This is a genomic window from Pantoea deleyi (assembly GCF_022647325.1).
GTDB lineage: Bacteria > Pseudomonadota > Gammaproteobacteria > Enterobacterales > Enterobacteriaceae > Pantoea > Pantoea deleyi.
Genome location: NZ_CP071405.1, coordinates 115,343 through 230,685, shown reverse-complemented (window position 1 = coordinate 230,685; position 115,343 = coordinate 115,343). Strand labels below are relative to the sequence as shown.

Sequence of the window (115,343 nt, the reverse complement as noted above, 5' to 3'; positions counted from 1 at the left end):
CCGGGCTCGATCAACGAAGGCGGTGAGCTGGGCTATTCGCTCTCCCATGCCTTCGGGGCGGCCTTCGACCATCCCGACCTGATCGTGCCCTGTGTGATTGGCGACGGCGAGGCAGAAACCGGGCCGCTGGCCTCCAGCTGGCACGGCATCAAATTCCTGAACCCTGAACGTGACGGCGCGGTGCTGCCGATTCTGCACCTTAACGGCTATAAGATTGCCAACCCGACGCTGCTGGGGCGCAGTAGCGATGAGGATCTGCACCAGTTGTTCAGCGGCTACGGCTATGAACCGCTGTTCGTCTGCGGACATGAACCGGAAAAAATGCACCCGCTGATGGCGGAGACCCTGGAGCGGGCACTGGCGAAAATCGCCGCCTATCAGCGCGAGGCGCGCAGCGGCAAGGCCAGCGCCGACGTGCCGCGCTGGCCGATGATCATCCTGCGCAGTCCCAAAGGCTGGACCGGCCCCGAAACGGTCGACGGCAAAAAGGTGGAAGATTTCTGGCGGGCCCATCAGGTGCCGGTCGCGGCCTGCCGTGAAGATGAAGGGCATCGTCAGATCCTTGAGAACTGGATGCGCAGCTACCAGCCCGACGATCTCTTTGACGAACAGGGCCGCCTGAAGCCGGAGCTGCAGGCGCTGGCACCCGAGGGCGACAAGCGGATGGGGGCGTCGCCTTATGCCAACGGCGGCCGGCTGCGCCGTGAGCTGGATACGCCGGCGATTGCGGCATTCGCCTGCGAGGTCAGCGAACCCGGTGCGCAGATGGCGCAGGCCACGGAACACCTGGGGCGTTATCTCAGCGCGCTGTTCCAGCGTAACCACGACAATTTCCGCCTGTTCGGGCCGGATGAAACCGCTTCTAACCGTCTGACGCCGGTCTTCGATGTGACCAGCCGCACCTGGCTGGAACGCACCGAGCCGTATGATGAGCAGCTGGCGCGCGATGGCCGGGTCATGGAAATCCTTAGTGAGCATCAGTGTCAGGGCTGGCTGGAGGGTTATCTGCTGACCGGCCGCCACGGGCTGTTCAACTGCTACGAAGCCTTTATCCACATCGTCGATTCGATGTTTAATCAGCACGCCAAATGGCTGAAGGTGTCGCGCAAGCTGGGCTGGCGCAAGCCTGTCTCATCGCTTAACTATCTGCTCTCCTCCCACGTCTGGCGGCAGGACCATAACGGCTACAGCCATCAGGACCCGGGCTTCATGGATCACGTCGCCAACAAGAAAGCGGACATCGTGCGCATCTATCTGCCGCCCGATGCCAATACGCTGCTGTGGGTGGGCGATCACTGCCTGCGCACCTGGGACCGCATCAACGTGATCGTGGCGGGCAAGCAGCCTGCGCCGCAGTGGCTGGAGATGAGCAGCGCGGTGACCCATTGCGAAGCGGGTATGGGCGAATGGCGCTGGGCGGGCACCACGCCGGAGAATACAGCGCCGGACGTGGTCATGGCCTGTGCCGGTGATGTGCCGACGATGGAGACGCTGGCGGCGGTCGATCTGCTGCGCGGGATGCTGCCCGAACTGCGCATCCGCGTGGTGAACGTGGTCGATCTGCTGGCGCTGCAGCCGCAGGATCAGCATCCGCATGGCAAATCGGATGAGGTATTCGACGCACTGTTTACCCAGGATAAGCCGGTGATCTTTGCCTTCCACGGTTATCCGGCGCTGATCCATCGCCTGACCTATTCGCGCACCAATCACCGCAACTTCCATGTGCGCGGCTTTAACGAAGAGGGAACCACCACCACGCCGTTTGATATGACCGTGCTGAACGAGCTGGACCGCTATCATCTGGCGCAGGAGGCGATTCTGCGCGTACCGGGGCTGGCCGCGGCACATCCGGAACTGCTGGAGGACTTACAGCAGCGGCTGGCGGAACATCATCGCTATGTCCGTGAACATGGCGAAGATCTGCCGGAGGTGCAGAACTGGAAATGGCCGTCGGCCACCGCGCCGGGTGCGCCCGACTAAGCGGCCAGCAGCGCGTCGGTCAGCATCCAGACGGTGGTCGCCACCAGCGACAGCGCCATCAGGCTGTTAAAGAGCTGACGTTTCCAGGCAATCTGCAGATGGCTGCGCAGGCGATCGCCCAGCGCAGCCCAGATCAGGATGCAGGGCAGATTCAGCAGCATAAAGCCAGTCATCACCGTCAGAACCCCGCTGCTGGCGCTGTAGAGCAGTGCGACGTTGGTCGCCATCAGCCAGGCCTTGGGGTTAATCGCCTGGAAACAGGCGCCGCCCACCAGCGTCATCGGCTGCGGCCGGTTTCGCGCTTCCGGCGCCGCGGCGCGGAAAATTTTCCAGGAGAGCCACAACAGATAGGCGCAGCCTGCCAGCGTCAGCGGCAGGCGAACCGCCGCCATCCCATGCAGCAGCAGCTCCAGCGCCATTCCGGCAATCAGCGTCTGTATCGCACAGCCGATTAAAATGCCGAAGACCATCGGCAGGGTTCGCCGCATACCAAAATTGACGCCGGAGGTCGCCAGCAGCAGATTATTCGGGCCTGGCGTAATAGACATCACGGTGACGTAACTGAAGAAAGAGGGATCAAGCATCGTGGCGCTCCTGAAAAGCAGACAGAGCCTTATGCTACGGCGGGAAAAGAGATGGTAACAGTGACACAAAATCACTATTGTTATGGTTACAGTTTCTGTTAATCGCAATTGTACCCATTCCGTCCGGAGGCAACTGTGTCCCTTGTTCCCCCAGCCGATCGGCCCCTTTATCAGCAGCTGGCCGAAAGCTTCGCCGAAGCCATTCATCAGGGCACGCTGAAACCCGGCAGGCGCCTGCCCGCCATCCGGCGCGTGGCTCAGTCCCATCAGGTCAGCGTCAATACGGTGCTCAATGCCTGGCAGAGGCTGGAAGATCGCGGGCTGATTGAGGCGCGGCCGCAGTCGGGCTATTACGTGCGCGGGGTCCTGCCCGCCGTGATCCGGCACGGCGAACACAAAACCCGGGTGCGCGATCCCGGCAGCGGCAAGCTCGACCTGATCGATAAGGTCTTTGCGGCCCAGAATCATCCCGACTACATCAACATCTCCCTGGCCTGTCCGCAGGACAGCGAACTCTTTCCTGCGGCGCGCCTCGCCCGAATTACCGCCTCATTGCTGCGTCGCCAGCCCGGCATCATCGGACGCTATGCGCTTCCGCCCGGTAGTGAGCGCTTACGGGAGGAGATCGCGCGACGGGCACTGCACGCCGGGCAGACCCTCACAGCCGATGAGATCACCCTGACCCACGGCTGCATGGAGGCACTTCAGCTGGCCCTGCGGGCGGTGACCCAGCCGGGTGACTGCGTCGGGCTGGAGTCACCGACCTACTTCTTCCTGTTTCCCCTGCTGGCCTCGCTGGGCCTCAGGGCGCTGGAAATCCCCACCGATCCGCAGCAGGGGCTGTCGCTGGATGCGCTGGAGATGCTGCTTCAGGAGCAGCGCCTCCAGGCGCTGATTGCCATGCCGGGCGTGCAGAATCCGCTGGGCTGCGGCATGTCGCTGGAAAACAAGAAGCGGCTGGCGAAGTTAGTGAATACTTACCACGTTCCGCTGATTGAAGACGGGCTGTATGACGAACTGCAGTTCGACTGGCCGCTCTCGCCGCCCGTCAAAGCCTTCGATCGCGATGGCTGGGTCATTTACTGCACCAGCTTCACCAAAACCGTCGCGCCCGATTTTCGCGTTGGCTGGACCGCCGCAGGCCGCTTTCATGATGCAATCGCCCGTCTGAAAGCGGTGTCGTCGATGGCCGAATCCGCCCTGCTCTCGGAAACCCTGGCGGCGTTTCTGGCCTCCGGCGGTTACGATCACCATCTGCGTACCCTGCGTCGCCGCTATGCGGCCAATCTGGATGAGGCACGCGGACTCATCGCCCGCTATTTTCCGGCGGGCACCCGCGCGACGCTGCCGCGCGGCGGCTTTGTTTTCTGGGTTGAGCTGCCGGGTAGTGTGAATACCACCGGGATGTTTGACCGGCTGCTGCAGGAGAAGATCTGCGTCACGCCCGGCGCGCTCTACTCCCTGAGCGAGCGCTATAACCATGCGCTGCGCCTCTCCTGCTGCTATCCGTTCGATGCGCGTTACACCCAGGCGATTAAACGCGCGGGCGAGATCGCCTGTGAGCTGACGGGGCTGCCAGCCGGTGAGGATCAGGGCGTGCCGTTGCGCCCCCAGACGGTGTAGCCGCGGCGTTCGGTCAGGCGTTCATAATAGGTGCGTACGGCCGGATAATCGGGGTGATCGAGCGGGGTCTCAAACCAGCGGTTGACCGCCAGGCCAATCGGAATGTCCGCCAGGGTGAAATTCCGTCCGGCCACGTAGCGCCCGGTTTTTTCCAGCTGCTGGTTGAGAATGTTCATGGTGTGCGCCCAGCCTTTGCAGGCGGCGGCCAGCAATCGCGGATCCTGATGCGCCGGAGAGTTTCGCACCAGCGACATAAAGGCATAGCGCCAGGAGGTATTGAGTTCGGTGGATTGCCAGTCCATCCACTGGTCGACGGGCGCACGCGTCTGCGGATGAAGGGCGTAGAGCCACTCGCCGCCATAGGCGTTCGCCAGATAGCGCAGGATGGCATTGGACTCCCACATCACGAAGTCATCATCCTTCAGGACCGGCACCATCGCATTGGGATTCAGCGCCATGAATTCCGGCAGGTGCGTGGAGCGGAAACCATCGCCCCACTCTTCGCGCTCATAATCCAGATCCAGCTCGTCACACAGCCACAGCAGTTTGCGCACGTTGATTGAGGAGGCGCGTCCCAGGATCGTTAGCATTCACAGTCTCCGACAAAACCTTTAACTTATTGATAACGCTGTTGGCGGTGATTAGCAATCTTCCGGCAGAGAAAAGGCCACACTGAACCCAGAGCAAGGAGTCACCATGCAGGTCGCGTTTAAGCAAGTCGATGTGTTTACCTCATCTGCCTTCAACGGCAATCCGCTGGCGGTGATTATGGATGCGCAGGGGTTAAGCGACAGCCAGATGGCCGCGATTGCCCGCTGGACAAATCTGTCGGAAACCACCTTTGTTCTGCCGCCGCAGAACGAAGAGGCGGACTACCGGGTGCGTATTTTCACCGTGGAAGGCGAACTGCCCTTTGCCGGCCATCCGACGCTGGGCACCGCACACGCCCTGCTGGAGGCAGGCTGGCCGACCCGGACGCCGGGCATCATCGTGCAGGAGTGCGGTGTCGGCAACGTCGCCGTGAAGCGTCACGCGGCGGGCGAACTGGCGTTTGCGGCCCCGGCGGCGACCCTGATGCCCTGGCAGGATGCGCTGCTGGGCAGGGCGTTAAACAGTGATGCGTTCGATCTGACGCAAAGCCCGACCGTGGTGGATATGGGGATTCGCTGGCTGCTGGTGCCGATGGTCAGCGCCGGGTCCGTGCTGGCGCTGCAGCCCGTCGTCAGCGATCTTCAGCAGCTGATCCTGCAGGCGGGCGTCTCGGGCGTGATGCCCTTTGGTCGTTTGCCCGAGGGTGAGCCTGAGCAGTATGAAGTGCGGGGGCTGCTGGTCGAGCATGGCAGCCTGATCGAAGATCCGGTCACCGGCAGCGCCAACGCCTGTCTGGCACGCTACCTGGCGATGACGGGCCAGACGACGCCCTACCGCGTTCGTCAGGGCACGGCGCTGCAGCGTGCCGGTCGGGTGAGCGTGACCTTTGCCGGGGAGACGATCTGGATCGGTGGCCATACCCTGACCGTTATCGACGGCACGATCACCCTGTAGACCTGCAGGAGCGGCGCCCGCAGAGGAGTCTGCGGGCGCCGCCCGCCGTTAAATCCCCTGCCCGCCTGACGCTTCGATACGCTGCGCGGTGATCCAGCCGGTTTCGTCACTGAGGATTGCGCTGATGGCGTCGCCTATATCATCCGGCAGGCCGACGCGGCCCAGCGCCGTCAGCCCGGCGATCTGGTCGTTTATCTCGCGGGTGTCGCGCACCCGGCCACCGCCGAAATCGGTCTCGATCGCCCCCGGCGCCAGGATATTGACCCGGATGCGCCGTTCGCCCAGCTCTTTGGCCTGATAGCGCGTCAGCACCTCCATTGCCCCTTTCATCGACGCATAGGTTGCAGAGCCAGGATAGACCAGCCGGGTCAGCCCGCTGGAGATATTCAGGATGCGTCCTCCGTCAGCGATCAGCGGCAGGAGTTTCTGCGTCAGGAAGTAAGGCCCCCTGAAATGGACATTCATCAGCGCATCAAATTCCGCCTCGGTGGTCTCGGCAAAAGGCTTATAGTGGCCGTGCCCGGCGTTGTTCACTAAATAGTCAAAGGTATCGCGCTGCCACTGCTGTTGCAGCGCCGTTTTCACCTCACCGGTAAAACGATCAAACTGGCTGCTGTCACCGACATCCAGCGCCAGTGCGACGGCGCGCCTGCCCAGCGCCTCGATTTCCTTCACCACCGCCTGCGCTTCCTCAGCATGACTGCGGTAGGTCAGAATAATATCGGTGCCTCTGGCGGCCAGTTTTAATGCACCATTCCGCCCTAAGCCACGGTTTGCACCGGTAATTAACGCCACTTTTTGATTCATCTCTCACACCTGTTGAAAAATTGAACAGGGTTTAAGGATATTCGTCGGCAACTGATCTATAAACAGGGTTAAGCGCGCATCACTGTTTCAATAAAAACAACAATCGGTGAACAACATGGACAAAATTCACGCAATGCAGGTGTTTGTGCGGGTGGCCGAAATGGGCAGTTTTACCCATGCAGCGGAAAGTTTAGGCATCCCCAAAGGCAGCGTGTCACGTCAGATCCAGGCGCTGGAGAACCAAATGGCAACACGTTTGCTGCATCGCACCACGCGCCGGGTGCAACTCACGCAGGATGGACTGGTCTATTACGATCGCTGCCTCGATCTGCTGTCGATGATTGATGATATGGACAGCCTGTTCCAGCATGAACCCGCCTCGCTCAGCGGCAAGCTTCGGGTGGATATGTCGGTGGCGATGGCGACCGGTTTTATCCTGCCGCGGCTGCCAGCGTTTTTGCAGCACTACCCCGGCATTGAGATTGAGCTGAGCAGCAGCGACCGTCAGGTGGATGTGATCCGGGAAGGCTTTGACTGCGTGATTCGGGTCGGCGAACTCAAAGATTCGGGGCTGATTGCACGAAAAATTGGAACCCATACCTTGATCAACTGCGCCAGCCCTGGCTACCTTTCGCGTTTCGGCATGCCGACCCGGCTGGAGGAGCTGTCGCAGCATGCGATGGTGCACTACAGTCAGCAGCTCGGCCAGGCCTCGCCCGGTTTTGAGTATTTTGATGGCCGCCAGTGCCACTATGTTCACACCGGTGGCGTGGTGACCGTGAACAGTACGGAGACCTATCGCGCCGCCTGCCTGGCCGGCCTGGGGATTATTCAGGTGCCCGCCGCCGGGATTCAGCCCTTGCTGGAGCGCGGTGAGCTGGTGGAGGTGCTGCATCGCTTCCCCGCCAGGCCGATGCCGATCCATCTGCTCTATCCGCACCGGCGCAATGTGGCGCGTCGGGTACGGGTTTTTATGGAGTGGCTGAGTCAGGTGTTACAGGAGTACGTCACCTGAGCGGCTATACTTTGATTTTAATGATAAACAGGACAGTGAAGGTCTATGACAGACAAGCAGGAAAACCCACAGGAAACGTCGCCGGAAAAGCCGCTTATCGATATTAAAACCGGTAATCACACCGTGGATAAATCGATCGTTCGCGTGTCGCGCTTCGCCAGCTGGTTTCAGTCTATTCCGGCCGTGGCGCACTTTATCCGTGCTCTCGACCGGTTTAACGACCGGCTCGGCAGCCAGTTTGGCGCGGCCATTACCTATTTCTCTTTTTTATCGCTGATCCCCATTCTGATGGTGTCGTTCGCAGCCGTGGGTTTTGTGCTGGCATCGAATCAGGATCTGCTGACCGATATCATCAACAAAATCGTCAGCAGCATCAGCGACCCGACGCTGGCCACCACGCTGAAGAATACGGTGAACACCGCGATCCAGCAGCGCGCCACGGTGGGGATTACCGGTCTGCTGCTGGCGCTCTACTCCGGTCTTAACTGGATGGGGAACCTGCGTGAAGCGATTCGCGCGCAGTCGCGCGACGTCTGGGAGCGGCAGCCGGATGACAAAGAGAAGATCTGGAAGCGCTATATCCGCGATTTCCTGTCGCTGACCGGCCTGATGCTGGCGCTGGTGATTACGCTGTCGCTGACTTCGGTGGCCGGCTCTGCACAGGCGACCATCGTGAGTGCGCTGGGGCTGGATGGCATCGACTGGCTGCGACCTGCCCTGACGATTATCGCCACCTCGATTTCCGTTATGGCTAACTATCTTCTGTTCCTCTGGATTTTCTGGATACTGCCGCGCCATAAGCCGCGCAAGAAGGCGCTGTTTCGCGGCACCCTGCTGGCAGCCATCGGCTTCGAGGTGATTAAGTTTGTGATGACGCTGACGCTGCCGAAGCTGGCGACCTCGCCTTCAGGCGCGGCCTTTGGTTCGGTGCTGGGCCTGATGGCGTTTTTCTACTTCTTCGCCCGTCTGACGCTCTTCTGTGCCGCCTGGATCGCCACGGCTAAATATAAAGACGATCCGCAGATGCCTCAGGCGGGCAGCGCAAAACAGAAAGCATCGTAATCGGTTAACAACAGCGGAAAATCTCCCCCCTCAGCTACTTTTTAAACAGATAACAGGATGAATAGCTGAGGGGTCACTTTTATTTAGCCCTTTCTCAGAGTATCCCGCCAGATATCATCCGGTTTACCCCGGTATCGCCCGGCATTCGTCGCACCACAGAAATTATCCTCTTTTTGCCCGCTGAAGCCAGACGTGGCGCGGGTTTTCATCATTGAATGCACCCTGGCAGATGCGTAAGATTCTTTGTCTGTATTTACAAATAAGAAACAGTTATGCAAGCCTCCCTCACAGACACACTCGACAAACAGCAGGACCCCACACCCGTTAACTCACGCAGTAAAGTGGTGATTGCGTCGCTGGTCGGAACGGCCATCGAATTCTTCGACTTTTACATTTACGCCACGGCTGCGGTCATTGTTTTCCCGCATATTTTCTTCCCACAGGGGGATGCCACCGTCGCCACGCTCCAGTCGCTGGCCACGTTCGCCATCGCCTTTGTGGCGCGTCCGATTGGCTCGGCGGTGTTCGGACACTTCGGTGACCGCGTAGGGCGCAAGGCTACGCTGGTAGCCTCGCTGCTGACCATGGGGATCTCTACCGTGGTGATTGGCCTGCTGCCGGGCTATGAAACCATCGGCGTGATGGCACCGCTGCTGCTGGCGCTGGCGCGTTTCGGTCAGGGCCTGGGCCTGGGCGGTGAATGGGGTGGTGCGGCGCTGCTGGCGACGGAGAATGCGCCAGCGAAGAAGCGTGCGCTGTATGGCTCCTTCCCTCAGCTCGGTGCGCCGATTGGCTTTTTCTTCGCAAACGGGACGTTTCTGCTGCTCTCCTGGCTGCTGACCGACGAGCAGTTTATGCAGTGGGGCTGGCGCGTGCCCTTTATCCTCTCCGCCGTGCTGGTGCTGATTGGCCTCTATGTACGTGTATCGCTGCATGAGAGCCCGGTATTCGCCAAAGTGCAGAAAGAGAAGAAGCAGGTCCGGGTGCCGATTGCCGCGCTGCTGAGCCAGCATCTGACCGCCACCATTCTCGGCACCTTTATTATGCTGGCGACCTACACGCTGTTTTACATCATGACCGTCTATTCGATGAGCTACGGAACCACGCCTGCGCCTGCCGGTCTGGGTATTCCCCGTAACAGTATGCTGTGGATGCTGATGCTGGCGGTGATTGGCTTTGGGGTGATGGTGCCGATTGCCGGCCTGCTGGCGGACCGTTTTGGTCGCCGCAAGACCATGATCACCATTACGCTGATGATCATCGCGTTTTCGTTCCTGTTCCCGGCGATGCTCGGTTCCGGTTCACAGGCGCTGGTAATGGTGTTTCTGCTGCTGGGCCTGAGCATTATGGGCCTGACGTTTGGCCCGATGGGCGCGCTGCTGCCGGAGCTGTTCCCGACGGAAGTCCGTTACACCGGTGCCTCGTTCTCCTATAACCTCTCCTCGATTCTGGGTGCCTCGGTAGCGCCCTATATCGCGACCTGGCTGAATGCGCACTATGGCCTGCAGGCGGTGGGATTCTATCTGGCGTCGATGGCGGTGCTGACGCTGATTGCGCTGCTCGCCTGTAAAGAGACGCGTCATCAGACGCTGTATGACGTGTAATCCCGCAGGATGATGGTCAGCGAAACCCGGCAGCCGCCGGGTTTTTTTTATGGGTTTCGCGCAGCGTCAGGGGTATCAGATGAAAACGGCAGACCGGAGAGAACAGAACCCGCATCGGCTCTGAACATCGCCCGGCGATCAGGCGAACGGCACCTGAAGTGGCGTCGTTGTCTGTCCGGATAAACTGAATCGCGTCTGAATGTTAACCCCGGCGGCGGGTGGGTCTTCCAGCAATACAGAAGCCGGAGGGCACGGGCAACACGGGCAGAGAAGGAAAGCGTGACGCGCCTGGGACAAAAACACAAAGCGCTGGCCCGTTTACGGGCGCACCTCAGGGATAAGGTGCGTCATCGCGCGGGCCGGGCGGCCAGGGAGTGGCTTAAGCGTCTTTGATCTGACCCTGTTCCCCAGGCAGGCAGGGTCAGACAGCCATCAGGCACTTTTTACACATAAAAAACCCCGGCAAGCCGGGGTCTCTTTTGCTGAAAACGGTGTAGCCGGTGATTAGCCTGCGACAGCGATACGCTTCATGTCGGTCATGTAGCCACGCAGCTTACGGCCCACGGTTTCAATCGGATGCTGACGAACGGCTTCGTTGACGTCACGCAGCTGCGCGTTATCAACCTGCGTGCCTTCAACCGCTTTGCCCAGATCGCCCGGCTGCAGGGTGGTCATGAACTCTTTCAGCAGCGGCACCGCCGCGAAGGAGAACAGATAGTTACCATATTCAGCGGTGTCGGAGATCACCACGTTCATCTCATACAGACGCTTACGGGCGATGGTGTTCGCGATCAGCGGCAGCTCATGCAGGGATTCGTAATAAGCCGACTCCTCGATGATGCCTGCATCAACCATGGTTTCAAACGCCAGCTCAACACCCGCTTTAACCATCGCCACCATCACGACACCTTTGTCGTAGTACTCCTGCTCTTCGATTTTGCCTTCGTACTGAGAGGCCGTTTCGAATGCGGTCTGGCCGGTCTCTTCACGCCAGGTCAGCAGTTTTTTATCATCGTTAGCCCAGTCTGCCATCATGCCGGAGGAGAATTCGCCGGAGATGATGTCATCCATGTGCTTCTGGAACAGCGGCGCCATAATGGTTTTCAGCTGCTCTGACAGCGCATAGGCACGCAGTTTCGCCGGGTTAGAGAGGCGATCCATCATCAGGGTGATGCCACCAAACTTCAGCGACTCGGTGATGGTTTCCCAGCCGAACTGGATCAGCTTCTCTGCGTACGCCGGGTCGGTACCTTCAGCCACCAGCTTGTCGAAGCAGAGCAGTGAACCGGCCTGTAACATGCCGCACAGGATAGTCTGCTCGCCCATCAGGTCAGATTTCACTTCGGCAACAAACGAAGATTCCAGGACGCCCGCACGGTCGCCACCGGTCGCCGCGGCCCAGGCCTTGGCAATCGCCATGCCTTCGCCTTTTGGATCGTTTTCCGGGTGAACCGCGATCAGGGTCGGCACGCCGAAGCCACGCTTGTACTCTTCACGAACTTCGGTACCCGGGCACTTCGGTGCCACCATAACGACGGTGATATCTTTACGGATGCTCTCGCCGACTTCGACAATGTTGAAGCCGTGTGAGTAGCCCAGCGCAGCGCCCTCTTTCATCAGCGGCTGAACAGCCTGCACCACAGCGGAGTGCTGCTTGTCCGGCGTCAGATTGACTACCAGGTCCGCCTGCGGGATCAGATCTTCGTAGGTGCCCACGTTGAAACCGTTATCGGTCGCTTTGCGCCATGAAGGGCGTTTTTCCGCAATCGCTTCAGCACGGAGTGCATAGGCAACATCCAGACCGGAATCGCGCATGTTCAGACCCTGGTTCAGGCCCTGTGCGCCACAGCCAACGATAACGACTTTTTTGCCTTTCAGGAAACTGGCACCGTCCGCAAACTCGTCGCGTGCCATGAAGCGGCATTTACCTAATTGCGCTAACTGGTTGCGCAGATTCAATGTGTTGAAATAGTTAGCCATGGGAACTCCGGTAAGGTTGTGTTTGCTTTTTTTGTTCAGTAACGGCGTGTCATGCAACGCCGCGAATGACCCCATCATATGACAGGAATTCTGTTGCTTAAATTGATATATTAACAACGTCACATTGCAATAAATGCAACACCACTCAGAGGCGACGCGCGCATGGATTTACGGGATCTGAAACTGTTTCTTCATCTGGCAGAAAGCTGCCACTTCGGGCGCAGCGCGCGGGCGATGCATGTCAGCCCCTCCACGCTGTCGCGCCAGATTCAGCGGCTGGAGGAGGATGTCGGCCACGCGCTGTTCCTGCGCGATAACCGCACCGTGACGCTGACCGAGGCAGGCGAACGCCTGCGGCAGTTTGCCCAGCAGACGCTGTTGCAGTATCAGCAGCTGCGCCATGTGATGGATCTGAATGGCCCGTCGCTCAGCGGCGAGCTGCGCCTGTTCTGCTCGGTGACGGCGGCCTACAGCCATCTGCCGCCTATCCTCGACCGCTTTCGCGCGGAACATCCGCAGGTCGAGATCAAACTGGATACCGGCGATGCCGCAGATGCGGTGGAAAAAGTGCACTCCGGCGATGCGGATTTAGCGATTGCCGGTCGCCCTGAAACCCTGCCCGCCAGCATCGATTTTATGCCGCTGGGGCTGATTCCGCTGGTGCTGATCGCGCCCGCTCTGCCCTGCGCCGTGCGCACTCAGGCCACGCAGCCGCAGCCCGACTGGTCAAAAATCCCCTTTATCCTGCCCGTGCAGGGCCCGGCACGGCGGCGCATCGATCTCTGGTTCCGCCGTCATCGCATCCCGAATCCGTTAATCTACGCCACGGTGTCGGGGCATGAGGCGATTGTCTCGATGGTGGCGCTGGGCTGCGGCATTGCGTTACTGCCAGATGTGGTGCTGGAAAACAGTCCGGAGCCGGTGCGTAACCGCGTGCTGATGCTGGAGAATGTGGAGTCGGTCGCGCCGTTTGAGCTTGGCATCTGCGTACAAAAAAAGCGGCTCGGTGAGCCGCTTATCAGTGCGTTCTGGAGCCAGCTGTAATCAGCTGCCTGACAGGAAGAAGCGAAACGCCGGGTTCTGGCTTTCGTCGTGAAAGTCGTAACCCAGATCGGTGAGATGCTCTTCAAACCGCGGCTCATCGCTGCCGAGTTCAAACGCGGCCAGCACGCGACCATAATCGGTGCCGTGACTGCGGTAGTGGAACAGCGAGATATTCCAGTGGGTGCCGAGCGTCTGCAGGAACTTCAGCAACGCCCCCGGCGCCTCCGGGAACTCAAAACTGAAGAGCCGTTCACGCAGCGGCTTGGTCGGACGGCCGCCGACCATGTAGCGCACATGCAGTTTCGCCATCTCATCATCGGAGAGATCGACCACCTGATAGCCACCCCGGGTCAGCTCGCCGATGATCTCGCTGCGCTCTTCCATACCGCGGGTCAGCCTCACGCCCACAAAGATGCAGGCTTTGTCCGCATCGGCGTAGCGATAGTTGAACTCGGTGATGGATCGTCCACCCAGCGTCTGGCAGAAGCGCAGGAAGCTGCCCTGCTGTTCCGGGATGGTGACGGCCAGCAGCGCTTCACGCTGTTCACCCAGCTCGCAGCGCTCAGAGACGTAGCGCAGGCCGTGGAAATTGACGTTAGCCCCGGACAGCACATGCGCCAGCCGCTCGCCCTTGATCTCATGCTGCTGGATATACTTTTTCATGCCCGCCAGCGCCAGCGCACCCGACGGCTCCGCCACGGCACGGACATCTTCAAACAGATCTTTCATGGCCGCACAGATCGCATCGCTGTCGACCGTGATGACCTCGTCGATGTAGGCCTGACAGAGCCGGAAGGTTTCGCTGCCAATCCGTTTAACCGCAACGCCTTCAGCAAACAGCCCGACACGCGCCAGATCGACGGGATGCCCCACCTCCAGCGCCGCTTTCAGGCAGGCGGAGTCCTCTGACTCCACCGCGATCACTTTGATTTGCGGCATCAGCTGCTTGATCAGCACCGCAACGCCTGCTGCCAGACCGCCGCCGCCTACCGGAACAAAGACCCGGTCGAGGTGCGCATCCTGCTGCAGCAGCTCCATGCCCAGCGTGCCCTGTCCGGCAATCACGGCCGGATGGTCAAACGGCGGCACGAAGGTGTAGCCGCGCTGCTCAGAGAGTTCAATCGCTTTGGCTTTCGCCTCGTCAAAGTTGGCCCCGAACAGGAAAGCCTCACCGCCAAATGCGCGCACCGCATCGACCTTGATGTCTGCTGTTGCCAGCGGCATCACGATCAGTGACTTGATGCCCAGCTTCGTCGCCGAGAGCGCCACGCCCTGCGCGTGATTTCCGGCTGACGCCGTGACCACGCCGCGCGCTTTCTGCTCTTCGTTGAGGCCGGCAATCATCGCGTACGCCCCGCGCAGCTTGAAGCTGTGCACCGGCTGGCGATCTTCGCGCTTCACCAGAATGGTGTTGCCGAGACGCGATGAGATTTTTTCCATAACCTGCAGCGGCGTCACCTGTGCTACTTCATACACCGGTGAACGCAGCACTGCGCGCAAATACTCCGCGCCGCCAGGCGCGTCGGGTAGCGGTTGAGACTCGGCCACGGTTAGCCTCCCAGCTTGCTCTTATCGCGGACCGCACCTTTGTCGGCGCTGGTCGCGAGGGATGCGTAAGCACGCAGCGCAAAGGAGACTTCACGCTGACGATTGGCCGGTGTATAGGCCGCATCGCCACGTGCCTGCTGCTCTTCACGGCGGGCGTGCAGTTCGTTGTCCGGCACGGCGAGTTTGATGCCGCGATTAGGGATATCGATCTCGATGGTGTCGCCATCCTTGACCAGCGCAATGGTGCCGCCGTTGGCCGCTTCCGGCGAGGCGTGACCGATTGAGAGGCCCGATGTGCCGCCAGAGAAGCGACCGTCGGTGATCAGGGCGCAGCTTTTGCCCAGGCCCATCGATTTCAGGTAGGTGGTCGGATAGAGCATCTCCTGCATACCCGGACCCCCTTTTGGCCCTTCGTAGCGGATAACGACCACGTCACCCGCCACGACTTTACCACCCAGAATCGCCTCTACCGCGTCATCCTGGCTTTCATACACTTTGGCCGGGCCGGTGAAGGTGAGGATCTCTTTGTCTACGCCTGCGGTTTTAACGATACAGCCATCTTCCGCAATGTTGCCGTAGAGCACGGCCAGACCGCCATCCTGCGAGTAAGCGTTTTCGCGGGTGCGGATACAGCCTTCAGCACGATCGTCATCCAGCGTGTCCCAGCGGCAGCTCTGCGAGAACGCCTGAGTGGTACGGATACCGGCAGGGCCCGCGCGGAACATATCTTTTACCGCCTGATCCTGGGTCAGCATGATGTCGTACTGATCCAGCGTTTCACGCATGGTCTGCTGCAGGATGTTGCGGGCGCTGCTGTCGAACAGACCTGCGCGATCCAGCTCGCCGAGAATCGCGTAGACGCCACCCGCACGGTGCACATCTTCCATATGATATTTCGGGGTGCTGGGCGCCACTTTACAGAGCTGAGGCACTTTGCGTGACAGACGGTCGATGTCGGAGATGTTGAAGTCGATATCGCCCTCCTGCGCCGCCGCCAGCAGGTGCAGTACGGTATTGGTGGAGCCGCCCATCGCGATATCCAGCGTCATCGCGTTCTCAAAGGCCGCCTTACTGGCGATATTGCGCGGCAGGACGTTTGCGTCATCCTGCTCATAGTAACGTTTGGTCAGGCTGACGATGCGCTTACCGGCATTGATGAACAGCGCTTTACGGTCGGCGTGCGTGGCCAGCAGTGAGCCGTTGCCCGGCTGCGACAGGCCAAGGGCTTCGGTCAGGCAGTTCATGGAGTTAGCGGTGAACATACCGGAGCAGGAGCCGCAGGTCGGACAGGCAGAGCGTTCGATCTGCTCGCTATCAGCATCGCTGACGTTGGGGTTCGCCCCCTGAATCATCGCATCCACCAGATCCAGTTTGATGATCTGATCGGACAGTTTGGTTTTACCGGCCTCCATCGGGCCACCGGAGACGAAGATCACCGGGATGTTCAGGCGCAGTGATGCCATCAGCATCCCTGGCGTGATTTTGTCGCAGTTCGAGATGCAGACCATGGCGTCGGCACAGTGTGCGTTGACCATATACTCGACGGAGTCGGCGATCAGCTCACGCGAAGGCAGGGAATAGAGCATGCCGCCATGACCCATGGCAATACCGTCATCCACCGCGATCGTGTTGAACTCTTTGGCTACGCCACCTGCCGCTTCAATCTGCTCGGCAACCAGCTTACCCAGATCGCGCAGATGGACGTGGCCCGGCACAAACTGGGTGAAGGAGTTTACGACGGCGATAATCGGTTTACCGAAATCGTCGTCGGTCATTCCTGTTGCGCGCCAGAGGGCACGGGCACCCGCCATGTTGCGGCCGTGGGTGGTGGTAGCGGAACGGTACTTAGGCATGCTCTTTACTCCAGTGAAAATAAGTTCGCGGACATCCAGCGACATCCGCGCAAGGTCTGGTTATGCGTTAACCGGGTCCAGCCAGCCCCATTTGTCTTCGGTCTCGCCGGTGAACAGGCCAAAGAATGCCTGCTGAATGCGTTTGGTGACCGGGCCGCACTTGCCTTCGCCGACCTGGATGCGGTCCACGCTGCGCACAGGGGTGATTTCTGCCGCAGTACCGGACATGAAGACTTCGTCAGCCAGGTAGAGCGACTCACGCGACAGGGTCTGTTCGCGCACTTCGATACCCATATCACGCGCCAGCGTGATGATGGCATCGCGGGTGATGCCCGGCAGTGCCGAAGAGGTAAATGGCGGGGTAAAGAGCACGCCATCTTTCACTTCAAACAGGTTTTCGCCTGCGCCTTCCGAAATCAGGCCGTTGGTATCCAGCGCGATCCCTTCCTGATAGCCGTGACGACGGGCTTCGCTGCCCACCAGCAGTGAGGAAAGGTAGTTCCCGCCCGCTTTCGCGGCGGTCGGCAGGGTGTTCGGCGCCACGCGGTTCCATGAGGAGACCATCGCATCAATACCGTTTTCCAGCGCTTCAGCGCCGAGGTAAGCCCCCCACGGGAATGCGGCGATAATCACATCGGTGGTGAAACCGTCTGGCGGGTTCACGCCCAGGCCCACATCGCCGACAAAGGCCAGCGGACGGATATAAGCACTTTTCAGTTTGTTAACGCGGATGACTTCGCGGCACGCTTCCATCAGCTCATCAACGCTGCTTTTAATCGGGAAACGGTAGATTTTGGCGGAGTCGTGCAGACGTTGCATGTGTTCGCGATGACGGAACACAACTGGTCCTTTGTGAGAGTCGTAGCAGCGCACACCTTCAAATACCGACGTACCGTAGTGCAACGCGTGGGACATGACGCTGACCTTCGCCTCTTCCCACTTAACCATCTCGCCATTGAACCAAATAAAGTCTGCTTTCTTCGTGCTCATTGTTATTCCCTCTCGCGGCTACGCGCGGATTTGTTGTGTTGTCTGTTGTTGAATCTGAACGCATGCGACGTCGATCAGTTTGCTTAACTGCGAAGACAGTAAATCGACGGAGCGCTGGCTGGCAACGGTCATTTCAATATTAATATTTTCTGCGTTGGCGACGGAGGCCATGTTCATGGAACAGACCTGAAAACCGCGGTGACGCACGACACGCAGAATGCGCTCCAATATTTCAGGACGGAATCGGGCTTCGATAGACAATTGATGCTGGTTCATACGGTTTTCTCCATCATGTGTGCATTGCTGGCACCCGGCGGTACCAGTGGCCAGACGTTTTCATGCTCATCAATTGCAACATGCAGGAAGTAAGGACCTTCGCTGTTCAGCAGAGCATCAAGGGCGGCGTCGACCTGATCTTTACGGGTAATACGCTGGCCTGGAATGTCAAAGGCACTGGCCAGCGTGAGGAAATCGGGATTGTCAGAGAGATTGGTTTCGCTATAGCGACCCTCAAAAAAGAGCTGCTGCCACTGGCGCACCATGCCCAGACGCTGGTTATCCAGCAGCAGGATCTTCACGGGCAGCCTGCCACGCTTGATGGTGCCCAGCTCCTGAATGTTCATCATGATGGAGCCATCACCTGAAACGCAGATGACGGTATCGTCCGGGCGGGCTACCTGAGCGCCGATGGCGGCGGGTAAGCCAAAGCCCATGGTGCCTAAACCGCTGGAGGTGATGAAGTTCTCTGGTGCGCTGAAAGCCATGTGCTGCGCGGTCCACATCTGGTGCTGACCCACATCGGTGGTCACTACGGCATCGGCAGATTTACGATCCGAGAGCTGCTTCAGCAGCAGCGGGGCATAGATCGCCTCGCCCGGATGGTCATAGCGCCAGGCGTGGCTGGCTTTCATCGCCTTCACCTCGTCACGCCAGGCGTCGATTTGCAGCGGCTGACTCAGCGCGGGCAGCAGATCGTTAAGATCGCCCTGCAGAGAGACATGCGCGCGACGCAGTTTGTTTAACTCTGCCGGATCGATGTCGAGATGAATGACGCTGGCGTGTGGGGCAAAGGTGTCCAGCTTGCCGGTCACGCGGTCATCGAAACGGGCACCGACCGCAATCAGCAGGTCACACGCCTGTACGGCGAAGTTAGCGGCTTTGGTACCGTGCATCCCCAGCATACCGAGGTAAACCTCGCTGTGAGGATCCACGCTGCCCAGCCCTTTTAAGGTTGCGACGGCCGGGATACCGGTCTCTTCCGCCAGCGCACGCAGTGCCGGCACGGCCTGCGCCAGACCCACGCCGCCGCCGATATACAGCATCGGTTTTCTGGCCTGCGCCATCAGGGCGCGTGCCTCGTTGATTGCCTGATGCGGCAGGCTGTTGTCCTCTTCGACCGACACCAGATGCGGCGCTGGTTCGCCCTGCGCCACCTGAATATCTTTCGGGATATCAACCAGTACCGGACCCGGACGACCCGACTGCGCCAGTGCAAACGCCTCGGCCATGATGGCGGGCAGCTCATCCAGCGACTCCACCAGGAAACTGTGTTTGGTGCAGGCCAGCGAAAGGCCCAGTACGTCGATCTCCTGGAATGCATCGGTGCCGATAAAGGCCGAGTTAACCTGGCCTGTTATCGCGACAACCGGCACAGAATCCATCATCGCATCCGCCAGGCCGGTGATCAGGTTGGTCGCGCCAGGGCCGGATGTCGCGATGCAGACACCGGTTTTGCCGGTAGAGCGCGCATAACCGATTGCTGCCATTACCGCGCCCTGCTCATGACGACACAGTAGGTGTTCCACGCCGCCATCATAGAGCGCGTCGTATACCGGCATGATCGCGCCGCCCGGGTAACCAAATACGGTATTCACACCCTGCGCGCGTAAAGCCTGAACTACCCACTGTGCACCTGTCATCGCTATTCTCCTGTGTCCTGACCGGAACAACAGAATTTTATGCTACTGTTCATTGTTTGTTCCTTGTGGATTTGCTGATATTTCCTCGGCTCGAAAAAAAACCCCCGGACCTTTCGGTGCGGGGGTTTTTTCGGATTCGAGGCTTGATTTTTAAGCCTTTCTTTCTCCAAGCGTTGCCCCGCACGGTAGGTTAATAACCACCACCACGCTAATCACGACCAGGCTAATCACTTGTAGAAGGGCTTTCATGTGTTGTTCAATTCTTTTACGTGTTCGAAGTAATGCCTACAGAGTTATCATAGTCAGGGGTCATGATACAACTTTTTTTGCAGCTTTTTTTTCACGCGCGTCAGCGAAGTCGCGCCTATCAATCTGTAATACAAGAAATAATTACATGATGATAATTATTCATCACTTTAGTGACGTAATAATATTCTGGTGGATTTGCGTACAGCTTCACAGCGTGAAAGCATCTCATGAAAACGGCACCGACAGATTGTGTAGTGCCCCGAAACGTGAAAAGTCTGCCCTCGCTTTCCTTTGACGCCGTGATCAGAATGACGGCCACAAGGAGCGGCTATGTCATTGTCTAAAGTTCTGACCCGGGCAGCGCTGGGCGTGGAAGCCCCGCTGGTGACTATCGAGGCGCATATCAGCAACGGTCTGCCCGCCTTAACGCTGGTTGGGCTGCCCGAAACTACCGTGAAAGAAGCGCGTGAGCGGGTGCGCAGCGCCATTATCAACAGCGGGTTCACCTTCCCGGCAAAGCGCCTCACCATCAATCTGGCCCCGGCAGATCTGCCTAAAGAGGGTGGACGGTATGACCTGCCTATGGCCATCGCGATTCTGGTCGCCTCTGAACAGCTTCCGGCCGATAAGCTGACACACTATGAGTTTCTGGGTGAACTGGCGCTTGACGGCGCGCTGTGCGGGGTACAGGGCGCGATTCCGGCGGCGATGAAAGCGATTCAGGCAGACCGGCAGCTGGTGCTCTCTGCGGACAATCAGGATGATGTGGGGTTAATTCGTCAGGGCACGTCGCTCGTCGCCTCCCACCTCAGCGAGGTATGCGCATTTCTGCGCGATGCGCGCACTTTGCCTGTGGCCCACTATCCTGCGCATCAGGAGCACGCGCCAGCTGACGATCTTGCGGATATGATTGGTCAGGAACAGGGGCGCAGAGCGCTGGAGATTACGGCGGCGGGCGGGCATAACCTGCTGCTGATCGGGCCGCCAGGCACCGGTAAGACCATGCTGGCCACCCGGCTCCCCGGTATCATGCCTGCACTGAGCGATCAGGAGGCGCTGGAGTGTGCGGCGATTGCAAGTCTGGTCAACAGCAGCGCCCTGCACCGCCGGTGGCGCACCCGGCCCTTCCGATCGCCTCATCACAGCGCCTCGCTCTACGCCCTGATTGGTGGCGGATCTCTGCCGCGTCCCGGCGAGATCTCGCTGGCCCATAACGGTGTACTGTTTCTGGATGAACTGCCGGAATTTGACCGCAGGGTGCTGGATTCCCTGCGCGAGCCGCTGGAGTCGGGCTGCATCGCCATTTCACGCGCCCGCGCGAAAGTCACCTATCCGGCACGCTTTCAGCTGATTGCGGCGATGAATCCAAGCCCGACAGGACATTATCAGGGGCAGCATAACCGCTGCTCGCCTCAGCAGGTGCTGCGTTACCTCAGTAAGCTATCCGGCCCTTTTCTGGATCGTTTTGATCTTTCGCTGGAGATACCGCTGCTGCCTGGAGGTATGCTCAGTGGACAACGCCCTGCTGCCGAAGCCTCTGAGCAGGTTCGTCAGCGGGTTATCGCCGCGCGTGACGTGCAGCTGGCTCGCGCCGGAAAGATTAATGCCCATCTGAATAATGCGGAGATCGTACGCTGGTGTCAGCCTGGGAAAGCGGATGCGGCGTGGCTGGAGTCCGTACTGGAGAAGCTGGGTTTATCGGTACGGGCCTGGCAGCGGATCCTGAAAGTGGCGCGTACGGTGGCCGATCTGGCCGGAGAGCCGGAGATTACGCGACTTCATCTGCAGGAGGCCGTCAGTTACCGGACGATTGATCGGTTAATGATTCATCTGCACAACAGCCTGCAATAAAAAAAGGGGCTTTCGCCCCTTTTTCTGTTAATCGTCGCTGTCGCTGAAGTCTTCAACGGTATCCATCTGTGGTTTACCACCAGACAGCGTATGGAAACGCTTCGGACGCTTGATGCGGGTCATGTATTTGGACCAGACACGTTCTGCTTCCGTCTGCGGCTCACGCACACCACGACACACTTCAATGAACAAACGTTCTTCTTCGGTTGCAGGCTCACGCTTTGATAAATCCAGCTCATTAAAGGCGAAACCGTGGCGTTCAAGAAGCTGGGCTTCTTTAATAGTAAAGTCACCGTGACGTGAGAAACCACGCGGGTAATGTTTGTTATCAAAGAAACGATTCTCTGTTGAGAAGCTTTCCGCCATGTTACACGCTCCTGATTTTCTAATGCCGTGCTGTTAATGGCGCGGAGTATTAGATAGGCTTGACAGAGTGTAAAACAAAACATTTAAATCTATACGACAAACATTTTTTGGGAGAAGGCTGTGGATACGGAATTACTGAAAACTTTCCTGGAAGTGAGCAGAACACGCCATTTCGGGCGTGCTGCAGAAGCACTTTATCTCACGCAATCTGCCGTCAGTTTTCGCATCCGTCAGTTAGAAAATCAGCTTGGTGTGAATCTTTTTACCCGCCATCGCAACAACATCCGTCTGACGGCGGCCGGAGAGCGATTACTCCCTTACGCTGAGAGCCTGATGAGCACATGGATGATGGCGAAGAAGGAGGTATCACACACCCAGCAGCATCATGAGCTATCCATAGGGGCCAGTGCTTCACTATGGGAGGCTTATCTGACGCCATGGCTACAGACGCTGTATGAGAACCGCGAGAGCCTGCATCTGGAAGCACGCGTAGCGCAACGGCATCTGCTGGTTAAGCAGCTTCATGAGCGCCAGCTGGATCTGTTGATCACGACCGAAGCGCCTAAGATGGATGAGTTAACCAGTCAGCAGATAGGGCATATCTCACTGGCGCTGTTCTGCGCCCGTCAGAGCGAGAAGCGCGAACACTACGACTACATCAAGCTGGAGTGGGGAGCCGACTTCCATCAGCATCAGAGTTATCTTTCCGGCGCTGACGATGTGCCGGTCCTGACGACAACCTCTGCACATGTTACCCGTGAACTGCTGCATACCACTGGCGCATGCGCGTTTCTGCCCGACTTCTGGCAGAGTCTCTACAGCGAATTAATGGTCATTCCGGATACACCGGTGGCCGTTCGTCCCCTCTATGCGGTCTGGTTGCAGAACAGCGATCAGCAGGCACATATCCGTCAGCTGCTGAAATTCCCGATTCTGGTCAGGCAAAATAGCTGAAATCAGGGGAAAAAACAGGCGGGAAAAATAAGAGACCAGTTAGCGTTAACTGGTTTTTTGCTTTTTTGAAGGCAAAAAAAAATCCTTTGCCGAAGCAAAGGATCGTTTTCTGGCAGGGGCGGAGGGACTCGAACCCCCAACACCCGGTTTTGGAGACCGGTGCTCTACCAATTGAACTACGCCCCTAAAAGGGTGGCGGAACGGACGGGGCTCGAACCCGCGACCCCCTGCGTGACAGGCAGGTATTCTAACCAACTGAACTACCGCTCCACCGGTTCTTTCACAGCCATCAGCGCCTCGCTGATGCCTGTCTGTTCCTTCTGTTTTTCCCTGTCAGAGGAAAAAGGAACGTGTTTGATGCCTGGCAGTTCCCTACTCTCGCATGGGGAGGCCCCACACTACCATCGGCGCTACGGCGTTTCACTTCTGAGTTCGGCATGGGGTCAGGTGGGACCACCGCGCTAAAGCCGCCAGGCAGATTCTGTCTTCCGCGCCGCCCTGGGGCCGCGCAGATTATCCGGTTCAGGCTGAAAATTGTCTCTCAAAAACGCCTCTGGCGTTGTAAGGTTAAGCCTCACGGGTCATTAGTACCGGTTAGCTCAACGCATCGCTGCGCTTACACACCCGGCCTATCAACGTCGTCGTCTTCAACGTCCCTTCAGGACTCTCAAGGAGTCAGGGAGAACTCATCTCGGGGCAAGTTTCGTGCTTAGATGCTTTCAGCACTTATCTTTTCCGCACTTAGCTACCGGGCAGTGCCATTGGCATGACAACCCGAACACCAGTGGTGCGTTCACTCCGGTCCTCTCGTACTAGGAGCAACCCCCCTCAATTCTCCAGCGCCCACGGCAGATAGGGACCGAACTGTCTCACGACGTTCTAAACCCAGCTCGCGTACCACTTTAAACGGCGAACAGCCGTACCCTTGGGACCTACTTCAGCCCCAGGATGTGATGAGCCGACATCGAGGTGCCAAACACCGCCGTCGATATGAACTCTTGGGCGGTATCAGCCTGTTATCCCCGGAGTACCTTTTATCCGTTGAGCGATGGCCCTTCCATTCAGAACCACCGGATCACTATGACCTGCTTTCGCACCTGCTCGAGCCGTCACTCTCGCAGTCAAGCCAGCTTATGCCATTGCACTAACCTCACGATGTCCGACCGTGATTAGCTGACCTTCGTGCTCCTCCGTTACTCTTTAGGAGGAGACCGCCCCAGTCAAACTACCCACCAGACACTGTCCGCACCCCGGATTACGGGGCCACGTTAGAACATCAAACATTAAAGGGTGGTATTTCAAGGATGGCTCCACGCAGACTGGCGTCCGCGCTTCAAAGCCTCCCACCTATCCTACACATCAAGGCTCAATGTTCAGTGTCAAGCTGTAGTAAAGGTTCACGGGGTCTTTCCGTCTTGCCGCGGGTACACTGCATCTTCACAGCGAGTTCAATTTCACTGAGTCTCGGGTGGAGACAGCCTGGCCATCATTACGCCATTCGTGCAGGTCGGAACTTACCCGACAAGGAATTTCGCTACCTTAGGACCGTTATAGTTACGGCCGCCGTTTACCGGGGCTTCGATCAAGAGCTTCTCCTTACGGATAACCCCATCAATTAACCTTCCGGCACCGGGCAGGCGTCACACCGTATACGTCCACTTTCGTGTTTGCACAGTGCTGTGTTTTTAATAAACAGTTGCAGCCAGCTGGTATCTTCGACTGGCTTCAGCTCCGGGAGCAAGTCCCTTCACCTACGCGCCAGCGTGCCTTCTCCCGAAGTTACGGCACCATTTTGCCTAGTTCCTTCACCCGAGTTCTCTCAAGCGCCTTGGTATTCTCTACCTGACCACCTGTGTCGGTTTGGGGTACGATTCTGTGTTACCTGATGCTTAGAGGCTTTTCCTGGAAGCAGGGCATTTATCACTTCAGCACCGTAGTGCCTCGTCGTCACGCCTCAGCGTTAAAAGAGTCCGGATTTACCTGGACCCTCCGCCTACACGCTTAAACCGGGACAACCGTCGCCCGGCTGATATAGCCTTCTCCGTCCCCCCTTCGCAGTAACACCGAGTACAGGAATATTAACCTGTTTCCCATCGACTACGCCTTTCGGCCTCGCCTTAGGGGTCGACTCACCCTGCTCCGATTAACGTTGAACAGGAACCCTTGGTCTTCCGGCGAGCGGGCTTTTCACCCGCTTTATCGTTACTTATGTCAGCATTCGCACTTCTGATACCTCCAGCATGCCTCACAGCACACCTTCGACGGCTTACAGAACGCTCCCCTACCCAGCAACGCATACGCGCCGCTGCCGCAGCTTCGGTGCATGGTTTAGCCCCGTTACATCTTCCGCGCAGGCCGACTCGACCAGTGAGCTATTACGCTTTCTTTAAATGATGGCTGCTTCTAAGCCAACATCCTGGCTGTCTGTGCCTTCCCACATCGTTTCCCACTTAACCATGACTTTGGGACCTTAGCTGGCGGTCTGGGTTGTTTCCCTCTTCACGACGGACGTTAGCACCCGCCGTGTGTCTCCCGTGATAACATTCTCCGGTATTCGCAGTTTGCATCGGGTTGGTAAGCCGGGATGGCCCCCTAGCCGAAACAGTGCTCTACCCCCGGAGATGAGTTCACGAGGCGCTACCTAAATAGCTTTCGGGGAGAACCAGCTATCTCCCGGTTTGATTGGCCTTTCACCCCCAGCCACAGGTCATCCGCTAATTTTTCAACATTAGTCGGTTCGGTCCTCCAGTTAGTGTTACCCAACCTTCAACCTGCCCATGGCTAGATCACCGGGTTTCGGGTCTATACCCTGCAACTTAACGCCCAGTTAAGACTCGGTTTCCCTGCGGCTCCCCTATACGGTTAACCTTGCTACAGAATATAAGTCGCTGACCCATTATACAAAAGGTACGCAGTCACCCCATAAAAGAGGCTCCCACTGCTTGTACGTACACGGTTTCAGGTTCTGTTTCACTCCCCTCGCCGGGGTTCTTTTCGCCTTTCCCTCACGGTACTGGTTCACTATCGGTCAGTCAGGAGTATTTAGCCTTGGAGGATGGTCCCCCCATATTCAGACAGGATACCACGTGTCCCGCCTTACTCATCGAGCTCACAGACCGTGTGTTTTTGTGTACGGGAGTATCACCCTGTACCCTGCGACTTTCCAGACGCTTCCACTAACACACAGGCTGATTCAGGCTCTGGGCTGCTCCCCGTTCGCTCGCCGCTACTGGGGGAATCTCGGTTGATTTCTTTTCCTCGGGGTACTTAGATGTTTCAGTTCCCCCGGTTCGCCTTGCAGCACTATGTATTCATGCTGCAATGATGCACAGAGTGCACCGGGTTTCCCCATTCGGACATCGACGGCTGTAGCGGTTCATATCACCTTACCGTCGCTTTACGCAGATTAGCACGTCCTTCATCGCCTCTGACTGCCTGGGCATCCACCGTGTACGCTTAGTCGCTTAACCTCACAACCCACAGGCGTTTTTCACGCTGCGGACTGCAAGCATTGAGAGACCCGACCGTATCGCTCTGCCACCCCTTATTACGGAGGGATGACGCGCTACGTCGTTTCAATTTTCAGCTTGTTCCGGATTGTTAAAGAGCATAATACTTCGCAGCACACCGTTGCCGGTACGCTCTGAGGTATTCAGAAAAAACAGTTAAAACGGTATGGTGGAGCTAAGCGGGATCGAACCGCTGACCTCCTGCGTGCAAGGCAGGCGCTCTCCCAGCTGAGCTATAGCCCCATACAGTTACTGCAGAGACCACTACGTCCAACCGAGTACACTTCGTGAGAAGTGCAATTCGTGCTCAGGCAAGGCATGTCTTCGCGAAGCATAGTGAACTATGCGAGCCGGAGACATAACGCAGCGTGAGTGCGAATTTGGTAGGCCTGAGTGGACTTGAACCACCGACCTCACCCTTATCAGGGGTGCGCTCTAACCACCTGAGCTACAAGCCTGTAGAGGTTTTTTCTGCTCGTTACTTTTTATCAGACAATCTGTGTGAGCACTGCGCGGGAAGGTATCTTAAGGTAAGGAGGTGATCCAACCGCAGGTTCCCCTACGGTTACCTTGTTACGACTTCACCCCAGTCATGAATCACAAAGTGGTAAGCGCCCTCCCGAAGGTTAAGCTACCTACTTCTTTTGCAACCCACTCCCATGGTGTGACGGGCGGTGTGTACAAGGCCCGGGAACGTATTCACCGTGGCATTCTGATCCACGATTACTAGCGATTCCGACTTCACGGAGTCGAGTTGCAGACTCCGATCCGGACTACGACGCACTTTGTGAGGTCCGCTTGCTCTCGCGAGGTCGCTTCTCTTTGTATGCGCCATTGTAGCACGTGTGTAGCCCTACTCGTAAGGGCCATGATGACTTGACGTCATCCCCACCTTCCTCCGGTTTATCACCGGCAGTCTCCTTTGAGTTCCCGACCGAATCGCTGGCAACAAAGGATAAGGGTTGCGCTCGTTGCGGGACTTAACCCAACATTTCACAACACGAGCTGACGACAGCCATGCAGCACCTGTCTCAGCGTTCCCGAAGGCACCGGGGCATCTCTGCCCCGTTCGCTGGATGTCAAGAGTAGGTAAGGTTCTTCGCGTTGCATCGAATTAAACCACATGCTCCACCGCTTGTGCGGGCCCCCGTCAATTCATTTGAGTTTTAACCTTGCGGCCGTACTCCCCAGGCGGTCGACTTAACGCGTTAGCTCCGGAAGCCACTCCTCAAGGGAACAACCTCCAAGTCGACATCGTTTACGGCGTGGACTACCAGGGTATCTAATCCTGTTTGCTCCCCACGCTTTCGCACCTGAGCGTCAGTCTTCGTCCAGGGGGCCGCCTTCGCCACCGGTATTCCTCCAGATCTCTACGCATTTCACCGCTACACCTGGAATTCTACCCCCCTCTACGAGACTCAAGCCTGCCAGTTTCAAATGCAGTTCCCAGGTTAAGCCCGGGGATTTCACATCTGACTTAACAGACCGCCTGCGTGCGCTTTACGCCCAGTAATTCCGATTAACGCTTGCACCCTCCGTATTACCGCGGCTGCTGGCACGGAGTTAGCCGGTGCTTCTTCTGCGGGTAACGTCAATCGGCGCGGTTATTAACCGCACCGCCTTCCTCCCCGCTGAAAGTACTTTACAACCCGAAGGCCTTCTTCATACACGCGGCATGGCTGCATCAGGCTTGCGCCCATTGTGCAATATTCCCCACTGCTGCCTCCCGTAGGAGTCTGGACCGTGTCTCAGTTCCAGTGTGGCTGGTCATCCTCTCAGACCAGCTAGGGATCGTCGCCTAGGTGGGCCATTACCCCGCCTACTAGCTAATCCCATCTGGGTTCATCCGATAGTGAGAGGCCCGAAGGTCCCCCTCTTTGGTCTTGCGACGTTATGCGGTATTAGCCACCGTTTCCAGTGGTTATCCCCCTCTATCGGGCAGATCCCCAGACATTACTCACCCGTCCGCCACTCGTCACCCGAGGAGCAAGCTCCTCTGTGCTACCGTCCGACTTGCATGTGTTAGGCCTGCCGCCAGCGTTCAATCTGAGCCATGATCAAACTCTTCAATTTAAAGTTTGATTTGCCGGAACAAGTCCAGCGATGCTCATCTGTAAAACGTCATAATGAATTTCATTATGTGTTCACTCGTGAGGCTTAATATTTTTTGCGTCCGGAGACGCTGATATCAATCCTGCGAGTGCCCACACAGATTGTCTGATAAATTGTTAAAGAGCATGCCGCGATTTACTGCGGCGCGGGCTGCGTATATTACGCTTTCCGCATTGTCAGTCAAGCATTTATTTTCGCTTAACTCACTGGTTCGTATGATTTCGAACCTACTCAACCCGGCGCTTCGTAAGCCGTTGTGCCGTGTCAGTGGAGGCGCATTATAGGGAGTTCTCGGAGGCTGACAAGCGCTAATTTCAAATAAAATTCCGAGTGCTGTTTTTTTCAGCGAAAAGCCGCTAAAGCGCCAGTTTTTCCAGCAACGGGAAGCCATAACGCTGCAGAACGGGTGATAATTGTACGGCTTCGCCATCCAGCGCCGTGCAAAAAGCGACGTTCTGCTGCGATGAGTGCACCTCAGGCGCTTCATGTTCCAGCAGCCAGGCCGTGCGTCGTGCTATCGCCGCACCGGAATCGATCAGACGCGTGCCTTCCGGTAACACCTGCTGCAGCTCTTCACGCAGTAAAGGAAAGTGCGTACAGCCTAACACGACCGTATCCGGAGGCTCAGCCATCCGCAGCCACGGCTGAACGATGCGGCGTACTTCTTCCAGTGCGACCTGCGCGCCGTGGAGCTTAGCTTCGGCCAGCTCCACCAGCTCCGCCGACCCCAGCATCTCGATGTGACAGGAACCGGCAAACTGCGCCACCAGCTCATGCGTATAAGGACGACGCACCGTCGCCCGTGTGGCCAGCAAGCCCACCACGCCATTTCGCGTCAGCCGCGCAGCCGGTTTAATCGCAGGCACGACCCCTACCACAGGAAACACAAAGCGCTCCCGCAGCGCGGGCAGTGAAACCGTGCTGGCCGTATTACAGGCGATGATGACGAGTGAGAGCGGATAACGCTGAGTAATCGCCTCAACGATGGCAACGACCCGATCGACAATAAAGGTTTCGCTTTTCTCCCCATAAGGGAAGCCGGCGTTATCGAAGGCGTAAAGATAATGAAGATCCGGCAGGAGCTGCCGGACTTCATCATAGACAGAAAGCCCGCCGACGCCGGAATCAAAGACCAGCACCGTGGGGCGCAAATCAGAAGGTGTAGCTGCCGCTGAGGTAATACTCTCGTCCTGGAGTCTGATAGCCATACGCTGTCTCGTAATCTTTATCGAACAGGTTGGCAATTCTACCACGAACCGTGAGCTGTGAAGTGACAGGATATGAGACCGCGAGATCCCACAGGCTGACGCCGCCTGATTTCACGCGACGGCTGGGCGTGCTGTTGAAGTCCGTGTCATATCGCTCGCCCAGATAGTGATAAGTCACGGACCAGTCAAACGTGTACAGCGTCCAGTCGAGCTGATACTTCACCTGCTGCTTCGCCCGGCGAATGAGCGGCTGGTCGGTGATGCCATCCCGCGCATCGACATAATCGTACGAGAGCTGATGTGTCAGCGGACCGGTATCAAATCCGGCGGTGGCCTCAACGCCCTTAATGCGCGCCTGCTGAGTGTTGTAGTAGCGGAAGGTCTGCGGATCGCTATCAATCAGGTTATCAATGTCATTGCGATAGCCTGATACGCGCCAGTTCACCGACCCGCTCAGCCCTTCAACCCCGCCTTCCCACTGCTTACTTTTTTCCGGATCGAGGTCACGATTGCCATAAAGCGGGCTATAGACCTGCGACAGGTTCGGCGCCTTAAATGCGGTGCCGTACGACGCAAAGAGGCGATAGCCAGAGATAAACTCCCATGATGCCGCCGTCTGCCAGGTGTTATGCCAGCCGAACTGGTTGTTGTCGTCACTGCGCACCGCCCCTTCCAGCGTGACGCTGCCCACCTGCTGCTGGCCGGTCAGGTAGAGACCGGTGTTGCGCTGCTCATAGCCGTCAGACAGATAGTTAGTTCCCGGCTCGGTCGTCTCTTTCTGCCAGTCGATACCGGCGCTGATCGCCCCCTGCCCCACCTGCACGGTGTTGCCCCACTGCAGGTTGTACTGAGTCACATCATCCAGGGTGGATGCCGCGCCGTAGCGGCCATTGCGCGGGTCGTAGTTGATGTCTTTGGTATGCCCATAACTGGCGATGAGCTGGGTCGAGTAAACGTCACGGTGGAAGCGTAAACCGGTATCCCAGGTCTGGCTGTAGAGCTGCCGGGTATCCGCCAGCCCGACGATACGGGTGAAGCTCTCATCGTAACTGTAAGAGCCATCATAGGCGGTGCGGTTATCAAACCCATAGCCGCGCACAAAACCGCTCAGCTCATCGCTGAACTGATGCTCCAGGGTGCCATAGAGCGTTTTGCTCATGAAGCCGTCGCGATCGTGCTGGGCCGGGCCATAGCTGTTCGGGTAACCCGCCACCACATCATAGCCTCGGGTATAGGTGTAGTTGCCTGCCAGCGTCAGCGTGGTCGCATCGCCCAGCGCCTGCTGAGTGGAGCCATCGTAAGCTTGATACCCCCGCGAGCCCAAGCCCGCCGTCAGCGTGCTGCCCGGCTGCGCGCGACCGGTGATGATATTGACGACGCCGCCAATGGCATCCGAACCGTAAACCGCCGAACGCGCGCCGCGAATATATTCGATGCGCTGGACCAGCGACAGGGGGATCTGGCTGAGGTCAGACGAACCGCTGATGCCCGCCTGATTAAGCCGGATGCCATCAATCAGGATCAGCACATGCCGGGATTCGGTGCCCCGGATAAACAGAGAGCTCTGCTGACCCAATCCGCCATTCTGCGCCACATCGACACCCGGCAGGCGGCGCATGACATCGGTCAGGCTTCTGGCCTGCCAGCGGTCGATCTCATCACGCGTGACGACGGTCGTGGGCGCCAGCACGCCCGAAACAGGTTCAGCAAAGCGGTTAGCGGTGACAATTTGCGTTTCATCATTCGCCTGCGCATAACCGTTTTGCGCCCAGAGAGAAATCGCCGTGACGCTCAGAGCGCACAGCGAAAGTGTTTTTTTTGTCATTTATTAAAGCATCCATAAGATCCGGCAGGATGCCGCAGGCCGACAATCGATAGCACGCGATGATTGTACGAGTAGCGACGTTACACCGGCAGGTCTTCGGGCTGGGAACCATAAGTGATGATGACTTCCCATCCCGCAGGACAGTGTCTGCACTTGCACACATCACGACATTCCTTACCGCTGCGCGTCAGCTCCAGATTTACACTGGATTCCCTATTAACTCGGGCATGAGGCCGGCGTCAGCAGTCTACGGAGTGAGCACAGGGAAGTCCAGATAGCCGGGTATCTTCTCGCTGCGGGACTGGACATCAGCAAGTGAATGCCTACAATCGCCCGCTGGTAAGCTATTAATCAGGACTGCTCATGACACCCGAACATCTCCCCATTGAAGAGTATGACGCCCAGCTGGCGGAAAAAGTCAGTCGTTTAGAGACGATGATGACGCCATTTGCGGCGCCCGACGTGGAGGTGTTCCGTTCACCGGTCAGCCACTATCGGATGCGCGCCGAATTTCGTCTGTGGCATGACGGCGATGACATCTATCACATCATCTTCGATCAGCAGACGCGTGAGCGGATCCGCGTTGATCAGTTCCCGGCAGCCAGCCAGCTGATCAATCAGCTGATGCCGAAGATGATCGCCGCGATCCGCGATAACCGCCTCCTGCGTCATAAGCTGTTTCAGATCGACTATCTCTCGACCCTGAGCAACCAGATTGTGATTTCACTGCTCTATCACCGCAAGCTGGATGATGAGTGGCAGCAGGCCGCCGCAGCGCTGCGTGACCAGCTCCGCGCTGAAGGGCTGGATGTGCAGCTGATTGGTCGCGCGACTAAAACCAAAATCTGTCTGGATCGCGACTACGTGGATGAGTGTCTGCCAGTGGCCGGCCGCGAGATTATCTATCGTCAGGTCGAGAACAGTTTTACCCAGCCCAATGCGGCGATGAACATTCAGATGCTGGAGTGGGCGCTGGATGTGACACGGGATTCACAGGGCGACCTGCTGGAACTCTACTGTGGCAATGGTAACTTTTCGCTGGCGCTGGCCCGCAATTTCCGTCGCGTGCTGGCCACGGAGATCGCTAAGCCATCCGTCGCTTCAGCCCAGTACAATATTGCGGTTAACCAGATCGATAACGTGCAGATCATTCGTATGGCGGCGGAAGAGTTTACGCAGGCGATGAAGGGTGTGCGCAGCTTCAATCGTCTGGAAGGCGTTGACCTGAGCAGCTACGACTGCGAAACGATTTTTGTCGACCCGCCGCGCAGCGGACTGGATGAAGAGACGGTGAAGATGGTGCAGGCCTATCCGCGCATCCTTTATATCTCCTGTAATCCGCAGACCCTGAGCGACAATCTGCAGACGCTGGCGGAAACGCACGACGTGACGCGGCTGGCGCTGTTCGATCAGTTCCCCTATACCCACCATATGGAATGCGGCGTGCTGCTGACGCGAAAAGCGTAAATAAAAACGGGAACCCTGCGGTTCCCGTTTTTGTTATCACGTTTAGTGACGCTTGCGTTTGAACCGCGTTGCAATCCAGAACACCAGCGCCACCATCAGCACGGTCGGCACGAAGTTCGATCCGATATCCGGATACTCTGCCCGCACCAGCGCGCTATAGACCAGGATTCCCAGCAGGAAAAAGGCGGCCGCCAGGCCTGGCATGCCGTCCGGCATATTGGTGTTGAGATAACGCTGATGCAGGCACCAGGCCGCCAGGCCCAGGGCAATCAGCGGAAAAATCGAAAAGGGAACAAAGGCGCTGAACAGCACCGAAAACGAGCCGTTAATCGCTAAGCCGGTAATAAAAGCCAGCGCCAGCGTGCTTTTATCGCGAATGCCTGGGTGGGTCATGGACGGATCCTTACTCATTGTTCTTCGGGTTTTTCCAGGGTAACCGCCAGACGCTCCTGCTCGCGGCGGTACCAGTAATAGGCGCCTTTGGCGATCATGCGCAGCTGTAGCACCAGCCGATCCTCCAGCTTGCGTCGCTGCTCCGTATCAACGTCGAGTGCTTCTGCACCGGCGCTGAAGACTATCGTCACCATCGCTTCCGCCTGCGCTTCGGTGAAACTGCGCGGCATGCGATTTTCGACCTCAAGATAATCCGCCAGTTCAGCGATAAAGTGCTGAATTTCACGCGCCACCGCGGCACGAAAAGCGGCAGAGGTGCCGGAACGTTCGCGCAGCAACAGGCGGAAAGCGTTGGGGTTGTTGCCGATAAACTCCATAAAGGTCGCGACCGACGTTTTGATGATGCTGCCGCCTTTGGCGATACGCTGGCGCGCCTGACGCATCAGCTGGCGCAGCATCAGTCCGCTTTCATCCACCATCGTCAGGCCGAGTTCATCAACATCCTTGAAATGGCGGTAGAACGAGGTGGGTGCGATGCCCGCTTCGCGGGCAACTTCCCGCAGGCTCAGACTGGCAAAACTGCGTTCGGCGCTGAGCTGACTGAAAGCCGCTTCAATCAGTGTACGTCGTGTACGTTCTTTCTGTTGCGCTCTGACGCCCATTCTCTCTGCCTTTAGCGGTATTAAGGGGTCACTATATCAAAATTTTCAGCGTACAGAGTGGCAATATTTGTCACCGCCTGTGAACCTCACTCTTTGTCAAACTGTGATGAAAATCGCTGATAGAATTCAGAAGTGCGCGACGAGATGTTAGAATCTCGTTGTAAAAATGTATAAATAATAGGACGTATCGGTATGCAAAAGTCTTACGATTACGATGCCATTGTGATTGGCTCAGGGCCCGGCGGTGAAGGTGCGGCGATGGGGCTGGTAAAACAGGGCGCGCGCATCGCCGTGATCGAACGCTATCACAACATCGGTGGCGGTTGTACGCACTGGGGCACCATCCCCTCCAAAGCCCTTCGCCACGCCGTCAGCCGCATTATCGAATTCAACCAGAACCCGCTCTACAGCGACCATACCCGTCTGCTTCGCTCCTCTTTTGCCGACATCCTTAACCATACGGAAAACGTCATCAGCCAGCAGACAGCGATGCGCCAGGGCTTCTATGAGCGCAACCGCTGCGAGCTTTATCAGGGCGATGCGCATTTCGTGGATGCCAATACGATCGAGATTGAACAGCCGGACGGCACCCGCGAAACGCTGACGGCAGAGAAGTTTGTTATCGCCTGTGGCTCACGCCCCTATCATCCTGATGATGTGGACTTCACCCATCCGCGCGTTTATGACTCCGACTCGATCCTCAACCTGCACCACGAACCCGGCCACGTCATTATCTATGGCGCGGGCGTGATTGGCTGTGAGTATGCGTCGATTTTCCGTGGCCTGAACGTCAAGGTTGACCTGATTAACACCCGCGATCGCCTGCTGGCGTTCCTGGATCAGGAGATGTCTGACTCGCTCTCATATCACTTCTGGAACAGCGGCGTGGTGATTCGTCACAACGAAGAGTTCGAGAAGATCGAAGGCGTGGAAGATGGCGTGATCATGCACCTGAAGTCGGGCAAAAAGGTGAAGGCGGACTGCCTGCTGTACGCCAATGGCCGTACCGGTAACACCGACTCGCTGTCGCTGGAGAATGTCGGGCTGGAAGCCGATGGTCGTGGCCTGCTGAAAGTAAACAGCATGTATCAGACCGCGCAGCCGCACATCTACGCCGTGGGTGACGTGATTGGCTACCCGAGCCTGGCCTCTGCCGCCTACGACCAGGGACGCATTGCCGCGCAGGCGATCATCAAAGGGGAAGCGTCAGCGCACCTGATCGAAGATATTCCGACCGGGATTTATACCATTCCTGAGATCAGCTCTGTGGGGAAAACCGAGCAGCAGCTGACAGCGATGAAGGTGCCGTATGAAGTGGGCCGCGCGCAGTTCAAACATCTGGCGCGAGCGCAGATCGTGGGGATGAACGTCGGCAGCCTGAAGATTCTCTTCCACCGGGAAACCAAAGAGATACTGGGGATCCACTGCTTTGGCGAACGTGCCGCCGAGATTATTCACATCGGTCAGGCCATTATGGAACAGAAAAATGGTGGCAACACGATTGAGTATTTCGTGAATACCACCTTTAACTATCCGACCATGGCCGAAGCCTATCGCGTTGCCGCGTTAAACGGCTTAAACCGCCTGTTTTAGGGTGGCGTCGAAATAGTGCTCCATATGGGTTTTGATCGCCTCTGCCAGCTGTTCATAACGGCTGCGCAGAGGGGAACCCGGACGGTAAACCAGCGCGATCGTCCGCTTGGGCACCGGCTTATAGCAGGGAAGATAGCAGACCCCATCCCGGATGCGTTCCGGCGGTACGGCCAGCGCCGGTAACAGCGTAATGCCGCTGCCCGCCGCTACCATGTTGCGCAGCGTCTCCAGGCTGGTCGCGCGGAAATGGGTATCTTCATCCGCTCCCGCCTCAAAGCAGAAGCCCATCGCCTGGTCACGCAGACAGTGGCCATCCTCCAGCATCAGCAGTTTTTCGCCTGCCAGATCGGACATCGGCACCCGGTCGCGGTCACACCACGGATGATCCGCATAGACGGCCAGCTTCATCGGCTCATCAAACAGCGGCACCTCGATAAAGGCTTCGCTCTCTTTGACCAGCGCGACAATCGCGCAGTCCAGCTTGCCGCTGTCGAGTTGCGCCAGCAGCTGCAGCGTCTGCGCTTCGTGCAGATACATCTCCAGTTTCGGGAACGTCTGATGCAGCGTCGGGATAATCTGGGGCAGCAGGTAGGGCGCGGTCGTCGGGATCAGACCGATATGCAGCGGACCGGACATCGCTTCCCCTTGCTGACTGGCCATCTCTTTCAGCACCTTCACTTCCCGCAGCACCGTTCGCGCCTGATCCACCAGCAGCAGCCCCGCCTGGGTGAACAGCACTTTGCGACTGGTGCGCTCCAGCAGCATCACGCCCAGCTCATCTTCCAGCTTGCGGATCTGCCCGCTTAACGTGGGCTGACTGACATGACAGGCATCCGCAGCACGACGAAAGTGGCGGTGTTCAGCAAGCGAAACCAGATATTCAAGATCACGGATATTCATTATTACCCTCCAGACCACGATAGCCCGTGGCGATAGATAGAATAGCAATGAACGATTGGCCCTATCAAGGGCGGTTGGGAATAATGCGCGCATCAAATGGAACGCGGTTGATCAGGAGTCGTAAATGTTTGCAGGTCAGGAAGGTAAAGCAGTCCCATCAGTGACTTTTCACACACGCCAGGGCGACCGCTGGGTCGATGTCACCACCGACGCGCTGTTTAAAGATAAAACGGTTATCGTGTTTTCACTGCCGGGGGCGTTTACACCCACCTGCTCATCCACTCATCTGCCGCGCTACAACGAATTAGCGGGACAGTTTACCCGCCTGGGCGTGGACAGCATCCTGTGCGTTTCGGTGAATGACACCTTTGTGATGAACGCCTGGAAAGCGGAGCAGCGCGCCGACCACATCACCTTCATTCCCGATGGCAACGGTGAGTTTACCCGCGGAATGGCGATGCTGGTTGAGAAAGCCGACCTCGGCTTTGGCCCCCGCTCATGGCGCTACTCCATGCTGGTGCGTAACGGCGTGGTAGAGAAAATGTTTGTGGAGCCGAATCAGCCTGGCGATCCGTTCGAAGTGTCTGATGCGGACACCATGCTGCGCTACCTCGATCCGGCCTGTAAAGCTCAGGAGTCAGTCGCTATCTTTACCAAACCTGGCTGCACCTTCTGCATTCAGGCAAAACAGATGCTGGTCGACCAGGGGATTCAGTACGAAGAGATTGTGCTGGGCCAGGATGCGACCACGGTGAGTCTGCGTGCCGTGACCGGCCGCGCGACGGTGCCGCAAATCTTCATCGGTGGTCGTCACATTGGCGGGAGTGACGATCTGCAGCAATACTTGCTGTCAGCGTAAAAAATCTGGGTGTCAGCCGGGAGAGCTGGCGCTCTGATGATGTGCCTATAAAAAAAGTAGTTGTTCTGAAGCTAGAGGTTGGCGGGCATCTGAAATGCCCGCTTTTTTTTTATCTGCGAATTACGCCAGACGCTGTTTTGCGTCATTGATGGCACGCGCCACCTGCTGCGGAGAGACCCCACCCTGCGCATTACGCTTATCCAGACAGGATTGCAGCGCCAGGATCGGATAGACATCCTCACCAATCACCGTGCTGTACTGCTGCAGCGTCGCCAGCGGCAGCGCTTCCAGCGCCACGCCCTCGCCAATCGCGGCCACGACCACTTCGCCGACAATATGGTGCGCTTCACGGAACGGCACGCCTTTGGCAACCAGATAGTCCGCCAGCTCGGTAGAGTTTGCGTAACCCTGTTCGGCAGCTTCCTGGCAGCGCGGACGTTTAACCTGCAGGCCATCCAGCACCAGCACCGACATATGCAGGCAGTCGAGCCAGGTGTCGAGCGCGTCGAACAGCCCCTCTTTGTCTTCCTGCATATCTTTGTTGTAGGCCAGCGGCAGCCCCTTCAGCGTCATCATCATGCCGGTCAGTGCGCCCTGTACCCGGCCGCACTTGCCGCGAATCAGCTCCAGCGCATCCGGGTTTTTCTTCTGCGGCATCAGCGAAGAGCCGGAGGTCACTTTGTCTGACAGCTCAATAAAGCCCGCTTCGCCGGTATTGAAGAAGATCATATCCTCGGCAAAGCGCGACAGATGCACCATGCCGATTGCGGCATCGGAGAGCAGCTCCAGCACGTGGTCGCGGTCTGAGACGGTGTCCAGACTGTTGCGCGTGGCAGACGCAAAGCCCAGCCAGCCTGCCAGCTGCTGACGGTCAATTTCGTAAGCGGTACCGGCCAGTGCGCCGCAGCCCAGCGGGCTGACATCCAGCCGCTTCAGCGTATCCTGCAGACGGCTCTCATCGCGCGCCAGCATTTCAACATAGGCGAGACACCAGTGCGCAAACGTCACCGGCTGAGCACGCTGCAGGTGGGTGTAGCCCGGCATCACCGCATCCTGATTGGCTTCCGCCGTCACCACCAGCGCCTGCTGCAGATCGCGTGTCGCGCCCAGCAGCGCCTCAATCTGCATCTTGCACCAGAGCTTCAGATCGGTCGCGACCTGATCGTTACGGCTACGGCCGGTGTGCAGTTTTTTGCCCAGTGCGCCGACCTTGTCGATCAGCTGCCCTTCCACCCAGCTGTGGATATCTTCGGCATCGCTCTGCAGAATCTGCTCAGGATTTTCACGCACGTCCTGCAGTAACGTATTCAGGGCTGCTTCCAGCTGCTGCTGCTCATCCTGAGTCAGGACATTCACCGTCACCAGCGCTTTGGACCAGGCAACAGAGCCAATGATGTCCTGCTCTGCCAGGCGGTAATCGAAGCGCAGCGAGTCGTTGAACTGTTTGAAACGTTGATCCGCTGCCTGAGTAAACCGTCCACCCCAAAGTGCCATGTGAAAACTCCTCTGAATCGTTAAACAAGAGGCGGCATAAATGCCGCCCCTGAAGTGAAACTGTGAGGCGGGGCGTACCCCGCCCGAAAATTACTTCTTCTGCTCGTTCAGGGCACGGATGCGCGACGAGAGTGAGAACAGACGGATGAAGCCGCCCGCATGACGGTGATCGTAAACTTCATCTTCGCCGAAGGTCGCGAACTCTTCTGAGTAGAGGCTGTTCGCAGAACGCTTCCGGGTCGCGGTTGCGTGGCCTTTAAAGAGCTGCAGCACCACTTCACCGTTCACCTCTTCCGCCAGCGATTCGGCCGCTGCCTGAATCGACTTACGCAGCGGCGCGAACCAGCGGCCGTCATAGACGACGTAGGACATTTCGTGACCCAGCTGCTCACGCCATTTGAAGCTGTCGCGATCCAGAACCAGCTGCTCTACCGCACGCAGGGCGTTGACCATGATGGTGCCGCCAGGCGTTTCATAGCAGCCGCGCGATTTAATGCCGACCAGACGGTTTTCAACGATATCGATACGGCCCACGCCATGCTTCGCGCCGAGCACGTTGAGTTTTTCCAGACACTGGAACGGGCTCATTTTTTCGCCGTTGACGGCAACAACCCGACCTTTCTCTACGGTCACGGTCACGTCTTCAGGCTGATCGGGCGCCTCCAGCGGATCGACAGTCCAGACCCAGCAATCTTTGTTCGGTGCATTCGCCGGGCTTTCCAGCACGCCGCCTTCGGTGGAGATGTGCCACGCGTTTTCGTCACGGCTGTAGATTTTTTCCAGCGACGCGGTCGTCGGGATGTTGCGCTCTTTCAGGTAGTCCAGCAGGGCTTCACGTGAACGCAGGTTCCACTCACGCCACGGTGCCACCACTTTCAGCTGCGGCGCCAGCGCGGTGTAGGTGGTTTCGAAACGCACCTGGTCATTTCCTTTACCGGTTGCGCCGTGGCACAGCGCATCAGCACCCACTTTCAGTGCCAGCTCAACCTGCGCTTTTGCGATGATAGGACGCGCCATTGAGGTACCCAGCAGGTAGGTGCCTTCGTACAGGGCGCCGGTCTGCAGCACCGGATAAACATAGTCGCTGATGAACTCTTCACGCAGGTCAACCACGTGGCACTCAGAGGCGCCGGACTGCAGGGCTTTCTTCTCCACACCTTCCAGATCGCTGCGCTCCTGACCGATATCCGCAACAAAAGCGACCACTTCACAGCCGCCGTAGTTCTCTTTCAGCCATGGAATGATGGCTGACGTATCCAGACCGCCGGAGTAAGCCAGAACGATTTTTTTGATGTTTTGCGTTTGCATTTCGTAATCCTTGAATCAGAGTCGTTAAGCGAGAATCCGGGTGCCAATCGACACGCCGTTAAACAGGTCAGGCAGCCGCTCGGCGTGACGCCAGCTGGCAATATCCACCGGGCGGCCCAGGGTACGTGCCGCATCAAGCGCAGCGTGTACCTTCACAATCATGCCATCGGTGATGATGCCCTGGGTAATCAGCTGTTCAGCTTTATCGGCCGTCATCTCTTCGATGCGCTGGCCTTTCCCGTCGAGAATACCACTGACGTCAGACAACAGAACCAAATCCGCGCCCAGCGTCGAGGCGAGAGCGGTCGCCGCCTGGTCCGCGTTGACGTTCATCAGTTCACCGCTGTCTGTAATACCGATTGAGCTGACTACCGGCAGATAACCGGCCGCCAGCAGGGTGTTCAGCAGGGCCGGATCGCCCGGCATCGCGTGGCCGACATGGCCAAGCTCTTCGTCAAACGGCGTAACATTGACGATGCCCGCATCACCCAGGCAGAGACCCACCGCGCGGATGCCCGATTTTTTGGCCCAGGCCAGCAGCGTTTTGTTGGCGGTTCCCGCCAGCGCACCGGTAATAATGTCGATCTGGTCGGCAGGCGTCACGCGCAGGCCGTTTTTCTTCATCACCGGCAGCGCCAGCTTTTTCATCAGTTCATCCACCAGGCAACCGCCGCCGTGGACAATGATCAGCGGACGCTGATGGGCGCTGCGCCAGGTCAGCAGCGCGTCAAACAGGCGGGCCAGCGCTTCTTCGCTGTCTAACAGCACACCGCCCAGCTTGATAATCAATGGATTGGTCATGGTTTCGTTATCCGTTAAATCAGTGACTGCGTTTCAGGGAAGCCGAACCGGATGTTCAGGCACTGTACCGCCTGCGATGCCGCGCCTTTCAGCAGGTTATCTTCGGCGGCCACCACAATCAGATGTTCGCCCTGCATCTCAAAACCGATATCGCAGAAGGGCTGGCCCACCACGGCTTTCAGCGCCGGGACGCCCTGCTCATAGAGCCGCACCAGCGGTTTATCATCATAGGCGCGATGGAACACAGCGGCGACATCCTCACGGCTCACACCCGCTTTCAGACGGCAGGTAATGGTCGCCAGAATACCGCGTGGGAAACTCCCCAGATGCGGCGTGAAGATCACCGGTGTGCCGAGGTGCGCAACGATTTCCGGATGATGGCGATGGTTAAACAGGCCGTAAGGCTGCAGGCTGACCTCGCAGAAGCTGGTGCCGACGCTGGCTTTACGTCCGGCACCGCTCACGCCGCTGGTGGCGTTGATGACCGGCCACTGCGCATCGTTTAACAGCCCGGCTTCCACCAGCGGCTTCAGCGCCAGCTGCGCGGCGGTCGGGTAGCAGCCGGGGACGGCCACCAGCTGCGCCTGCTGAATTTTATCGTGCTGATATTCCGCCAGACCGTAAACAGCCTTATCCAGCCACTCGCCATGCTGATGGGTGAAGCCATAGAAGCGGGTGTAGAAATCGGCGTCGTTGACGCGGAACGCGCCCGACAGGTCAAAGACCACACAACCGGCTTTGAGAAACTCCGGGGCCAGATCGTGGCTGACTTCATGGGCGGTCGCCAGGAACACCACATCCACTTTGCCGGCCCACTCCGCCGCGCTGCTCAGCGGCTGCAGCGGAAGATCCACCACGCCTTTCAGCTGCGGATGAAGGTCGGAGAGGCGCTTACCGGCATCAGGGCTTTGCGCGGAAACCGCCAAAGCGGTTATGTTGATATGTGGATGACGATTCAGGAAGGTGGCAAGCTCTGTACCAGCGTAACCACTGGCACCAACGATCAGCGTATTCAACATCAGGCTGTAACCCTTTTTACAGTCGCACATTCCGGGTCGCGGCCTTGCCCCGTTACCCACCCTGTCATCTGCAGCGATTTAAGGTTCCCTTGCAGAGGACGTTAATGTATTTTTATTCACTATTACTGCATGAATATGGATACATCCTAACCCAAGGACCGCCAACAGTGAAGACAAAATTACCGCCTTTTATTGAACTGTACAGCCAGTTAATCGCCACACCGTCGATCAGCGCAACCGATGCCGCACTGGATCAGAGTAATGAAACTTTAATCAATTTGCTGGCAGGCTGGTTCCGCGACCTCGGCTTCAGCGTTGAAGTGCAGCCCGTGCCGGGAACGCGCAATAAATTTAACATGCTGGCGCGCACCGGTAGCGGCGCGGGCGGCCTGCTGCTGGCCGGCCATACCGACACCGTGCCCTTCGATGATGGCCGCTGGACACGCGATCCCTTTACCCTGACCGAGCACGACAACAAGCTCTATGGTCTGGGCACCGCCGACATGAAAGGGTTCTTCGCCTTTATTCTCGATACGCTGCGCGATGTGGATGTCAGCACCCTGAGTAAGCCGCTCTATATTCTCGCCACGGCGGATGAAGAGACCACCATGGCGGGGGCCAAATATTTTTCTGAATCGACGCAGCTGCGTCCCGACTGCGCCATTATTGGCGAGCCGACCTCGCTTAAACCGGTTCGCGCGCATAAAGGCCATCTGTCGAACGTGATCCGTATCGAAGGCAAATCGGGCCACTCCAGCGATCCGGCGCGAGGTGTTAACGCCATCGAGCTGATGCATGAGTCGATCACCCACCTGATGCAGCTCCGCACGACGCTGCAGGAACGCTATCACCACGATGGTTTTGCCATCCCCTATCCCACCATGAACTTCGGGCATATTCATGGCGGGGATGCGGCGAACCGTATCTGCGCCTGTTGTGAGCTGCACATGGATATTCGTCCGCTGCCGGGCCTGTCGCTGGGCGATCTCGACGGACTGCTGAATGAGGCGCTGGCCCCGGTCAGTGCACGCTGGCCGGGCCGCATTACCGTGGCCGAGCTGCATCCGCCGATTCCGGGTTATGAGTGCCCGGCAAACCATGAGCTGGTCAGTGTGGTCGAGAAACTGCTGGGTACGCCTACCGAAATCGTCAACTACTGCACCGAGGCGCCGTTTATTCAGCAACTCTGTCCGACACTGGTACTGGGACCGGGTTCGATCAATCAGGCGCATCAGCCAGACGAGTTTATCGATACGGCATTTATTAAGCCGACACGGGCGCTTATCAGTCAGGTTGTGCAGCATTTTTGTCACTGATTGACAGCAAATGGGGCATTTCACTGTAAAAACGACAAAATGCCCCCTCATTCTGCGGGATTTAACAATAAGAATAACTTATCCCGCTTCACTCCCGATAAATACCAATAATTCCCGTTATTTAGCCGCTACTTCGCCGCACTTTATCTCATTTGACGAATGCAACATTACGTGGCTAGATAAAAGACGATGTTATGCCCACCGGGTGATTATCCAGAGCGTTTCAGAAAGCGGACAGGCGGCAACGGTGCCGGTTCCCCTCAGCATACCGGGAACACCACGTTGCTGATTTTTGGCTGCCTGAAAGGTCGGGTGTAGAAGTTTTTCAAGACGATAAGGGTGTCAGGGTCCAATGAACGAACAATATTCCGCAATGCGAAGTAATGTCAGTATGCTCGGCAAACTGCTCGGGGATACGATTAAGGATGCACTGGGCGAGAACATCCTCGACCAGGTGGAAACCATCCGTAAGCTCTCCAAGTCATCCCGCGCAGGCAATGACACTCATCGTAAAGAACTGCTCAATACGCTGCAGAACCTCTCCAACGAGGAGCTTCTGCCGGTGGCGCGCGCGTTCAGCCAGTTCCTTAATCTGACCAACGTGGCGGAGCAGTATCAGACCATCTCACAGAGTGGCGAGGGTGAGCACCATCCTGAACTGCTGAAAAAGACCTTTGATACCCTGAAGCAGCAGAAAGAGATTCGTGAAAGCGACATTCTGGCGGCGATTGAGTCGCTGTCGCTGGAGCTGGTGCTGACTGCTCACCCGACCGAAATCACCCGCCGCACGCTGATCCACAAGCTGGTCGAGGTCAACAGCTGCCTGAAGCAACTCGATCACAGCGACGTCTCCGACTACGAACGTAACCAGATTATGCGCCGTCTGCGCCAGCTGGTCGCCCAGGCGTGGCACACCGATGAGATCCGCAAATATCGCCCGACCCCGATCGACGAAGCGAAATGGGGCTTTGCCGTGGTGGAAAACAGCCTGTGGGAAGGCGTTCCGGCTTTCCTGCGTGAGCTGAACGAGCAGGTGGAAGAGGCGTTCGGCATCAGACTGCCGGTCGATTTCGTGCCAGTGCAGTTCACCTCCTGGATGGGCGGCGACCGAGATGGCAACCCGAATGTGACGGCGTCGATTACCCGTCACGTCATGCAGTTGAGCCGCTGGAAAGCCACTGACCTGTTCCTGCGCGACATCGGCGTACTGATCTCTGAGCTGTCGATGTCGGAGTGCACCGACGAGATCCGCGAACTCAGCGGCGATCCGGAAGCGCTGGAACCCTATCGTCTGATCCTGAAGCGCATGCGCAGCCAGCTGATGAGCACCCAGTCGTTCCTGGAGCATCGCCTGAAAGGGGAACGTCTGCCGCGTCCGGCCGATCTGCTGGTGTCTAATGACCAGCTGTGGGATCCGCTGTTCGCCATCTATCAGTCCCTGCAGAAGTGCGGCATGGGCATCATCGCCAACGGCCAGCTGCTTGATACGCTGCGCCGCGTGAAATGTTTTGGCGTGCCGCTGGTGCGTATCGATCTGCGCCAGGAGAGCACCCGTCACACCGAAGCGATTGCGGAAGCGACCCGCTATCTGGGCCTGGGCGACTACGAGAGCTGGTCCGAAGCGGACAAGCAGGCCTTCCTGATCCGCGAACTGAACTCCAAACGTCCGCTGCTGCCCCGCAACTGGGAACCCAGCGACGAGACACGCGAAGTGCTGGAAACCTGTCGCGTCGCGGCCGAAGCACCGCAGGGCTCTATCGCCGCCTACGTGATTTCGATGGCGAAAACCCCTTCTGACGTGCTGGCCGTTCATCTGCTGCTGAAAGAAGCCGGTATCGGCTATGCGATGCCGGTCGCGCCGCTTTTCGAAACGCTGGATGACCTGAACAACGCCAACGATGTGATGAGCCAGCTGCTGAGCATCGACTGGTATCGCGGCTTTATTCAGGGCAAACAGATGGTGATGATTGGCTACTCTGACTCGGCGAAAGATGCCGGGGTGATGGCCGCCAGCTGGGCGCAGTATCAGGCACAGGATGCCCTGATCAAAACCTGCGAGAAAGCCGGGATCTCCCTGACTCTGTTCCACGGACGCGGCGGCAGCATTGGCCGTGGCGGTGCACCTGCTCATGCGGCACTGCTGTCGCAGCCACCGGGCAGCCTGCGTGGCGGCCTGCGCGTGACCGAACAGGGCGAGATGATCCGCTTTAAGTATGGTCTGCCTGAGGTGACCATCGCCAGCCTGTCGCTTTACACCGGTGCGATTCTGGAAGCGAACCTGATGCCGCCGCCGGAGCCGAAACGCGAATGGCGCGACATTATGAATCAGCTCTCGGCTGACTCCTGCGCGATGTACCGCGGTTACGTGCGTGAAAATGCTGACTTCGTGCCCTATTTCCGTTCGGCCACGCCGGAGCAGGAGCTGGGCAAACTGCCGCTGGGCTCGCGTCCGGCCAAACGCCGGCCAACCGGCGGCGTGGAGTCGCTGCGTGCCATTCCGTGGATCTTCGCCTGGACGCAGAACCGCCTGATGCTGCCCGCCTGGCTGGGCGCCGGAGCGGCCCTGCAGCAGGCGATGGCGGCAGGCCATCAGGATCAGCTGGAAGCGATGTGCCGTGACTGGCCCTTCTTCTCTACCCGTCTGGGGATGCTGGAGATGGTCTTCTCGAAAGCGGACCTGTGGCTGGCGGAATATTATGATCAGCGCCTGGTGGATAAATCGCTCTGGCCGCTGGGCAAACAGCTGCGCGATCAGCTTGATGCGGATATCAAAGCGGTGCTGACCATCGCCAACGATTCGCATCTGATGGCTGACCAGCCGTGGATTGCCGAGTCGATCGCGCTGCGTAACGTCTATACCGACCCGCTCAACGTCCTGCAGGCCGAGCTGCTGCATCGTTCACGCGCCCAGGAAGCGCGGGGTGAAGAGCCGGATGCCCGCGTGGAGCAGGCACTGATGGTCACCATCGCCGGCGTTGCCGCCGGGATGCGTAACACCGGTTAACCCGGTGCTGACGAGAGTCGGCGGGCAGTGATAAAAAAAGTCGGGCCATGCCCGACTTTTTTATTGTCTGTGCGGGGCGCGATTATGCCGCGGCAGCGGCAGGCCGCACGCCCAGAGTGTGACAGATGGCGTAACTCATCTCGGCCCGGTTCAGCGTGTAGAAGTGGAAATCTTTCACCCCTTCGCGCGACAGAATTTTCACCATATCCATGGCGATATTGGCCCCCACCATTTTGCGCGTTTCCGGATCGTTATCCAGCCCGGCAAACATCGCATGCATCCAGCCCGGCACACGCACATTGGTCAGCGTGGCAAAGCGTTGCAGCTGCCGGAAATTAGAGACCGGCAGGATGCCTGGCACGATTTCCACATCAATTCCGGTCGCCACGCAGCGGTCGCGAAAACGTAAGTAGCTTTCCACGTCGAAGAAGAACTGGGTGATCGCCCGGCTGGCGCCCGCCTCGATTTTACGTTTCAGGTTAATCAGGTCGGCCTGGGCGCTTTTTGCTTCGGGATGCACTTCCGGATAGGCGGCGACGGAGATATCAAACTCCCCTACCTCTTTAAGCAAGGACACCAGATCGCTGCCATACATCTCCGGTTTCCCGCTGCCGGGCGGCAGATCGCCGCGCAGCGCCACAATATGACGAATGCCGTTGTTCCAGTAATCCTGAGCGATGGCGCGCAGCTCTTCGCGCGTGGCATCGACACAGGTCAGATGGGGCGCCGCCTCCAGACCGGTCCGATCTTTAATGCCTTTGATGATGCTGTGGGTGCGGTCGCGTTCCCCGGAGTTCGCGCCGTAGGTCACCGAAACGAATTTCGGCTTGAGGCTGCTCAGGCGATCGATGGAGCTCCACAGGGTCTCTTCCATTTCGTGCGTACGGGGCGGGAAGAACTCGAAGGAGACATTAATTTGCCCGTTCAGCTCTGCCAGGCTCTGGTTTAGCGCTTCGCGCTGATTAGCATGAAAGAAACTCATTCTGCGCCCTCATCGATTAATAACTGACCTGCAAACATCTACACGTTTAGACGTCCGGAAGTTCAAAATGACGTAATCCCGGTGTGCCGTCAACTTAAAAATAATCAACAGACGTGAGCAAATTTCAGCCAGCATAGAGGCGGCTGCGGGGGGCAGAGATAACGCATTGAAAACAGGCGCCGAAGCGCCTGTAAGGAAGGAGTTACAGCAGTTGAGCGAGGCGATTAATATCTGACTGGATAGCGCCGGCGGTGACATCCCGGCCTGCGCCCGGCCCGCGGATCACCAGCGGATTATCACGATACCAGCGGCTCTCGATCGCGAAGACGTTGTCGCACGGCAGCAGGGACGCCAGCGGATGCTCCGGACGGACCGCTTCAATGCCCACGCGCGCCTTGCCGTTGGCGTCAAAGCGGGCGACGTAACGCAGCACCAGATCCATCTCCTGCGCGGCTTCCAGTCGCTGCAGCATCTGTTCGTTCAGCTCTTCACCGTTTTCAAAGAAGTGATCAACCGACCCCTGCTGACAGTTATCAGGCACCAGCGACTCCACCCGCACCTGATCCGGTTCGATGTTGTAGCCCGCCTCACGCGCCAGGATCACCAGCTTGCGCATCACATCCTGACCGGAAAGGTCAGCGCGCGGATCGGGCTCGGTCAATCCCTGCTGCCACGCCTGGTCCACCAGCTCGGTAAAGGGCACAGTGCCATCAAACTGCAGGAACAGCCAGGAGAGCGTCCCGGAGAAGATCCCGCTGATCGCCAGAATGGTATCGCCGCTGTCGCGCAGATCGCGCACGGTGTAGTTGATCGGCAGACCTGCACCCACCGTCGCGTTATAGAGCCAGTGACGCCCGGTTTTGGTAAAGGCATCGCGGATCTGCCGCCATGTCTGGCTGTCGGAGGCCCCCGCCACCTTGTTGGCACTGATGACGTGGAAACCGTGGCTGGCGAAGTCGAGATACTGCTGCGCCAGCGGGGTGCTGGCGGTGACATCCAGCACGACCAGATCGTCAAACGGATGAGCGCGCATCCAGAGGAACAGCGACTCCTCATCGCGCTCCACCGCCTCATCATCAAAGAAGGCGAGCGCCCGGCTGGCATCCAGCCCCTCATAGCTCAGCAGGCTGCGACGGCTGTCCGCCACGCCCGCCAGCAGAAACTCAAAGCCGGTACGCGCTGACAGCGACTCCTGTTCGCGGGCAAACAGCTCCAGCCAGCGCGAACCGATGTTGCCTTTGCCAAACAGCATCAGGCCGATACGCTTTTCCGCGCGAAACAGCGACTGATGCAGTCCCTGGATCAGATGCCGGGTCGGCCCGACGCGCAGCACTGCCACCACGCTGATGTGCTCTTCTGACTGCCAGATGAACTCAATCGGCTGATCTTTTAACTGCTGCCAGAAGCGATGGGTATGCAGCGGATTGCGGGTAACGCCTGCGCCAACCAGCGCCACCAGCGCCAGGCCGTCGCGCAGTTGCAGATGTCCCGGTAAACCCGCGTCCTGCAGCAGCGTAAAGGCGCTGTTAACCACTTCGGAGGTATAGCAGAGTTGCAGAAGCTGACGATCCGGATGTACGCCAAACGCCAGCGGACGCAGCTGCGCACGCTTCAGCAGCAGGTCGATCTCTTTATGCAGAATCGCGAAGTCATGCTGCTCCGGAAGCTGAATCTCGATCAGGCAGACATCATCGTGACTGGTGACAATCCGTGCGCCGGTTCCGGAGGCCAGAACGCGCTCGATACGGGTCGACCCCTGCTCCGGCTGATAGCTGCAGCGCAGTTGCAGGTCGATATCGCTGCCGGAGACCGGCTGCAGGGTACGGGTATGCAGCACCGGAGCCGCCAGACGCGCCAGCTCGCTGGCCTCGTCCAGCCTCAACAGCGGCAGCAGGCAGGCATCCGAAACTTTACGGGGATCGGCGCTGTAGACGCCCGCCACGTCGCTCCAGATGGTGACACGGCCGACACCCGCCAGCGCACCAATCTGCGTGGCGGAATAATCGGAGCCGTTACGGCCCAGCAGCACCGTTTCACCAGCGTCGTTGCGGCTGATAAATCCGGTGACCACGATGCGCTTGTGAGGATGTTGCGCCAGCAACGTCTGCAGCAGCGGCCAGGATTTGCCTTCATCCACCTGCGGCTGAGCAGCACGTTCCGCCCGCAGGAACTCACGCGCATCCAGCCAGCAGGCCTGCAGATCGCGCTGGCTCAGCACCGCGGACATCAGGCGCGCCGACCAGATTTCACCATGCCCGACCACCTCGGCGTAGACCGCATCGGTAATCGGCGCATCCAGCAGCGCAGCCAGTTTCTCCAGATCGCGGATAAACGCGCTGATTAAGGGTTCCGCAACCTCAGCAGGCAGGAGCGCACTAATCAGTTCGCTCTGGTAGCGCCGTAATGCCTGTTGCACCTGGTGCGCAGAGAGCCGATCGCTCTGGCTCAGCTTCAGCCAGCTAATGAGCTGGTTGGTGGTTGAGCCGGCGGCGGAAACCACCATCAGATCGCCCGGCTGGCTGTAGTCCGCCATAATGCTGGCAACGCGCTGATAGCAGCGTGCATCCGCCAGGCTGCTGCCGCCAAACTTGTGCAACTGCCGGATATCTGGCGTTCCCGCGCCTGCTGAAATCATCATGCTTAACCCTCGGCTGCGATCCGGAATGCATTATCCAGATCGGCTATTAAATCTTCGTGATCTTCGATGCCAACAGAAACCCGCAGCAGCGTATCGGAAATACCCGCTGCCGCGCGCGCTTCTGCTGACATCCCCGCGTGCGTCATGGTGGCGGTATGGGAGATCAGGCTCTCTACGCCGCCCAGCGATTCGGCCAGCGTAAACAGCCGCAACGCTTTCAGGAAGCGACGCAGCAGCGCTTCATCACCGTCGACCTCAAAACTCAGCATGGCACCAAAGCCGCGCTGCTGACGCACCGCATATTCGTGTCCGGCGTTTTCCGGCAGCGAAGGATGATACAACTTTTTCACCCGTTTCTGCTGCTGCAGATATGCCACAATCGCGAGGGCATTTCGTTGCGCCGCCGCAATTCGTGGTGCGAGTGTACGAATCCCGCGCAGCAACAGATAACTGTCAAACGCCGCGCTGGTCACGCCGATATTGTTCGCCCACCAGGCCAGATCGGTCGCGTGCTGCGGATCGCGGGCAATCACCGCCCCCGCGACCACATCGGAGTGACCATTCAGGTATTTGGTGCAGGAGTGGATGACCAGATCGGCTCCCAGCGCCAGCGGGTTCTGCAGGGCCGGGCTCATAAAGGTATTGTCCACGACGCTGACGGCACCCGCCGCGCGTGCCGCCGCGCAGATTCCGCTGATATCGACCACGCGCAGCAGCGGATTGCTGGGGCTCTCAATCAGTACCAGACGGGGTTTTTCATCCAGTGCCGCCTGCAGCGCCACCGGATCGCCCTGATCGACAAATTTCACCCGATAGGCCCCGCGCTTGCTCAGGCTGTCAAACAGCCGGTAGCTGCCGCCGTAGCAGTCGTGTGGCGCGATCAGCAGATCGCCAGGCTTCAGGAACACGGTGCTCACCAGATGAATCGCCGACATCCCGGTATTGGTTAATACCGCACCCGCGCCCCCTTCCAGTTCCGCCAGCGTGCGCTGAACAACATCACGCGTCGGGTTACCGCGACGGGAGTAGTCATGCGCGCGCGGCTCATTGAAGTCCAGGAAGTTATAGGTGGTCGAGAGGTGGATGGGCGGGACAACGCAGCCATACTGCTCGTCATCATTCAGACCGCTGCGTACTGCGATGGTTGCCGGTTTACGCGTCATGAGTGAATTGTTCCTGAAGAGTGAAGAAAATGTAGCACACAGGATATCACCCCCTAATTAGACGTCAATACATCTGGACATCTAAATGTCTTTGCGTATAGATTGAGCAAACCGGCAATAACCGCTAAAATTATGCGTCATCGCCTGGCGTTCCCCTCTGTACAGCGGAGGTTGTGAGCGAAGAAAACCCGCCATATCAGGGGTCAGGCAGGAAAAAATCAGGCATAATCCGCTGATTTCCTCACATTTAACGTTTATTAATTAAGGTAACCCATGGCTGAATGGAACGGCGAATATATCAGCCCGTACGCTGAGCACGGTAAGAAGAGCGAGCAGGTCAAGAAGATAACGGTTTCTATCCCCTTGAGCGTGCTGAAGATTTTAACGGATGAGCGTACCCGTCGTCAGGTGAACAACCTGCGCCACGCGACCAACAGCGAACTGCTTTGCGAAGCCTTCTTACATGCTTTCACGGGCCAGCCGCTGCCGGATGATGTCGACCTGCGTAAAGAGCGCAGCGATGAGATCCCGGAAGAGGCAAAAGCGATCATGCGCCAGATGGGCGTCGATCCGGACACCTGGGAATATTAATCCGTCAGGCTCCTTCGCTTCACCCGTTTCAGAGAAGCAGGCTCCGCTCAGGGAGCCGCTTTCCTGACCCGCCCTGTTGCCTGTTTGTTTCTGCTTATTACACTACGCATCTTTTATTAAAAAGAAATCCTCTTTTGATATCGATTTTACACGTTCGTTACCGAATGACTCTTCGTCCGGGATTCAAAATAGAACTATTATTATTGTTAATTTACGCCTGATCCTTAATATTTCGCGAAACCGAAAAATTACGGAAGCGAAATGTTATTTAATTTTAAATTAACGTTAAATCCGCATGGCTTAGTGATTCTCATTGTTCTTATGTGGACCGTTATTTTTCCTGTTGGCGCCAGCGCCGGATCTGCGCCTTCGTTACAGAATGAGCAAACAAATGCGATTCAGCAGGACAGGGTACGCAGAGAACATTTAATCCCTGCGCCAAAGCTGGCACCGTCTGAGCAGCAGCAATTCAGGCCAGAAATAATTCACTTCCCGCCTGAAAAGAACTGCTATTTTATCCGGAGAGTTTTAATCACTCAGGATAGCCAACACCTTTACCTCGGAAAATTACGTTATTTCACTGCTCAGGCAGAGGGGCGGTGTATGGGAATTTCGGGTATCAAATTACTGGCAAAAACGCTGCAGAATGAGATTATCCGGGCAGGGTATATCACCGCCCGTGTTGACCTGCCCGATCAGAATCTTTCTGATGGAGAATTAAATTTTTATATTTATGCAGGCAAAGTCGGGAAAATAGTTCTTAACCCATCGGGCGATAATTATATTAATTTAAACAGCACCTTGCCGTTTAAAGAAGGGGATGTGCTGACGCTCAGCGATCTTGAACAGGGCAGCCTGAATCTTCAGCGAGTACCCGGCTCGCGGGTTAAGGTCAGTCTGGTGCCGGGCAGTGGCAAAGGCGAAAGTGACATCTATATCCAGCGTGAACAGGATAAGTTCTGGCAAGTGGGCGCATGGCTTAATGATGCCGGTTCGGCGACAACCGGCCGCTATCAGGGTGGTGCCGCGCTTTATTTAAATAACATCACATCATTCAGCGATACGCTGTATTTCTCTTACGGCCACGATATTTCCGCTGCGCACAGGAAAAGAGGTAACCAGAACACATCGCTTGGCTACGCCATTCCCTGGGGTTACTGGTGGCTCGATCTCTATGCAAGTCAGAGTGATTATCGGCAGTCTGTTACAGGGAACTGGACATCATGGGCGCTGGATAACAGGAACCGCTTTTACAGCGCTCAACTTAATCGCCTGCTATCACGCACTGTCCATCAGACCAGCACGGCTGGCCTGCAAATCTTCAACGTCGAATCACGTTATTCTCTGGATGGTGTGGATCTTATCAGCATGCATAAAAAAAATGCGGGCTGGAAAGCTGTTTTGCAGCATCACCTCCATAACGATAATGCGGGTCTGATAACCACACTGAGCTATCAGAGAAAGATGCCCTGGTTTAACAGCAGCCATACACCTGAACAGGAGTATGGGCTTATTGATACGCAAGGGCGGATCGTGACGCTTGATCTTGAAGGCTCGGTCAACTTTCAGGTTCGCGATAGCTGGCTGAACTACTCTCCCCATTTCAGTCTGCAATACTCACCCGACACGCTCTCTTCTTTAAGCCGCTTTTCGCTGGCGAATCGCTGGACGGTACGAGGTTTTGATGGCGAAAAGGCGCTTCAGGATAACAGGGGATGGTACTGGCGAAATGATCTCCGCTGGATTTTTCCCGATAAGCCTCTTCAGCCTTATATCGGTATTGACGCAGGTCAGGTCTATGGCAATGAAAATCAGAAGTACTACACAGGAAAAACGGTCGCAGGCAGTGTGGCTGGCCTGCGAGGAACACGCCTTCAGACCCATTTCGATCTTTTTGCCGGTATGCCTCTGACGAAGCCGCAGAACTTTCACACCGATCCACTGACGCTGGGTTTCTCATTGCAATGGAAATATTAAACAGGAGGTCTTCGCTTTACGCAATCATGATTAAAAACAGTCATTAACTTAAAGGATTAAACAATGAAAAATGAAAAACTTAATGTGCTCTACCTGTCTGCGGTCGCTGCACTTTTTAGCAATCCTGCGCTCGCCGGGCTGAACAACTATACACAATCAAATGGCACTGCTGTCATTAATATCAATAAAGCAGATGCCAATGGTCTTTCACACAATACGTATCAGAACTTTAATGTCACCCGTGATGGCCTGGTACTCAACAATAGCATCACCGATTTGGTTCGCGAAAATGGAAATATTTCGCGCAACAGCAATCTGGACAAACCCGCTAAAGTCATTCTGAACGAGGTTATTTCTGACAATGCCTCCTCACTCAATGGTTTTATTGAAGTCGCAGGTCAAAAAGCGGATGTTATTATCGCCAACCCTAATGGTATTGCCTGCTCGGGCTGTGGCTTTATTAATACCCGCAATGCCACTCTTACCACGGGTATACCCGCCTTTACCGATGGAAAGCTGACGGCTATTGATGTCGATAAAGGCATGCTTACGATCAGGGATCAGAGTCTTAAAGGCGCAGATTACACCACCCTGCTGGCACAAAAGATCGCGATTCAGGGTCAGGTGGACACCGGTAATCTGAGAGCAGTGGCTGGTCAGTTCACCTACTACACTGACACTGCCCGGGTCACTCCTAACGGAAATCATCGGGTTCAGGGTAATAGTATCGATATCAGTGCACTGGGAGGGGTTACCGCAGGGCTAATTTCTCTGCACACAACGGAAGCGGGTGCTGGCGTCAATAATCATGGCGTGCTCAATGGCAGTAGTCTGGCTATCTCCTCTTCTGGCTTGTTAACAAATAACGGCACGATGAAGGCCAGGGAAAATATCGCTCTTTCATCAGCCGGTGAATTGGAAAACCGCGGCGATATTCTTTCTCAGGGTAATCTGGCAGCCAAAGGCAATAGCGGCCTGACTAACACCGGATCGCTGCAGGGAGTAAATGTCAGTCTCGAAAGCGGGAAAAATATCGGTCTCCTGTCGGGTGACATCACCGCCAGAAGCAACATTGCTCTTTTGTCAGCCGGTAACATTGAAAACCACGGCGATATTCTTTCTCAGCATAATCTGTCAGCCAGAAGCGATGGCGGGCTGACCAGCACCGGATCGCTGCAGGGGGAAAATGTCATTCTCGAAAGCGGAAAAAATATCAGTTTCATGTCAGGTAAGGTGACGGCGAAAGGCAACGTTGCGCTTTCGGCAGCCGGCGATATTGAAAACCGTAGCGACATGACGTCGCAGAGAAATTTCTCAGTACAAGCGAAAAACAGGCTGATTAATCATGGTTCCATGCGGGGGGTTATGGTGTCGCTCAATGCGGGCAAGGAGATAGCGCTGTTATCCGGTGACGTCACCGCCACGGCGTCGGCCTCTCTTTCTGCCGATCGCGTGAATAACGCCGCCGCTTTCCGCAGTGTGAATGCCTATATCACCAGTCAGGACTTCCGGAATGCAGGCAGCATGATGTCAGACGGTATGTTCATCATCACAGGATCGCAGACCCTCTCCAACAGCGGCAGCCTGGAAGGGAGCATATTAACGCTGTCATCCAGAAAGAAGGTGGATAACACCTCTCAGGGCAACCTCCGCGCGAATATTCTTTCTATTAACTCACCGAAGATGAAATCCGTTAAAGATCTCGGTGGTAATTACAACGCCAGCATGGTGACGTTCAGATAGTCAAGGGTGGCTGCCTGAAGATCACTTCTCGCCCTGATACAGACATAAAAAAACCCAGCCGAAGCTGGGTTTTTTCTGCCGCCGAACCCGCAGGTTCAGGTGCCTTTTTAATCTTATTTTTTAGCGCCTGGCACGCTGAAACGCTTGTTAAAGCGGTCAACACGGCCACCAGTTGCCACTTCACGCTGCTTACCGGTATAGAACGGGTGGCATTTGCCACAAACGTCCAGGTTCAGTTCGTGAGTCAGAGTAGAACGGGTGTGGATCTCGTTGCCGCAGGTACATTTGATAGTAACTGCTTCGTATTTCGGGTGAATACCTTGTTTCATGGGAAACCTCATAAAAGGCCGTGTCGCTCTCCGTGCCAGGCGTTAACCTGCACAGCACCACACGCGGTTGAACGTAAAAGTGTATGCTCCGGCCAGATCTTTCTCACCGAAGGCCGCATATTATACAGATAAGTTTTGATTGCTGCAAATCTATGCTGAGATACCCGCCAGCAGGGTACAGCGTGTACACTAGCTTCCCCGATGATTGAGCCGGAAGAGAGAGTTATGCCCGTCGTTCAGGTTGCCCTGCCCGTCCCCTTGCCCCGCCTGTTTGATTATCTGCCGCCGCAGGGCGCGCAGCCGGTCATTGGCGGCCGCGTGAGTGTGCCCTTTGGCAATCGCAAAATGATCGGCATTGTGGTCGCCTTCCGTGACAGCAGCGACCTGCCGGAAGCGCAGCTCAAGCGGGTGAGCGAGGTGCTGGATAGCGAGTCACTCTTTCCGCCCTCCCTGTGGCGCATCCTGAACTGGGCTGCCAGCTACTATCACTCGCCGCAGGGCGAAGTCCTGAGCCACGCGATTCCGGTGCTGCTGCGTCAGGGAAAAGCGGCGCAGGATACCCCGTTATGGCGCTGGGAAATCACCGAGCTGGGCCGGGCGACCGCGCCAGAGAGCCTGAAGCGGGCCCCCAAACAGCAGCAGGCGCTGGCGGCACTGCGTCAGCAGCCACTCTATCGTCATCAGATTGGCGACCACGATCTCACCGACGCGACGCTGCAGGCACTGCGCGCCAAAGGGCTGTGCGAGCTGCATGAGCATCAGCCGGACCGGCATGACTGGCGGTCGGGTTATGCCGTCAAAGGCGAGCGTCTGCGCCTGAACACCGATCAGGCGATGGCCGTGGGTGCCATCCGGGCAGATGATGAAAACTATGCGGCCTGGCTGCTGGCGGGGATTACCGGTTCAGGCAAAACCGAGGTTTACCTCAGCGTGCTGGAGAATGTGCTGGCACGCGGCAAACAGGCGCTGGTGCTGGTGCCTGAGATTGGCCTGACCCCGCAGACCATCGCCCGCTTTCGCGAACGTTTTGATGCCCCCGTTGATGTGCTCCATTCCGCCCTGAATGACAGCGAGCGGCTGGCCGTCTGGCTGCGTGCGCGACGCGGTGAAACGGCGATTGTGATTGGCACCCGCTCGGCGCTGTTTACCCCGCTGGCGCGTCCCGGCGTCATTATTATTGATGAGGAGCATGACAGCTCCTATAAACAGCAGGAGGGCTGGCGCTATCAGGCGCGCGATCTGGCCGTCTTCCGCGCGCATGAAGAGAACATCCCGATTGTGATGGGCTCGGCGACACCGGCGCTGGAGACGCTGCACAACGTCCGCAGTGGCAAATATCGCCAGCTCGACCTGACAAAACGCGCCGGTAACGCCAGACCGGCGCTGCAACAGCTTATCGATTTAAAGGGCGTGCAGCTAATCGGCGGACTCGCGCCGGGCCTGATCGCTAAAATGCGTCAGCACCTGCAGGCCGATAACCAGGTGCTGCTGTTTCTCAACCGCCGGGGCTTTTCGCCTGCCCTGCTCTGTCACGACTGCGGCTGGATTGCCGAGTGTACCCGCTGTGACCGCTACTACACGCTGCATCAGCATCACCGCCAGCTGCGCTGCCATCATTGCGACAGCCAGCGTCCGCTGCCCAATCAATGCCCGCAGTGCGGTTCGACCCATCTGCTGCCGGTCGGCGTGGGCACTGAGCAGCTGGAGCAGCAGCTCGGCACGCTCTTCCCCGGCGTGCCGGTGTCGCGGATCGATCGCGATACCACCAGCCGCAAAGGGGCGCTGGAGCAGCATCTGGCCGACGTCCATCGGGGTGGCGCACGCATCCTGGTCGGCACCCAGATGCTGGCCAAGGGCCACCACTTCCCCGACGTCACGCTGGTGTCGCTGCTGGATGTCGACGGTGCGCTGTTCTCCGCCGATTTCCGTGCCGCGGAGCGCTTTGCCCAGCTCTATACGCAGGTCGCCGGCCGGGCCGGTCGGGCAGGCAAACAGGGCGAAGTGCTGCTGCAGACGCACCATCCGGAGCATCCGCTTCTGCAGACGCTGCTGCATCAGGGCTATCCGGCGTTTGCGCAGCAGGCGTTACTGGAGCGACAGGCGGTCCACCTGCCGCCCTGGAGCCGCCATGCGCTGTTTCGCGCCGAGGATATGGATAACCAGCAGGCGGCAGAGTTTCTGCAACAGCTTCGCAACCTGCTGGAGGCCAGCCCGCTGAATGACAAGGCGATGTGGTTTATGGGCCCGCTGCCCGCGCTGCAGCCCAAACGCAGCGGCCGCTGGCGCTGGCAGCTCCTCTTACAGCATCCCTCCCGCCAGCGTCTGCAGCAGTTACTGAGCAGTTCATTGCCGCTGGTTTCCACGCTGCCTGCCGCCCGCAAGGTGAAATGGACGCTGGATATCGACCCGACGGAGAGCTGATTTTTTCTGACACTGCGAGCGGGATCGAAAATTGTCGCTTAAGTCACAATTTTTATGCAAATTAAGTAACAACCGGCCGGGCAATCGTTAACAATGTTGCCCGGTTTGCTTTTATGTCAGACAAAAACAGAATCGAACGCGCCATAACGCGTCAGGAGCATGTGTTGGAGCAGAATCAACAACCGCCCGCCGCCACGATGAAGGATGTCGCGGAACATGCGGGTGTCTCAACCGCCACCGTATCGCGTGCGCTGATGAACCCGGAGAAAGTCTCTGCGGCGACCCGCCAGAAAGTCGAGCAGGCGGTGGCCGCCGTCGGTTATGCGGCTCATGGTCCCACACGCAATGCACGTCGCAACGAGACGCGAACCATCCTGGTCATTGTTCCTGACATCTGCGATCCCTTTTTCAGCGAAATTATTCGCGGCGTTGAAGTCGCCGCAGCCGAAGAGGGCTATCTGGTGCTGATTGGTGACTGTGCTCATCAGAATCAGCAGGAGCGAACCTTTCTTAACCTGATGGTCACGCGCCAGATAGATGGCATGGTGCTGCTCGGTTCCCAGCTGCCCTTTGACGCCAGCCTTGATGAGCAGCGCAACCTGCCGCCGATGGTGATGGCGAATGAGTTCGCGCCAGAGATGTCCCTGCCCTCAGTTCACATCGATAATCTGACCGCCGCCTTCGAAGCGGTGAATCATCTGCTACAGTTGGGCCACACGCAAATCGCCTGTATCGCCGGGCCGCAGGAGATGCCGCTCTGCCAGTATCGTCTGCAGGGCTACGTGCAGGCGATGCGTCGCAGCGGACTGACCGTCGATCCTGCCTATATCGTGCGCGGTGACTTTACGTTTGAAGCGGGCGTGGCCGCTATGAATCAGCTGATGACGCTGCCGCAGCCTCCGCGCGCGCTGTTCTGCCACAGCGATATTATGGCGCTTGGCGCGATGAATCAGGCCAGACGCTGCGGACTGCGGATACCGGAGGATCTCTCAGTGGTCGGCTTTGATGACATTGAGCTTTCCCGTTACTGCGAGCCGCCGCTCACGACGGTCACGCAGCCGCGATATCAGATAGGCCGCGAAGCGATGCTGCTGCTGCTGGATGAGCTGAATGGCAAACGGGTGATCAGCGGCTCACGGCTGCTGGATGCCGGGTTAACCATTCGGGGCAGTACGGCGCGCGCAAAAAAGCGTGAAAAATAAGCGTATTCGTCTGATTTTTTCAGTAGATTCTTAAGGCGAACACTGCTGGTCAAAGTTCCGACCCTTAAGTAACATGACGGACTCCTTGCCGGGCGCGTAAGCATCACTATTTCGCCCATCAGGCACTATTTTTGAAGGGTATAAGAACGAGAGTGGCACAAAAAGATTATGTAGGCCGCGGGCGTTCAACAGGGACGCGTCGCAAAAAAAGCCCCAGCCGTGGCAAGAAGAGCAAAGGCGGATCGGGCATCTCTAAGCTGATGATTGTACTGGCGGTCGCAGTGCTGGTGACCTTTGCCGGTGGTTTATGGTTCCTGGCGCATCATAAGAAAGAGGACGTGCCGGTCATTACGGATCATAAAGCCAACGGCAATGGCTTACCGCCGAAGCCAGAAGAGCGCTGGAAATATATCAAAGAGCTGGAAAATCGTCAGATTACCGTGCCGACCCCGATCGAGCCCTCTTCGGGTGGCGAAGTGAAGTCGCAGACGCAGCTGACCGATGAGCAGCGCCAGCTGCTGGAGCAGATGCAGGCTGATATGCGTCAGCAGCCGACCCAGCTTAACGAAGTGCCGTGGAACGAACAGACGCCGGCACAACGCCAGCAGACGCTGCAGCATCAGCAGCAGCTGCAGCAACTGCAACGTCAGCAGCAACAGGTTCAGCAGCAACAGCAACGCCAGCAGCAGCAGGCTCAGCAGCAGCAACGTCAGCAGTTGCAGGCTCAGCAACAGCAGCAGCGTCAGCAGCAGTTGCAGCAACAACAACTGCGCCAGCAACAGCAGCAGGCACAGCAACAGCAACGCCAGCAGCAGCAGCAGCAGCAAAACGTACAGCGCCAGACGCAGCAGGCCGCGCCGATCACGCGTGAACCAGAGGTGCAGTCAAAACCGCAGGAAACCGCGAAAGCGAAACCGGCAGAAAAAGCCTCTTCGCAGCGCTGGATGGTGCAGTGTGGTTCGTTTAAAGGCACCGACCAGGCTGAATCGGTCCGTGCCGGCTTAGCCTTTGAAGGCTTTGAAAGCCGGATTACCACCGGTGGCGGCTGGAATCGTGTGGTTATCGGTCCTTATAAAGATCGCGCCTCGGCCGACAGTACCCTGAAGCGCCTGCGCAGTTCCGGACACAGCGGCTGCATTCCACTCTCCATCGGGGGTTGAAACCCGTCAAACCCGCCCCATATCTGTTGCATGATACTCCGCGCCCGGTGCGCGGAGTCCTTTTCCGACTGCAACAAGGGGTCTGCCCGTGACAACAATAGTAAGTGTACGACGCAACGGCCAGGTAGTGATTGGCGGTGATGGCCAGGCTACGCTCGGCAATACCGTGATGAAAGGCAACGTCAAAAAAGTGCGTCGTTTATACAACGATAAGGTGATTGCCGGTTTTGCTGGCGGCACCGCAGACGCCTTCACCCTGTTTGAACTGTTCGAACGTAAGCTGGAAATGCATCAGGGCCATCTGGTCAAAGCGGCGGTGGAACTGGCCAAAGACTGGCGTACCGACCGTATGCTGCGTCGTCTGGAGGCCTTACTGGCCGTTGCGGATGAGTCCGCATCGCTGATCATCAGCGGTAACGGTGACGTCATCCAGCCTGAAAACGACCTGATCGCCATCGGCTCCGGTGGGCCTTTCGCTCAGGCAGCGGCACGCGCCCTGCTGGAGAATACCGAACTGGGCGCACGCGACATCGTTGAGAAGTCGCTGAACATCGCGGGTGATATCTGCATCTACACAAACCACAACGTTAATTTCGAAGAATTAACGTCTAAGGCGTAAGGGTATAAATATGTCTGAGATGACTCCACGCGAAATCGTCAGCGAACTGAACCGTTTTATCATCGGCCAGGACAGCGCCAAGCGCGCCGTGGCAATCGCACTGCGTAACCGCTGGCGCCGCATGCAGCTCGACGAAGAGCTGCGCCACGAAGTGACCCCTAAAAATATCCTGATGATCGGCCCGACCGGTGTCGGTAAAACCGAAATCGCCCGTCGTCTGGCGAAGCTGGCCAATGCGCCGTTCATTAAGGTCGAAGCCACCAAATTTACCGAAGTCGGTTATGTCGGTAAGGAAGTGGACTCCATCATTCGCGATCTGACCGATTCGGCCATCAAGATGGTGCGCAGTCAGGCGATCGAGAAGAACAAATATCGCGCCGAAGAGATGGCCGAAGAGCGCATTCTGGACGTGCTGATCCCACCGGCTAAAAACAACTGGGGCCAGTCAGAACAGAGCGCTGAGCCGTCTGCGGCGCGTCAGTCATTCCGTAAGAAGCTGCGCGAAGGCCAGTTGGATGACAAAGAGATTGAGATCGATCTGGCGGCCAGCGGGCCGGGTGTCGAAATCATGGCCCCTCCGGGCATGGAAGAGATGACCAGCCAGCTGCAGTCGATGTTCCAGAACCTCGGCGGCCAGAAGCAGAAAGCCCGTAAGCTGAAGATCAAAGAAGCGATGAAGCTGCTGATCGAAGAAGAAGCGGCAAAACTGGTCAATCCGGAAGAGCTTAAGCAGGACGCGATCGACGCCGTTGAGCAGCACGGTATTGTGTTTATCGATGAGATCGACAAAATCTGTAAACGCGGTGGCCAGAACTCAGGCGGTCCGGATGTCTCACGCGAAGGCGTACAGCGCGACCTGCTGCCGCTGGTTGAAGGCTGCACCGTCTCCACCAAGCACGGCATGGTGAAAACAGACCACATCCTGTTTATCGCCTCCGGTGCATTCCAGGTTGCCAGCCCTTCCGATCTGATCCCGGAACTGCAGGGTCGTCTGCCGATTCGTGTTGAGCTGCAGGCACTGACCGTTAACGATTTCCAGCGCATTCTGACCGAGCCGAATGCCTCGATTACCGTACAGTACAAGGCGCTGATGAACACCGAAGGGGTGAACATTGAGTTCACCGAAGAGGGTATTCGTCGTATCGCGGAAGCCGCCTGGCAGGTCAACGAAACCACCGAAAACATCGGTGCGCGCCGTCTGCATACCGTGCTGGAGCGTCTGATGGAAGATATCTCCTATGACGCCAGCGATCGCTCCGGTGAGTCTGTGACCATCGACGCGGAGTATGTCGGCAAGCATCTGGATGTCCTGGTGGCAGACGAAGACCTGAGCCGCTTCATTCTCTGATTCACCGATTCGTGCTTTTCAGAAGCCCAGCCCACCCGGCTGGGCTTTTTTATGCATGTTCTTGATCGAACGATGCTTTTTTCATACTGATGATTTTGCCAACAATCTGCATATAGCGATATACTTACCCTTCCTGTGGCAAACAGACGAAACCCTTATGAAATACGATACATCTGAACTCTGCGATATCTACCATGAAGAAGTGAATGTTGTTGAACCGCTTTTTTCAAACTTCGGTGGGCGCACTTCATTCGGTGGTCAGATTACCACAGTGAAATGCTTTGAAGACAACGGCTTACTTTACGATCTGCTGGAAGAAAATGGCCGGGGTCGGGTACTGGTTATCGATGGCGGCGGCTCCGTCCGTCGGGCGCTGGTGGATGCGCAACTGGCGCAGCTGGCGGCGACCAACGAGTGGGAAGGCCTGGTCGTGTACGGTTCGGTGCGGCAGGTGGATGAGCTGGAAGAGCTGGAAATTGGCATTCAGGCCATTGCGGCGATCCCGGCTGGCGCAGCGGGTGAAGGGATTGGCGAAAGCGATGTGCGCGTCAATTTCGGCGGCGTCACCTTCTTCTCCGGCGACCATCTCTACGCTGACAATACCGGTATCATTCTGTCAGAAGACGCGCTGGACATCGAATAGCGCAGACATGAAAACGGGTGCCAGAGCACCCGTTTTTTCACGTCAGCTGAGGCTTCAAACCTCTTCCATTTTTCCCAGCAGGGCACGCAGACGTTCCTGCCACACATGCTGTTCTTCTTTCAGGTGCTGATTTTCACGCATCAGTGCATCGTGGTTGCCCGCAACCTGTTGCGCATCGTTACGCAGTGAGTTGTTCTGCTCTTTCAGCTCTTCGATTTCCATCTGCAACAGGGTGATGGTATCAATCGCCTGCTGTACTTTCGCTTCCAGTTTCTCAAACACTTCAAATGACATCTTTCTGACCTCTCCTAAATTCTGCAAGGCGTTGATGATGCCAGCTTAAGCCAGCAACGTTGTCCCGATTGTATGTAGCCTCACCCCGCAAGTCCAGCAACGTGGCCGCCGCGAGCGCAGTCTGTAACACTTTTCAGTCAATCCCTGAAACCGGGCGTCGCAGAGGACAGCCGTGGTCCGATCCCACGGCAACAGGGCGCGAATTGTGGTTAAAGAAAGCAGGAATACGCGAAATCGCGCATTTTTATGACACAGTACACAAAAAATGATTTCGCTATTTCTCGTTTATGTTCGTTAACGATAAATTCACATCAGCCCTACATCAAAGCTGGGTGACTCATGGACTGAGAACAAAAACTGATAAAATTTAACCTCGCTTCAGGAACCACTATTATGAGTCAGACAACTAACACGCTCAAAGGTCAGTGTATTGCCGAATTTCTGGGGACAGGCTTGATAATCTTCTTTGGCGCAGGCTGTGTGGCTGCTCTGAAACTCGCCGGTGCCGCATTCGGTCAGTGGGAAATCTGCATTATCTGGGGCTTAGCCGTCTCAATGGCGGTGTATCTTACCGCGGGCGTTTCAGGCGCGCACCTGAACCCTGCCGTCACGGTCGCGCTCTGCCTGTTCGCCAGCTTCGACGGTCGTAAAGTACTGCCCTACATTCTGGCGCAGGTCGCCGGCGCATTCTGCGCGGCCGCGCTGGTTTATGGTCTTTACTACAGCCTCTTTTTCGATTACGAGCAGAGTCACCAGATGGTGCGCGGCACCGTTCAGAGTCTGGATCTGGCGGGCATCTTCTCTACCTATCCTAACCCGCACATCAGCGTCGGTCAGGCGTTCCTGGTCGAGATGGTCATTACCGCTGTACTGATGGCAGTGATTATGGCGCTGACCGACGATGGCAACGGCGTTCCGCGTGGCCCGATGGCGCCGCTGCTGATTGGCCTGCTGGTTGCGGTTATCGGTGGCTCCATGGGTCCACTGACCGGCTTCGCCCTGAACCCGGCGCGTGATTTCGGACCGAAGCTGTTCGCCTTCATCGCAGGCTGGGGTAACGTGGCGTTCACGGGCGGTAAAGATATCCCTTACTTCCTGGTCCCTGTTTTTGGCCCGCTGGTCGGTGCCTGCCTGGGTGCCGTAGGATATCGCACTCTGATTGGTCGCTACCTGCCAGGTATCGCGCAGGAACCTGCAAACGTCCCGGCAGAAAAACCCGTTGCACGCGCTCAGCAGCGTAAAGCGTAAGTTTCACCTTTTATCATCAGGACTGAATTTATGACTACCACAACAGATAAAAAGTATATCGTCGCGCTCGATCAGGGCACTACCAGTTCACGTGCCGTCATCCTCGATCACGACTCCAATATCGTCGCGGTATCGCAGCGCGAATTCACCCAGATCTACCCGAAAGCGGGCTGGGTTGAGCATGACCCGATGGATATCTGGGCGTCGCAAAGCTCGACGCTGGTAGAAGTACTGGCGCACGCCGACATCCGCTCTGATGAGATTGCGGCAATCGGTATCACCAACCAGCGTGAAACCGCGATTGTCTGGGAAAAAGAGACCGGTAAGCCGATCTACAACGCGATCGTCTGGCAGGATCCACGCACCGCAGACTACTGTAACAAACTGAAGAAAGAGGGTCTGGAAGAGTACATCCAGCACACCACCGGCCTGGTGATTAACCCGTACTTCTCCGGCACCAAAGTGAAGTGGATTCTGGATCACGTTGAGGGTGCGCGTGAGCGTGCGAAACGTGGCGAGCTGCTGTTCGGCACCGTGGATACCTGGCTGGTCTGGAAAATGACGCAGGGTCGTGTGCATATCACCGACTACACCAACGCCTCCCGTACCATGATGTTCAACATTCACAAGCTGGAGTGGGATCAGCGCATGCTGGATATCCTGGATATCCCGCGTGAAATGCTGCCGGAAGTGAAGTCCTCTTCGGAAGTCTACGGTCAGACCAACATCGGCGGTAAAGGCGGTACCCGTATTCCAATCGCCGGTATTGCCGGTGACCAGCAGGCCGCCCTGTATGGCCAGCTCTGCGTCCAGCCTGGCATGGCGAAAAACACCTACGGCACCGGCTGCTTTATGCTGATGAACACCGGGACTGAAGCGGTGACCTCCACGCACGGCCTGCTGACCACCATCGCCTGTGGCCCGCGCGGTGAAGTGAACTATGCGCTGGAAGGCGCGGTGTTTATCGGCGGTGCCTCTATTCAGTGGCTGCGTGATGAGATGAAGCTGATCAGCGAAGCCGCTGACTCTGAATACTTCGCGATGAAAGTCAAAGATACCAACGGCGTCTACATGGTGCCGGCGTTCACCGGTCTGGGCGCACCTTACTGGGACCCGTATGCCCGTGGCGCGATCTTCGGTCTGACCCGTGGTGCTAACTCCAACCACATCATCCGCGCGACGCTGGAGTCCATCGCTTATCAGACGCGCGACGTGCTGGAAGCGATGCAGAACGATGCCAACACCCGCCTGCAGGCGCTGCGTGTGGATGGCGGTGCGGTCTCCAACAACTTCCTGATGCAGTTCCAGGCTGACATTCTGGGCACCCGCGTTGAGCGCCCGGAAGTCCGCGAAGTGACCGCGCTGGGTTCTGCTTATCTGGCCGGTCTGGCTGTGGGCTTCTGGCAGGATCTGGATGAAGTGCGCGCCAAAGCCGTTATCGAACGTGAGTTCCGTCCAAGCCTGGAAACCACCGAGCGTAACTTCCGTTATGCTGGCTGGAAAAAAGCGGTTGCCCGCGCTCAGGCCTGGGAAGAACAGGAGTAATAGCCAGGCCCGCGGCGACCATCGTCGTGGGCCTTTCCCCGCCCCACCGCCCCGCTGTGTTACACTGCCTGCCTGTTTTTTGTCAGGTAGATGCCATGAAACGAGAACTTGCCATTGAATTTTCCCGCGTAACCGAAGCAGCCGCGCTGGCGGGCTACCACTGGTTAGGACGCGGCGACAAAAATGCGGCCGATGGCGCGGCTGTCCATGCCATGCGTCATGTCCTGAACTCCATTGAAATCGACGGTCAGATTGTGATTGGCGAAGGCGAGATCGACGAAGCGCCGATGCTCTATATCGGTGAAAAAGTCGGTACGGGACGCGGTGACGCGGTCGATATTGCGGTCGATCCGATCGAAGGCACCCGCATGACGGCGCTGGGTCAGGCGAATGCCCTGGCCGTGATGGCCGTGGGCGACAAGGGAAGCTTCCTGCACGCCCCCGATATGTATATGGAAAAACTGATTGTCGGCCCGGCGGCGCGCGGCGTGATTGACCTCGACCAGCCTCTGGAAACCAACCTCCGCAACATTGCGATCGCGATGAACAAGCCGCTGTCGCAGCTTACCGTCTCCATTCTGGCAAAGCCCCGCCATGACGCGGTGATCGGTCAGCTGCAGCAGCTCGGCGTGCGGGTGTTTACCTTCCCGGATGGTGATGTCGCCGCCTCGATTCTGACCTGCATGCCGGACAGCGAAGTGGATGTGATGTATGGCATCGGTGGCGCGCCGGAAGGGGTGGTCTCGGCGGCGGTGATCCGCGCGCTGGACGGGGATATGCAGGGCCGGTTGCTGGCACGGCATCATGTGAAGGGCGACAGCGCCGAAAACCGCCGGCTCGGTGAGCAGGAGCTGCAGCGCTGTGCAGAGATGGGCATCGAAGCGGGCAAAAAACTGACGCTGAGCGAGATGGCGCGCAACGACAATGTAGTGTTTGCCGCCACCGGCATCACCAGTGGCGAGCTGCTGAAAGGCATCACGCGTCAGGGCAATATCGCCACCAGCGAAACCCTGCTGATCCGCGGTAAATCACGCACCATCCGCCGCATCCAGTCGATTCACTACCTCGACCGTAAAGATCCGGCGCTCCATCCGTTTATCCTGTAACCGGCTGGTTGCCGCGCTCCGGCTGACGAGAGAGCGGCAACCAGCAGAGCAGCATCACCAGCGCGGTGAAGAACATCAGCATCCCCAGGCTGAACTGATCGCGCTGCGGCATCAGGGCAGAGAGCCAGGCCACGAGGCCCGATCCCAGGTTCTGCATCCCGCCAATCAGTGCGCCTGCACTCCCCGCCAGCCAGGCATAAGGCTCCATCGCACCGGAGGTCGCCAGCGGGAACAGCATCCCGGCACCGAAGAAGAACAGCGCCGCAGGCACCAGCAGCGTCCAGATATTCATGATGCCGAACCACGCCGGGATCCACATCAGGATGCCCGCCAGCAGGCAGCTGTTCACGCCCCACCACATCAGGCTGTGCCAGGAGCCCTGCTCGCGCCCGGCGAACCAGGCACCAAAGAACGCCGCCGGAATCGGCAGAATGAACAGAATGCTGACGGTCAGGCTGGGCAGGCCAAGCACACCGCCCAGCAGTACGCCACAGCTCGACTCGAAGACGGCGATCCCGGCCAGTGCGCCAATCAGCAGCACAATGTAGCGGACGAAATTGACGTCACTCAGCAGGCGAACGTAGCGCCTGAAGAAAGGCGTGACCTCCCCGCTCTGAGGCCGGGTTTCCGGCAGCCAGCGCGCCATCGCGCCAGTGACGGACAGACAGAGCAGCAGCAGGAAGGCGAAGCAGGCGTGCCAGCCAAAGAGCTGGGTCAGCAGCGCGCCAATGACCGGCGCCAGCAGCGGGCTGACCAGAATCCCCATGTTAAGCAGGCTGTTAGCACGGCGCAGCGCGTGGCCCTCATAGAGATCGCGCGGCATCGTGCGCGCCATCACGCCCGCTACGCCGGTTCCCAGCCCCTGAATCGCGCTGCCGAACACCAGCATGTCGAGCGATGTCGCCATCAGCGCGGTGATCGCGCCGATCATAAAGATCAGCATGCCCGTCAGGATCACCGGCCGCCGCCCGACGCTGTCCGACAGCGGGCCGTAGATCAGCTGGGATCCACCGTAGGTCATCAGGTAGGCGGCCATCACGCGCTGCAGCGCGCCATCCCGCACATTCAGGGCATCCGCCATCACCGACATCGCCGGGACATAGATCGTCTGAGCCATCTGCCCGACGGCCACCAGCACAATGAGCATCACCAGCAGCGGGCGATTTTCCAGTTTACTAATCATGATTCTGCAAAATATCTTTCTGTGAAAGGAGGTTAAAGCAGCGGTTCACCCGCTGAACACCGGATTATGGCGGGCAAAATATCAGGATTGCGTGACAAAGCGAGAGGCAGGCAAAAAGGGCCGGGCTTGCGGCTGTCAAGTTTATGGGCCAGCCTGTAAAGACAATGGAACAGTTTGACGATTAGAGCCTTTGCCGCTCCGCAGACTGGCATTCTCAGCGGGCAGTCGCGAAAATGGTGACCTGCCTGAATAATCAACAACCCGGGAGTGATTATGGCTGAATGGGTCAATGCGGAAGTGAAGGAAGTAAAAAACTGGACGGATGCGCTGTTCAGTCTCCGGGTCAACGCGCCCATCGATCCCTTTGTCGCCGGGCAGTTTGCCAAGCTCGCGCTGGAAATTGACGGTGAACGGGTTCAGCGCGCCTACTCCTACGTCAACGCCCCCAAAGATGATCTGCTGGAGTTCTATCTGGTCACCGTGCCGGAAGGCAAGCTGAGCCCGCATCTGCAGGCGCTCCGGCCGGGCGACCAGGTCATGGTGACCAAAGAGGCGGCGGGCTTCTTCGTGCTGGATGAAGTGCCGGATTGCAAAACCTTGTGGATGCTGGCTACCGGCACCGCAATTGGCCCCTACCTGTCGATGCTGCAGCAGGGCGAAGGCGTGGACCGCTTTGAAAACATTGTGCTGGTCCATGCCGCGCGCTACGCCGCCGATCTGAGCTTTTTGCCGCTGATGCAGCAACTGCAGCAGCGCTATCCCGGCCAGCTGCATATCCAGACGGTGGTGAGCCGCGAAGCCGTTGCCGGATCGCTGACGGGCCGGGTGCCGGCGCTGATCGAAAACGGTGAGCTGGAGCGGGCCACCGGACTGACACTGGATGCCGACAGCAGTCATGTGATGCTGTGCGGCAATCCGCAGATGGTGCGTGATACCCAGCAGTTACTGAAAGAGACGCGCGGGATGCGCAAACACCTGAAGCGCAAACCGGGCCATATTACCAGCGAACATTACTGGTGAGGCGCGGGCCGGTATCGCACCGGCTCCGTCGCGGCACCAAACCGGTTAGCGCCGGGGGTGCCGCGAAAGACCCCGAGATCGAGTAGCAGACCCGCCAGCAGGACAAACGGCATGGCGCGTCCCAGCAGCCAGGGCAGCAGACCGGGCAGCATGCTCCAGTTCCCCGCGACCAGCAGCCAGGCCACAATCACCAGGAAGCCCCAGTAGCCGCGACGGTTACGGTCGTGCAGTCGTTTGACGATAACTGCGCTGGCGGGCCACAGCAGACAGACCACGCCGAAAGCCGCCATCTGGGTATCAAGCCAGTCGTTAGCGGCCAGGACAAACAGAAGCGTGGTGAGCAGCAACCAGACCGCCTGCCAGATCCAGAAATCCCGGCGCCCCAGCCGGCCACGCCAGGAAAAACACCATTGTTGTAACGTCATGCATTATTATCCAGAGAAAGAGAACCGCCGCGCTTTTGACCTCGCGGATAAAAACCGTTTTAATTTGCGCCTGAGTTTACGGGTTAGGATCGACAAAATGAAGAATTTGCCTGGCGCACTGCTGTTATCGTTTGCGCTGACGGTTCCGGTATTTGCCGCCGACCCGCCACCACAGGAGCGGGCCGATGCGCTGCCTGCTGCCCCCTATCTGCTGGCGGGTGCGCCCACCTTTGATATGACTATCGGCCAGTTTCGCGAAAAATATAATCTGGCCAATGCGACGCTGATGCTGCCGGAATATCGTGCCATCGATAATCGCGGGGATAAAAGCAACCTGACGCGCGCCGCCAGCAAAATCAACGAAACCCTGTATGCCTCGACGGCGCTGGAGCCGGGTACCGGCAAAATCAAGACGCTGCAGATTACCTGGCTGCCCCTGCCTGGCCCGGATCAGAACGCCTCGCAGCAAAAGGCGCTGGCCTACATGACCGCCATGCTGCGCTTCTTTGTGCCGGGGCTGAGCGCCGATGAGGGCCGTAAAAAGCTGGAGGCGCTGCTTAAGGCAGGGAAAGATCTCCCCTACTTTGCCCAGGTTGAAGGCGCGCTCCGTTTTGTGGTGGCGGACCACGGCGACAAAGGGCTGACCTTCGCCGTGGAGCCAGTCAAACTGGCGCTCGCCAGCCCCTGAGGAAGTGGCTGAAAATGACGAAAAGCAAAGCCATCGCAACATTTGATCTCTATACTGTCTGGCAGACTACGCTGCCGGCTGGCAGCGACTTTTCATGTATCGCGTTATGCGGAGGATAGAATGCGACATCCACTGGTTATGGGTAACTGGAAGTTGAATGGCAGCAAGCAGATGACAGCTGAACTGATCGCCGGTCTGCGCAAGGAACTCTCTGGCGTTGAAGGGTGTGGCGTCGCGATTGCACCACCAGCGCTCTATCTCGAGCAGGCAAAACACGCTATCTCCGGCAGCCACATCGCCCTGGGTGCGCAGAATGTGGACGTTAACCTGTCTGGCGCCTTCACCGGTGAAGTCTCCGCAGAGATGCTGAAAGACATCGGTGCGAAATATATCATTATCGGTCACTCAGAACGCCGCACCTATCACAAAGAGAGCGACGAATTCATCGCGAAGAAATTCGCCGTGCTGAAGTCTGCGGGTCTGGTACCGGTGCTGTGCATCGGCGAAACCGAAGCGGAAAACGAAGCGGGTAAAACCGAAGAAGTCTGCGCGCGTCAGCTGGATGCCGTGCTGGCATCCCAGGGCGCAGAAGCCTTTAAAGATGCGGTCATCGCGTATGAGCCGGTCTGGGCCATCGGTACCGGCAAATCTGCCACCCCGGCACAGGCACAGGCTGTCCACAAATTCATTCGTGACCATATCGCGAAGAAAGATGCGGCCATCGCAGAGCAGGTCATCATTCAGTATGGCGGCTCAGTGAACGATAAAAATGCGGCTGAACTCTTCACCCAGCCTGACATTGATGGCGCGCTGGTTGGCGGTGCGTCACTGAAAGCGGACGCTTTCGCTGTCATCGTAAAAGCGGCAGCGGCGGCCAAAAACGCCTGAGTCTGACGCGCTGAATCAGAGGCGGCTCAGGCCGCCTTTTTTTGTCGGCGCAATCAGCTGACAGCTGTGGTCCTGTAACTCCTCCGCCGATCCCCTGTTCAGCAGCAGCCAGTTCTGCTCGATAGCCATCAGCACCAGTCGCCCATCCCCTGATTCCGCCAGCGCCAGCCCATATTTTCCCATCTCTGCCCGCGCGGCGGGTTGTTCGTCTGCCAGCCGGATAAACGCACTCTGCTGCGCCAGCGCCTCCGGCGTCAGGGTACGCAGCCAGTAGCGGTGACTGCGCAGCGTGACGCGCTGCCACTGCCCGCTGCGCGGCGGCGTCAGCCGGTCGAGCTGCTCGCGCACATCGGGTCGCAGACAGGAGAGATGAATGTGCAGCTGATTCTGTGTGCGCCCATACCGGGCATTAATCGCCAGTGAGAGCACCCGGTCATCAACAGGCGCACCGTGCCGCTGGGCCAGAAGAGCGCGTTCCTGCCAGGCAAGGGCGACATAGTTGGGCGTGTCGGGATGAAGGAGTACCGGGCTTTCGATGCCGCTGATCCTGTCGGTCGGGATCAGCAGATACTGCAACGGCCCGTTGCGGTCTTTCAGCATCGCATAGTGCTGGCTGAGATCGACGCGCTGACAGGGTGCGGGATCGCCGTAACGCTGCTGACCGGGCAGACATTGCCCGCTGACAATCTGCCACAGCGCATCACTGTTTTTTTTGAAATGCATGGCGGCCGCCAGCATCCCCGCAATGACCAGCACCAGCAGAACGGCAGCCAGACGGGCTGCACGACGTGTTGTCATCATGACGCTTCCTGAGTGGCTAAGCAGCCTGCATCCTCGCCTGGCGGGAAAAAAATGTCACGGGGAATTCGGGGCAGAGGAGCCGGTGGCCGGATGGGGAAGACGCAGGAAAGTGACAGAGAGCAGCGGTTAGCGCCGATCGGCGCTGACCGCCCGGGATCAGGGTTTCATGACCTGATCGTAGCTGCCGCCATCGGCAAAGTGGGCTTTCTGTGCCTGAGCCCAGCCGCCAAACTTATCCTGAACGGTAAACAGCTTCACCGGCGCAAAGGTGCTGGAGAATTGCTTCGCGATTTCAGCATCACGCGGACGATAGTAATTCTGTGCTGCAATCGTCTGACCTTCCGGCGAGTAGAGATACTTCAGATAGGCATCGGCGACTTTGCGCGTGTCCTTTTCATCCACCACTTTATCGACCACCGACACCGTCGGCTCCGCCAGAATGGATTCGCTCGGGGTGACAATCTCAAACTTATCTTTGCCCAGCTTATTCACCGCCAGGTAGGCTTCGTTTTCCCAGGCGATCAGCACATCACCAATTCCGCGCTCAACGAAGGTATTGGTTGCGCCGCGTGCCCCGGAATCCTGCACCTCAACGTTTTTAAACAGCGCTCTGACGTACGCCAGGGCTTTTGCCTGATCGCCATTGTTGTGGTCCAGCGCCCAGCCCCAGGCCGCCAGGTAGTTCCAGCGTGCGCCGCCGGAGGTTTTCGGGTTCGGAGTAATCACGGAGACGCCCGGTTTCGTCAGGTCGCTCCAGTCATGGATCCCTTTCGGGTTTCCTTTACGCACCAGGAAGACAATGGTCGAGGTGTAGGGCGCAGAGTTGTCCGGCAGACGCTGCTGCCAGTTTTTATCGATACGTCCCCGCTCGGCGATGGCATCGACATCCGACTGTAGGGCCAGCGTGACCACATCGGCACGAATGCCGTTGATGACGGAGGTCGCCTGCTTTCCGGAGCCGCCGTGTGACTGACGCACTACCACATTATCGCCGGTTTCCTGTTTGTAGTGCGCACTGAACGCCTTGTTGTACTGTTCGTACAGCTCACGCGTCGGGTCGTAGGAAACGTTTAACAGCTGAATGTCTTTCGCCAGAACGCTGGTCGAGGCCAGCAACAGGGTAACGCCAATACTCCACTTGTTCATTACGCACTCTCCCAATGTCGTTATGGGCTAAGCGTGACATAAACCAATTGAGAGATTAAAGAATTAAAAACGAGCGGTTATAACTGCGAGGAATATAGCGCCGGGCTGCCGGAGCGCGCTCTGCAGCACGCTCCGCCGTGGGATCAGTAGAGTTTTTTCGCGGTGTCGAGCCAGTCACGCTTGAATGGACGCTTCATGTTTTCAATCGCGTCGATGATATCGTGATGGACCATCTTCTCATTCTGGATACCGACGCAGCGGCCGCCATAACCCTGCATCAGCAGTTCAATGGAGTAGGCACCCATGCGCGACGCCAGGATACGGTCATAGGCACAGGGCGCACCGCCACGCTGGATGTGACCCAGTACCGTCGAACGGGTTTCACGTTTGGTTTCTGTTTCGATGTAGCGCGCCAGATCGTCGATATCGCAGATGTGCTCGGTAATCGCCACGATCGCATGTTTCTTACCTTTGGCGATGCCCGCTTTGATTTCCGCGACCAGCTCTTCGCGGGTATAAGGGAACTCTGGCAGCACGATGAACTCACAGCCACCGGCAATCGCCGCCGCCAGCGTCAGATCGCCACAGTAGCGGCCCATCACTTCCACGATAGAGATGCGCTGGTGTGAAGAAGAGGTGTCACGCAGACGGTCGATCGCTTCCACCACCGTTTCCAGCGCCGTGAAGTAACCGATGGTGTAGTCCGTACCGGCGACGTCGTTATCGATGGTGCCGGGCAGACCGATGCAGGGGAAGCCCATCTCCGTCAGGCGCTTGGCACCCATGTAGGAACCATCACCGCCAATCACCACCAGCGCATCAATGCCGCGCTTTTTCATGTTCTCGATGGCGACCTGACGGATATCTTCGTTACGGAACTCCGGAAAACGCGCAGAGCCCAGGAAGGTACCGCCGCGATTGATCATGTCGGAGACGCTGTAGCGATCAAGGTTGATCATGCGATCTTCGTACAGTCCCAGATAGCCGTCATAGATCCCAAAAACTTCCAGTCCTTCACTCAGCGCGGAACGAACCACTCCGCGAATAGCTGCGTTCATGCCTGGGGCGTCACCGCCGCTGGTTAATACACCAATTTTCTTGATCATGACAACCTCTGGATTGTTCAAAACTAAGGGTTAATCCTGCCTGTCGATCGCGGCAGACGGCCATTTATGACTCGCGCGACACGTGATGGCAGATAGTATATCAAAGGCTTGCTGCTGAATTGATTCAGGTCAGACAACTTTTCACTAATTTTTGCAGCAATGTTAACGCCGGGTCATACCTTACGTATCAAATTGATTCATTTAGGTTAAAAACCGGCAGAATCCGCTTTCTCGAACGGTACCACAGAACAGGGATCCTGATGGATAATTACGTCCGATCCGGGGAATTCTTTACGTAACGCCTTCTCAACCTGATCGGCGATCCGATGCGCCTGCACCAGCGGCAGCTGATCTTCCAGTTCCAGATGAAGCTGAATAAATTTAGTCGGCCCGGACTGGCGGGTGCGCAAATCGTGCACGCCCTGCACCTGCGGCCAGGTGGTGGCGAGGGTCAGGATCTGCTGCCGCTCCTCTTCCGGCAGCGCGCGGTCCAGCAGTGACTGAACCGCCTCGTAGCCCATACGCAGTGCGCTGTAGAGAATAAACAGGCCAATCCCCAGCGCGAACAGGGCGTCTGCACGCGCAAAGCCATAGCTGCTCAGCACCAGTGCAATCAGGATGGCACCGTTCATGATGACGTCCGACTGGTAGTGCAGCATATCGGCGCGGATCGCCTGACTGCGGGTTTTGCGCACCACCCAGCGCTGGAAGGCGACCAGGATCAGCGTGGAACTCAGCGCCACCACGGTCACTACAATCCCGACATCCGGTGCGCGCAGTACACTGGGCGACGCCAGATGCTGCAGGCCGGTCAGAAACAGGAACAGGGCCGAGCCGGAAATAAACATACTCTGGGCCAGCGCGGCCAGTGACTCCGCTTTACCATGCCCGAAGGTATGATCGTCATCAGCCGGCTGCAGGGCATAGCGTACGACCAGCAGATTGGTGAGGGAGGCGGCGATATCGACCAGCGAGTCCACCAGCGAGGCCAGCAGACTCACCGATCCGGTGTACCACCAGGCAAAGATTTTCACGAGTAACAGCACAGAAGCAAGAATGGTAGCGGCAAGCGCAGCGCGCCTGACCAGTCGGCCATAAGAGGGTTGCATGCCAGTTTTCCTGTACAGCATCGGTGACGATGCGCACTCAGATGAGAGAATGGCTGCAGTTTAACACCGGGAAGCGGAGCATGCTCAGCAGGTCGCTCAGCCTGTCAGCGTCTTTTGACAAAGCCGGAGAGCGAGAAAAAACAAGCCCCGACCTCACAGAGGACGGGGCAAAGTGTCATACACATCAGTCTCAGGCCTCGCTCAGAGGCAGGCCCGCACTAAGGAAGAGAGGCGATTACTTCTTGCCGCCTTTTTTTCCGGCTTCTGATGCTTTTTCACGATCGTTTTTGAAATTTCCGCCGCCGCTGTTCTGGCCGCCTTTTTTACCGGCTTCAGACGCTTTTTGCGGATTATCTGCGAAATTACCTGAACCACCACGATGCTCTGCCATAACTTACTCCGTTAATAGATTCATTCAGGACTACATAATGTGGTTGCTGCTCCCTGAGACTTCGCAAAGACACTGAACTTCCCTGCAGTGACAGAACTAAGTGTAGAAGGTGCGCCTGAACCAGCAAGCGTAACGCGGGAAATCTAACATGTTGAATATATTAATAAAATTTAAAGATTAAGGCGGTAATTCATTGACTATCAGCGGGTTAGCCGGTTTTGTCTGCCCGAAAGGCGTACAGGTGCGCTTAATGTGAAGGAGTGAGCAGAAGAGTCACAAATCGGCGGGTCTGGCAAACAAACGTTAAACAAGCGCTAATAAAAAGCGTTTTTTGTTACAGAGTGATGATTCCTGTCAAAATAAAAAAAGTGGAAAAAAGATAAAAAAAACCCCCACCATCATGGCGGGGGAAGACAGGGATGTGTCTATGGCAAGGAAAACAGGGATACTATGTTACTGGTTACTGCTGGTACGACTCACTGCCTGCAGCGATGTTGCTGGCTGCAATTTCGAAATATGGCGCAGCTCGTTCAGCCGCTGCTGATAATTCTGCTGAACCCTGGCCTGCTGGGCTGGCGTCAGCAACTGGAACATCTGATTCTGAACGCGGGCCAGCTCGACCTGCTGTTCAACCTGGACCCGGGCGATCACTTCCGCCTTTTCGCGGATGGCCGCTTCGTTAAACTGGTCTGCAGTCACTAACTCATGCAGTGCTGCGATATCGTCAATGTGAACGACCGGGCGCTCATGCCGGGCCTGTTGCATTAGGTCACGCATCTGCTGACGCTGCTCTTCCGTCAACTCGATGCCATCGAACATGTGGCTTTGCGGATTTTGCGTCATACTGCCTGTCGGCAATCCGCCATGATGCATTTCGTCAATCGTCGTCGCCTCCCGGGCACCTGCGCTGGCACCACTCAGGGCCACCGTTGAGGCAAGGACGACGGCGGTTAATGTGCGCATCGTGTACTCCAGTTCGTTCCGTTTTGCGATTCAACGAGAGCCAGTGTACGGCGGCAGCTGCAAACATCCGTCAGGGGGTGTAAAACTACGTAAAGCGATGGATAGGTGCGCCAGGAACACGGTATTTTGCCTGCGGAGGGCTACAAAAATGAATAAAATCCTGTTGGTAGATGACGACCGCGAATTAACTTCGCTTTTAAAAGAATTGTTAGAAATGGAAGGGTTCGAAGTGGTGGTCGCCAGCGATGGTGAACAGGCTCTGAACCTGCTCGATAACTCTATTGATCTGCTTTTACTGGATGTCATGATGCCAAAGAAAAATGGTATCGACACCCTGAAAGAACTGCGTCAGCAACATCAGACCCCCGTCATCATGCTAACCGCGCGCGGCAGCGAGCTGGATCGCGTGCTGGGCCTCGAACTGGGTGCAGATGACTATCTGCCTAAGCCCTTTAACGATCGCGAACTGGTGGCGCGTATCCGCGCTATTCTGCGCCGCTCAAACTGGAGTGAGCAACAGCAGCAGCATGACAACAGCTCGCCTACGCTGGAAGTCGACTGCCTGCGCCTCAATCCGGGTCGCCAGGAGGCCAGCTTTAACGACGTAACGCTGGATCTTACCGGTACAGAGTTCACCCTGCTTTACCTGCTGGCGCAGCATCTGGGCCAGGTGGTGTCGCGTGAGCACCTGAGTCAGGAAGTGCTGGGCAAGCGCCTGACCCCTTTTGACCGCGCCATCGATATGCACATCTCCAATCTGCGTCGCAAACTGCCTGAGCGTCACGACGGTCATCCCTGGTTCAAAACTTTACGGGGCCGCGGCTATCTGATGGTTTCAGCGTCATGATAGGAAGTCTGACCACCCGTATCTTCGCCATCTTCTGGTTAACCCTGGCGCTGGTGCTGATGCTGGTGCTCATGGTGCCCAAGCTCGATTCACGACAGATGACCTCGCTGCTGGAGAGTGAACAGCGGCAGGGCATCATGATCGAGCAGCACGTCGAAGCTGAGCTGTCGCAGGATCCCCCTAACGATCTGATGTGGTGGCGTCGTCTGTTTCGGGCCGTGGAAAAGTGGGCACCGCCGGGTCAGCGGCTGCTGTTAGTGACCAGCGAAGGTCGGGTGATTGGCGCGCAGCATAATGAAATGCAGGTGATCCGCAATTTTATCGGTCAGTCTGACAATGCCGATCATCCGCAGAAAAAGAAGTATGGCCGTGTTGAGCTGGTAGGGCCTTTCGCCGTCCGCGATGGCGAAGATAACTACCAGCTTTACATGATCCGTCCCGCCAACAGTTCCCAGCTCGATTTTGTCAATCTGCTGTTCGACCGTCCCCTGCTGCTGCTGATCGTCACGATGCTGATCAGCTCACCGCTGCTGCTGTGGCTGGCCTGGAGCCTGGCGCGTCCGGCACGAAAATTAAAATATGCGGCCGATGAGGTGGCGAGCGGGAATCTGCGCCAGCATCCTGAGCTGGAGTCGGGGCCTCAGGAGTTTCTGGCTGCGGGGTCGAGCTTTAACCAGATGGTGAGCGCGCTGGAGCGGATGATGACCGGTCAGCAACGGTTGTTATCTGACATCAGCCATGAACTTCGTACGCCGCTGACCCGCCTGCAGCTGGCGACCGCGCTGCTGCGCCGGCGTCAGGGCGAAAGTAAAGAGCTGGGCCGCATCGAAATGGAAGCGCAGCGTCTCGATGGCATGATCAACGACCTGCTGGTGCTGTCGCGCACCCAGCATAAAAATGCGCTGGTCAGCGAGGCGATGAAGGCGAACCAGCTGTGGAACGGGGTGCTGGAAGATGCGCGCTTTGAAGCTGAGCAGATGGGTAAGAAGATGGATATCCCCTACCCGCCTGGCCCGTGGCCGCTTTATGGCAACCCGCATGCGCTGGAGAGTGCGCTGGAAAATATTGTGCGCAACGCGCTGCGTTATTCCCACTCGCACATCAGCGTCAGCTTCTCGGTCGATATTTCCGGCATCACGGTGCATGTGGATGATGACGGTCCTGGCGTCAGCCCGGAAGATCGTGAACAGATTTTCCGTCCCTTCTACCGGACCGATGAAGCGCGCGATCGTGAGTCGGGCGGCACCGGTCTAGGCCTGGCGATCGTCGACACGGCAGTCCAGCAGCACCGGGGCTGGGTGAAAGCCGATGACAGCCCGCTGGGCGGTCTGCGTCTCACCCTCTGGCTGCCGCTCTACTCCTCCGGCCGCCAATAATTTGCTATGCTTCGGCCCCTGTCATCGGGGGCCTTATGCTTAACATCGTCTTGTTTGAACCAGAAATTCCGCCGAACACCGGCAACATCATTCGCCTTTGCGCCAACACGGGCTTCCAGCTCCATCTGATCCAGCCGCTTGGCTTTGCCTGGGATGACAAACGCCTGCGCCGTGCCGGACTGGATTACCACGAATTTACCGCGATTAAATTCCACGCAGATTACCCAGCGTTTATCGCCTCCGAGTCACCGCAACGCCTGTTTGCGCTGACGACCAAAGGGACGCCGGCGCACAGCGCTGTCGCGTATCAGCCGGGGGATTATCTGCTGTTCGGACCGGAGAGCCGCGGGCTGCCGGCGGCGATCTTAGCGGCGTTACCGGCAGAGCAGAAAATCCGGATCCCGATGAGAGCGGAGAGCCGCAGTATGAACCTGTCGAATGCGGTTTCGGTGGTGGTTTATGAGGCGTGGCGCCAGCTGGATTATGCGGGCGCGCTGCTTAAAGACTAGATGCCGTCGCCAAACTGAAAACCGGCCAGGCTGCCGTTGAAGTGCTGATCCATATCCATCGACGGCTTGTCACTGCCTGGCTTGCCGACGATACGGGCGGGGACGCCTGCAGCCGTCGTGTGCGGCGGTACGGGCTGGAGTACTACCGAACCGGCACCGATTTTTGCGCCTCTGCCGACTTCGATATTTCCCAGAACCTTCGCACCGGCACCAATCATCACCCCTTCACGGATCTTCGGATGGCGATCGCCGCTGGTTTTGCCGGTTCCGCCCAGCGTCACCGATTGCAGGATCGAAACATCATTCTCCACCACGGCCGTTTCGCCGATCACGATGCCGGTAGCGTGATCGAGCATGATGCCGTGACCGATGCTGGCCGCGGGATGGATATCGACGGCAAAAGAGACGGAGATTTCATTCTGCAGATAAACTGCCAGGGCGCGGCGGCCTTCATTCCACAGCCAGTGGCCAATGCGATAGGCCTGCAGGGCGTGAAAACCTTTCAGATAGAGCAGAGGCGTAGAGTATTTATCCACAGCCGGGTCGCGCTGACGCACGGCCTGAATATCGTATGCCGCTGACAGTATCATCGACGGATCTTCGCGGTAGGCCTCTTCAACGATTTCGCGGATAGCGATGGCGGGCATAATCGGGTTTGCCAGCTTATTGGCCAGCATATAACTCAGGGCACTGCCGAGATTTTCATGCTTAAGCAATGTCGCGTGGAAGAAACTGGCCAGCATCGGCTCACAATCAGCCAGGGCGCGTGCTTCTGCTTTGATATTATTCCAGACCAGTTCTAACTCATCAGACGACATTACTGTTTTCTCCCGATAAAAAAAGCGCCTGAATGGCGCTGCAGGTGATGATGCTACGCGTCCTGCGTTAGCCTGTGCTGTTTTCGTCCTTCCGTGTTCGCCCCAGCAGGCTCAATGCTGCATCTCTCGCCGGTTTTTCGCAATACAGCACCTGATAAATCTGCTCGGTGATCGGCATTTCCACGCCCATGCGCGCAGCCAACGCTTTGACTTCTTTAGTATTTCTGTAGCCTTCTACAACTTGTCCGATAATGCGTTGTGCGCTATCGACATCCTCGCCCTGGCCCAGCATCATGCCAAAGCGACGGTTGCGTGACTGGTTGTCGGTGCAGGTCAGCACCAGATCGCCCAGGCCCGCCATCCCCATAAAGGTGGTGGGATCGGCGCCCAGCGCGGCACCCAGACGGCTCATTTCGGCCAGCCCACGGGTAATCAGTGCGGTACGCGCATTCGCGCCAAATCCAATCCCGTCAGACATCCCGGCGCCAATGGCAATCACGTTTTTTACCGCGCCGCCCAGCTGCACGCCGATGAAGTCAGGATTATTGTAGACGCGGAAACTTTTCCCGCAGTGCAGCTTCTGTTGCAGGTCGTCAGCAAACTGCGTATCCGTTGCCGCCAGCGCAATCGCCGTGGGCAGGCCTGCGGCCAGCTCTTTGGCAAAGGTGGGGCCGGAGATCACGGCCAGCGGGATGGCATCGCCCACAATTTCGCGCGCCACATCCTGCAGCAGGCGGCCCGTCTCTTTTTCCAGCCCTTTGGTCGCCCAGACAATGCGGGAGTCTGGTCGCAGATGCGGTTTGATCTGCTGCAGCACATCACCAAACACGTGACTCGGCACCACGATCAACAGGTCGCGGCTGGCGGCAATGGCGCGGGTCAGGTCAGGTTCAGGGGAGAGATTGTCGGGGAACGGGACATCGGGCAAAAAGGCCGTGTTGCAGCGGTCTGTCTGGAGTTGCGCAAGGTGCGCCGGATTATGTCCCCACAACAGTACCGGATTGCCATTACGAGCCAGCGTAATCGCCAGAGCGGTGCCGTAGGATCCGGCACCGATGACGCTAATCGAAGCGTGTGTGGTCATCAGGCATCCTGATGGTGTTCAGCACCTTCTTCACCTTGCTGCTGCTGCAGGTAGTTCATGAACAGCGCATCAAAGTTAACCGGTGCCAGGTTCAGCTGCGGGAAGGTGCCACGTGATACCAGGCTGGTAATGCATTCGCGGGCATACGGGAACAGAATGTTCGGGCAGTAGGCGCCCAGGCAATGTGCCATCTGCGTTCCTTCGATACCGCTGATGGTGAAGATACCCGCCTGCTGTACTTCACACAGGAATGCGGTCTCTTCGCCCACGTTAGCGGTTACAGTCACACGAAGGACGACTTCGTACACTTCGTCAGCCAGCTGAGAAGATGCCGTGTCCAGATCCAGTTTAACGTCCGGTTCCCACTCTTTCTGGAAAACCTGCGGGGCATTAGGCGCTTCAAAAGAGATATCTTTGGTGAAAACGCGCTGAATCTGGAATTGCATTTCGTTGGTGTTATGTTCTGACATGTGACCAAATCCTATGTATGAGATTGTCCGGCGTAAAATTACGCCTGCAGTAGGGGATCTAAACCTTCGCGATTATCGAGCGCGAATAAGTCGTCGCAGCCGCCAATGTGCTGCGCATCAATGAAAATCTGAGGCACGGTGGTGCGGCCGCTACGCTTGATCATCTCTTCGCGTTTCGCCATGTCACCATCGATAGGGATCTCCTGAAACGCGACGCCTTTTTGCGTCAGCAGCGCCTTCGCCCGATGGCAGTAAGGACAGGTGGCCTTGGTATACATTTCAACGTTTGCCATGCTCAGCACCTCTGTAGGATTATTTGCCGCGAACCAGTGGCAGGTTTTCGCCGCTCCAGCCGCTGATACCATCTTTCAGCACTGAAACCTGCGTGAAGCCTGCCGCGCTCAGGTGGGCAGCAGGATCGGCAGCGCTCTGTCCGGTTGCACACACCACAATTATGGGCTGTGCTTTATGCTTTTCCAGTTCGCCCAGGTTGCCTTTTTTAATCTCAGCGGCAGCAATGTTCTGCGCACCTGAAATATGCCCTCTGCGGAAATCGTCGCGCGAACGCACGTCTACCACTACCGCGTCCTCTTTGTTAATCAGGCGGGTGGCTTCACCGCGGCTGATCGTTTTTACCTTAGAGAACATTCCTTTAACGGTAGTCACAATCACCATAACGAGTAAAACGACCCATGCGAGACTCAGGATGGGGTGATTGCTTGCAAACTGCATAATTTCTTGCATGAGGGGTAACGACTCCAGACCGGGCTAATAAGCTAAAACAAGGGTTCTGAGTATACCTGCGCCACTTCGCATGTACAGATGCTATGCGGCCAGAGTATCGATTTGTGCTCCATTTTCCAAAAAAAGTGGCTGAATAGCAAAAATGGCGTAAGGCTTAATCCATGTCGTTGTGAATGTGGACATAACCGGAAAAGCAAATGCCCGTGGGGAGCACTGGTAAGCGGCGGTTCATCGTGGAATAATCATTGGCCTATGAAGGGAAAAACAACCGTTTCGCACACAAGGACCCGTTCCAACGGCGATAACCTGCCGTTGTTCAACCACCTGTCCAGCCTCTCCCTTAGCCTGCTTTGTGCGGGCGCACTGTTATTGCCTGCCGCAGCCCAAAGTGCGGAAGACAGCAAATCTCAGCTGCAATCCATCCAGCAAAACATTGCTGAGAAAGAGAAAAGCGTCAAAGCGCAGAAAGTGCAGCGCAGTAAATTGCTGGATCAGCTTCAGAGCCAGGAAAAAATCATCGCGCAGGCGAGCCGCCAGTTGCGTGACACCCGCAACAGCCTCTCCGCCCTGAATGACGAGATAAAGCAGCTTACCGCCTCTATCGCCCGCCTCGAGAAACAGCAAAGCCAGCAGGAAAACCTGCTGTCCGGGCAGCTTGATGCGGCGTTCCGTCAGGGTCAGCACAGCGGCGTGCAGCTTTTACTCGGCGGCGAAGAGAGCCAGCGCAGCGAGCGCATTCTGGCTTATTTCGGCTATCTGAACGCGGCCCGTCAGAAAAGCATCGAATCGCTGCAAAAGACGCGTCAGGACCTGGATCAGCAACGCGCCGCGCTGGAGCAGAAGCAACAGCAGCAGAAAACCTTACTCGCCCAGCAGCAGGGTCAGCAGCAGAAGCTGCAGCAGGCGAGCGACGCCCGTAAAAAGACCCTGACATCGCTGGAAAGCGCGCTGGAGAAAGATCAGGCCGATCTGGTTGAGATGCGGCAGAACGAAAGCCGCCTGCAGGATAAAATTGCCCGGGCGGAACGCGAGGCACGCGAACGCGCCGCCCGCGAAGCGCGTGAGGCCGAAAAAGTGCGTCAGCGTCAGGCACAGGCGAAAGCCAAAGGCTCCAGCTATCAGCCGACCCAGAGCGAACGCGAACTGGTGGCCCGCACCGGTGGACTGGGCCGTGCAGGCGGACAGGCGATGTGGCCGGTACGTGGCCGCATCGAACATCGCTTTGGCGAACAGCTGCAGGGTGAATTACGCTGGAAAGGACTGGTCATCGATGCACGCGAAGGCACCGAAGTCAGGGCGATCGCCGACGGTCGTGTGCTGATGGCTGACTGGCTGCAGGGCTACGGGCTGGTTGTGGTGCTGGAGCACGGCAAAGGCGATATGAGTCTCTATGGCTACAACCAGAGTGCGCTGGTGAGCGTGGGTACGCAGGTGAAGGCAGGACAGCCTATCGCACTGGTCGGCACCAGTGGTGGCCGCGGTACGCCGTCGCTCTATTTTGAAATCCGACGTCAGGGACAGGCCGTCAATCCACTGCCGTGGTTAGGAAAATAGGTTTTGCTACAACGTCGAAAAATCTCCGTTCTGTTAAGTGCCCTGCTGTTCAGCTTCGCTGCGCAGGCAGGCAAACTGGCCATTGTCATCGATGATTTTGGCTATCGTCCTGCCGAAGAGAACAAAGTTCTGCAGATGCCGCAGGCCATTTCGGTGGCCGTGTTGCCCAACGCACCCCATGCCCACGAGATGGCGACCCGCGCGCATCAGGGGGGGCATGAAGTCCTGATCCACCTGCCGATGGCGCCGCTGAGCAAACAGCCGCTGGAGAAAGATACCCTGACGCCGGAGATGAGCAGCGACGAGGTGGCCCGCATCATGCGTAATGCGGTGAACAACGTGCCTTATGCGGTTGGTCTGAACAACCATATGGGCAGCAGGATGACGTCAAGCCTGTCCGGCATGCAGAAGGTGATGCAGGCGCTGAACCACTACAATCTCTACTTTCTGGACAGCATGACCATCGCCAACAGCCAGGCCGTGCCGGCCGCTCAGGGAACGCAGGTCAGCGTGTTAAAACGCCGGGTGTTTCTTGATGACAGCCAGGACAGCAACGCCATCCGCCAGCAGTTCAGCCGGGCGGTGAAGCTGGCGCAGCGCGACGGATACGCCATTGCCATCGGTCATCCCCACCCTGCCACCTTGCGGGTCCTGCAGCAGATGCTGCCCACCCTGCCAGCCGACATCACGCTGGTTCGCCCCAGCCAGCTGCTGAACGAGCCGCTTCACAGCGCGTCCCGGACACCGGTGGCACCGGCCAAACCGGCGACACCACGCTTCCAGCCTGCGGCGCTGTGTAAACCGAAGCAGCCGCTGGCCCCGGTTCCGGCGACCCGCGCTCTGGCGGTCATCGGTGAGAGTCTGAACACCAGCCCACTGTTTAAAATACTGAAAAACCTGTTCTGAATGTACTATGAATGCTAAGTCTCAGGCTTAGCGTTCATTTATGCGCAGAAATTACTATAATCCTGGGTCGGGCGATAACGGGCTGTACGGGAACAGTGATAGGGATGACGATTACTAAACAAAAAATCCTGCTGCTGGACAACGGCAGAGAGTGGGGCGGCGGCACCAACAGTATGCTGGAGCTGCTGAAACGTATCGATCGTCAGAAATTTGATATCACCTGCTGTTTTTATCATAACTACAGCCGTGGCAACGATGAAACCATTGAGGCCACCCTCAATGCACTGGCTATTCCGGTCTTTTTTATTCCGCAAATCAGGCAGCCGCGCTGGGCAAAGTTTGTCAAAGAAGCCGCGCGTGCGCTGCTGTTTTTCAATAAAAAACTCAAAAAGCGCGCCATTGATGAGATCGATACGCGCTGGCGGGTCATTCCCAACGCCAGCAAGATCCGTTCCCTGCTGCAGCTGGGGAAGTTTGACACCCTCTATATGAATAACCAGCCCAGCACGAATGTGGAGGGCTACCTGGCGGCGCGCAGCCTGGACGTCGCGGTGGTGCAGCACTGCCGTATCGATCCGGTCCTGGAGCCACGGCTGGTCAGCATGGTGAATCAGGATTGTCAGGCGGTGATCGCCGTCTCGCAGGGCGTCAGTAAGACCCTGCGCAGCCACGGTGTTGATGCTGAACGCTGTTTCACCGTCAGTAATGCTATTGATATCCACCAGCCTCTGCCTGATCGCCTTGAGGTGCGCCAGCGCTTTAAGCTATCCCCGTCGACGTTTGTCTTTGGCTCGATTGGCTCTCTGATACTACGTAAATCTAACCACCATATTCTGCAGGCGCTGGGCCGCTTTAAACGTGCTAATCCTCAGGCCGACTGGAAAATGGTGATCGTCGGGGCGGGTCCGGAACTGCAGCATCTGCTGCAACTGGCAACCGCCGAGAATATTCAGCATCACGTGGTCTTTACGGGCTTCCAGAACAATGCGCTGGATTACCTGACCGCCTTTGATACCTTTATTCTTGCCTCGCGCAGCGAGGGCTTACCCCGGGTGGTGCTGGAAGCGATGCTGGTAAATACCGCCGTCGTCGGCTCCCGGGTCGTCGGCACTGCCGAATTGATCAGTCATGACGAAACCGGGTTGCTGTTTGATTATGGCAACGTGGTGCAGCTGACCCAGCAGCTTACTGCGCTGTGGGAAGATGCGCATTTGCGTCAGCGCCTGATCAATGCGGCAGCAAAACGTGTCCGTGAACAGTACGCCATTGAAACCTATATCAGCGGTGTCGAGAATATCTTACAGAGCGTCACCAGAAAGAAACCTCATGCTTAACTTTTTGAATCCCCGATACCGTCACATCAGAGCGCGCCATAATCTGCCCTATTCGGATAAAGAGGTGCAGGGTTTGGTGCCGGTCACTTCTGTCGTGATCCCCTGTACCGGCGCGGACTATATCGAAGAAGCGTTGCTCAGCGCTGATTTTGCGGCACGCTTTGCCACCGGGGCCCGCGAGATTGTGATTGTCAGCGATCAGCCCGCCCACGCCTTTGGCAGCCTGCCGGCGAAAACCCGCGTGGCGACGCTGGATGTTCCGCATCGGGAAGCGTCCTATCGCTACAAGCAGATCTACCGCAGCCGGCTGATTAAACTGCAGGCTCCCCTGCAGGCAGAGGGCGACGGCATTCTGATGATCGATTCCGACCTCAATCTGCTTAAGATGCCGGAGATCATGATGAAGCCGGGTCATCTCTACTCCAGCTTCCGTCAGGGGAAGATGATTGCCAAACTGGCGGAGGCACCGGCAGAGGCGATCCCCGCCTACTATCCGCACAGTATCCGGCCCTATCTGGTGGATCACGTTAACGGCGCTTACCTGGCGGCCACGCGCGACGTCTGGCAGCGCATTTCGCCGCTCTGGCTGACGCTGTTTAATGACACCTGGAATCTGATGAACGACAGCCAGCCGCCGACCGACCAGCTGCCGCTCGCGGTACTGCTGGACATGCTGGATCTCAGAACCGTCAATCTGGGCGAATGGGCCAACTGGCCGGTCTCGAAAAAAATTGGCGGCCAGTCGGCGGTGATCCCGCCAGACGTGGTGGGCGCGCATGGTGGATTCCCGCTGTCGGAGTGGCAGAAATACCTTGCCGACCCGCAACAGCCGCTGAACTTCAAAGGCCAGGATTACACGCGCAAAGTGCGTTACCTGACCGATGAAGAGAAGCAGCAGCGCTGATCAGGCGGCCGCCCCGGCGGCCGCTGCGTTAGTCCCAGTTCAGTATCACCTTACCCGAGCGCCCTGAGCGCATCTCATCAAAGCCCTGCTGGAAATCGTCGATGCCGAAACGATGGGTAATGATCGGGGTTAAATCGAGGCCGGACTGGATCAGCGCCGCCATTTTGTACCAGGTTTCAAACATCTCCCGGCCATAAATCCCTTTGATAAAGAGCCCCTTGAAGATCACCTGATTCCAGTCGATCGCCATTTCACCCGGCGGGATACCGAGCAGGGCAATCCGTCCACCGTGATTCATTACCTCCAGCAGTGCGCGGAAGGCAGGCGGTGCGCCGGACATCTCCAGCCCGACATCAAAGCCTTCGGTCATGCCCAGCGCGTGCATCACATCACGCAGATCTTCATGCGCGACATTGACCGCACGGGTAACCCCCATTTTTCGCGCCAGGTCCAGACGGTACTCATTGATATCTGTGATCACCACGTTGCGTGCGCCAACGTGGCGACAGATGGCGGCGGCCATAATCCCGATCGGCCCCGCACCGGAGATCAGCACATCCTCACCGACCAGGTCGAAGGAGAGTGCCGTATGCACCGCGTTGCCGAATGGATCGAAAATGGCCGCCAGCTCGTCGGAAATGTTATCGGGAATTTTAAAGGCGTTAAACGCCGGGATGACCAGATATTCCGCAAAGCAGCCCTGGCGGTTTACGCCGACCCCGACGCTGTTACGGCACAGGTGCGTGCGCCCCGCCCGGCAGTTGCGGCAATGCCCGCAGGTGATATGCCCCTCGCCCGAGACCCGATCGCCGGGGGTGAAGCCCTTCACCTCCTGTCCGACCGCGACCACTTCGCCTACATATTCATGGCCGACAATCATGGGCACCGGAATGGTTTTGCGCGACCAGTCATCCCAGTTGTAGATGTGTACATCGGTTCCGCAGATGGCGGTCTTGCGGATCTTAATCAGCAGATCGTTGTGCCCCGGCTCAGGTACCGGCGCATCGTTCACAATCCAGATGCCCGCTTCCTTTTTCAGTTTGGCGAGTGCTTTCATAACCGACTCCTCAGGCGATGACGCCCAGTTGTTTGCCGATGCGGGTAAAGGCCGCTACCGCACGTTCCAGCTGCTGCTGAGTGTGCGCCGCCGAGATTTGGGTGCGAATGCGTGCCTGACCTTTCGGCACCACCGGATAGAAGAACCCGGTCACGTAGATCCCCTCCTGTTGCAGCAGGCGGGCAAATTCCTGAGCGACTTGCGCCTCTCCCAGCATCACCGGGATAATCGCGTGGTCGGCGCCGGCCAGGGTAAAGCCTGCCGCCGTCATCTGCTCGCGGAAGAAGCGGGCGTTGTCCCAGAGGCGCTGACGCAGCCCGTCGCCTTCGCTGAGCAGATCCAGTACCCGCAGCGAGGCGGCAACAATGGCTGGCGCCAGCGAATTGGAGAACAAGTAGGGACGGGAGCGCTGGCGCAGCCACTCCACCACCTCGGCTTTCGCGGCCGTGTAGCCGCCGGATGCGCCGCCCAGCGCTTTTCCCAGCGTTCCGGTAATGATGTCGACCCGGCCCATCACGTCGCAATATTCATGGGTACCGCGTCCGGCGTTGCCGACAAAGCCCACCGCATGGGAGTCATCCACCATGACCAGCGCAGAGAATTCCTCGGCCAGATCGCAGATGGCAGGCAGATTGGCGATCACCCCATCCATTGAGAAGACGCCATCGGTGGCGATCAGAATATGACGGGCACCGTTGTCACGCGCCGTCTGCAGCGCCGCACGCAGCCCGGTCATATCGTTATTGGCGTAGCGGTAGCGCTGCGCTTTGCACAGCCGGACGCCATCGATAATAGAGGCGTGATTGAGTGCATCAGAGATCACCGCATCCTGCGCATCCAGCAGCGTTTCAAACAGCCCGCCATTGGCGTCGAAACAGGAGGAGTAGAGAATCGCATCCTCCATGCCGAGAAATTCAGCCAGCCGCTTCTCCAGCGCCTTATGGCTGTCCTGGGTGCCGCAGATAAAGCGCACCGAGGCCATGCCAAAGCCGTGCGAATCCATCCCCTCTTTCGCCGCCTGAATCAGGGCCGGATGGTTTGCCAGCCCTAAGTAGTTATTGGCGCAGAAGTTAATTACCGCCGGATCGTCGCCAACCGCAATCGCCGTCTGCTGGGCAGAGGTGATGATTCGCTCCTGTTTAAACAGTCCTTCCTGACGTGCATCATCAAGCTGCTGACGAAGTTGTTGATAAAATTGCGCAGGCATCATTGCTCTCCTCAGATGGCAAAAATCTGGCATATCTTACTGAACAGGCCGCATCTTCACGACAAATCGCCCAACAGAATGTCATTTTTGCAGCATAGTTCACGCCGCGAGGAGAGAGGCACAAAGCGTTACAGAGTCATCTGGCTGTCTGCTCTCGGATGAAATGTTATGATGTGAGGTATTCGTGCGTGAAACCTCCTGTTTCACCCTACAACATTGAAGGTAACAACATGATTATCGTAACTGGCGGCGCGGGCATGATTGGCAGCAACATCGTCAAAGCGCTGAACAAACGCGGTCACACCGATATTCTGGTGGTGGATAATCTGAAGGATGGCACCAAGTTTGCCAATTTAGTCGACCTTGATATCGTCGATTATATGGATAAAGAAGAGTTTCTGATCAGCGTGATGGCCGGCGACGATTTAGGCCCGATCGAAGCGGTGTTCCACGAGGGTGCCTGCTCCGCCACCACCGAGTGGGATGGCAAGTACATGATGGAGAACAACTATCAGTACTCCAAAGAGCTGCTGCACTTCTGCCTTGAGCGCGAGATCCCTTTCCTCTATGCCTCTTCTGCAGCGACCTACGGCGGACGCAACGACCATTTCATCGAAGAGCGTCAGTATGAGCAGCCGCTGAATGTTTACGGCTACTCCAAAATGCTGTTCGACCACTATGTCCGTCAGATGCTGCCGGAAGCGAATTCGCCGGTGTGCGGCTTCCGCTATTTCAACGTCTATGGCCCACGCGAAGGCCATAAAGGCAGCATGGCCAGCGTGGCTTTCCATCTGAACACGCAGATCAGCAACGGTGAAAATCCAAAACTGTTCGAAGGCAGCGATGGCTTTAAACGCGACTTTATCCACGTTGACGATGTGGCCGAGGTGAACCTGTGGTGCTGGGAAAATAACATCTCCGGCATTTACAACTGCGGCACAGGCCGCGCTGAGTCCTTCCAGGAAGTGGCTGACGCGGTGCTGAATTTCCATCAGAAAGGTCAGATCGAATACATTCCGTTCCCGGAAAAACTCAAAGGCCGTTATCAGGCTTATACCCAGGCCGATCTCACCAGGCTGCGCGCCGCTGGCTACGACAAACCGTTTAAAACGGTGGCGCAGGGCGTCGCGGAATATATGGTCTGGCTGAATCGCAACGCATAAAGGAAGCTGCTCCGGCGATGAAAATTCTGGTAATCGGCCCGTCGTGGGTCGGCGATATGATGATGTCGCAAAGTCTCTATCGCACCCTCAAAGCCGAACATCCCGATGCGGTAATTGACGTGATGGCACCTGCCTGGTGCCGTCCGTTACTGTCACGCATGCCGGAGGTGAATCAGGCCCTGGCGATGCCGCTCGGGCATGGCGCGCTGGAAATCGGCGAGCGTCGCCGGCTGGGAAAAGTGCTGCGCGCCAGCCATTACGATCGGGCCTATGTGCTGCCGAACTCCTTTAAATCGGCGCTGGTGCCCTTTTTTGCCGGTATCAGACGCCGCGTCGGCTGGCGTGGCGAGATGCGCTACGGCCTGCTGAACGATTTGCGGGTGCTCGACAAAGCGGCCTTTCCGCTGATGGTTGAGCGCTATGTTGCGCTGGGCTACGACACCCCCGTTGCCTCGGCGGCGCAGCTGCCGCAGCCGCTGTTGTGGCCAAAACTGCAGGTCGGTGAGCAGGAGATGCGTGAAACGGCTGCTCAGTTCCGGCTCGCCGCGACCCGCCCAATCATCGGTTTTTGCCCGGGTGCTGAATTTGGCCCGGCCAAACGCTGGCCGCACTATCACTACGCCGCGCTGGCTCACCAGCTGATTGCCGAGGGCTTTCAGGTCGTGCTGTTTGGCTCCGCCAAAGATCGTCCGACCGGCGAAGAGATTATCGCGGCGCTGCCCGAAGCGGCGCGCGATCACTGCCGGAATCTGGCGGGTGAAACCCAGCTCGAACAGGCGGTGATCCTGCTGGCGCAGTGTCGTGCCGTGGTCAGTAACGACTCCGGCCTGATGCACATTGCCGCCGCGCTGGATCGCCCGCTGGTGGCGCTCTATGGCCCCAGCAGCCCGGACTTTACGCCGCCGCTGGCGCATCAGGCGCGCATTATCCGCCTGATCACCGGCTACCACAAAGTGCGCAAAGGCGATGCTGAACAGGGTTACCATCAGAGCCTGATCGATATCCAGCCAGCGCACGTCCACCAGACGCTGAGCGAGCTGCTCGCGCCTCAGGAGGTGCCATGCACGTCCTGATCGTAAAAACGTCGTCGATGGGCGATGTGCTGCACTCCCTTCCGGCGCTGACCGATGCGATGCATGCCATTCCCGGCATCCGCTTCGACTGGGTCGTGGAGGAGAATTTTGCGCAGATCCCTGGCTGGCATCCCGCCGTCGACAGGGTGCTGCCGGTCGCCATCCGGCGCTGGCGCAAACACTGGTTTGGCAGCCAGCAGCGTGAAGAGCGCGTGCTGTTTAAGCGTGCGTTACAGTCAAGGCAGTACGATATCGTGATCGATGCGCAGGGGCTGATTAAAAGCGCCGCGCTGGTGACCCGCTTATCCAAAGGGGTAAAGCATGGGCAGGACAGCCGCAGCGCGCGTGAGCCCTTTGCCAGCTGGTGGTATGACGTCCGCCACGAGGTAAGCAAGCGGCAGCACGCGGTAGAGCGGACGCGCGAACTGTTCGCCAAAAGCCTGGGCTATGAAAAGCCGCCGCAGCAGGGCGACTATGCGATCGCCGGGCACTTCCTGCATGACCTGCCCGCCGACGCGCACCATTACCTGGTCTTTCTGCATGCCACGACGCGTGACAATAAGCACTGGCCGGAATCCCACTGGCGACAGCTGATTGCCCTGATGCAGCCCAGCGGACTGCGGGTGAAACTGCCGTGGGGCGCTGAGCATGAGCATCAGCGTGCGCTGCGCCTGGCGGACGGGTTCCCGCATGTTGATGTGTTGCCAAAACTGACGCTGGAGGCGGTCGCCCGACAGCTGGCGGGTGCCAGGGCGGTGGTGTCCGTCGATACCGGTCTGAGCCATCTGACCGCAGCGCTGGATCGCCCCAACCTCACGCTCTATGGCCCGACCGACCCCGGACTGATTGGCGGTTACGGGCAGAATCAGCAGGCACTGAGCGCTCCGAACCATAATCTGGCGGAGCTGACGGCCGACACGGTCGCAGAGAGACTGCAGGCCGTTATTACGGAAAACACGCCATGAATTATGTGCTGATCTATCTGTTGCTGCTGCCTTTCCGGGCGCTGATGCGGCTCTTTTACCGCCCGACCGGACGCAGCTTAATTATCCAGACGGCGAAGATTGGGGACTTTATTAATATCACCCCGATGCTGCGCGCGCTGGGTCAGTCTGAGCTGCTGATCAGCAAAGCGGTGGAGCCGCTGGTTCGTCACGACGACACGGTCAGCCGCTATTTTCTGATCGAAGAGGCGAAGCGCAGCTTTCTGGCCAAACTGAAGCTGGCGTTCACCCTGATGAACCGTTACGACAACGTCTATCTGGTGCAGCCAAACAGCGTGAACCTGTTTTTTGCCGCGTTATGCAATGCGCCCAACCGGCAGTTTCTGCGCACCTATGTGCGTAAATCCTACCATTCGACCTTCTATCGCCGGGCCAGCGGCATTGTCGAACACACGAAAACGGATTTAACGCTCGACAGCTACCTGAAGCTCATCAACCGCGACTATCGCCACACCGATTTCCCCAAGCATGCGACCTCGCCGCTCTGGCAGCCGCCTGCGCCGCCCGCCGCGTTGCTGAACCCACGCAGCGGCATTAAAATCGGTATCAGCATCTCTGCCGGTAACCGGGCTAAAACCATTCCGGCTTCCGTCTGGCAGCAGCTGATGGCGTCGCTCTCTGCCCTGCCCTGTACCTTTTATGTCTTCGGCCCGCCCGCTGAGCAGCCGTGGCTGGATGAATTACTGAGCCTGACCGGGCCGAAAGAGAATATCGTCAGCCTGATTGGTGCGCTCAGGCTGGAAGAGGTTCCGTGGGCTATCGCGCAGATGGATTTCTACATCTCTTCGGACTCTGGCAATGCATATATCGCCGACGCGCAGCAGGTTCCGGTGATCATGCTTTACGGGCCGTGTGAAATCCGGGAACAGCGTCCGGTGAATAACGTATTGTTTATCGGACCCGATAATATTGCTGCCTCAACGTTCGTTTTTGCCACGCGTTTTAAGTTTGATCAGCCCGCTGAAAAATTATTCGGGCTGGATGACAATAAACTGACTAGAATACAAACGTTTATTACTCATAATCTGGAATAGTGAAGCGTAATGGCTATTACCCCTGTTGCTGATGCCGTTCAGCAAAGTCAGCTGCTGGTGAACACGCTTGCTGACATGGATGATAATCCGGTTCATGTTGCGTTTGGCATCAACCATGCCTACGCGCGTGGTCTGGGCATTACGCTGTTTTCACTTCTTTGCCATCATCCCGATACCGCTTTCCACGCCCACATTTTTTCTGATTCGCTGCGCGAAGAGGATGTGGAAAAACTGCGCGCGCTGGCTACCGGCCATCGCCTGGCGATTACGCTGCATATCTTCAACAGCGCCTGGGTTGATAAACTGCCTGCGGTGGGACGCTACCCCAAAAGCATTCACTACCGCTTCCTGATCCCTGAAACCGTGGCGCGCTACAGCGATCGGGTGATCTATATTGATGCCGATACCCTGGTCGTCGGGGATTACTCGCCGCTGTTTACGCTGGATATCTCCGGCTACACGCTGGCGGCCTGCAATGATACGCCGCGGGCGCGGCAGAATCAGTGCGCACGGCTGGGGCTGACGCATCATCACTATTTCAATTCCGGCTTTATGCTGATCAATATTCCACGCTGGCTCGACAGGCAGACCACCGCGCGTATTACCGACGTGCTGGTGACGCGGGGCGCCGCGTTTGGTTTTCCCGACCAGGATGCGCTGAATATCGTGCTGGAGGAGGAGATCCTGATCCTGCCGGATCGCTATAACCATATTTATGACATCATTGCCAATAAAGTCTGGGACCACTCCGGCGTCCCCGACGATACCGTGATGATTCACTACACCGGCAAATGCAAACCCTGGCACGCCTGGGGTGGCAGCGATCTCTCCCGTCTTTACTACCGTTATTACCAGCGTTCGCCGTGGGCCACGCAGCCGCTTGATGCGCCCCGACATTACAAAGAGATAAAGCGCTTTGCCCGCATAAAGTGGCATCAGAAAGAGTACGCTGAGAGCATGAGCTGGATGATGAAATATGTCAGGCTTAAGTTTTTTTATCCGCGTCAGCCATAACGCCCGCAACGCCGGGACGACATGACCGCTGGCGTACTACGCGGCCGGCCTGCGCCACCCGGCTGCGTAAAAAAAACGCATGTAACACACTCCAGAAGGCGTGCGTGGCTTTTTAGTAAAGCAGGCAGGCCAGCCCGTTCTATAATCGCGACATTCCTGTTTTCATTCTGCTGATTTGGACATGATTTATGACGAGGCAACGCCCTTTCGCAGTGAATACCACGCAGGCGCAGAGAGTGTCATGAGTACTTCTCCTCTGCTGAGTATCATTACCCCGATGTATAACGCGGGCAGCATGTTTGATGTGTTCATGCAGTCACTGCTGGCGCAGACGCTGACCTCGCTGGAAATTATTATCGTCGACGATGGTTCCACCGACGGCTCAGGCGAACGCGCCGATCACTATGCACAGCAGCACTCTCACATTCGTGTTATTCATCAGGAAAACGGGGGCGTGTCGCGGGCGCGCAATGCCGGACTGGCGATAGCGCGCGGGAAATATGTCACCTTCCCGGACGCGGATGATACCCAGCAGCCGGAGATGTATCAGACGCTGGTGACGATGGCCGAGGCGGACGATCTGGATGCGGCGCAGTGCAACGCCGAGTGGTTTTTCAAACACAGCCAGCGGGTAAAGCCGCTGATCCCGCTGGATCGCCTGTGCAGCACGCCGGTGCTGAGCGGTGCCGACTGGCTCAATACCGCGCTGAAAACCCATCGCTATATGCATGTGGTCTGGCTGGGCATCTATCGCCGGGCGCTGATTGAGCAGCATCAGTTGCAGTTTGAGCCTGGCCTGCATCATCAGGATATTCCCTGGACCACCGAGTTTATGCTGCTGGCCAATCGCGTGCGTTATACCGACGCGGTGCTCTATCGCTACTATATGCACGACGCCTCCATCAGCAACCGCAAGCGGACAGGCGCGCGCAACGTTGAATATCAGCGTCACTACCTGAAAATCGCGCGGCTGCTGGAAGAGCTTAATACCCGCTATCGGGACCGCGTAAAAATCTACCCGTCGTTTCACTATCAGGTGACCCATGAGGCGCTGAGCGTGTGCCACAGTGTGAGACGGGAGCCTGATGAACAGGCCCGCCAGGCTATCATCACGGATCTCTTCGCCAGCAAGACGCATCTGCGCATGCTGCGCAATGCCCGGGGCATCAAACAGTGGTATCAGTTACTGCTGTGGCTGGGTCGCCTCTATCGCTGGCGGGCTAAATAACCGCCCAGGCTGGCTTTATCCTAAAAAGCGTTTGCCCTACAATCGGTTCACTGAATTCTGAGAACTCTTGTTTATGGCCAGCCTGACTCCAGCAAACATCTCACCAAAAAATATATTACTGATTAAGCTGCGCCATCATGGTGACATGCTGCTTACCACGCCCGCCATCAATGCGCTGCGGGCGCGGTATCCGCAGGCCAGCATCGATGTGCTGCTCTATCAGGAAACGCGTCCGATGCTGGAAGCCCATCCGGCTATCCGTCATTTGCACGTGATCGATCGTAAATGGAAGCAGGAAGGCACCTGGCGCAAGCTGGGCCATGAACGAGACCTGATCCGCGCCATTCGTGATGCGCAGTATGATCTGGTGATTAATCTGGCCGATCAGTGGCGCGCGGCCCTGATTACCCGGCTCTCCGGGGCGCCCGTTCGCATCGGGTTCGCCTTTAAAAAGCGGGATAACGCCCTGTGGCGATGGTGCCATAACCGCCTGGTGCCCACGCACAATCACAGCAAACTGCACACCGTTGAGCAGAATATGTCGGCGCTGGCGCCCCTGGGCATCAGCAGCGACGGCGCACGCGTGTCGATGCACTACAGCGAGGCAGACCGGCAGATCGTACAGGCCCGCCTGGCGGAACACCGGGTGACCGGCTCCTATATCGTGGTGCAGCCGACCTCGCGCTGGGGCTTCAAATGCTGGGAAGAGGAGAGCGTGGCCGCCACGATCGAACAACTGGCGCAGCCCGGCCGTAAGGTCGTGCTGACCGCCGGACCGGACAAGCAGGAGCTGGCCATGATTAACCGCATCCGGGCGCTCTGTGCGTCGCCGGACGTGGTGTCGCTGGCGGGCCAGTTCACGCTGCCGCAGCTGGCCGCGCTGATTGAGCACGCCCGGCTGTTTATGGGTGTCGACTCCGCTCCGATGCACATGGCCGCCGCGCTGAAAACGCCCTGCATTGCGCTGTTTGGCCCGACCAAACTGCAGCACTGGCGGCCCTGGGGCGACAACAATCACGTCATCTGGGCGGGCGATTATGGCCCGCTGCCCTCACCCGATTCTATCGACACCCGCACTGACCAGCGCTATCTGTCGGCGATCCCGGTGAAGGATGTAGTCGCGGCCGCAAGGAGTTACCTGAATGAGTAAGTTACGGCTGGCGATCGTCCGGCAGAAATACCGGCCGGATGGCGGCGCCGAGCGGTTTATCTCACGCGCGCTGGAGGCGCTGGGTAGCGAACAGCTCGACCTCAACATCATTACCCGCAGCTGGCAGGGCACGCCAAACCCTGACTGGCATCTGCATATCTGCAACCCGGCAAAGCTGGGCCGCATCTCCCGAGAACGCGGTTTTGCCCGCGCGGCCCGCGCCTGCTGGGAGCGGGAGCAGTTCGATATTGTGCAGAGCCATGAGCGCATCGCGGGCTGTGACATTTTCCGCGCCGGGGATGGCGTTCATCGCGTCTGGCTGGAACAGCGCGCCCGCATCGTCTCGCCCTGGCAGCGGCTGAGTGCGGCACTCAGTCCCTATCACCGCTACGTTCTGCAGGCGGAAGCGGAGATGTTTAACTCGCCGACGCTGAAAGCGGTGATCTGCAATTCGGAGATGGTGAAGCGCGATATCCTGCGCTGTTTCTCGCTTGATGCCGGCAGGATCCATGTGATTCACAACGCCATCGACGCCAGCCGTTTTCAGCCCGCTACGGAAGCGGCGCGTCAGGCGAGCCGCCAGCAGCTGGCGCTGCCCGCTGACGCCACCGTACTGATTTATGTCGGCTCCGGCTTTGAACGTAAAGGGCTGAAAGCGGCGATTCAGGCGCTGGCCGCCAGCGATCGCTATCTGATTGTGGTGGGTCAGGACAAGCAACAGTCACGCTATCAGCAGCTGGCCAGGCAGCTGAACTGCCTGGATCGGCTGCGCTTTGTCGGCGTCCGGCAGGATGTGCAGCCGTTCTATCACGCGGCGGATGGCCTGCTGCTGCCCACGCTCTACGACCCCTTCCCGAATGTGGTGCTGGAGGCGATGGCCTGCGGCTTGCCGGTGATTACCAGCACCGGCTGCGGTGGCGCCGAATTCATTACCGCAGGTCAGGAAGGCTTCGTCTGTGATGCGTTGGATATCAACGGGTTAAATCAGGCGGTGAACGCCATATCGGCACTTTCCCGCGATTCACGCATGGGCGACGCCGCACGGCGCAAAATTGAACCTTACGGCCCGTCGCGACTGGCGCAGGCGCTGACGTCGCTTTATCAGCAGGTACTGAGCGGCAACTGACAATCCGGGATGAGTGCATGCAGGGTTTCTGATAACATGCCGCCATCCGATTTTAATCTTTTTTCAGACGCGAACCTGCTGTAACGGTAACTATGACGACCATTTACACCGCACTGCTCTACTTAATTCAGCCACTGATCTGGCTGCGCCTGTGGCTGCGCGGTCGTAAAGCGCCGGCCTATCGCAAACGCTGGGCAGAACGCTATGGCTATTGCACCGGCAAAGTCGCGCCCGATGGCATCGTGCTGCACTCGGTCTCTGTGGGGGAAACCCTGGCCGCGATTCCGCTGGTGCGCGCGCTGCGTCATCGTTATCCGACCCTGCCGATTACCGTCACCACCATGACGCCGACCGGCTCCGAGCGGGCACAATCCGCGTTTGGCAAAGATGTTCACCATGTCTATCTGCCCTACGATCTGCCGGGGTCGATCAATCGTTTTCTGGATACGGTCAACCCCAGGCTGGTGATCATCATGGAAACCGAGCTGTGGCCGAACATCATCCGCATACTGCACCAGCGTAATATTCCGCTGGTGATCGCCAACGCCCGCCTCTCCGCCCGCTCGGCCAAAGGCTATCGCAAACTGGGCAAATTTATGCGCCGGCTGCTGCAGAGCATCACGCTGATCGCCGCACAGAACGCCGAAGATGGCGACCGCTTCCTGGGGCTGGGGCTGAAACGGTCCCAGCTGGCGATTACCGGCAGCCTGAAGTTTGATATTTCCGTCACGCCAGAGCTGGCCGCCCGCGCCGTAACGCTGCGCCGTCAGTGGGCGCCGCGCCGTCCGGTCTGGATTGCCACCAGCACGCACGAAGGCGAAGAAGCTATCGTGCTGGATGCGCATCGTCGCCTGCTGCAGACCTTCCCGGATCTGTTGCTGATCCTGGTTCCCCGTCATCCTGAGCGCTTTAACGATGCCCGCGAACTGACGCAGGAACGTGGCTTTAGTTTTATCCTGCGCAGCAGCGGCGAGATCCCGTCCGGTGCGACCCAGGTGGTTATCGGCGACTCGATGGGTGAACTGATGCTGCTTTACGGCATTGCAGATCTGGCCTTTGTCGGCGGCAGCCTGGTGGAACGGGGCGGCCACAACCCGCTGGAACCGGCCGCACATGCCCTTCCGGTGCTGATGGGCCCGCACATCTGGAACTTCAAAGACATCTGCGGCAAGCTGCAGGAGGGCCAGGGGCTGATCACCGTGACCGACGTGGTGTCGCTGGAAAAAGAGGTCACCAATCTGTTGCAGGATGATGATTATCGCCGCTACTACGGACGTCACGCGGTAGAGGTGCTGCATCAGAATCAGGGCGCGCTGCAGCGCCTGCTACAGTTACTCGAACCCCATCTGCCACCGCGAGCCCACTAATGTCTGTACGCCAGCGTCTTTCCGTAGTGATGATCACCAAAAATGAAGCCGGGCTGCTGCCTGATTGCCTGGCCTCGGTCAGCTGGGCCGATGAAATTATCGTGCTGGACTCCGGCAGTGATGACGGCAGCACTGACATTGCGACCCGGGCGGGCGCACAGGTCTACCGGAATGCTGACTGGCAGGGCTACGGCATCCAGCGCCAGCGCGCACAGGACTATGCCACCGGCGATATGATTCTGATGATCGATGCGGATGAGCGCGTCTCACCGGAACTGCGCGCCGCGATTGAGCAGGTGCTGACTGCGCCACCCGGCCGGACGATTTACAGCCTGGGCCGCAGCAATCTGTTTCTCGGACGCTTTATGCGGCACAGCGGCTGGTATCCTGACCGCGTGCTGCGGCTCTATCCGCGTACCTTCCGCTACAATGACAATCTGGTGCATGAATCGCTGCAGAGCGAGGGCGCACCGGTCGTGGCATTGCCCGGTGACCTGCAGCATCTGACCTGCCGCGATCTGGTCGCTTTCCAGCGCAAGCAGCTGGCCTATGCCGAAGCCTGGGCAACGGAACGCCATCAGCGCGGTAAAGGATGCAGCCTCTTTTCCGTGTTCAGCCATACGCTGGGCGCATTTGTGAAAACGCTGGTGCTGCGTGCCGGTTTTCTCGACGGAAAGCAGGGCTGGATTCTGGCGGTGGTCAACGCGCAGTATACCTTCAATAAATATTCAGCCCTCTGGGCGCTGAATCAAGCTTCGGCAAAAGGGCGAGTATGACCACAAAAGCCATCTATCCCGGTACCTTTGATCCCGTTACGCTCGGGCACCTCGATATCGTGACGCGCGCCGCGCTGATGTTTGATCAGGTGATCCTGGCCGTTGCTGCCAGTCCCGGTAAAAAACCGATGTTCAGTCTGGATGAGCGCGTGGCGCTGGCCAGCGAGGTCGTGCGTCATCTGCCCAACGTCAACGTCGTCGGCTTCAGCGATCTGATGGCGAATTTTGCCCGTGAACAGCAGGCTAATGTGCTGGTGCGGGGGCTGCGTGCGGTGTCCGACTTTGAATATGAAATGCAGCTGGCGCAGATGAATCGTCATCTGCTGCCGACGCTGGAGAGTGTTTTCCTGATGCCGTCCGAAGGCTTCTCGTTTGTCTCGTCGTCGCTGGTCAAAGAGGTGGCACGTCACGGCGGCGATGTCACCGCCTTCCTGCCCGCCTCTGTCCATCAGGCCTTGCTGGCTAAACTGGCTTAATGCTGACAGCGGGGGCACCAGTAAGTGCTGCGCTGCCCGTGCCTGCCGCTGATAATCGGTGTACCGCAGACGCGGCAGGGTTCACCGGCCCGATCGTAGACCTGCAGCTGCTGCGCAAAATAGCCTGGCTTGCCGTCGCTCTGAAGGAAGTCACGCAGCGTGGTGCCGCCCTGCTCGATAGAGCGTAACAGCACCGCTTTAATGGTATTGACCAGCAACTCCGCTTCGGCCTGCGACAGGCTGCCGGCGGCACGATCGGGAAGGATCCCGGCGGTAAACAGCGACTCGCTGGCGTAAATGTTGCCCACGCCCACCACCACTTTGTTGTCCATCAGCCACGGCTTAATCAGCGTTCGCTTGCCGCGCGACTTCTCAAACAGGTAATCCCCGTCAAACTGGCTGCTCAGCGGCTCAGGGCCGAGATGTGCCAGCACGCTGCTGCCCGCCAGATCGCTGCTCCAGAGCCAGGCCCCGAAACGGCGTGGATCGGTGTAGCGCAGCACTTTGCCGTTGCTCATAACCAGATCGACATGGTCATGCTTAGCGGCAGGCAGTTCTTCAGACAGCACCCGCAGGCTGCCCGACATGCCAAGGTGGATGATGATCCAGCCATGCGGCAGCTCCAGCAGCAGATACTTTGCCCGGCGCTGCACGCTGAGCACCGGCTGATCGCTCAGCGCCAGAATCTCCTGCGAAACAGGCCAGCGCAGACGTGAATTACGCACCACGGCGTGAAGGATGGTTTCACCGACCAAATGCGGCTCGATACCGCGACGGCTGGTTTCAACCTCTGGCAACTCTGGCATACCCTCTCCTCAGCGTTTTACACAAACAAAAAACCCGGCCGGAGCCGGGTTTTTAGCAGAACACTAAAATTACTTAATTTTAGCTTCTTTGTAGATCACATGCTGACGTACAACCGGATCGAACTTTTTCAGTTCCAGCTTCTCTGGTTTAGTACGCTTGTTCTTCGTGGTGGTATAGAAGTGACCTGTACCAGCAGAGGAAACCAGCTTGATCTTCTCACGAATACCTTTAGCCATGATTCAGTTCCTTAGTACTTCTCACCACGGGCACGCATGTCGGCTAATACCGTATCAATGCCCTTTTTATCAATAATACGCATACCTTTAACAGATACACGCAGACTAACGAAGCGCTTCTCGCTCTCAACCCAAAAACGGTGTGAGTGCAGGTTCGGAAGGAAACGGCGTTTCGTCGCGTTCATTGCGTGGGAACGGTTGTTACCGGTCACCGGACGCTTTCCAGTTACCTGGCAGACTCGTGACATGTCTATTCTCCAAAAATCAAATCAGCTCGAGCTTTAAAAATTAGGTTTTGGCCGCCTCGTCAGGCTTGCAGCCCGCCAGGCGAGTTCCATGGAACCCGCTAAGCTGGCCTAACCGCCAAACCCGAGATTCTCAAAGGTGGCGTAGTATACGCCGCTCAGCCCAAGTGCTCAAGTCCCGAACAGATAAAGATCCCGAATGATCGGGCAAAAAGCCGCCACCTGGCGCGAAAATTCCCGCTGTCAGAGCCATCCGCGCTCGGCGAAAGAGACATATTCGCCATGGCCTATCACCAGATGATCCAGCAGACGGATGTCGAGAAGCTGGCAGGCTTCGCTGATTTTATGGGTGACTTCGCGGTCTGCCCGGCTCGGTTCGGCCACGCCCGATGGATGATTATGCGCCAGGATCAGGGCGGCGGCATTGAGCTTCAGCGCTTCCCGGACAATCTCGCGCGGGTGAACCTCGACGCTGTTGATGGATCCCGAGAACATATTCTGTGCCCGCATCACCCGGTGCTGATTATCCAGAAACAGCGCCATAAAGATCTCGCGTTCCTGATCGGCCAGCAGACTTTGCAGGTACTGGCGCGTAATCTGCGGATTTTCCATCACGCTTTCGCGGGCCAGTTTACTGGCGAAGAAGCGTTTCGCCAGTTCGGCAATCGCATGCAGCTGCGCCAGCTTGGCATCGCCGACGCCTTTGATACCGCTGAACGCCGTTTTGCCCGACGTCATTAGCTGATACAGCGAACCAAATTCCTGCAACATCTGGTCAGCCAGCGCAATGACATTCTGCCCTGGCGAGCCAGTACGAAGAAAGATGGCCAGAAGTTCGGTATCGCTGAGCGAATGCGCGCCCAGCCTCTGCAGTTTTTCCCGTGGTCCGCTTATTTTCATATCTGCTCTCCCTGAGATGCGCATCAGCATGGCCTGTCCGGATGCGGACCGCCAGACGTGGCGACACAATCTACGAGGCGGCTCGCAAACGCAGCCTGTGAAAAGGCGTATCCGCGCTTTTGTGATAAAGTCCGTGCATTCGCCGCCACGAGCGGCTGAGAGCTTAGTGAGGCCAACATCATGATGGGATTAGCCGGCAAAAAAATTCTTCTTGGCGTCAGCGGCGGTATCGCTGCTTACAAAGCACCTGAACTGGTGCGCCGCCTGCGCGACCGCGGCGCGGATGTCCGCGTGATGATGACGGAGGGCGCGAAGGCGTTTATTACCCCGCTCAGTCTGCAGGCCGTGTCCGGCTATCCGGTCTTTGACGACCTGCTTGATCCCGCCGCGGAAGCGGCGATGGGCCATATCGAGCTGGCAAAATGGGCCGACCTGATTGTGCTGGCGCCAGCCACTGCCGACCTGATTGCCCGGATCACCGCCGGTATGGCAAACGATCTGGTGACGACCGCCGTCTTAGCGACGGCCTCGCCCGTGGCGGTGGTGCCCGCCATGAATCAGCAGATGTATCGCGCGGCGGTCACGCAGCAGAATCTGCAGCGCCTGGCGGCGCGTGGCGTGCTGATCTGGGGTCCGGACAGCGGCAGCCAGGCCTGCGGTGATGTGGGTCCAGGCCGGATGCTCGATCCGCTGGCGATTGTTGACCATGCGGTGCAGTGGGCCGCCCCCGTCAACGATCTGCAACATCTCAACATTATGATAACCGCCGGTCCGACCCGCGAGGCGCTGGACCCGGTGCGCTACATCAGCAATCACAGCTCAGGCAAAATGGGCTTTGCGATCGCCGCCGCCGCCGCCAGACGCGGCGCGCAGGTAACCCTGGTCAGCGGCCCGGTCACCCTGCCTGCGCCTGCGGGCGTGCGCCGTATCGATGTCACTAGCGCGCTGGAGATGCAGGCCGCCGTGATGGGCGAGATAGACAAACAACATATTTTCATTGCAAGCGCAGCCGTGGCAGACTACCGGGCGGCCGATATTGCGGCCGATAAAATCAAGAAACAGGGCGGCGATGATACCGTCACGCTGAACCTGATAAAGAATCCCGATATTGTTGCTGGCGTCGCCGCCCTTCAGGAAAACCGGCCATTCGTTGTCGGATTTGCGGCTGAAACACAGAATGTGGAAGAATACGCCCGGCAAAAACGGGTGCGCAAGAATCTGGATCTGATCTGCGCTAACGACGTCGCTAAAACCGGACAGGGGTTTAATAGCGATACCAATGCTCTTCACCTTTTTTGGCAGGATGGAGAAAAACGCTTACCGCTCAGCGATAAGTCGCTCCTTGGCCAACAATTAATAGACGAGATTGTCAGCCGTTATGATGAAAAAAATAGACGTTAAAATCCTGGATCCGCGTGTCGGCAAAGCGTTTCCCCTGCCGACTTACGCCACCTCAGGTTCTGCCGGGTTAGATTTACGCGCATGCATTGATGATGTTCTCGATATCGCGCCAGGCACCACGACGCTGGTGCCGACCGGCCTGGCGATTCATATCGCCGATCCTGAACTGGCTGCGGTAATCCTGCCGCGCTCAGGTCTGGGCCACAAACATGGGATTGTGCTGGGCAATCTGGTGGGCCTGATCGACTCCGATTATCAGGGACAACTGATGGTCTCGGTCTGGAATCGCGGTCAGGAGAGCTTCTCGCTGCAGCCTGGCGACCGCATGGCACAACTGGTCTTCGTGCCCGTGGTGCAGGCGGAATTTAACCTGGTAGACGATTTCGACGCCAGCCTGCGCGGTGAAGGCGGCTTTGGCCACTCAGGTCGCCAGTAACCCGCAATACCGACTTTCACTTACGCCCGTTATTTTTCCTCATCGCCATGGGACGCGTTCCTGTGGCAGATGCGTAGGTGTTGCCTGTTTTTAGGTAAATTTCAGGGGTTTTTAAGGTCATGGCAGAAAAAAAAGTCGCGAAACGGAATCGTCGCGAAGAGATTTTGCAGGCACTGGCGCAGATGCTGGAGTCCGGTGATGGCAGTCAGCGCATTACCACCGCTAAACTGGCGGCTACGGTAGGCGTATCCGAAGCGGCGCTCTATCGTCACTTCCCCAGCAAGACCCGGATGTTCGATAGCCTGATTGAGTTTATTGAAGACAGTCTGATTACCCGCATCAATCTGATCCTCAAGGATGAAAAAGAGACCATGACGCGTCTGCGTCTGATCGTCCAATTGATTCTGGGATTTGGTGAGCGTAATCCGGGACTGACCCGCATTCTGACCGGCCATGCACTGATGTTTGAGCAGGATCGCCTGCAGGGCCGCATCAATCAGCTGTTTGAGCGGATTGAAGTGCAGCTGCGACAGGTCATGCGTGAACGCAGGATGCGGGAAGGGGAAGCATTTCAGGCTGATGAGGCGCTGCTGGCCAGTCAGCTGCTGGCTTTCTGTGAAGGTTTACTGTCGCGCTATGTCCGTTCTGAGTTTCGCTTCAGCCCGACCGCAGACTTTGAGGCACGCTGGCCGCTGATCGCCGTTCAGCTCGCCTGACGGTTAAAAAAGGCGGGCGTCATGCCCGCCTCGATTAAATCCCGTATGCCTTCTGATAAGCCCGCACCTGCGCCAGGTGATCGGCCATCTCCGGCTTCTCTTCCAGCCAGGTAATCAGATCGGCCAGCGTGATAATCGCGGTCACTTTGCAGCCGTAATCGCGTTCCACTTCCTGAATCGCCGACATTTCTCCGCGTCCGCGCTCCTGACGATCCAGCGACACCAGCACACCGGCCAGCGTGGCGTTGTGCGCGCCGATAATGTCCATCGACTCACGAATCGCCGTACCGGCGGTGATGACGTCATCCACCAGCATCACTTTGCCCTGCAGGGGGCTGCCCACCAGCAGGCCGCCTTCGCCGTGATCTTTGGCTTCTTTACGGTTAAAGCAGTAAGGCACGTCGCGGTCATGATGATCCGCCAGCGCCACCGCCGTGGTGGTCGCAATCGGAATGCCTTTGTAAGCCGGACCGAACAGCAGATCGAAATCGACCGCGCCATCGACCAGCGCCTGCGCGTAGAAGCGTCCCAGCAGCGCTAAATCCCGTCCGCTGTTAAACAGGCCGGCATTAAAGAAATAGGGGCTTTTACGCCCGGACTTCAAAGTGAACTCACCGAACTTCAGCACCTGCTTGTTCAGGGCGAATTCAATAAACTGACGCTGCCAGGCTTTCATTTCTCACTCCTCAAATAAAGAAAAGGCGACTCTGTGGTCGCCTGTTACATCAATTTTCCAGCGCCGCTTTCTGCGCCTGAATCAATTCTTCAATGCCGCCGCGCGCCAGTGCCAGCAGCGTCAGCAGTTCGTCGTGGCTGAAGGGTTCGCCTTCCGCGGTGCCCTGCACCTCGATCATGCGGCCATCTTCCATCATCACGACGTTCATGTCGGTTTCGGCGGCAGAATCTTCAACGTATTCCAGATCGCAGAGGGCTTCGCCCCTGACGATGCCCACGGAAATCGCCGCGACCATCCCCTTCATCGGGTTCGCTTTCAGCTTGCCGCTGGCAACCAGCTTGTTCAGTGCATCGGCCAGCGCCACACAGGCACCGGTGATGGAGGCGGTGCGGGTGCCGCCATCGGCCTGGATCACGTCGCAGTCGAGCGTAATCGTGAACTCACCCAGCGCCTTCAGATCGACGGCGGCGCGCAGTGAACGGGCGATCAGACGCTGGATCTCCAGCGTGCGGCCACCCTGCTTGCCTTTTGCCGCTTCACGCGCCATACGGCTGTGGGTCGAGCGCGGCAGCATGCCATATTCGGCCGTGACCCAACCCTGGCCCTGGCCTTTCAGGAAACGCGGAACCCCTTCGTCTACGGAGGCAGTGCAGAGCACTTTCGTTTCGCCGAACTCCACCAGAACGGAACCCTCTGCGTGTTTGGTGTAATTGCGGGTCAATGTGACTGGACGCACCTGTTGTGCGCTACGGCCTGCTGGACGCATGGGTATTCTCCGGCTTGCTAATGATTGGCTGCGCATTATACGGACTTCCTTGCCCGCTGTCTCTTGCGCCGGTCTGGGACAGGCATCAGATGAAATTCCCCGCCAGCTGTGGCTAAATGCGCGTTCCTTTCTCTCTGATAAAAACACATATGGCCGCCATTCTTCATTTTCTGCTGGCGCTGGTGGTGATTTTCGCCCTTGCGCTGCTCGTCAGTCATGACCGTAAACAGATTCGCCTGCGCTTTATTATTCAACTGATTGTGGTGGAAGCCGCACTGGGTTGGTTCTTCCTTCACTCCGCCGGTGGTCTGGCGCTGGTGGGATCGTTCGCCGGTTTCTTTGAAACGCTGCTGGGCTTTGCCGCACAGGGCACAGAGTTTGTGTTTGGCGGCATGAGCAAACAGGGGCTGGCCTTTATTTTCCTCGGCGTGCTCTGTCCGATTGTCTTTATTTCGGCGCTGATCGGTATCCTGCAGCACTGGCGTATCCTGCCGCTACTGATCCGTCTTTTCGGGTCGCTGCTGTCGAAGATTAACGGCATGGGCAAGCTGGAGTCGTTTAACGCCGTCAGCACGCTGATTCTGGGTCAGTCTGAAAACTTCATCGCCTACAAAGGGATTCTGGGCGACATCCCGCCGCGCCGCCTCTACACCATGGCGGCAACCGCGATGTCGACCGTGTCGCTGTCGATTGTCGGTGCGTATATGTCGATGATTGAACCGAAGTATGTGGTTGCGGCGCTGCTGCTTAACATGTTCAGCACCTTTATTATCCTGTCGATCATCAACCCGATGACCCGCCAGGAAGAGCAGCCTATCGCGCTGGAAAAACTGCATGAAGATCAGAGTTTCTTTGAGATGCTGGGTGAGTACATCCTGGCCGGTTTCAAAGTGGCGATGATCATTCTGGCTATGCTGATTGGTTTTATTGCCCTGATCGCCGCCGTTAACGCGCTGTTTGCCGCCCTGTTCGGCTACAGTTTCCAGCAGCTGCTCGGCTATCTGTTCTATCCCCTGGCCTGGCTGGTTGGGATCCCTAAAGCCGATGCCCTGCAGGCGGCCAGCATTATGGCTACCAAGCTGGTGGCCAATGAGTTTGTGGCGATGATTGAGTTGCAGAAGGTCGCGGCGGGCATGAGCGCGCGCGGACTGGGCATCCTGTCGGTCTTCCTGGTCTCCTTTGCTAACTTTGCCTCCATCGGCATCGTCGCGGGCGCCATCAAAGGCCTGAATGAGAAACAGGGCAATGTGGTGTCCCGTTTTGGCTGGAAGCTGGTGTATGGCTCTACGCTGGTCAGCCTGCTCTCTGCCGCGTTTGCCGGTCTGTTTATCTGACCACTCAACGGGCGGCGACGCTGCCGCCCTTTTCCCATCAGAAACTGACACAGACGGGCGCATCGACCCGCATCACCGACTCCTGACCAAACCGTTTCTTATAAAGGCTGCGTAACGCCTCGATAGCCTGGCTGGTGGCGGGATCGATCCCGTGGATAAGCATTAACGCTTTGCTGTTTTCGCGTGCCAGCTGACCGTTTTCGCCCAGCCACTGCCCTCTGGCGTCGTAGACCGACAGCCCCGATTTGAAGCGCGGCGTAACCTCGTTATCGACAAAGTTCATCCAGTCGAGCGAACTTACCCTGCCGCCATCCGGTTTACTCAGTCCAAACCACAGCGTGGTCTGCATCATCATGTCGCCTCCCGCACAGATGGGTTGCGGTTTCGTGGGCGGCGAGTGGTGGCGCGCCTGGCAGCCCGCCAGCAACAGAGCCATCACAACAGGAAGGGCAATAACGCGAGACATAGATCAGTTATCCTCACAAGGGGTCAGCGGTCATCATAAGTGGCTGCCGCGGAAAGCGGAAATGGTTCGTTATTTTCCTGTGAGGCGCTTATGCCTGTTATGCCGTGGCTCGCCTCGCTATACTTCACTCATCTTTCCGTAAATGAGTACCGCTTATGATCCGCAGTATGACCGCTTATGCCCGCAGCGAAGCCAAAGGCGAATGGGGCAGCGCCGCCTGGGAGCTGCGCTCTGTTAACCAGCGTTATCTGGAAACCTATATCCGTCTGCCGGAACAGTTTCGCGGGCTGGAACCGGTTATCCGTGAGCGCATACGTCAGCGCCTGACGCGCGGTAAAATTGAGTGCCATCTGCGTTATGACGCCGATCCCAGCGCGCAGGGCGAACTGATGCTGAACGAGACTCTGGCTAAACAGCTGGTGCAGGCGGCCAACTGGGTGAAAATGCAGAGCGACGAAGGCGCCATCAATCCGCTGGATATTCTGCGCTGGCCGGGTGTGATGTCCGCGCAGGAGCAGGATCTGGACGCCATCAATACGCAGTTGCTGCAGGCGCTGGATAACGCGCTGAATGATTTTATTGCGGCACGCGAAAGCGAAGGCAGCGCACTGAAAGCGATGATCGAGCAGCGTCTGGAAGGCGTGTCGCAGGAAGTCAGCAAAGTGCGTGCGCAGATGCCTGACGTGATCAAATGGCAGCGTGAGCGCCTGGTCACCAGACTGGAAGAGGCGGACGTTCAGCTGGAAAACAATCGCCTTGAGCAGGAACTGGTGATGATGGCGCAGCGTGTTGACGTCGCCGAAGAGCTGGATCGTCTGGACGCGCATGTGAAAGAAACCTACAACATCCTGAAGAAGAAAGAGGCCGTTGGCCGTCGTCTCGACTTCATGATGCAGGAGTTCAATCGCGAGTCGAACACCCTGGCCTCGAAATCGATCAACGCCGATATCACTGCCTCAGCGATCGAACTGAAAGTGCTGATTGAGCAGATGCGCGAGCAGATTCAGAATATCGAGTAACTCCCTGCCTCACATCCTGAACGAAGCGTCAGCAATGACGCTTCGTTCATCGCCCCCGCATCAGCTTTTAACATTCATTCGCAAATCGCAGCCCGCGTGCACCTGACTGGCCGCATTTTTACGTAAAGATAGATAAATAATCATTTCCGGACTCTTCCTGGCGTCTCATCTGACACGCTTTATCTTCCGGATAATCCTGCTTCAATCTGCTGAAATTTATCTGCTTTTTCTGGTCAGCATCCTTGTCATGCCTTCTGGCGACATCGCTCCATGAAACTGGTCAATCCTGTAGATTCCAGAGTTTCCCTTTCTTTGAAGGCACTTTTTGATAAAGTGCCGGTCGAAATCAGTACAGCTGTACCGCCTGGAGACTATGGAAGTGCTCTTTATGCGTTACGTCCATTTCTCTCATGAAGGTAGTTAATGAAAAACACCGGAAAATTTAGCAGTTCGCTGCTGCATCCGCGTTACTGGTTTACCTGGTTTGGCCTGAGCGTGCTCTGGCTTCTGGTCCAGCTTCCCTATCCTGTTCTTATGCGTCTCGGTGCCGGGGCGGGTAAGATCTCCCGTCATTTTATGCAGCGCCGCGAACGTATCACCCGTCGCAACATTGAACTCTGTTTTCCCGGAATCAGCGAAGAGAAAACGGAAGCGATGATTGCCGGTAACTTTGCGTCGTTAGGCATGGCGCTGGCTGAAACCGGTATCGCCTGGTTCTGGTCTGACCGTGCGGTCAGGCGTCTGTTTAACGTTACCGGCATGGACAATCTCTATGCGGCGCAGAACGAAAAACGCGGCGTGATGCTGATTGGTGTGCATTTTATGTCGCTGGAGCTGGGCGGGCGCATCAGCGGCCTCTGCCAGCCCATGATGGCAATGTATCGTCCGCACAACAATCAGGCGATGGAGTACGTGCAGACCAAGGGTCGGATGCGGTCAAACAAAGCGATGATCGACCGTCGCGACCTGCGCGGCATGGTCAATGCGCTGAAGCAGGGCGAATCAGTCTGGTTTGCGCCGGACCAGGATTACGGCCCGAAAGGCAGCACCTTTGCGCCGCTGTTTGCGGTGGAGAAAGCCGCCACCACCAACGGAACATTTGTCCTGTCGCGTCTGGCGAAGCCGGCGATGGTGCCGATTATGCTGATCCGCAATCCGGACAATCATGGCTACCATCTGATCATCGAAGCGATGCTGGAAAATTACCCTCATACGGATGAGGTCGCGGCGGCGGCTTATATGAATAAGGTGATTGAAAATCAGATCCTGCGCGCGCCCGAACAGTACCTCTGGCTGCATCGCCGTTTCAAAACCCGGCCACCGGGCGAACAGTCGCTCTACGTCTGAGCAAACGCATAAAGCAGGCCTCGCGCCTGCTTTTTTGTTTTTGTCCGCCGCCCACCCTTTTTTCTGTTGGTATCGCCACTCGTGAACGCTTCGCTTCTCTGCCCGTTACCCGGCTGGCATCAGCGCGCAAATTAGGGAATGATGGTGTCTCTTACCTCGTCATTGCCGGATAATCTTATGGATATCAACGATACACAGCAGTGGCAGCGTCCACTGATTGATGATCGCCTTACGCCCTATATTGAAGTGGATACCGCGCGGCTGGATCAGAACCTGCAGCAGATGCAGCGCAAAGCAAATGAGGCGGGTGTCTCGTTGCGGCCACATATCAAAACGCATAAAAGCGTCTGGATTGCGCAGCGCCAGCTTGCGCTGGGTGCCCGGGGCGTTACGGTTTCAAAGCCCAGCGAAGGCGTGACGTTTATTCTGGGTGGCGTGCGCGATCTGCTACTGGCCTATCCGATTGTACAGCCGCAGAGCGTGGCCGACTTGCTGCGCCAGGCAGTGCTGCATCAGGTCAGGCTCACCCTGATCGCGGACAGCGTTGATGGCGTGGCGGCGATTGCTGAGGCCCGCCAGCAGCAACCGGCGTGCGATCTGGCGGTCGCGATTAAGGTGGATGTCGGGCTGCATCGGATTGGCGTTAACCCGGATACTGATGAGGCGATAGCGATCGCGCAGGCGCTGAAGGATAACGGGTTACGCTTTGCCGGCCTCGTTTCCCATGCCGGTCACGCTTACGGTGCTGGTCATGCTGCGGCGATTGCGGATATCGCCCGTCAGGAGGCCCGCCTGATGCAGCGGCTTCAGGCAAAACTGCAGGCGGCGGGATTTACCGACTGCCCTCTCTCCGTCGGCTCAACCCCGACCGCGCTGGCGGCAGAGATTGCGCCCTGCCTGGATGAAATCCGGCCCGGCAACTACGCACTCCTGGATCTTACCGCCTGCCGCCTCGGTTTAAGCCGCGTCGGGCAGCTGGCTATGAGCGTCATCACCCGCGTCGTGGCGGTGAACGACCATTTCGCGATTGTGGATGCAGGATCGAAAATGCTGAGTTCGGACAAAGGCCCGCACGGCACCAATGCCAGCGGTTTTGGTATTGCCGTGGATGAAGCCGGCCACACCTATGAGGTGACGAAGCTATCGGAGGAGCACGGTTTCCTGCTTTATCAGGATCGCCGTCCGGACGTCGGTTCGCTGCTGCGCATCTTTCCCAATCACAGTTGTGCCGTGATGGCGCAATCGGACAGCTTCATTCTGCGTCATTCTGACGGTCAGAGCGAAGCGCAGCCGGTTTCTGCGCGCGGTAATTTCATCTGAACCAGCGGCAGACAGCCTTGTCCTGCTGTCTGCCCTTTATACAGAACTCTGCTGACCCCACACTTCTGCTGTTACAACGTTTTAGCAAACCTGCCGCCATGCTTTAATGCCTTTTTCGCTTATCCTCCGGAGGTTCTATGCTCTCCTCTCGCACGCTGAGTCTGACAATCCCCCGTCACTGGTTAGATCTGTATGAAACCATCTGGAAGCCGGAATTTTTTCCCAGGTGGGCGTCAGGGCTGACGCAGAGTGCTCTGGAACCGGAGGGAAATCGCTGGCGCGCCAGGGGGCCGCTCGGCAATGTGAAACTGCGATTCTCGCCCCACAATCCATTTGGTGTCATGGATCACTGGATTGATGGCGGTTCAGGTAAGGAGATCTACGTGCCGATGCGCGTAATCGCGAATGAACAGGGTGCTGAGGTGCTGGTGACAATTTATCGTCAGCCCTTTACATCCGATGAGAAATTTAAGCAGGATATTGAATGGGTTAGCAACGATCTCGAAAAGCTTAACCAGCTGCTGACCCAATAAATCAATCACTTAGAACGGGGTTTTTCCTGTATTTATCGCTGGTCGTGGATGAAAAAAACAGAAAAATTTCGGCAGATAAAGTATTACAACCTCATCTGATTCTTGTCCCCGCTTAAGTATTCAACACCACTGCGGCTTAAGCATCGTTACCAGGAAAATTCCTGGTAATCCCCGCTGTCAGCAGGGTGATCCCCCGTGATTACAGGCTCCTTCACCTGTCGCGCCCGCTTTTCGCCTGTAGCACATTCATTAATCATTAATCGTCGTTTATTTCCGCAGCGCTGAGGATTTAATATTTATCATGCATAAAGTGAAACCATTTATTTCTGCGGTAACGTAATCAGACTTTTCTTATGGTGTTAAATTAAATAAAACAATGTATAAATCATTCCACACACAGCAATACCCATAATGATAAAGCATGAAAACGTCATGGACCGCTCAGCTACTCTCTTGTTATCTGAATAAGAGGGTACTGAGAATGCCGCAAGGATGCGGGCAGGAGAATATAAAACGACAAAAGGATTTATTCGTGATCTGGCGGCGTTCTTACCTTTTAAGGAGAACGCCGCCATGACACGAAACAGGCGCTTAACCGGGGAAGCTTTTTATCCGGATAGTTTCCAGACCGATAATAACACGGCAGATCTGAAATAATATTCAGAACACAGGCCGGAAAATTGCACTAAAGAACGGTGTCACAGCAACTTCTGCTTGCCGTAACACAACTATTTAATTCTCACAGAGCCGCTGGGCTCTATCGAGTATATGATGGCAATACGTGAAAGCAGTCTTAATAGCGCAAAATGGTCTCTGCTCTCTTCAATCAAAATTATTGGTATCGGCGTCCTGCAACTCTCTCTGCTGGCGCAGATTCTGCAGGCGAATGAACTGAACCTGCTGGCGATTGCCGTCATCGCCTTACTGGCTGTGGATACGCTGGCCGACCGGGGCTTCTGCAACAAGCTTATTCGCCGCTGTATGCTCTCGATCAACGACCTCTCCACGATCTACTGGGGTAATATGCTGACGGGCGTTGCAGTTTTCGGACTCTTATTTACCGGCAGTCATCTGCTGACCGCGCTATTTGATCAGCCTGAACTGGCCTTAATGCTGCAGATGGTCTCCGTGGTGTTTATTATTATTCCCCAGGGCCAGCATTACCGTGCGATATTGCAGCGTGAGAAACAATATACCCGAATCGCGTTTGCCGAAACCTCTTCGGTATTAGCCGGGCTTGCGGTGACCTTATTTACCGTCTGGCTGACACCTTCCGTATTATGCGCAATCTGGGGTTACCTGGCGATGGCCTCTGTTCGCATGCTGATTTACTGCTACTATGGTCGTTCCTGGTTCCAGCCGGAATATCATTTCAGCCTGAATGCATTTTTTAAAATTCGTGCACGAAACAAATAATAAAATAAGTCTGTATGGTGGGCTCTGAGCGTCGGAAACGATGCATTGGCGTGCTGTTAACCAGCACGCCTTTTATTTTTACTGGCTGCCTCATTTCTCTGTTCGATTCTGATGTTTCGCCGCTATCTCCGCCTTTTCTCTTTTATCCGAATGAGTGTCTGCCCAAAGGCGGGCTCCTTGTCGCGGCGTCCTGCTGCCAGAGCCCCGCCGCTGAAACCTCAGACATGCGTCTGCCCGGAACCTGAACGGCTCATCGCTCTCTCCTGTCCCTGCTGCCATTGTTCTGCAAAACTCTTTCTATGCTGACGCCGGGGCAGGCTGGTATAAACTG

103 protein-coding genes, 4 tRNA genes, 3 rRNA genes and 1 riboswitch (1 of these 111 cut by a window edge) are annotated in these 115,343 nt (G+C 57.4%); of the genes, 56 read left to right on the top strand and 54 right to left on the bottom strand.

The window, feature by feature from the left end; all coding sequences use genetic code 11:
- On the top strand, positions 1–1,980 hold the 3' portion of the coding sequence (locus J1C59_RS01060) for a phosphoketolase family protein (RefSeq protein WP_140917408.1). The gene continues 405 nt to the left of window position 1, outside the view; 1,980 of the gene's 2,385 nt are visible here — the last part of the coding sequence; the start codon falls outside the window, past its left edge; the stop codon is at positions 1,978–1,980.
- On the opposite strand, the gene J1C59_RS01055 is transcribed toward J1C59_RS01060, so the two are convergent.
- A complete protein-coding gene (locus J1C59_RS01055; protein ID WP_128085220.1) occupies positions 1,977–2,564 on the bottom strand; it encodes a LysE family translocator in 588 nt (195 codons plus the stop codon). The two genes, J1C59_RS01060 and J1C59_RS01055, sit on opposite strands and share 4 nt — an antisense overlap.
- A 135-nt stretch (positions 2,565–2,699) precedes the next feature.
- On the opposite strand from J1C59_RS01055, the gene J1C59_RS01050 reads away from it, so the two are divergent.
- On the top strand, positions 2,700–4,187 hold the full coding sequence (locus J1C59_RS01050) for an aminotransferase-like domain-containing protein (RefSeq protein WP_128085219.1): 1,488 nt from the start codon (positions 2,700–2,702) through the stop codon (positions 4,185–4,187).
- On the opposite strand, the gene J1C59_RS01045 is transcribed toward J1C59_RS01050, so the two are convergent.
- A complete protein-coding gene (locus J1C59_RS01045) occupies positions 4,154–4,777 on the bottom strand; it encodes a glutathione S-transferase family protein (RefSeq protein WP_128085218.1) in 624 nt (207 codons plus the stop codon). The genes J1C59_RS01050 and J1C59_RS01045 overlap by 34 nt on opposite strands.
- Before the next feature lie 106 nt (positions 4,778–4,883).
- Here J1C59_RS01045 and J1C59_RS01040 point away from each other — a divergent pair, with 106 nt between their 5' ends.
- Positions 4,884–5,732 carry a PhzF family phenazine biosynthesis protein gene (locus J1C59_RS01040; RefSeq protein WP_128085217.1) on the top strand — a complete coding sequence of 283 codons (849 nt, stop codon included), beginning with the start codon at positions 4,884–4,886 and terminating at the stop codon, positions 5,730–5,732.
- Positions 5,733–5,780: 48 nt separating this feature from the next.
- On the opposite strand, the gene J1C59_RS01035 is transcribed toward J1C59_RS01040, so the two are convergent.
- Entirely contained in the window at positions 5,781–6,539 is a 759-nt protein-coding gene (locus J1C59_RS01035; protein WP_128085216.1) for an SDR family NAD(P)-dependent oxidoreductase, read from the bottom strand.
- 115 nt (positions 6,540–6,654) lie between these two features.
- Between J1C59_RS01035 and J1C59_RS01030 the strand changes: the two genes are divergently transcribed.
- From J1C59_RS01030 to J1C59_RS01020, 3 genes are all read left to right on the top strand, one after another.
- Positions 6,655–7,554, top strand: coding sequence for a LysR family transcriptional regulator (locus J1C59_RS01030; RefSeq protein WP_128085215.1), 900 nt, complete (start codon positions 6,655–6,657; stop codon positions 7,552–7,554).
- A gap of 45 nt (positions 7,555–7,599) precedes the next feature.
- On the top strand, positions 7,600–8,616 hold the full coding sequence (yhjD, locus tag J1C59_RS01025) for an inner membrane protein YhjD (protein WP_128085214.1): 1,017 nt from the start codon (positions 7,600–7,602) through the stop codon (positions 8,614–8,616).
- Positions 8,617–8,888: 272 nt separating this feature from the next.
- Positions 8,889–10,220, top strand: coding sequence for an MFS transporter (locus J1C59_RS01020; RefSeq protein WP_128085213.1), 1,332 nt, complete (start codon positions 8,889–8,891; stop codon positions 10,218–10,220).
- 504 nt (positions 10,221–10,724) lie between these two features.
- Here the strand turns inward: J1C59_RS01020 and ilvC are convergent.
- Positions 10,725–12,200 (bottom strand): ketol-acid reductoisomerase, encoded by a 1,476-nt coding sequence (ilvC, locus tag J1C59_RS01015; protein WP_128085212.1) that lies wholly within the window; start codon positions 12,198–12,200, stop codon positions 10,725–10,727.
- Positions 12,201–12,362: 162 nt separating this feature from the next.
- Here ilvC and ilvY point away from each other — a divergent pair, with 162 nt between their 5' ends.
- Positions 12,363–13,244, top strand: a complete 882-nt coding sequence (ilvY, locus tag J1C59_RS01010; protein WP_111141105.1) for an HTH-type transcriptional activator IlvY — start codon at positions 12,363–12,365, stop codon at positions 13,242–13,244.
- Here ilvY and ilvA read toward each other — a convergent pair whose 3' ends face one another.
- The 6 genes from ilvA to ilvL form a co-directional block, all read right to left on the bottom strand.
- Positions 13,245–14,792 (bottom strand): threonine ammonia-lyase, biosynthetic, encoded by a 1,548-nt coding sequence (gene ilvA, locus J1C59_RS01005; RefSeq protein WP_140917409.1) that lies wholly within the window; start codon positions 14,790–14,792, stop codon positions 13,245–13,247.
- 2 nt (positions 14,793–14,794) lie between these two features.
- A complete protein-coding gene (gene ilvD / locus J1C59_RS01000) occupies positions 14,795–16,645 on the bottom strand; it encodes a dihydroxy-acid dehydratase (protein ID WP_128085211.1) in 1,851 nt (616 codons plus the stop codon).
- A 60-nt stretch (positions 16,646–16,705) separates the two neighbouring features.
- The gene (locus J1C59_RS00995) at positions 16,706–17,635 is read right to left on the bottom strand and encodes a branched-chain amino acid transaminase (RefSeq protein WP_111141100.1); all 930 of its coding nucleotides are present in this window, start codon (positions 17,633–17,635) and stop codon (positions 16,706–16,708) included.
- An 18-nt stretch (positions 17,636–17,653) separates the two neighbouring features.
- Entirely contained in the window at positions 17,654–17,911 is a 258-nt protein-coding gene (ilvM, locus tag J1C59_RS00990) for an acetolactate synthase 2 small subunit (RefSeq protein ID WP_008926359.1), read from the bottom strand.
- On the bottom strand, positions 17,908–19,554 hold the full coding sequence (gene ilvG, locus J1C59_RS00985) for an acetolactate synthase 2 catalytic subunit (RefSeq protein WP_128085210.1): 1,647 nt from the start codon (positions 19,552–19,554) through the stop codon (positions 17,908–17,910). Before ilvG ends, ilvM begins: the two co-directional genes overlap by 4 nt.
- A gap of 150 nt (positions 19,555–19,704) precedes the next feature.
- On the bottom strand, positions 19,705–19,803 hold the full coding sequence (gene ilvL, locus J1C59_RS00980) for an ilv operon leader peptide (protein WP_072101316.1): 99 nt from the start codon (positions 19,801–19,803) through the stop codon (positions 19,705–19,707).
- Positions 19,804–20,133: 330 nt separating this feature from the next.
- On the opposite strand from ilvL, the gene J1C59_RS00975 reads away from it, so the two are divergent.
- A complete protein-coding gene (locus J1C59_RS00975) occupies positions 20,134–21,654 on the top strand; it encodes a YifB family Mg chelatase-like AAA ATPase (protein WP_128085209.1) in 1,521 nt (506 codons plus the stop codon).
- 27 nt (positions 21,655–21,681) lie between these two features.
- On the opposite strand, the gene J1C59_RS00970 is transcribed toward J1C59_RS00975, so the two are convergent.
- Positions 21,682–22,020 carry a MaoP family protein gene (locus J1C59_RS00970; RefSeq protein WP_098052058.1) on the bottom strand — a complete coding sequence of 113 codons (339 nt, stop codon included), beginning with the start codon at positions 22,018–22,020 and terminating at the stop codon, positions 21,682–21,684.
- A 120-nt stretch (positions 22,021–22,140) separates the two neighbouring features.
- On the opposite strand from J1C59_RS00970, the gene hdfR reads away from it, so the two are divergent.
- On the top strand, positions 22,141–22,974 hold the full coding sequence (hdfR, locus tag J1C59_RS00965) for an HTH-type transcriptional regulator HdfR (RefSeq protein WP_111141092.1): 834 nt from the start codon (positions 22,141–22,143) through the stop codon (positions 22,972–22,974).
- A gap of 110 nt (positions 22,975–23,084) precedes the next feature.
- Here hdfR and J1C59_RS00960 read toward each other — a convergent pair.
- From J1C59_RS00960 to btuB, 9 genes are all read right to left on the bottom strand, one after another.
- A tRNA-Trp gene (locus J1C59_RS00960) sits at positions 23,085–23,160 on the bottom strand.
- 7 nt (positions 23,161–23,167) lie between these two features.
- Positions 23,168–23,244 (bottom strand) — tRNA-Asp (locus J1C59_RS00955).
- 89 nt (positions 23,245–23,333) lie between these two features.
- Positions 23,334–23,449, bottom strand: a 5S ribosomal RNA gene (gene rrf / locus J1C59_RS00950).
- An 88-nt stretch (positions 23,450–23,537) separates the two neighbouring features.
- A 23S ribosomal RNA gene (locus J1C59_RS00945) occupies positions 23,538–26,444 on the bottom strand.
- Positions 26,445–26,650: 206 nt separating this feature from the next.
- Positions 26,651–26,726, bottom strand: a tRNA-Ala gene (locus J1C59_RS00940).
- A 138-nt stretch (positions 26,727–26,864) separates the two neighbouring features.
- Positions 26,865–26,941, bottom strand: a tRNA-Ile gene (locus tag J1C59_RS00935).
- 73 nt (positions 26,942–27,014) lie between these two features.
- Positions 27,015–28,556, bottom strand: a 16S ribosomal RNA gene (locus J1C59_RS00930).
- The 16S, 23S and 5S rRNA genes sit together here with 4 tRNA genes alongside, the layout of an rRNA operon.
- A 395-nt stretch (positions 28,557–28,951) precedes the next feature.
- On the bottom strand, positions 28,952–29,803 hold the full coding sequence (murI, locus tag J1C59_RS00925; RefSeq protein ID WP_128086093.1) for a glutamate racemase: 852 nt from the start codon (positions 29,801–29,803) through the stop codon (positions 28,952–28,954).
- A complete protein-coding gene (gene btuB, locus J1C59_RS00920) occupies positions 29,748–31,628 on the bottom strand; it encodes a TonB-dependent vitamin B12 receptor BtuB (RefSeq protein ID WP_128086092.1) in 1,881 nt (626 codons plus the stop codon). Before btuB ends, murI begins: the two co-directional genes overlap by 56 nt.
- A 70-nt stretch (positions 31,629–31,698) precedes the next feature.
- Positions 31,699–31,881: riboswitch (cobalamin riboswitch) on the bottom strand.
- A 110-nt stretch (positions 31,882–31,991) separates the two neighbouring features.
- Here btuB and trmA point away from each other — a divergent pair.
- Positions 31,992–33,095, top strand: coding sequence for a tRNA (uridine(54)-C5)-methyltransferase TrmA (gene trmA / locus J1C59_RS00915; protein ID WP_128086091.1), 1,104 nt, complete (start codon positions 31,992–31,994; stop codon positions 33,093–33,095).
- Positions 33,096–33,137: 42 nt separating this feature from the next.
- Here the strand turns inward: trmA and J1C59_RS00910 are convergent, their stop codons facing one another.
- Positions 33,138–33,488 (bottom strand): YijD family membrane protein, encoded by a 351-nt coding sequence (locus J1C59_RS00910; protein WP_128086090.1) that lies wholly within the window; start codon positions 33,486–33,488, stop codon positions 33,138–33,140.
- 14 nt (positions 33,489–33,502) lie between these two features.
- The gene (fabR, locus tag J1C59_RS00905; protein WP_111140431.1) at positions 33,503–34,150 is read right to left on the bottom strand and encodes an HTH-type transcriptional repressor FabR; all 648 of its coding nucleotides are present in this window, start codon (positions 34,148–34,150) and stop codon (positions 33,503–33,505) included.
- A gap of 192 nt (positions 34,151–34,342) precedes the next feature.
- Between fabR and sthA the strand changes: the two genes are divergently transcribed.
- On the top strand, positions 34,343–35,743 hold the full coding sequence (sthA, locus tag J1C59_RS00900; protein ID WP_013359450.1) for a Si-specific NAD(P)(+) transhydrogenase: 1,401 nt from the start codon (positions 34,343–34,345) through the stop codon (positions 35,741–35,743).
- Here the strand turns inward: sthA and oxyR are convergent.
- Positions 35,726–36,643, bottom strand: coding sequence for a DNA-binding transcriptional regulator OxyR (gene oxyR, locus J1C59_RS00895; protein WP_128086089.1), 918 nt, complete (start codon positions 36,641–36,643; stop codon positions 35,726–35,728). The genes sthA and oxyR overlap by 18 nt on opposite strands.
- 124 nt (positions 36,644–36,767) lie before the next feature.
- On the opposite strand from oxyR, the gene J1C59_RS00890 reads away from it, so the two are divergent.
- On the top strand, positions 36,768–37,502 hold the full coding sequence (locus J1C59_RS00890; RefSeq protein WP_128086088.1) for a glutathione peroxidase: 735 nt from the start codon (positions 36,768–36,770) through the stop codon (positions 37,500–37,502).
- Between the two features lie 120 nt (positions 37,503–37,622).
- Here J1C59_RS00890 and argH read toward each other — a convergent pair whose 3' ends face one another.
- From argH to argC, 4 genes are all read right to left on the bottom strand, one after another.
- Entirely contained in the window at positions 37,623–38,996 is a 1,374-nt protein-coding gene (gene argH / locus J1C59_RS00885; RefSeq protein WP_128086087.1) for an argininosuccinate lyase, read from the bottom strand.
- A gap of 90 nt (positions 38,997–39,086) precedes the next feature.
- A complete protein-coding gene (locus J1C59_RS00880) occupies positions 39,087–40,304 on the bottom strand; it encodes an argininosuccinate synthase (RefSeq protein ID WP_128086086.1) in 1,218 nt (405 codons plus the stop codon).
- A gap of 24 nt (positions 40,305–40,328) precedes the next feature.
- Positions 40,329–41,105, bottom strand: coding sequence for an acetylglutamate kinase (gene argB, locus J1C59_RS00875; protein WP_128086085.1), 777 nt, complete (start codon positions 41,103–41,105; stop codon positions 40,329–40,331).
- Positions 41,106–41,119: 14 nt separating this feature from the next.
- A complete protein-coding gene (gene argC, locus J1C59_RS00870; RefSeq protein WP_128086084.1) occupies positions 41,120–42,124 on the bottom strand; it encodes an N-acetyl-gamma-glutamyl-phosphate reductase in 1,005 nt (334 codons plus the stop codon).
- 167 nt (positions 42,125–42,291) lie between these two features.
- Between argC and argE the strand changes: the two genes are divergently transcribed.
- Both argE and ppc read left to right on the top strand, forming a co-directional pair.
- Positions 42,292–43,440 (top strand): acetylornithine deacetylase, encoded by a 1,149-nt coding sequence (gene argE, locus J1C59_RS00865; protein ID WP_140916942.1) that lies wholly within the window; start codon positions 42,292–42,294, stop codon positions 43,438–43,440.
- A gap of 352 nt (positions 43,441–43,792) precedes the next feature.
- Positions 43,793–46,444, top strand: a complete 2,652-nt coding sequence (gene ppc, locus J1C59_RS00860) for a phosphoenolpyruvate carboxylase (RefSeq protein WP_140916941.1) — start codon at positions 43,793–43,795, stop codon at positions 46,442–46,444.
- Between the two features lie 82 nt (positions 46,445–46,526).
- On the opposite strand, the gene metF is transcribed toward ppc, so the two are convergent.
- The 3 genes from metF to metB form a co-directional block, all read right to left on the bottom strand.
- On the bottom strand, positions 46,527–47,426 hold the full coding sequence (gene metF / locus J1C59_RS00855; protein ID WP_128084496.1) for a methylenetetrahydrofolate reductase: 900 nt from the start codon (positions 47,424–47,426) through the stop codon (positions 46,527–46,529).
- A 202-nt stretch (positions 47,427–47,628) separates the two neighbouring features.
- Positions 47,629–50,064, bottom strand: a complete 2,436-nt coding sequence (locus J1C59_RS00850) for a bifunctional aspartate kinase/homoserine dehydrogenase II (protein WP_128084495.1) — start codon at positions 50,062–50,064, stop codon at positions 47,629–47,631.
- Between the two features lie 2 nt (positions 50,065–50,066).
- Positions 50,067–51,227, bottom strand: a complete 1,161-nt coding sequence (metB, locus tag J1C59_RS00845) for a cystathionine gamma-synthase (protein WP_128084494.1) — start codon at positions 51,225–51,227, stop codon at positions 50,067–50,069.
- Positions 51,228–51,500: 273 nt separating this feature from the next.
- On the opposite strand from metB, the gene metJ reads away from it, so the two are divergent.
- The 3 genes from metJ (at position 51,501) to J1C59_RS00830 (ending at position 55,538) form a co-directional block, all read left to right on the top strand.
- Positions 51,501–51,818, top strand: a complete 318-nt coding sequence (gene metJ, locus J1C59_RS00840; RefSeq protein ID WP_009088019.1) for a met regulon transcriptional regulator MetJ — start codon at positions 51,501–51,503, stop codon at positions 51,816–51,818.
- 261 nt (positions 51,819–52,079) lie between these two features.
- Entirely contained in the window at positions 52,080–53,795 is a 1,716-nt protein-coding gene (locus J1C59_RS00835; protein ID WP_128084493.1) for a ShlB/FhaC/HecB family hemolysin secretion/activation protein, read from the top strand.
- Positions 53,796–53,858: 63 nt separating this feature from the next.
- Complete coding sequence (locus J1C59_RS00830; RefSeq protein WP_128084492.1) at positions 53,859–55,538, top strand: filamentous hemagglutinin N-terminal domain-containing protein; 1,680 nt, start codon at positions 53,859–53,861, stop codon at positions 55,536–55,538.
- A 113-nt stretch (positions 55,539–55,651) separates the two neighbouring features.
- Here J1C59_RS00830 and rpmE read toward each other — a convergent pair whose 3' ends face one another.
- On the bottom strand, positions 55,652–55,867 hold the full coding sequence (rpmE, locus tag J1C59_RS00825; RefSeq protein ID WP_003851227.1) for a 50S ribosomal protein L31: 216 nt from the start codon (positions 55,865–55,867) through the stop codon (positions 55,652–55,654).
- Between the two features lie 225 nt (positions 55,868–56,092).
- On the opposite strand from rpmE, the gene priA reads away from it, so the two are divergent.
- The 6 genes from priA (at position 56,093) to rraA (ending at position 63,260) form a co-directional block, all read left to right on the top strand.
- Complete coding sequence (gene priA / locus J1C59_RS00820; protein WP_128084491.1) at positions 56,093–58,288, top strand: primosomal protein N'; 2,196 nt, start codon at positions 56,093–56,095, stop codon at positions 58,286–58,288.
- Positions 58,289–58,452: 164 nt separating this feature from the next.
- Entirely contained in the window at positions 58,453–59,490 is a 1,038-nt protein-coding gene (cytR, locus tag J1C59_RS00815; protein ID WP_128084490.1) for a DNA-binding transcriptional regulator CytR, read from the top strand.
- A gap of 152 nt (positions 59,491–59,642) precedes the next feature.
- On the top strand, positions 59,643–60,650 hold the full coding sequence (ftsN, locus tag J1C59_RS00810; protein ID WP_128084489.1) for a cell division protein FtsN: 1,008 nt from the start codon (positions 59,643–59,645) through the stop codon (positions 60,648–60,650).
- Positions 60,651–60,738: 88 nt separating this feature from the next.
- Positions 60,739–61,269: an ATP-dependent protease subunit HslV gene (hslV, locus tag J1C59_RS00805; RefSeq protein WP_111140416.1), complete on the top strand. Its 531-nt coding sequence runs from the start codon at positions 60,739–60,741 to the stop codon at positions 61,267–61,269.
- Between the two features lie 10 nt (positions 61,270–61,279).
- Complete coding sequence (gene hslU, locus J1C59_RS00800) at positions 61,280–62,617, top strand: HslU--HslV peptidase ATPase subunit (RefSeq protein WP_128084488.1); 1,338 nt, start codon at positions 61,280–61,282, stop codon at positions 62,615–62,617.
- Positions 62,618–62,774: 157 nt separating this feature from the next.
- Complete coding sequence (gene rraA / locus J1C59_RS00795) at positions 62,775–63,260, top strand: ribonuclease E activity regulator RraA (RefSeq protein WP_128084487.1); 486 nt, start codon at positions 62,775–62,777, stop codon at positions 63,258–63,260.
- Positions 63,261–63,314: 54 nt separating this feature from the next.
- Here the strand turns inward: rraA and zapB are convergent, their stop codons facing one another.
- The gene (zapB, locus tag J1C59_RS00790) at positions 63,315–63,554 is read right to left on the bottom strand and encodes a cell division protein ZapB (protein ID WP_003851242.1); all 240 of its coding nucleotides are present in this window, start codon (positions 63,552–63,554) and stop codon (positions 63,315–63,317) included.
- 393 nt (positions 63,555–63,947) lie between these two features.
- Here zapB and J1C59_RS00785 point away from each other — a divergent pair, with 393 nt between their 5' ends.
- The 3 genes from J1C59_RS00785 (at position 63,948) to glpX (ending at position 67,453) form a co-directional block, all read left to right on the top strand.
- Positions 63,948–64,802: an MIP/aquaporin family protein gene (locus tag J1C59_RS00785; RefSeq protein WP_128084486.1), complete on the top strand. Its 855-nt coding sequence runs from the start codon at positions 63,948–63,950 to the stop codon at positions 64,800–64,802.
- 30 nt (positions 64,803–64,832) lie between these two features.
- Positions 64,833–66,347, top strand: coding sequence for a glycerol kinase GlpK (glpK, locus tag J1C59_RS00780; RefSeq protein WP_128084485.1), 1,515 nt, complete (start codon positions 64,833–64,835; stop codon positions 66,345–66,347).
- Between the two features lie 95 nt (positions 66,348–66,442).
- Entirely contained in the window at positions 66,443–67,453 is a 1,011-nt protein-coding gene (glpX, locus tag J1C59_RS00775) for a class II fructose-bisphosphatase (protein WP_128084484.1), read from the top strand.
- Here glpX and emrD read toward each other — a convergent pair.
- Complete coding sequence (emrD, locus tag J1C59_RS00770; RefSeq protein ID WP_128084483.1) at positions 67,443–68,636, bottom strand: multidrug efflux MFS transporter EmrD; 1,194 nt, start codon at positions 68,634–68,636, stop codon at positions 67,443–67,445. The genes glpX and emrD overlap by 11 nt on opposite strands.
- A 273-nt stretch (positions 68,637–68,909) precedes the next feature.
- Here emrD and fpr point away from each other — a divergent pair, with 273 nt between their 5' ends.
- Positions 68,910–69,656: a ferredoxin--NADP(+) reductase gene (fpr, locus tag J1C59_RS00765; RefSeq protein WP_128084482.1), complete on the top strand. Its 747-nt coding sequence runs from the start codon at positions 68,910–68,912 to the stop codon at positions 69,654–69,656.
- On the opposite strand, the gene J1C59_RS00760 is transcribed toward fpr, so the two are convergent.
- Positions 69,647–70,081 (bottom strand): DUF805 domain-containing protein, encoded by a 435-nt coding sequence (locus J1C59_RS00760; protein WP_128084481.1) that lies wholly within the window; start codon positions 70,079–70,081, stop codon positions 69,647–69,649. The two genes, fpr and J1C59_RS00760, sit on opposite strands and share 10 nt — an antisense overlap.
- A 97-nt stretch (positions 70,082–70,178) precedes the next feature.
- Between J1C59_RS00760 and J1C59_RS00755 the strand changes: the two genes are divergently transcribed.
- Together J1C59_RS00755 and tpiA are read left to right on the top strand one after the other, a co-directional pair.
- Complete coding sequence (locus tag J1C59_RS00755; protein WP_128084480.1) at positions 70,179–70,769, top strand: DUF1454 family protein; 591 nt, start codon at positions 70,179–70,181, stop codon at positions 70,767–70,769.
- A gap of 120 nt (positions 70,770–70,889) precedes the next feature.
- Entirely contained in the window at positions 70,890–71,657 is a 768-nt protein-coding gene (tpiA, locus tag J1C59_RS00750; RefSeq protein ID WP_128084479.1) for a triose-phosphate isomerase, read from the top strand.
- A 15-nt stretch (positions 71,658–71,672) separates the two neighbouring features.
- Here tpiA and J1C59_RS00745 read toward each other — a convergent pair whose 3' ends face one another.
- The 6 genes from J1C59_RS00745 to cpxP form a co-directional block, all read right to left on the bottom strand.
- Positions 71,673–72,458, bottom strand: coding sequence for a CDP-diacylglycerol diphosphatase (locus tag J1C59_RS00745; RefSeq protein WP_140916940.1), 786 nt, complete (start codon positions 72,456–72,458; stop codon positions 71,673–71,675).
- Between the two features lie 156 nt (positions 72,459–72,614).
- On the bottom strand, positions 72,615–73,604 hold the full coding sequence (locus tag J1C59_RS00740; protein WP_140916939.1) for a sulfate ABC transporter substrate-binding protein: 990 nt from the start codon (positions 73,602–73,604) through the stop codon (positions 72,615–72,617).
- Positions 73,605–73,747: 143 nt separating this feature from the next.
- Positions 73,748–74,710, bottom strand: coding sequence for a 6-phosphofructokinase (gene pfkA, locus J1C59_RS00735; RefSeq protein ID WP_111140706.1), 963 nt, complete (start codon positions 74,708–74,710; stop codon positions 73,748–73,750).
- A gap of 206 nt (positions 74,711–74,916) precedes the next feature.
- Positions 74,917–75,819, bottom strand: coding sequence for a CDF family cation-efflux transporter FieF (gene fieF / locus J1C59_RS00730; RefSeq protein ID WP_128084478.1), 903 nt, complete (start codon positions 75,817–75,819; stop codon positions 74,917–74,919).
- Between the two features lie 235 nt (positions 75,820–76,054).
- Positions 76,055–76,210: a con-10 family general stress protein gene (locus J1C59_RS00725; RefSeq protein WP_003851267.1), complete on the bottom strand. Its 156-nt coding sequence runs from the start codon at positions 76,208–76,210 to the stop codon at positions 76,055–76,057.
- A gap of 453 nt (positions 76,211–76,663) precedes the next feature.
- Positions 76,664–77,173, bottom strand: a complete 510-nt coding sequence (cpxP, locus tag J1C59_RS00720) for a cell-envelope stress modulator CpxP (RefSeq protein ID WP_128084477.1) — start codon at positions 77,171–77,173, stop codon at positions 76,664–76,666.
- A 148-nt stretch (positions 77,174–77,321) separates the two neighbouring features.
- Between cpxP and cpxR the strand changes: the two genes are divergently transcribed.
- From cpxR to trmL, 3 genes are read left to right on the top strand one after another with little or no spacing between them, the layout of a single operon-like run.
- Positions 77,322–78,020 carry an envelope stress response regulator transcription factor CpxR gene (cpxR, locus tag J1C59_RS00715; RefSeq protein ID WP_128084476.1) on the top strand — a complete coding sequence of 233 codons (699 nt, stop codon included), beginning with the start codon at positions 77,322–77,324 and terminating at the stop codon, positions 78,018–78,020.
- Positions 78,017–79,396 (top strand): envelope stress sensor histidine kinase CpxA, encoded by a 1,380-nt coding sequence (cpxA, locus tag J1C59_RS00710; protein WP_111140710.1) that lies wholly within the window; start codon positions 78,017–78,019, stop codon positions 79,394–79,396. Before cpxR ends, cpxA begins: the two co-directional genes overlap by 4 nt.
- A gap of 35 nt (positions 79,397–79,431) precedes the next feature.
- Complete coding sequence (trmL, locus tag J1C59_RS00705; protein ID WP_128084475.1) at positions 79,432–79,905, top strand: tRNA (uridine(34)/cytosine(34)/5-carboxymethylaminomethyluridine(34)-2'-O)-methyltransferase TrmL; 474 nt, start codon at positions 79,432–79,434, stop codon at positions 79,903–79,905.
- Here the strand turns inward: trmL and cysE are convergent.
- From cysE to J1C59_RS00680, 5 genes are all read right to left on the bottom strand, one after another.
- The gene (gene cysE / locus J1C59_RS00700) at positions 79,902–80,723 is read right to left on the bottom strand and encodes a serine O-acetyltransferase (protein ID WP_009088067.1); all 822 of its coding nucleotides are present in this window, start codon (positions 80,721–80,723) and stop codon (positions 79,902–79,904) included. The two genes, trmL and cysE, sit on opposite strands and share 4 nt — an antisense overlap.
- A 67-nt stretch (positions 80,724–80,790) precedes the next feature.
- The gene (gene gpsA / locus J1C59_RS00695; RefSeq protein ID WP_208721856.1) at positions 80,791–81,807 is read right to left on the bottom strand and encodes an NAD(P)H-dependent glycerol-3-phosphate dehydrogenase; all 1,017 of its coding nucleotides are present in this window, start codon (positions 81,805–81,807) and stop codon (positions 80,791–80,793) included.
- Positions 81,807–82,277 carry a protein-export chaperone SecB gene (gene secB / locus J1C59_RS00690; protein ID WP_111140714.1) on the bottom strand — a complete coding sequence of 157 codons (471 nt, stop codon included), beginning with the start codon at positions 82,275–82,277 and terminating at the stop codon, positions 81,807–81,809. Before secB ends, gpsA begins: the two co-directional genes overlap by 1 nt.
- Positions 82,278–82,315: 38 nt before the next feature.
- The gene (gene grxC / locus J1C59_RS00685) at positions 82,316–82,570 is read right to left on the bottom strand and encodes a glutaredoxin 3 (RefSeq protein WP_111140715.1); all 255 of its coding nucleotides are present in this window, start codon (positions 82,568–82,570) and stop codon (positions 82,316–82,318) included.
- 19 nt (positions 82,571–82,589) lie between these two features.
- Positions 82,590–83,021 carry a rhodanese-like domain-containing protein gene (locus J1C59_RS00680; protein WP_111140716.1) on the bottom strand — a complete coding sequence of 144 codons (432 nt, stop codon included), beginning with the start codon at positions 83,019–83,021 and terminating at the stop codon, positions 82,590–82,592.
- 252 nt (positions 83,022–83,273) lie between these two features.
- On the opposite strand from J1C59_RS00680, the gene envC reads away from it, so the two are divergent.
- The 4 genes from envC to J1C59_RS00660 all read left to right on the top strand — a co-directional run bounded on the left by envC (position 83,274) and on the right by J1C59_RS00660 (position 87,719).
- Positions 83,274–84,575 carry a murein hydrolase activator EnvC gene (gene envC / locus J1C59_RS00675; protein ID WP_128084473.1) on the top strand — a complete coding sequence of 434 codons (1,302 nt, stop codon included), beginning with the start codon at positions 83,274–83,276 and terminating at the stop codon, positions 84,573–84,575.
- 3 nt (positions 84,576–84,578) lie between these two features.
- Positions 84,579–85,481 (top strand): divergent polysaccharide deacetylase family protein, encoded by a 903-nt coding sequence (locus tag J1C59_RS00670; RefSeq protein ID WP_128084472.1) that lies wholly within the window; start codon positions 84,579–84,581, stop codon positions 85,479–85,481.
- Between the two features lie 104 nt (positions 85,482–85,585).
- The gene (locus tag J1C59_RS00665) at positions 85,586–86,815 is read left to right on the top strand and encodes a glycosyltransferase (protein ID WP_128084471.1); all 1,230 of its coding nucleotides are present in this window, start codon (positions 85,586–85,588) and stop codon (positions 86,813–86,815) included.
- Positions 86,808–87,719 (top strand): hypothetical protein, encoded by a 912-nt coding sequence (locus tag J1C59_RS00660; RefSeq protein WP_140917006.1) that lies wholly within the window; start codon positions 86,808–86,810, stop codon positions 87,717–87,719. Before J1C59_RS00665 ends, J1C59_RS00660 begins: the two co-directional genes overlap by 8 nt.
- 28 nt (positions 87,720–87,747) lie before the next feature.
- On the opposite strand, the gene tdh is transcribed toward J1C59_RS00660, so the two are convergent.
- The gene (gene tdh, locus J1C59_RS00655; protein WP_128084470.1) at positions 87,748–88,776 is read right to left on the bottom strand and encodes an L-threonine 3-dehydrogenase; all 1,029 of its coding nucleotides are present in this window, start codon (positions 88,774–88,776) and stop codon (positions 87,748–87,750) included.
- Positions 88,777–88,786: 10 nt separating this feature from the next.
- Complete coding sequence (locus tag J1C59_RS00650) at positions 88,787–89,983, bottom strand: glycine C-acetyltransferase (RefSeq protein ID WP_128084499.1); 1,197 nt, start codon at positions 89,981–89,983, stop codon at positions 88,787–88,789.
- A 230-nt stretch (positions 89,984–90,213) separates the two neighbouring features.
- Between J1C59_RS00650 and rfaD the strand changes: the two genes are divergently transcribed.
- From rfaD to coaD, 11 genes are all read left to right on the top strand, one after another.
- Positions 90,214–91,146 (top strand): ADP-glyceromanno-heptose 6-epimerase, encoded by a 933-nt coding sequence (gene rfaD, locus J1C59_RS00645; RefSeq protein WP_128084498.1) that lies wholly within the window; start codon positions 90,214–90,216, stop codon positions 91,144–91,146.
- Positions 91,147–91,163: 17 nt separating this feature from the next.
- Positions 91,164–92,219: an ADP-heptose--LPS heptosyltransferase RfaF gene (gene rfaF, locus J1C59_RS00640; RefSeq protein ID WP_128084469.1), complete on the top strand. Its 1,056-nt coding sequence runs from the start codon at positions 91,164–91,166 to the stop codon at positions 92,217–92,219.
- A complete protein-coding gene (rfaC, locus tag J1C59_RS00635; protein WP_128084468.1) occupies positions 92,207–93,184 on the top strand; it encodes a lipopolysaccharide heptosyltransferase RfaC in 978 nt (325 codons plus the stop codon). The genes rfaF and rfaC overlap by 13 nt, the downstream gene beginning before the upstream one ends.
- Entirely contained in the window at positions 93,181–94,257 is a 1,077-nt protein-coding gene (locus tag J1C59_RS00630; RefSeq protein WP_128084467.1) for a glycosyltransferase family 9 protein, read from the top strand. The genes rfaC and J1C59_RS00630 overlap by 4 nt, the downstream gene beginning before the upstream one ends.
- Before the next feature lie 9 nt (positions 94,258–94,266).
- On the top strand, positions 94,267–95,271 hold the full coding sequence (locus tag J1C59_RS00625; protein WP_128084466.1) for a glycosyltransferase family 8 protein: 1,005 nt from the start codon (positions 94,267–94,269) through the stop codon (positions 95,269–95,271).
- A gap of 241 nt (positions 95,272–95,512) precedes the next feature.
- Positions 95,513–96,499, top strand: coding sequence for a glycosyltransferase (locus J1C59_RS00620; RefSeq protein WP_242281352.1), 987 nt, complete (start codon positions 95,513–95,515; stop codon positions 96,497–96,499).
- Positions 96,500–96,572: 73 nt separating this feature from the next.
- Positions 96,573–97,649, top strand: coding sequence for a putative lipopolysaccharide heptosyltransferase III (gene rfaQ, locus J1C59_RS00615; protein ID WP_128084464.1), 1,077 nt, complete (start codon positions 96,573–96,575; stop codon positions 97,647–97,649).
- On the top strand, positions 97,642–98,775 hold the full coding sequence (locus J1C59_RS00610) for a glycosyltransferase family 4 protein (RefSeq protein ID WP_128084463.1): 1,134 nt from the start codon (positions 97,642–97,644) through the stop codon (positions 98,773–98,775). Before rfaQ ends, J1C59_RS00610 begins: the two co-directional genes overlap by 8 nt.
- A gap of 92 nt (positions 98,776–98,867) precedes the next feature.
- The gene (gene waaA, locus J1C59_RS00605; protein ID WP_111142157.1) at positions 98,868–100,142 is read left to right on the top strand and encodes a lipid IV(A) 3-deoxy-D-manno-octulosonic acid transferase; all 1,275 of its coding nucleotides are present in this window, start codon (positions 98,868–98,870) and stop codon (positions 100,140–100,142) included.
- Positions 100,142–100,918 (top strand): glycosyltransferase family 2 protein, encoded by a 777-nt coding sequence (locus J1C59_RS00600; RefSeq protein ID WP_128084462.1) that lies wholly within the window; start codon positions 100,142–100,144, stop codon positions 100,916–100,918. Before waaA ends, J1C59_RS00600 begins: the two co-directional genes overlap by 1 nt.
- Positions 100,915–101,394: a pantetheine-phosphate adenylyltransferase gene (gene coaD / locus J1C59_RS00595; protein WP_111142159.1), complete on the top strand. Its 480-nt coding sequence runs from the start codon at positions 100,915–100,917 to the stop codon at positions 101,392–101,394. Before J1C59_RS00600 ends, coaD begins: the two co-directional genes overlap by 4 nt.
- On the opposite strand, the gene mutM is transcribed toward coaD, so the two are convergent.
- The 4 genes from mutM to radC form a co-directional block, all read right to left on the bottom strand.
- A complete protein-coding gene (gene mutM, locus J1C59_RS00590; protein WP_128084461.1) occupies positions 101,391–102,200 on the bottom strand; it encodes a bifunctional DNA-formamidopyrimidine glycosylase/DNA-(apurinic or apyrimidinic site) lyase in 810 nt (269 codons plus the stop codon). The genes coaD and mutM overlap by 4 nt on opposite strands.
- 69 nt (positions 102,201–102,269) lie before the next feature.
- Entirely contained in the window at positions 102,270–102,437 is a 168-nt protein-coding gene (gene rpmG / locus J1C59_RS00585) for a 50S ribosomal protein L33 (RefSeq protein WP_001051798.1), read from the bottom strand.
- A gap of 11 nt (positions 102,438–102,448) precedes the next feature.
- Entirely contained in the window at positions 102,449–102,685 is a 237-nt protein-coding gene (gene rpmB, locus J1C59_RS00580) for a 50S ribosomal protein L28 (RefSeq protein ID WP_111141478.1), read from the bottom strand.
- A 240-nt stretch (positions 102,686–102,925) separates the two neighbouring features.
- On the bottom strand, positions 102,926–103,582 hold the full coding sequence (gene radC / locus J1C59_RS00575) for a RadC family protein (RefSeq protein ID WP_128084460.1): 657 nt from the start codon (positions 103,580–103,582) through the stop codon (positions 102,926–102,928).
- A 180-nt stretch (positions 103,583–103,762) separates the two neighbouring features.
- Here radC and coaBC point away from each other — a divergent pair, with 180 nt between their 5' ends.
- The 3 genes from coaBC (at position 103,763) to slmA (ending at position 106,135) form a co-directional block, all read left to right on the top strand.
- Entirely contained in the window at positions 103,763–104,983 is a 1,221-nt protein-coding gene (coaBC, locus tag J1C59_RS00570; RefSeq protein ID WP_140917005.1) for a bifunctional phosphopantothenoylcysteine decarboxylase/phosphopantothenate--cysteine ligase CoaBC, read from the top strand.
- Positions 104,961–105,419, top strand: coding sequence for a dUTP diphosphatase (gene dut / locus J1C59_RS00565; RefSeq protein ID WP_128084993.1), 459 nt, complete (start codon positions 104,961–104,963; stop codon positions 105,417–105,419). Before coaBC ends, dut begins: the two co-directional genes overlap by 23 nt.
- Before the next feature lie 119 nt (positions 105,420–105,538).
- Entirely contained in the window at positions 105,539–106,135 is a 597-nt protein-coding gene (gene slmA / locus J1C59_RS00560) for a nucleoid occlusion factor SlmA (RefSeq protein WP_128084994.1), read from the top strand.
- Between the two features lie 34 nt (positions 106,136–106,169).
- Here slmA and pyrE read toward each other — a convergent pair whose 3' ends face one another.
- Together pyrE and rph are read right to left on the bottom strand one after the other, a co-directional pair.
- Entirely contained in the window at positions 106,170–106,811 is a 642-nt protein-coding gene (pyrE, locus tag J1C59_RS00555; protein ID WP_111141473.1) for an orotate phosphoribosyltransferase, read from the bottom strand.
- A 49-nt stretch (positions 106,812–106,860) separates the two neighbouring features.
- Positions 106,861–107,577, bottom strand: coding sequence for a ribonuclease PH (gene rph, locus J1C59_RS00550; RefSeq protein WP_111141472.1), 717 nt, complete (start codon positions 107,575–107,577; stop codon positions 106,861–106,863).
- Between the two features lie 149 nt (positions 107,578–107,726).
- Here rph and J1C59_RS00545 point away from each other — a divergent pair, with 149 nt between their 5' ends.
- Positions 107,727–108,911, top strand: a complete 1,185-nt coding sequence (locus tag J1C59_RS00545; protein ID WP_128084995.1) for a NupC/NupG family nucleoside CNT transporter — start codon at positions 107,727–107,729, stop codon at positions 108,909–108,911.
- A 37-nt stretch (positions 108,912–108,948) separates the two neighbouring features.
- Here J1C59_RS00545 and J1C59_RS00540 read toward each other — a convergent pair whose 3' ends face one another.
- Positions 108,949–109,377 carry a DUF3574 domain-containing protein gene (locus J1C59_RS00540; RefSeq protein WP_128084996.1) on the bottom strand — a complete coding sequence of 143 codons (429 nt, stop codon included), beginning with the start codon at positions 109,375–109,377 and terminating at the stop codon, positions 108,949–108,951.
- A 155-nt stretch (positions 109,378–109,532) separates the two neighbouring features.
- On the opposite strand from J1C59_RS00540, the gene J1C59_RS00535 reads away from it, so the two are divergent.
- The 5 genes from J1C59_RS00535 (at position 109,533) to J1C59_RS00515 (ending at position 115,012) form a co-directional block, all read left to right on the top strand.
- Entirely contained in the window at positions 109,533–110,396 is an 864-nt protein-coding gene (locus J1C59_RS00535) for a YicC/YloC family endoribonuclease (RefSeq protein ID WP_128084997.1), read from the top strand.
- Between the two features lie 423 nt (positions 110,397–110,819).
- Positions 110,820–111,743, top strand: a complete 924-nt coding sequence (gene lpxP / locus J1C59_RS00530) for a kdo(2)-lipid IV(A) palmitoleoyltransferase (RefSeq protein ID WP_111141256.1) — start codon at positions 110,820–110,822, stop codon at positions 111,741–111,743.
- A gap of 177 nt (positions 111,744–111,920) precedes the next feature.
- Positions 111,921–113,063 (top strand): alanine racemase, encoded by a 1,143-nt coding sequence (locus tag J1C59_RS00525; RefSeq protein WP_128084998.1) that lies wholly within the window; start codon positions 111,921–111,923, stop codon positions 113,061–113,063.
- Between the two features lie 137 nt (positions 113,064–113,200).
- On the top strand, positions 113,201–113,596 hold the full coding sequence (locus tag J1C59_RS00520) for a polyketide cyclase (RefSeq protein WP_128084999.1): 396 nt from the start codon (positions 113,201–113,203) through the stop codon (positions 113,594–113,596).
- 771 nt (positions 113,597–114,367) lie between these two features.
- Positions 114,368–115,012 (top strand): oligosaccharide flippase family protein, encoded by a 645-nt coding sequence (locus tag J1C59_RS00515; RefSeq protein WP_128085000.1) that lies wholly within the window; start codon positions 114,368–114,370, stop codon positions 115,010–115,012.
- Positions 115,013–115,343 lie beyond the last annotated feature (331 nt).

Coding starts and splice junctions, on each gene's coding strand:
- J1C59_RS01055 (WP_128085220.1), bottom strand. CDS start 2,564: ATGCTTGATCCCTCTTTCTTCAGTTACGTCACCGTGATGTCTATTACG.
- J1C59_RS01045 (WP_128085218.1), bottom strand. CDS start 4,777: ATGCTAACGATCCTGGGACGCGCCTCCTCAATCAACGTGCGCAAACTG.
- J1C59_RS01040 (WP_128085217.1), top strand. CDS start 4,884: ATGCAGGTCGCGTTTAAGCAAGTCGATGTGTTTACCTCATCTGCCTTC.
- J1C59_RS01035 (WP_128085216.1), bottom strand. CDS start 6,539: ATGAATCAAAAAGTGGCGTTAATTACCGGTGCAAACCGTGGCTTAGGG.
- J1C59_RS01030 (WP_128085215.1), top strand. CDS start 6,655: ATGGACAAAATTCACGCAATGCAGGTGTTTGTGCGGGTGGCCGAAATG.
- yhjD (WP_128085214.1), top strand. CDS start 7,600: ATGACAGACAAGCAGGAAAACCCACAGGAAACGTCGCCGGAAAAGCCG.
- J1C59_RS01020 (WP_128085213.1), top strand. CDS start 8,889: ATGCAAGCCTCCCTCACAGACACACTCGACAAACAGCAGGACCCCACA.
- ilvC (WP_128085212.1), bottom strand. CDS start 12,200: ATGGCTAACTATTTCAACACATTGAATCTGCGCAACCAGTTAGCGCAA.
- ilvY (WP_111141105.1), top strand. CDS start 12,363: ATGGATTTACGGGATCTGAAACTGTTTCTTCATCTGGCAGAAAGCTGC.
- ilvD (WP_128085211.1), bottom strand. CDS start 16,645: ATGCCTAAGTACCGTTCCGCTACCACCACCCACGGCCGCAACATGGCG.
- J1C59_RS00995 (WP_111141100.1), bottom strand. CDS start 17,635: ATGAGCACGAAGAAAGCAGACTTTATTTGGTTCAATGGCGAGATGGTT.
- ilvM (WP_008926359.1), bottom strand. CDS start 17,911: ATGAACCAGCATCAATTGTCTATCGAAGCCCGATTCCGTCCTGAAATA.
- ilvG (WP_128085210.1), bottom strand. CDS start 19,554: ATGACAGGTGCACAGTGGGTAGTTCAGGCTTTACGCGCGCAGGGTGTG.
- ilvL (WP_072101316.1), bottom strand. CDS start 19,803: ATGAAAGCCCTTCTACAAGTGATTAGCCTGGTCGTGATTAGCGTGGTG.
- J1C59_RS00975 (WP_128085209.1), top strand. CDS start 20,134: ATGTCATTGTCTAAAGTTCTGACCCGGGCAGCGCTGGGCGTGGAAGCC.
- J1C59_RS00970 (WP_098052058.1), bottom strand. CDS start 22,020: ATGGCGGAAAGCTTCTCAACAGAGAATCGTTTCTTTGATAACAAACAT.
- murI (WP_128086093.1), bottom strand. CDS start 29,803: ATGGCTATCAGACTCCAGGACGAGAGTATTACCTCAGCGGCAGCTACA.
- btuB (WP_128086092.1), bottom strand. CDS start 31,628: ATGACAAAAAAAACACTTTCGCTGTGCGCTCTGAGCGTCACGGCGATT.
- trmA (WP_128086091.1), top strand. CDS start 31,992: ATGACACCCGAACATCTCCCCATTGAAGAGTATGACGCCCAGCTGGCG.
- J1C59_RS00910 (WP_128086090.1), bottom strand. CDS start 33,488: ATGACCCACCCAGGCATTCGCGATAAAAGCACGCTGGCGCTGGCTTTT.
- fabR (WP_111140431.1), bottom strand. CDS start 34,150: ATGGGCGTCAGAGCGCAACAGAAAGAACGTACACGACGTACACTGATT.
- sthA (WP_013359450.1), top strand. CDS start 34,343: ATGCAAAAGTCTTACGATTACGATGCCATTGTGATTGGCTCAGGGCCC.
- oxyR (WP_128086089.1), bottom strand. CDS start 36,643: ATGAATATCCGTGATCTTGAATATCTGGTTTCGCTTGCTGAACACCGC.
- J1C59_RS00890 (WP_128086088.1), top strand. CDS start 36,768: ATGTTTGCAGGTCAGGAAGGTAAAGCAGTCCCATCAGTGACTTTTCAC.
- argH (WP_128086087.1), bottom strand. CDS start 38,996: ATGGCACTTTGGGGTGGACGGTTTACTCAGGCAGCGGATCAACGTTTC.
- J1C59_RS00880 (WP_128086086.1), bottom strand. CDS start 40,304: ATGCAAACGCAAAACATCAAAAAAATCGTTCTGGCTTACTCCGGCGGT.
- argB (WP_128086085.1), bottom strand. CDS start 41,105: ATGACCAATCCATTGATTATCAAGCTGGGCGGTGTGCTGTTAGACAGC.
- argC (WP_128086084.1), bottom strand. CDS start 42,124: ATGTTGAATACGCTGATCGTTGGTGCCAGTGGTTACGCTGGTACAGAG.
- ppc (WP_140916941.1), top strand. CDS start 43,793: ATGAACGAACAATATTCCGCAATGCGAAGTAATGTCAGTATGCTCGGC.
- metF (WP_128084496.1), bottom strand. CDS start 47,426: ATGAGTTTCTTTCATGCTAATCAGCGCGAAGCGCTAAACCAGAGCCTG.
- J1C59_RS00850 (WP_128084495.1), bottom strand. CDS start 50,064: ATGATGATTTCAGCAGGCGCGGGAACGCCAGATATCCGGCAGTTGCAC.
- metB (WP_128084494.1), bottom strand. CDS start 51,227: ATGACGCGTAAACCGGCAACCATCGCAGTACGCAGCGGTCTGAATGAT.
- metJ (WP_009088019.1), top strand. CDS start 51,501: ATGGCTGAATGGAACGGCGAATATATCAGCCCGTACGCTGAGCACGGT.
- J1C59_RS00835 (WP_128084493.1), top strand. CDS start 52,080: ATGTTATTTAATTTTAAATTAACGTTAAATCCGCATGGCTTAGTGATT.
- J1C59_RS00830 (WP_128084492.1), top strand. CDS start 53,859: ATGAAAAATGAAAAACTTAATGTGCTCTACCTGTCTGCGGTCGCTGCA.
- rpmE (WP_003851227.1), bottom strand. CDS start 55,867: ATGAAACAAGGTATTCACCCGAAATACGAAGCAGTTACTATCAAATGT.
- priA (WP_128084491.1), top strand. CDS start 56,093: ATGCCCGTCGTTCAGGTTGCCCTGCCCGTCCCCTTGCCCCGCCTGTTT.
- hslU (WP_128084488.1), top strand. CDS start 61,280: ATGTCTGAGATGACTCCACGCGAAATCGTCAGCGAACTGAACCGTTTT.
- rraA (WP_128084487.1), top strand. CDS start 62,775: ATGAAATACGATACATCTGAACTCTGCGATATCTACCATGAAGAAGTG.
- zapB (WP_003851242.1), bottom strand. CDS start 63,554: ATGTCATTTGAAGTGTTTGAGAAACTGGAAGCGAAAGTACAGCAGGCG.
- J1C59_RS00785 (WP_128084486.1), top strand. CDS start 63,948: ATGAGTCAGACAACTAACACGCTCAAAGGTCAGTGTATTGCCGAATTT.
- glpK (WP_128084485.1), top strand. CDS start 64,833: ATGACTACCACAACAGATAAAAAGTATATCGTCGCGCTCGATCAGGGC.
- glpX (WP_128084484.1), top strand. CDS start 66,443: ATGAAACGAGAACTTGCCATTGAATTTTCCCGCGTAACCGAAGCAGCC.
- emrD (WP_128084483.1), bottom strand. CDS start 68,636: ATGATTAGTAAACTGGAAAATCGCCCGCTGCTGGTGATGCTCATTGTG.
- fpr (WP_128084482.1), top strand. CDS start 68,910: ATGGCTGAATGGGTCAATGCGGAAGTGAAGGAAGTAAAAAACTGGACG.
- J1C59_RS00760 (WP_128084481.1), bottom strand. CDS start 70,081: ATGACGTTACAACAATGGTGTTTTTCCTGGCGTGGCCGGCTGGGGCGC.
- J1C59_RS00755 (WP_128084480.1), top strand. CDS start 70,179: ATGAAGAATTTGCCTGGCGCACTGCTGTTATCGTTTGCGCTGACGGTT.
- tpiA (WP_128084479.1), top strand. CDS start 70,890: ATGCGACATCCACTGGTTATGGGTAACTGGAAGTTGAATGGCAGCAAG.
- J1C59_RS00745 (WP_140916940.1), bottom strand. CDS start 72,458: ATGATGACAACACGTCGTGCAGCCCGTCTGGCTGCCGTTCTGCTGGTG.
- J1C59_RS00740 (WP_140916939.1), bottom strand. CDS start 73,604: ATGAACAAGTGGAGTATTGGCGTTACCCTGTTGCTGGCCTCGACCAGC.
- pfkA (WP_111140706.1), bottom strand. CDS start 74,710: ATGATCAAGAAAATTGGTGTATTAACCAGCGGCGGTGACGCCCCAGGC.
- fieF (WP_128084478.1), bottom strand. CDS start 75,819: ATGCAACCCTCTTATGGCCGACTGGTCAGGCGCGCTGCGCTTGCCGCT.
- J1C59_RS00725 (WP_003851267.1), bottom strand. CDS start 76,210: ATGGCAGAGCATCGTGGTGGTTCAGGTAATTTCGCAGATAATCCGCAA.
- cpxP (WP_128084477.1), bottom strand. CDS start 77,173: ATGCGCACATTAACCGCCGTCGTCCTTGCCTCAACGGTGGCCCTGAGT.
- cpxR (WP_128084476.1), top strand. CDS start 77,322: ATGAATAAAATCCTGTTGGTAGATGACGACCGCGAATTAACTTCGCTT.
- cpxA (WP_111140710.1), top strand. CDS start 78,017: ATGATAGGAAGTCTGACCACCCGTATCTTCGCCATCTTCTGGTTAACC.
- trmL (WP_128084475.1), top strand. CDS start 79,432: ATGCTTAACATCGTCTTGTTTGAACCAGAAATTCCGCCGAACACCGGC.
- cysE (WP_009088067.1), bottom strand. CDS start 80,723: ATGTCGTCTGATGAGTTAGAACTGGTCTGGAATAATATCAAAGCAGAA.
- gpsA (WP_208721856.1), bottom strand. CDS start 81,807: ATGACCACACACGCTTCGATTAGCGTCATCGGTGCCGGATCCTACGGC.
- secB (WP_111140714.1), bottom strand. CDS start 82,277: ATGTCAGAACATAACACCAACGAAATGCAATTCCAGATTCAGCGCGTT.
- grxC (WP_111140715.1), bottom strand. CDS start 82,570: ATGGCAAACGTTGAAATGTATACCAAGGCCACCTGTCCTTACTGCCAT.
- J1C59_RS00680 (WP_111140716.1), bottom strand. CDS start 83,021: ATGCAAGAAATTATGCAGTTTGCAAGCAATCACCCCATCCTGAGTCTC.
- envC (WP_128084473.1), top strand. CDS start 83,274: ATGAAGGGAAAAACAACCGTTTCGCACACAAGGACCCGTTCCAACGGC.
- J1C59_RS00665 (WP_128084471.1), top strand. CDS start 85,586: ATGACGATTACTAAACAAAAAATCCTGCTGCTGGACAACGGCAGAGAG.
- J1C59_RS00660 (WP_140917006.1), top strand. CDS start 86,808: ATGCTTAACTTTTTGAATCCCCGATACCGTCACATCAGAGCGCGCCAT.
- tdh (WP_128084470.1), bottom strand. CDS start 88,776: ATGAAAGCACTCGCCAAACTGAAAAAGGAAGCGGGCATCTGGATTGTG.
- J1C59_RS00650 (WP_128084499.1), bottom strand. CDS start 89,983: ATGCCTGCGCAATTTTATCAACAACTTCGTCAGCAGCTTGATGATGCA.
- rfaD (WP_128084498.1), top strand. CDS start 90,214: ATGATTATCGTAACTGGCGGCGCGGGCATGATTGGCAGCAACATCGTC.
- rfaF (WP_128084469.1), top strand. CDS start 91,164: ATGAAAATTCTGGTAATCGGCCCGTCGTGGGTCGGCGATATGATGATG.
- rfaC (WP_128084468.1), top strand. CDS start 92,207: ATGCACGTCCTGATCGTAAAAACGTCGTCGATGGGCGATGTGCTGCAC.
- J1C59_RS00630 (WP_128084467.1), top strand. CDS start 93,181: ATGAATTATGTGCTGATCTATCTGTTGCTGCTGCCTTTCCGGGCGCTG.
- J1C59_RS00625 (WP_128084466.1), top strand. CDS start 94,267: ATGGCTATTACCCCTGTTGCTGATGCCGTTCAGCAAAGTCAGCTGCTG.
- J1C59_RS00620 (WP_242281352.1), top strand. CDS start 95,513: ATGAGTACTTCTCCTCTGCTGAGTATCATTACCCCGATGTATAACGCG.
- rfaQ (WP_128084464.1), top strand. CDS start 96,573: ATGGCCAGCCTGACTCCAGCAAACATCTCACCAAAAAATATATTACTG.
- J1C59_RS00610 (WP_128084463.1), top strand. CDS start 97,642: ATGAGTAAGTTACGGCTGGCGATCGTCCGGCAGAAATACCGGCCGGAT.
- waaA (WP_111142157.1), top strand. CDS start 98,868: ATGACGACCATTTACACCGCACTGCTCTACTTAATTCAGCCACTGATC.
- J1C59_RS00600 (WP_128084462.1), top strand. CDS start 100,142: ATGTCTGTACGCCAGCGTCTTTCCGTAGTGATGATCACCAAAAATGAA.
- coaD (WP_111142159.1), top strand. CDS start 100,915: ATGACCACAAAAGCCATCTATCCCGGTACCTTTGATCCCGTTACGCTC.
- mutM (WP_128084461.1), bottom strand. CDS start 102,200: ATGCCAGAGTTGCCAGAGGTTGAAACCAGCCGTCGCGGTATCGAGCCG.
- rpmG (WP_001051798.1), bottom strand. CDS start 102,437: ATGGCTAAAGGTATTCGTGAGAAGATCAAGCTGGTTTCCTCTGCTGGT.
- rpmB (WP_111141478.1), bottom strand. CDS start 102,685: ATGTCACGAGTCTGCCAGGTAACTGGAAAGCGTCCGGTGACCGGTAAC.
- radC (WP_128084460.1), bottom strand. CDS start 103,582: ATGAAAATAAGCGGACCACGGGAAAAACTGCAGAGGCTGGGCGCGCAT.
- coaBC (WP_140917005.1), top strand. CDS start 103,763: ATGATGGGATTAGCCGGCAAAAAAATTCTTCTTGGCGTCAGCGGCGGT.
- dut (WP_128084993.1), top strand. CDS start 104,961: ATGATGAAAAAAATAGACGTTAAAATCCTGGATCCGCGTGTCGGCAAA.
- slmA (WP_128084994.1), top strand. CDS start 105,539: ATGGCAGAAAAAAAAGTCGCGAAACGGAATCGTCGCGAAGAGATTTTG.
- pyrE (WP_111141473.1), bottom strand. CDS start 106,811: ATGAAAGCCTGGCAGCGTCAGTTTATTGAATTCGCCCTGAACAAGCAG.
- rph (WP_111141472.1), bottom strand. CDS start 107,577: ATGCGTCCAGCAGGCCGTAGCGCACAACAGGTGCGTCCAGTCACATTG.
- J1C59_RS00545 (WP_128084995.1), top strand. CDS start 107,727: ATGGCCGCCATTCTTCATTTTCTGCTGGCGCTGGTGGTGATTTTCGCC.
- J1C59_RS00540 (WP_128084996.1), bottom strand. CDS start 109,377: ATGTCTCGCGTTATTGCCCTTCCTGTTGTGATGGCTCTGTTGCTGGCG.
- J1C59_RS00535 (WP_128084997.1), top strand. CDS start 109,533: ATGATCCGCAGTATGACCGCTTATGCCCGCAGCGAAGCCAAAGGCGAA.
- lpxP (WP_111141256.1), top strand. CDS start 110,820: ATGAAAAACACCGGAAAATTTAGCAGTTCGCTGCTGCATCCGCGTTAC.
- J1C59_RS00525 (WP_128084998.1), top strand. CDS start 111,921: ATGGATATCAACGATACACAGCAGTGGCAGCGTCCACTGATTGATGAT.
- J1C59_RS00520 (WP_128084999.1), top strand. CDS start 113,201: ATGCTCTCCTCTCGCACGCTGAGTCTGACAATCCCCCGTCACTGGTTA.
- J1C59_RS00515 (WP_128085000.1), top strand. CDS start 114,368: ATGGCAATACGTGAAAGCAGTCTTAATAGCGCAAAATGGTCTCTGCTC.